The sequence below is a fragment of the Desulfosoma sp. genome, assembly GCF_052743555.1.
Genome location: NZ_JBRAHS010000009.1, coordinates 54,195 through 137,337 on the forward strand (window position 1 = coordinate 54,195; position 83,143 = coordinate 137,337).

81 protein-coding genes, 2 tRNA genes, 2 pseudogenes and 1 riboswitch (1 of these 86 running past the window's edge) are annotated in these 83,143 nt (G+C 56.8%); of the genes and pseudogenes, 41 read left to right on the plus strand and 44 right to left on the minus strand.

Annotated elements, in window-relative coordinates; translation table 11 throughout:
* Positions 1-103 carry the start of a potassium channel family protein gene (locus ACUVSA_RS07270; RefSeq protein ID WP_445894309.1) on the minus strand. The gene continues 986 nt to the left of window position 1, outside the view, so 103 of the gene's 1,089 nt are visible here — the first part of the coding sequence; its start codon is at positions 101-103; its stop codon lies beyond the left edge, outside the window.
* 130 nt (positions 104-233) lie between these two features.
* Positions 234-310 (minus strand) — tRNA-His (locus ACUVSA_RS07275).
* A gap of 341 nt (positions 311-651) precedes the next feature.
* On the opposite strand from ACUVSA_RS07275, the gene ACUVSA_RS07280 reads away from it, so the two are divergent.
* The 13 genes and pseudogenes from ACUVSA_RS07280 (at position 652) to cbpB (ending at position 16,220) form a co-directional block, all read left to right on the plus strand.
* Positions 652-1,164, plus strand: coding sequence for a chemotaxis protein CheW (locus tag ACUVSA_RS07280; protein ID WP_445894310.1), 513 nt, complete (start codon positions 652-654; stop codon positions 1,162-1,164).
* A gap of 37 nt (positions 1,165-1,201) precedes the next feature.
* The gene (locus tag ACUVSA_RS07285) at positions 1,202-3,169 is read left to right on the plus strand and encodes a methyl-accepting chemotaxis protein (protein WP_445894311.1); all 1,968 of its coding nucleotides are present in this window, start codon (positions 1,202-1,204) and stop codon (positions 3,167-3,169) included.
* 645 nt (positions 3,170-3,814) lie between these two features.
* Positions 3,815-4,936: an ABC transporter substrate-binding protein gene (locus tag ACUVSA_RS07290; protein ID WP_445894312.1), complete on the plus strand. Its 1,122-nt coding sequence runs from the start codon at positions 3,815-3,817 to the stop codon at positions 4,934-4,936.
* A 6-nt stretch (positions 4,937-4,942) separates the two neighbouring features.
* Entirely contained in the window at positions 4,943-7,579 is a 2,637-nt protein-coding gene (locus tag ACUVSA_RS07295; RefSeq protein WP_445894313.1) for a hybrid sensor histidine kinase/response regulator, read from the plus strand.
* A 299-nt stretch (positions 7,580-7,878) separates the two neighbouring features.
* Complete coding sequence (locus ACUVSA_RS07300; protein ID WP_445894314.1) at positions 7,879-8,343, plus strand: hydrogenase maturation protease; 465 nt, start codon at positions 7,879-7,881, stop codon at positions 8,341-8,343.
* A gap of 33 nt (positions 8,344-8,376) precedes the next feature.
* Positions 8,377-9,823: pseudogene (locus ACUVSA_RS07305) on the plus strand (heterodisulfide reductase-related iron-sulfur binding cluster).
* Between the two features lie 23 nt (positions 9,824-9,846).
* Positions 9,847-10,026, plus strand: coding sequence for an FAD-dependent oxidoreductase (locus ACUVSA_RS07310; protein ID WP_123289390.1), 180 nt, complete (start codon positions 9,847-9,849; stop codon positions 10,024-10,026).
* Between the two features lie 3 nt (positions 10,027-10,029).
* Positions 10,030-10,263 carry a 4Fe-4S binding protein gene (locus ACUVSA_RS07315; RefSeq protein WP_445894315.1) on the plus strand — a complete coding sequence of 78 codons (234 nt, stop codon included), beginning with the start codon at positions 10,030-10,032 and terminating at the stop codon, positions 10,261-10,263.
* A gap of 231 nt (positions 10,264-10,494) precedes the next feature.
* Positions 10,495-12,921: an FAD-dependent oxidoreductase gene (locus ACUVSA_RS07320; protein ID WP_445894316.1), complete on the plus strand. Its 2,427-nt coding sequence runs from the start codon at positions 10,495-10,497 to the stop codon at positions 12,919-12,921.
* Positions 12,921-13,334, plus strand: a complete 414-nt coding sequence (locus ACUVSA_RS07325) for a hydrogenase iron-sulfur subunit (RefSeq protein WP_445894317.1) — start codon at positions 12,921-12,923, stop codon at positions 13,332-13,334. The genes ACUVSA_RS07320 and ACUVSA_RS07325 overlap by 1 nt, the downstream gene beginning before the upstream one ends.
* A 26-nt stretch (positions 13,335-13,360) precedes the next feature.
* Complete coding sequence (locus tag ACUVSA_RS07330; protein WP_445894318.1) at positions 13,361-13,618, plus strand: hypothetical protein; 258 nt, start codon at positions 13,361-13,363, stop codon at positions 13,616-13,618.
* 134 nt (positions 13,619-13,752) lie between these two features.
* A complete protein-coding gene (locus ACUVSA_RS07335) occupies positions 13,753-14,196 on the plus strand; it encodes an Hsp20/alpha crystallin family protein (RefSeq protein ID WP_445894319.1) in 444 nt (147 codons plus the stop codon).
* 202 nt (positions 14,197-14,398) lie between these two features.
* Positions 14,399-14,591, plus strand: a riboswitch (cobalamin riboswitch).
* Positions 14,592-14,828: 237 nt separating this feature from the next.
* On the plus strand, positions 14,829-16,220 hold the full coding sequence (gene cbpB / locus ACUVSA_RS07340; RefSeq protein WP_445894320.1) for a peptide-modifying radical SAM enzyme CbpB: 1,392 nt from the start codon (positions 14,829-14,831) through the stop codon (positions 16,218-16,220).
* 72 nt (positions 16,221-16,292) lie between these two features.
* Here cbpB and gspG read toward each other — a convergent pair whose 3' ends face one another.
* Entirely contained in the window at positions 16,293-16,748 is a 456-nt protein-coding gene (gene gspG, locus ACUVSA_RS07345; protein WP_445894321.1) for a type II secretion system major pseudopilin GspG, read from the minus strand.
* Between the two features lie 448 nt (positions 16,749-17,196).
* On the opposite strand from gspG, the gene ACUVSA_RS07350 reads away from it, so the two are divergent.
* Positions 17,197-17,820, plus strand: a complete 624-nt coding sequence (locus ACUVSA_RS07350; RefSeq protein ID WP_445894322.1) for a hypothetical protein — start codon at positions 17,197-17,199, stop codon at positions 17,818-17,820.
* Here ACUVSA_RS07350 and ACUVSA_RS07355 read toward each other — a convergent pair.
* From ACUVSA_RS07355 to ACUVSA_RS07370, 4 genes are all read right to left on the minus strand, one after another.
* Positions 17,808-18,302, minus strand: a complete 495-nt coding sequence (locus ACUVSA_RS07355; protein ID WP_445892428.1) for a hypothetical protein — start codon at positions 18,300-18,302, stop codon at positions 17,808-17,810. The genes ACUVSA_RS07350 and ACUVSA_RS07355 overlap by 13 nt on opposite strands.
* Positions 18,303-18,322: 20 nt before the next feature.
* Entirely contained in the window at positions 18,323-18,754 is a 432-nt protein-coding gene (locus ACUVSA_RS07360) for a DUF4870 domain-containing protein (RefSeq protein ID WP_445892427.1), read from the minus strand.
* A gap of 679 nt (positions 18,755-19,433) precedes the next feature.
* Positions 19,434-19,640, minus strand: a complete 207-nt coding sequence (locus tag ACUVSA_RS07365) for a hypothetical protein (protein ID WP_445894323.1) — start codon at positions 19,638-19,640, stop codon at positions 19,434-19,436.
* Between the two features lie 88 nt (positions 19,641-19,728).
* Positions 19,729-21,294: an FMN-binding glutamate synthase family protein gene (locus ACUVSA_RS07370; protein WP_445894324.1), complete on the minus strand. Its 1,566-nt coding sequence runs from the start codon at positions 21,292-21,294 to the stop codon at positions 19,729-19,731.
* A 275-nt stretch (positions 21,295-21,569) separates the two neighbouring features.
* Here ACUVSA_RS07370 and ACUVSA_RS07375 point away from each other — a divergent pair.
* The 4 genes and pseudogenes from ACUVSA_RS07375 to ACUVSA_RS07390 all read left to right on the plus strand — a co-directional run bounded on the left by ACUVSA_RS07375 (position 21,570) and on the right by ACUVSA_RS07390 (position 24,622).
* Positions 21,570-22,732: pseudogene (locus ACUVSA_RS07375) on the plus strand (Glu/Leu/Phe/Val family dehydrogenase).
* Between the two features lie 26 nt (positions 22,733-22,758).
* Positions 22,759-23,247 (plus strand): hypothetical protein, encoded by a 489-nt coding sequence (locus tag ACUVSA_RS07380; RefSeq protein WP_445894325.1) that lies wholly within the window; start codon positions 22,759-22,761, stop codon positions 23,245-23,247.
* 117 nt (positions 23,248-23,364) lie between these two features.
* The gene (locus ACUVSA_RS07385) at positions 23,365-24,012 is read left to right on the plus strand and encodes a hypothetical protein (RefSeq protein ID WP_445892423.1); all 648 of its coding nucleotides are present in this window, start codon (positions 23,365-23,367) and stop codon (positions 24,010-24,012) included.
* Positions 24,013-24,064: 52 nt separating this feature from the next.
* Positions 24,065-24,622 (plus strand): hypothetical protein, encoded by a 558-nt coding sequence (locus ACUVSA_RS07390; protein WP_445894326.1) that lies wholly within the window; start codon positions 24,065-24,067, stop codon positions 24,620-24,622.
* A 98-nt stretch (positions 24,623-24,720) separates the two neighbouring features.
* Here ACUVSA_RS07390 and ACUVSA_RS07395 read toward each other — a convergent pair whose 3' ends face one another.
* The 11 genes from ACUVSA_RS07395 to ACUVSA_RS07445 form a co-directional block, all read right to left on the minus strand.
* Positions 24,721-25,581, minus strand: a complete 861-nt coding sequence (locus ACUVSA_RS07395) for an N-acetylmuramoyl-L-alanine amidase (protein ID WP_445894327.1) — start codon at positions 25,579-25,581, stop codon at positions 24,721-24,723.
* Complete coding sequence (locus ACUVSA_RS07400) at positions 25,578-26,054, minus strand: N-acetyltransferase (protein WP_445894328.1); 477 nt, start codon at positions 26,052-26,054, stop codon at positions 25,578-25,580. Before ACUVSA_RS07400 ends, ACUVSA_RS07395 begins: the two co-directional genes overlap by 4 nt.
* Positions 26,051-27,253: an aminotransferase class V-fold PLP-dependent enzyme gene (locus tag ACUVSA_RS07405; protein WP_445894329.1), complete on the minus strand. Its 1,203-nt coding sequence runs from the start codon at positions 27,251-27,253 to the stop codon at positions 26,051-26,053. Before ACUVSA_RS07405 ends, ACUVSA_RS07400 begins: the two co-directional genes overlap by 4 nt.
* Complete coding sequence (gene fdhD / locus ACUVSA_RS07410) at positions 27,250-28,041, minus strand: formate dehydrogenase accessory sulfurtransferase FdhD (protein WP_445894330.1); 792 nt, start codon at positions 28,039-28,041, stop codon at positions 27,250-27,252. The genes ACUVSA_RS07405 and fdhD overlap by 4 nt, the downstream gene beginning before the upstream one ends.
* A 23-nt stretch (positions 28,042-28,064) precedes the next feature.
* A complete protein-coding gene (locus tag ACUVSA_RS07415) occupies positions 28,065-28,532 on the minus strand; it encodes an NUDIX domain-containing protein (protein ID WP_445894331.1) in 468 nt (155 codons plus the stop codon).
* Between the two features lie 5 nt (positions 28,533-28,537).
* Positions 28,538-29,845: a uracil-xanthine permease family protein gene (locus ACUVSA_RS07420; protein WP_445894332.1), complete on the minus strand. Its 1,308-nt coding sequence runs from the start codon at positions 29,843-29,845 to the stop codon at positions 28,538-28,540.
* 56 nt (positions 29,846-29,901) lie between these two features.
* On the minus strand, positions 29,902-30,855 hold the full coding sequence (locus ACUVSA_RS07425; RefSeq protein WP_445894333.1) for a ribose-phosphate diphosphokinase: 954 nt from the start codon (positions 30,853-30,855) through the stop codon (positions 29,902-29,904).
* A gap of 92 nt (positions 30,856-30,947) precedes the next feature.
* Entirely contained in the window at positions 30,948-31,694 is a 747-nt protein-coding gene (locus tag ACUVSA_RS07430; RefSeq protein WP_445894334.1) for a zinc ribbon domain-containing protein, read from the minus strand.
* Positions 31,651-32,541 carry a Nif3-like dinuclear metal center hexameric protein gene (locus ACUVSA_RS07435; RefSeq protein ID WP_445894335.1) on the minus strand — a complete coding sequence of 297 codons (891 nt, stop codon included), beginning with the start codon at positions 32,539-32,541 and terminating at the stop codon, positions 31,651-31,653. Before ACUVSA_RS07435 ends, ACUVSA_RS07430 begins: the two co-directional genes overlap by 44 nt.
* A gap of 207 nt (positions 32,542-32,748) precedes the next feature.
* Positions 32,749-32,821 (minus strand) — tRNA-Ile (locus ACUVSA_RS07440).
* Between the two features lie 158 nt (positions 32,822-32,979).
* Positions 32,980-33,180: a cold-shock protein gene (locus tag ACUVSA_RS07445; RefSeq protein WP_445894336.1), complete on the minus strand. Its 201-nt coding sequence runs from the start codon at positions 33,178-33,180 to the stop codon at positions 32,980-32,982.
* A gap of 324 nt (positions 33,181-33,504) precedes the next feature.
* Between ACUVSA_RS07445 and ACUVSA_RS07450 the strand changes: the two genes are divergently transcribed.
* On the plus strand, positions 33,505-34,869 hold the full coding sequence (locus tag ACUVSA_RS07450) for an FAD-dependent oxidoreductase (protein ID WP_445892411.1): 1,365 nt from the start codon (positions 33,505-33,507) through the stop codon (positions 34,867-34,869).
* A 345-nt stretch (positions 34,870-35,214) separates the two neighbouring features.
* Here the strand turns inward: ACUVSA_RS07450 and rpoD are convergent, their stop codons facing one another.
* The 9 genes from rpoD to ACUVSA_RS07495 all read right to left on the minus strand — a co-directional run bounded on the left by rpoD (position 35,215) and on the right by ACUVSA_RS07495 (position 45,646).
* A complete protein-coding gene (gene rpoD / locus ACUVSA_RS07455) occupies positions 35,215-37,011 on the minus strand; it encodes an RNA polymerase sigma factor RpoD (protein WP_445894337.1) in 1,797 nt (598 codons plus the stop codon).
* Positions 37,012-37,046: 35 nt separating this feature from the next.
* Positions 37,047-38,831, minus strand: a complete 1,785-nt coding sequence (dnaG, locus tag ACUVSA_RS07460; RefSeq protein ID WP_445894338.1) for a DNA primase — start codon at positions 38,829-38,831, stop codon at positions 37,047-37,049.
* A 144-nt stretch (positions 38,832-38,975) separates the two neighbouring features.
* Positions 38,976-39,428 (minus strand): GatB/YqeY domain-containing protein, encoded by a 453-nt coding sequence (locus ACUVSA_RS07465; RefSeq protein ID WP_445892408.1) that lies wholly within the window; start codon positions 39,426-39,428, stop codon positions 38,976-38,978.
* A gap of 149 nt (positions 39,429-39,577) precedes the next feature.
* Positions 39,578-40,318 (minus strand): 1-(5-phosphoribosyl)-5-[(5-phosphoribosylamino)methylideneamino]imidazole-4-carboxamide isomerase, encoded by a 741-nt coding sequence (gene hisA / locus ACUVSA_RS07470; RefSeq protein WP_445894339.1) that lies wholly within the window; start codon positions 40,316-40,318, stop codon positions 39,578-39,580.
* 4 nt (positions 40,319-40,322) lie between these two features.
* Complete coding sequence (locus ACUVSA_RS07475) at positions 40,323-40,775, minus strand: acyl-CoA thioesterase (protein WP_445894340.1); 453 nt, start codon at positions 40,773-40,775, stop codon at positions 40,323-40,325.
* 19 nt (positions 40,776-40,794) lie between these two features.
* A complete protein-coding gene (locus ACUVSA_RS07480; protein ID WP_445894341.1) occupies positions 40,795-42,024 on the minus strand; it encodes a cofactor-independent phosphoglycerate mutase in 1,230 nt (409 codons plus the stop codon).
* 12 nt (positions 42,025-42,036) lie between these two features.
* Positions 42,037-43,368: a homoserine dehydrogenase gene (locus tag ACUVSA_RS07485; RefSeq protein WP_445894342.1), complete on the minus strand. Its 1,332-nt coding sequence runs from the start codon at positions 43,366-43,368 to the stop codon at positions 42,037-42,039.
* A 29-nt stretch (positions 43,369-43,397) separates the two neighbouring features.
* Positions 43,398-44,585, minus strand: a complete 1,188-nt coding sequence (alaC, locus tag ACUVSA_RS07490) for an alanine transaminase (RefSeq protein WP_445892784.1) — start codon at positions 44,583-44,585, stop codon at positions 43,398-43,400.
* A gap of 59 nt (positions 44,586-44,644) precedes the next feature.
* Positions 44,645-45,646, minus strand: a complete 1,002-nt coding sequence (locus tag ACUVSA_RS07495) for a glycoside hydrolase family 3 N-terminal domain-containing protein (RefSeq protein ID WP_445894343.1) — start codon at positions 45,644-45,646, stop codon at positions 44,645-44,647.
* A gap of 152 nt (positions 45,647-45,798) precedes the next feature.
* Between ACUVSA_RS07495 and ACUVSA_RS07500 the strand changes: the two genes are divergently transcribed.
* Both ACUVSA_RS07500 and ACUVSA_RS07505 read left to right on the plus strand, forming a co-directional pair.
* Complete coding sequence (locus ACUVSA_RS07500; protein WP_445894344.1) at positions 45,799-46,821, plus strand: sugar phosphate nucleotidyltransferase; 1,023 nt, start codon at positions 45,799-45,801, stop codon at positions 46,819-46,821.
* A gap of 57 nt (positions 46,822-46,878) precedes the next feature.
* Positions 46,879-47,922 (plus strand): aminoglycoside phosphotransferase family protein, encoded by a 1,044-nt coding sequence (locus ACUVSA_RS07505; protein ID WP_445894345.1) that lies wholly within the window; start codon positions 46,879-46,881, stop codon positions 47,920-47,922.
* Here the strand turns inward: ACUVSA_RS07505 and ACUVSA_RS07510 are convergent.
* Positions 47,919-48,635, minus strand: coding sequence for a hypothetical protein (locus ACUVSA_RS07510; RefSeq protein WP_445894346.1), 717 nt, complete (start codon positions 48,633-48,635; stop codon positions 47,919-47,921). The two genes, ACUVSA_RS07505 and ACUVSA_RS07510, sit on opposite strands and share 4 nt — an antisense overlap.
* A 237-nt stretch (positions 48,636-48,872) precedes the next feature.
* On the opposite strand from ACUVSA_RS07510, the gene ACUVSA_RS07515 reads away from it, so the two are divergent.
* A complete protein-coding gene (locus ACUVSA_RS07515) occupies positions 48,873-49,928 on the plus strand; it encodes an FAD:protein FMN transferase (RefSeq protein WP_445892779.1) in 1,056 nt (351 codons plus the stop codon).
* A gap of 468 nt (positions 49,929-50,396) precedes the next feature.
* Here ACUVSA_RS07515 and ACUVSA_RS07520 read toward each other — a convergent pair whose 3' ends face one another.
* From ACUVSA_RS07520 to ACUVSA_RS07550, 7 genes are all read right to left on the minus strand, one after another.
* Positions 50,397-50,873, minus strand: a complete 477-nt coding sequence (locus ACUVSA_RS07520) for a hypothetical protein (RefSeq protein WP_445892778.1) — start codon at positions 50,871-50,873, stop codon at positions 50,397-50,399.
* 46 nt (positions 50,874-50,919) lie between these two features.
* Positions 50,920-52,020: an NADH:ubiquinone reductase (Na(+)-transporting) subunit F gene (locus tag ACUVSA_RS07525; RefSeq protein WP_445894347.1), complete on the minus strand. Its 1,101-nt coding sequence runs from the start codon at positions 52,018-52,020 to the stop codon at positions 50,920-50,922.
* An 11-nt stretch (positions 52,021-52,031) separates the two neighbouring features.
* Positions 52,032-52,625, minus strand: coding sequence for an NADH:ubiquinone reductase (Na(+)-transporting) subunit E (locus tag ACUVSA_RS07530; RefSeq protein WP_445892776.1), 594 nt, complete (start codon positions 52,623-52,625; stop codon positions 52,032-52,034).
* A 288-nt stretch (positions 52,626-52,913) separates the two neighbouring features.
* Positions 52,914-53,528: an electron transport complex subunit RsxE gene (rsxE, locus tag ACUVSA_RS07535; RefSeq protein WP_445892775.1), complete on the minus strand. Its 615-nt coding sequence runs from the start codon at positions 53,526-53,528 to the stop codon at positions 52,914-52,916.
* Between the two features lie 27 nt (positions 53,529-53,555).
* Positions 53,556-54,197, minus strand: a complete 642-nt coding sequence (locus ACUVSA_RS07540; RefSeq protein WP_445892774.1) for an FMN-binding protein — start codon at positions 54,195-54,197, stop codon at positions 53,556-53,558.
* Positions 54,194-55,171: an RnfABCDGE type electron transport complex subunit D gene (locus tag ACUVSA_RS07545; RefSeq protein WP_445892773.1), complete on the minus strand. Its 978-nt coding sequence runs from the start codon at positions 55,169-55,171 to the stop codon at positions 54,194-54,196. Before ACUVSA_RS07545 ends, ACUVSA_RS07540 begins: the two co-directional genes overlap by 4 nt.
* Positions 55,172-55,329: 158 nt before the next feature.
* A complete protein-coding gene (locus tag ACUVSA_RS07550; RefSeq protein ID WP_445894348.1) occupies positions 55,330-55,929 on the minus strand; it encodes a VOC family protein in 600 nt (199 codons plus the stop codon).
* Positions 55,930-56,138: 209 nt separating this feature from the next.
* On the opposite strand from ACUVSA_RS07550, the gene ACUVSA_RS07555 reads away from it, so the two are divergent.
* The gene (locus tag ACUVSA_RS07555) at positions 56,139-56,609 is read left to right on the plus strand and encodes an FKBP-type peptidyl-prolyl cis-trans isomerase (protein WP_445892771.1); all 471 of its coding nucleotides are present in this window, start codon (positions 56,139-56,141) and stop codon (positions 56,607-56,609) included.
* 218 nt (positions 56,610-56,827) lie between these two features.
* Here the strand turns inward: ACUVSA_RS07555 and ACUVSA_RS07560 are convergent, their stop codons facing one another.
* From ACUVSA_RS07560 to ACUVSA_RS07570, 3 genes are all read right to left on the minus strand, one after another.
* The gene (locus tag ACUVSA_RS07560) at positions 56,828-57,037 is read right to left on the minus strand and encodes a hypothetical protein (RefSeq protein WP_445894349.1); all 210 of its coding nucleotides are present in this window, start codon (positions 57,035-57,037) and stop codon (positions 56,828-56,830) included.
* Positions 57,038-57,134: 97 nt separating this feature from the next.
* Positions 57,135-58,139, minus strand: a complete 1,005-nt coding sequence (locus tag ACUVSA_RS07565) for a peptidylprolyl isomerase (RefSeq protein WP_445892769.1) — start codon at positions 58,137-58,139, stop codon at positions 57,135-57,137.
* A gap of 73 nt (positions 58,140-58,212) precedes the next feature.
* The gene (locus ACUVSA_RS07570) at positions 58,213-58,410 is read right to left on the minus strand and encodes a cold-shock protein (protein ID WP_123289343.1); all 198 of its coding nucleotides are present in this window, start codon (positions 58,408-58,410) and stop codon (positions 58,213-58,215) included.
* A 268-nt stretch (positions 58,411-58,678) separates the two neighbouring features.
* Between ACUVSA_RS07570 and ACUVSA_RS07575 the strand changes: the two genes are divergently transcribed.
* From ACUVSA_RS07575 to ACUVSA_RS07590, 4 genes are all read left to right on the plus strand, one after another.
* Entirely contained in the window at positions 58,679-59,401 is a 723-nt protein-coding gene (locus ACUVSA_RS07575) for an endonuclease III domain-containing protein (protein WP_445894350.1), read from the plus strand.
* A gap of 60 nt (positions 59,402-59,461) precedes the next feature.
* Positions 59,462-60,115 (plus strand): 50S ribosomal protein L11 methyltransferase, encoded by a 654-nt coding sequence (locus ACUVSA_RS07580; RefSeq protein WP_445894351.1) that lies wholly within the window; start codon positions 59,462-59,464, stop codon positions 60,113-60,115.
* Between the two features lie 165 nt (positions 60,116-60,280).
* Positions 60,281-61,525, plus strand: a complete 1,245-nt coding sequence (ilvA, locus tag ACUVSA_RS07585) for a threonine ammonia-lyase (protein WP_445892766.1) — start codon at positions 60,281-60,283, stop codon at positions 61,523-61,525.
* Positions 61,526-61,532: 7 nt separating this feature from the next.
* Entirely contained in the window at positions 61,533-63,923 is a 2,391-nt protein-coding gene (locus ACUVSA_RS07590; RefSeq protein ID WP_445894352.1) for a spermine/spermidine synthase domain-containing protein, read from the plus strand.
* Here ACUVSA_RS07590 and amrS read toward each other — a convergent pair.
* The 4 genes from amrS to ACUVSA_RS07610 all read right to left on the minus strand — a co-directional run bounded on the left by amrS (position 63,895) and on the right by ACUVSA_RS07610 (position 67,482).
* A complete protein-coding gene (amrS, locus tag ACUVSA_RS07595; RefSeq protein WP_445894353.1) occupies positions 63,895-65,064 on the minus strand; it encodes an AmmeMemoRadiSam system radical SAM enzyme in 1,170 nt (389 codons plus the stop codon). The two genes, ACUVSA_RS07590 and amrS, sit on opposite strands and share 29 nt — an antisense overlap.
* Positions 65,065-65,288: 224 nt before the next feature.
* The gene (amrA, locus tag ACUVSA_RS07600) at positions 65,289-65,813 is read right to left on the minus strand and encodes an AmmeMemoRadiSam system protein A (RefSeq protein WP_445894354.1); all 525 of its coding nucleotides are present in this window, start codon (positions 65,811-65,813) and stop codon (positions 65,289-65,291) included.
* Positions 65,807-66,829 carry an AmmeMemoRadiSam system protein B gene (amrB, locus tag ACUVSA_RS07605; RefSeq protein WP_445894355.1) on the minus strand — a complete coding sequence of 341 codons (1,023 nt, stop codon included), beginning with the start codon at positions 66,827-66,829 and terminating at the stop codon, positions 65,807-65,809. The genes amrA and amrB overlap by 7 nt, the downstream gene beginning before the upstream one ends.
* A gap of 2 nt (positions 66,830-66,831) precedes the next feature.
* Entirely contained in the window at positions 66,832-67,482 is a 651-nt protein-coding gene (locus ACUVSA_RS07610; RefSeq protein ID WP_445894356.1) for a cytidylate kinase-like family protein, read from the minus strand.
* A gap of 398 nt (positions 67,483-67,880) precedes the next feature.
* Between ACUVSA_RS07610 and ffh the strand changes: the two genes are divergently transcribed.
* The 14 genes from ffh to ACUVSA_RS07680 all read left to right on the plus strand — a co-directional run bounded on the left by ffh (position 67,881) and on the right by ACUVSA_RS07680 (position 82,321).
* Positions 67,881-69,230: a signal recognition particle protein gene (gene ffh, locus ACUVSA_RS07615; RefSeq protein WP_445894357.1), complete on the plus strand. Its 1,350-nt coding sequence runs from the start codon at positions 67,881-67,883 to the stop codon at positions 69,228-69,230.
* A gap of 91 nt (positions 69,231-69,321) precedes the next feature.
* Positions 69,322-69,582 carry a 30S ribosomal protein S16 gene (gene rpsP / locus ACUVSA_RS07620; RefSeq protein WP_445893104.1) on the plus strand — a complete coding sequence of 87 codons (261 nt, stop codon included), beginning with the start codon at positions 69,322-69,324 and terminating at the stop codon, positions 69,580-69,582.
* A 44-nt stretch (positions 69,583-69,626) separates the two neighbouring features.
* Complete coding sequence (locus ACUVSA_RS07625; RefSeq protein WP_445894358.1) at positions 69,627-69,860, plus strand: KH domain-containing protein; 234 nt, start codon at positions 69,627-69,629, stop codon at positions 69,858-69,860.
* A 5-nt stretch (positions 69,861-69,865) separates the two neighbouring features.
* Entirely contained in the window at positions 69,866-70,387 is a 522-nt protein-coding gene (rimM, locus tag ACUVSA_RS07630) for a ribosome maturation factor RimM (protein WP_445894359.1), read from the plus strand.
* Positions 70,384-71,118 (plus strand): tRNA (guanosine(37)-N1)-methyltransferase TrmD, encoded by a 735-nt coding sequence (gene trmD, locus ACUVSA_RS07635; protein ID WP_445894360.1) that lies wholly within the window; start codon positions 70,384-70,386, stop codon positions 71,116-71,118. Before rimM ends, trmD begins: the two co-directional genes overlap by 4 nt.
* Positions 71,115-71,714 (plus strand): RNA methyltransferase, encoded by a 600-nt coding sequence (locus ACUVSA_RS07640; RefSeq protein ID WP_445893108.1) that lies wholly within the window; start codon positions 71,115-71,117, stop codon positions 71,712-71,714. The genes trmD and ACUVSA_RS07640 overlap by 4 nt, the downstream gene beginning before the upstream one ends.
* Before the next feature lie 124 nt (positions 71,715-71,838).
* Entirely contained in the window at positions 71,839-72,186 is a 348-nt protein-coding gene (gene rplS / locus ACUVSA_RS07645) for a 50S ribosomal protein L19 (protein ID WP_445894361.1), read from the plus strand.
* 75 nt (positions 72,187-72,261) lie between these two features.
* Positions 72,262-72,933 carry a ribonuclease HII gene (locus ACUVSA_RS07650; protein WP_445894362.1) on the plus strand — a complete coding sequence of 224 codons (672 nt, stop codon included), beginning with the start codon at positions 72,262-72,264 and terminating at the stop codon, positions 72,931-72,933.
* Positions 72,902-73,276, plus strand: a complete 375-nt coding sequence (locus ACUVSA_RS07655) for a YraN family protein (protein WP_445894363.1) — start codon at positions 72,902-72,904, stop codon at positions 73,274-73,276. Before ACUVSA_RS07650 ends, ACUVSA_RS07655 begins: the two co-directional genes overlap by 32 nt.
* Positions 73,277-73,294: 18 nt before the next feature.
* Positions 73,295-74,197: a 16S rRNA (cytidine(1402)-2'-O)-methyltransferase gene (rsmI, locus tag ACUVSA_RS07660; RefSeq protein WP_445894364.1), complete on the plus strand. Its 903-nt coding sequence runs from the start codon at positions 73,295-73,297 to the stop codon at positions 74,195-74,197.
* A complete protein-coding gene (locus tag ACUVSA_RS07665; RefSeq protein WP_445894365.1) occupies positions 74,194-76,686 on the plus strand; it encodes a DUF3536 domain-containing protein in 2,493 nt (830 codons plus the stop codon). Before rsmI ends, ACUVSA_RS07665 begins: the two co-directional genes overlap by 4 nt.
* Before the next feature lie 315 nt (positions 76,687-77,001).
* Positions 77,002-78,150 (plus strand): ABC transporter substrate-binding protein, encoded by a 1,149-nt coding sequence (locus tag ACUVSA_RS07670; RefSeq protein ID WP_445894366.1) that lies wholly within the window; start codon positions 77,002-77,004, stop codon positions 78,148-78,150.
* A 75-nt stretch (positions 78,151-78,225) separates the two neighbouring features.
* Positions 78,226-81,384, plus strand: coding sequence for a response regulator (locus ACUVSA_RS07675; protein ID WP_445894367.1), 3,159 nt, complete (start codon positions 78,226-78,228; stop codon positions 81,382-81,384).
* A gap of 16 nt (positions 81,385-81,400) precedes the next feature.
* Positions 81,401-82,321, plus strand: a complete 921-nt coding sequence (locus ACUVSA_RS07680; RefSeq protein WP_445894368.1) for a GGDEF domain-containing protein — start codon at positions 81,401-81,403, stop codon at positions 82,319-82,321.
* A 232-nt stretch (positions 82,322-82,553) separates the two neighbouring features.
* Here ACUVSA_RS07680 and ACUVSA_RS07685 read toward each other — a convergent pair whose 3' ends face one another.
* Entirely contained in the window at positions 82,554-82,805 is a 252-nt protein-coding gene (locus ACUVSA_RS07685; RefSeq protein WP_445894369.1) for a hypothetical protein, read from the minus strand.
* Positions 82,769-82,999 (minus strand): DUF3782 domain-containing protein, encoded by a 231-nt coding sequence (locus tag ACUVSA_RS07690; RefSeq protein WP_445894370.1) that lies wholly within the window; start codon positions 82,997-82,999, stop codon positions 82,769-82,771. Before ACUVSA_RS07690 ends, ACUVSA_RS07685 begins: the two co-directional genes overlap by 37 nt.
* Between the last annotated feature and the right edge of the window lie 144 nt (positions 83,000-83,143).

Genomic DNA, 83,143 nt, shown 5'->3' on the forward strand with positions numbered 1-83,143 from the left:
CGCAGAGCTGCATGTAGCCGACGATGCCGAAAGCCACAACGGCCAAAGAGGAAGCCAGGATCACCAAAATCCGTCGGCTCATGATCGCAGATCCGTGGGCCATGGATACCCCCGCTTTTTGTGAGCGTCACACAGCGGTTTCAGACGAGCCATGACCTTTTTGCCGCTTTGGGGGTGCCACGGGCGGCGCGACAAAAAAAGCCGCCTCAGCACTGGCGGCCTGATATCTTTCATGGGGTGAGTGATCGGACTCGAACCGACAGCCTCTGGGGCCACAACCCAGTGCTCTGACCTATTGAGCTACACCCACCACACAAGGTTTTCCCTTGGAAAGCACACGATTCCTAACACAGACGCCGCGGCGTCGGCAAGAAAAAATTTTTTCAAAACTTCAACTCAAGTCTTCGTCACCGCATGCCGATACGTTCTGTGACAGGCGTTCCCGACAAGATCGTGTGGAAGTGGTGTGGAGAGCCACATGGGGTTCCGTCGACAAAGACGTCGAGGCTGGCCCGGAAGAAATCATGCTCCGAGGCTTCCCTCCATGGAAAGAAGGGTGCGGTGAATCGAGGGCGATCTCCGTGTTTTCATTAGGTCGAAGGACAGGGCGTCCTCATTCGGGGCAAAAATGCGCAGAACAAGAGAGGGAGGATGATGATGGACGTTATGGCAGCGAAGATTCAGGAAGAAAACGAAAAGCGCGAAGGCAAGTACCTGACCTTTTCCCTGGGAGGCGAAGAGTACGCCATCGGGATTTTGAAAGTGAAAGAAATCATCGGCATGATGCCTATTACGCCTGTGCCCCAAACGCCGGTTTTTGTCAAAGGGGTGATCAACCTTCGAGGAAAGGTGATTCCAGTGATTGATTTACGACTCAAATTCGGCATGGAATCCATGGCCTACAACGAGCGCACGTGCATCATCGTGGTGGAAGCTTCAGGGTTGGCCGCCGGGCGCGTCATGATGGGCCTTGTGGTGGATTCGGTCTCAGAAGTGGTCAACATCAAGGAAGAAGACATCGAAGACACGCCGACTTTTGGAACACGTCTTTCCACCGAATATATTCTCGGCATGGCTAAGGCGGGAGAATCCGTCAAGATCCTTTTGGACATTGACAGGGTACTCACGACCCAGGAGATGAGCGTTTTGGAAAAGGCGGCTTAAAACCGACATTCATGATCCCATGGGAGGAGAAACATCCATGCGAACGTGGACACTGAGTGGAAAACTACTGGTCATCGGCGGAGTGTTGGTTTTCTTGAGCCTAACGGCCACGGGATCCTTTTCCACATGGAAAGTGGCTTCAGCCCTGAAGGGCAATGCGGAACAAGCCGCCACCTCGCAAGCCCAGGGGCTGGCGGACATGGTTCGCACGGCGCTGAGTAAGGAGAAGTGGTCGGCGCGGGCCTTGGCCTCCATCGACACCTTGAAGGCGGCCACGGAAAAGGTGGCCGCACAAGGCACCGAAGCCGCCCAGACGGAAATCGGTGCCCTGAATCGGGAACTCCAAAGGCTCCTCACCAACATCGGCGACAACTATGAGGGGGTTTTTGTCTCCGATGCCGCTGGAACCGTCTATGCGGGCATAACTCCCGACGGCAAAACCGATGTCTACAAAGGAGTTAAGATTTCGGAACGGCCGTATTTTCAAAAGGCGAAAAATGCCGGTGAAGTGGTGATCGGGGAACCGGTGATTTCCAAGGTTTCCAATCAGCCCGTCGTGGTCGTGGCGGTGCCTTTGAAAGGAGAAAACGGTTCTTTTCAAGGAATCTTGGGCCTGACGGCTCGAATCGATATTTTGATCGAGACTCTGAGCAAAACCAAGGTGGGCAAGACCGGATACGCCTACATGGTGGACCGGCAGGGTGTGGTCATTTCCCATCCTAACAAGGACCTGATATTGAAGCTCGACCTGAACAAGACCCCGGGGCTGGAAAATCTGGCCAGGGCCATGGCGTCCGGAACGTCGGGCGTGGTGGATTATGTTTTCAAGGGCGATAAGAAGATTTCCGGCTACGCGCCGGTAGGGATCAACGGGTGGATGGTCGGGGCGACGCAGCCGGCCTCGGAATTTCTTGAGCCGGTGCGCCGCCAGGTCACAGGCCTGCTTAGCATCGGCGCGGTGGCGCTCCTGATAACCCTTGGCGTGTTCTACGTGTATTCACGAAAAGTGACTGCCCCCATTATGGAGTCGGTGACGGGACTTAGGGAAGGCGCCGAACAGGTGGCCGCCGCAGCATCCCAGGTCTCTTCGGCCAGTCAACAGTTGGCGGAAGGATCCAGCGAACAGGCGGCATCCCTTGAGGAAACGTCGTCGGCCCTGGAAGAGATGGCCTCCATGACCCGCCAAAACGCCGATAATGCCAAGCAGGCGGACGCCATTGTGAAAGCGGCTTTGCGCGACATTCAGGAAGCCCAGCGATCCATGGAGGCGTTGACCCAATCCATGAAGCAAATCGCTTCGGCCAGCGAAGAAACGCAAAAAATAATTAAAACCATTGATGAAATTGCTTTTCAAACCAATCTTCTGGCCTTGAACGCCGCCGTGGAAGCGGCGCGGGCCGGGGAGGCCGGGGCCGGGTTTGCCGTGGTGGCCGACGAAGTGCGGAACCTCGCCATGCGGGCCGCCGAAGCCGCCCGCAACACGGCCCAGCTTATTGAAGACACGGTCAACAAGGTGCACCAAGGAAATCGCGTCCTTGGGGAAGCCAACGACGCCTTTGGCAAGGTAGCTCAGGGTTCCAGCCGCATCGGGGAATTGGTGGGAGAAATCGCTGCCGCCTCCGGCGAACAGGCGGAAGGTATCGACCAGGTGAACCGAGCTGTGGCGGATATGGACAAGGTGGTGCAAAGGAATGCGGCCAACGCCGAAGAATCGGCGTCGGCGGCCGAAGAATTGAACGCTCAAGCGGAGCAGATGCGCCAATACGTCACACAGCTGGCGGCACTGGTGGGAGGGAGCGACAAGGAAAGAGGATTCAAAATAGGACGAGGGAAAAAAGACTCCTCAGTGACTCGACCTTCCTTGGATGCCAAGGCAAAGGCCTTGGGACAGAAAAGGGCCAATATGGCGGGCAACGGAAAGGCCCGTGTGGCTGCGGCTAAAGCGCAAAAACCTTCAAAACCGGAAGAACTCATTCCCTTTGACGAAGACTTCGGCGACTTTTGACACGTGTGGGTGCGCGTTTTCTGCGAACATGTTCGAGATGCTGGGTGAGGGCTCTTAAATCCATAAAAGGGGTTTTCTGGCCGGCTCTTTCAAAGGGACGGCGTGCGGAGCGGCAAGAAGCCGGTTCCTTCGAGGGAAATAGGTCAAGTCAATCTTTGCATGAGTGGATTGCGCACTTAAGCGTTCAAAAATTTGCGAAATTTGGTCCGAAGGAGCCTTGTAACCCATTGGAGTTGCTCGGCTGCCAAACGTCAAAGTTGCGTTCTCAAACAGTGTCTTAGGACCTGTTTGAGGATGGCTTTTCGGGGCCGTTTTTGTTTCATTTTGTCGGAGCGGCGCAAGCCGCGATGCCCATGAGGAGCTTACGACTGATTCACCGTCGGCCTTGACGACACGTTGGAAAGGGCGCCTTCAAGACTAGGCTCGTCGGGTTCCTTGGCTGTGACGGTCAATTAAGGTCTCACACGCTTCCAAAAGAGCCGTCCTGGCCGATCCCCAAAGCACAAACCGCGGTGCGTCGATTTTTCCGATGAAATTGGTTACGAAAAAAGGGATGCAGACGATGGTGCCGAGTGCTGGTTTGCGCCGATGATGCAAGCAGCGCGTTGGGTTAGGGTTTAGTTTCGAAGAAGAGACGAAGTGCCCATGAAAAGTGCCGCGCATAAAAGCCTTTGGCTGTGGGTCCTCCTTTTGGGTCTTGTGGCTTGGGGTTGCCAAAGGGAGCCGATTCGGTTGGGCTTGGCCGGTGTCCTTACCGGGCCTTATGCGGACCTCGGCATTCACGCGCGCAACGGAGCTCGGCTGGCCGTGGAAGAAATCAACCGGCGAGGTGGTGTGGGCGGGCGTGCCTTGGAACTTTTCGTTCAAAACGACGAGGGGACGGTGGAAGGGGCGAAAAAGGCCCGCGAACTTTTGGTCCGTCAGGGGGTTTCTGTGATCATCGGCCACATGCTGAGCACTCAATGCCTCGAGGCGCTTCCGGAATTGAACCGATGGGGTGTACCGCTTGTCTCACCTACGGCCTCCAGCCCTCTCTTGTCGGGAAAAAAAGATCTTTTTTTCCGCCTCAGACCCGATGACACAGCTCCGACCATGCATCTGGCCAAACATCTTATCAGCCGTGGCCTGCTCAAGGCTGGCATTCTTTACGACACCAAGAATCCGGTTTACACAGAACCGTGGGTTGGCGCCTTTGCACAGGCCATGGAATCTTATGGAGGAAAGATTGTGTTCACCACAGGTTTTTCTCGCCTCGACAACGGCGCGGATGTCTCCCTTGCCGAATGGGTTTTGGACAGAGAACCCGAGGCATTGCTTCTTGTAGCATCAGGGCAAGAAACAGCCCGCCTGGTCGTTTCCATGGTTCGTTTGAGAGTTACCTCTACGCTTTTCGGTGTGGGATGGGCCCAGACCGATCGTTTGATCACTGAGGCAGGGAGCGCGGCCCAGTACCTCGTTCTGGCCACAAATGACCCGCCGGTGGAAGAAGCTCCCGGGGCGGCGGAATTCGTGCGCTTTTACAAAAAGCGTTTTGGTACAGTACCGAATTTTGCCGCCGTGCGAGCTTACGATACCGTGCGTTTTCTTGTGCAGGCGCTGGAGAGCGTGGCAGGCCGACCGGAGCGGCTCGTTGAGGCCTTGGGGCAGCCGAGGGAATTTGACAGCCTCTTTGGGCGGCTTGTTATGGACCCTTACGGCGATGTGCACGCGGAAAGCTACCTGGTGGGCGTGCGCGGGAACCGATTCGTGCAATTCACTGGCCGGTGAAGCGCCATGAAGGATCCTCGGCTTTTTGAAGTCGTTCGACGTTTTTTACTCCGAAGGCTTTTCTTTCCCCTATTGGCCTGTGCGGTGATGACCACGTGCGGGCTGGCCGCCTGGCGTATCGTGCAACTGGAAAAAGAACACGATGTGATCAGTTGGAGCGTCGACAATTACATATCAAGCTTTCTCACTGCAGCGGATGAAAGCCTTTTGTTGCTGGCCAGCACCTTATCGGGAGGGGACATAAGGGCGACGCGATCGCGCAGTGTGAAACTCCCGATGCCGTACCACCGAGCGTTTTTTATTGGGCCGGATGCTTATACCTATACGGTTTACCCTCAGGATATGGCCGAAGGAATAACTGAGGACGTTTCGCTCCCGTCAGCATTGTACTTCCCCACCACGAGAGAATGGCCCAATTATTCGGTGCCGTATTATCGGTCCGATTTGAAATCAGTGACCGTGGCCACCAGCATATCCACGCGATTGGGAACTGTTGTCGGGGAACTGGATTTGGGGCGCGTGCAACGAATGGTCGAGGTCTATCTTCAAAAGGTGCCCCATCGCGTTATCTGGATCATGGACCGTTACGGCAACCTGATCGTACATCCCGACGCCCACATGGTGCAGGAACAAGAAAATGTGGGCCATGAATCCCTGGTGGCGCGAGCTCTCGCCCATCCTGAAGGGACAAAGCTTTTGGGGCGACTGTCTGGGACCATTGTTTATGGAACCAGTTGGCGTATCGATCCCTGGGGATGGGTGGTGCTTGTGGCTTACCCGCTTTTCCCGGCGCTTTACCCAGTAGTCGTAGCGGCTTCGATAGGGTTCTGTCTTTTTTTTGGCTTTATGGGTGTCATCCACTGGCGCCTCATTCGGCGGCTGCATAAAGTCGTGATCGTTCCCGTGGAGCAGCTCACCCGGGTTGTCACCCATATGGCCGAAGGCCGAAGCGACGCTGAGGATTCATGGCCGGATTTTCATGGGACCTTTGCCGAAGTAAGACTTTTTGCGCAACGCTTTCGAGAGATGAGCCTAGCGGTTCAAGAGCGGGAAGAAGCGCTGCTGCTGCGGCAAAAGGCTTTGGTAAAGATCCAGGAATCCTTGGCTCGCAGTGAGAAGCGCTACCGAGAGATTTTGGAGAGTATCGACGAAGCTTACTTCGAGCTGGATACGGAAGGCGTTGTGATGTTTCACAACAGTGCCTTTGTGCGCCTGCTGCGTCTGGATCCGCCGCCAGCCCATCCTTTTTCCCTGGACGAAGTGGTGGATTCGAAAACGGCCGAAGCCCTGAGAGCCTTTTTGCGGGACGTGGCCGAAGATCGAAGCACCGGCCGGCTTCAAGTGTTTGCCTTTCATGATACGCAAGGGGCCTCTAGGACGGTGGAAATTTCGGCGAAACCCATCCGTGCTCAAGACCGGACAACTTTGGGCTTTCGAGTGATGGCCCGGGATATCACAGAAAAAATCCAGGCGGAAAAAAGGGCTCAGGAACTGGAAAGGGTCATATCGCACGCGCAAAAGATGGAATCCTTGGGGACTCTTGCCAGTGGCATCGCGCACGAATTCAACAATCTGCTGCAGCCCATGACCGGGTACTTGGACCTTTTGGCCCGGCACATGGAGGCGGACGATCGCAAGAGCCGTTGGATTACCCATATTCGGGAAGCGGTGGATCGCAGCGCCGAACTGGTTCGTCGCATGCTCACCTTTGCCCGGCAGGATGAGACGAGGTTCGAGGTGGTGGACATCAACCGCCTCGTTGAGGATACCCTCGATTTTCTTCGGCGCAATATTCCTCGAAGAATTCGCCTGGAGAAGAACCTGCAAGAAAATCTTCCCGCGGTTCATGCAGACCGACTGCAAATGGAGCAAATCCTCATCAACTTGGTGGTGAACGCTCGGGATGCCATTGGCGAGGGTGAGGAAGGGTGCATTCGCGTATCCACCGGAAGAAGGGAAGCCCAGGATGGTGTTCAAGACGTTATTTTAACCGTTTCCGATACGGGCCAGGGAATTCCGGAATCCATTCGGGAACGCATCTTTGATCCTTTCTTCACCACGAAGGAACCCGGCAAGGGGACCGGGCTGGGACTTTCCACGGTCTACGGCATCGTGCGGCGACATGGAGGGACGATAAGGTGTCACAGCGAGTTGGGGAAAGGCACCACCTTCGCCATCACTCTTCCGGCCCATGCTTTCAAGGAGGCCGTTCGGGTCATGAAAAAAGATTCTGCCCAAGGGCAAGGATTTGAAGACCCACAGCCGAAAGGAGACATGCCCAGGACGATTCTCGTCGTGGACGACGAGAGAGACATTCGAGAGTACATCCTGGAGGCTCTCGCCGAGGAAGGTTTTCGTGTGCTTGCTGCCTCTTCAGGTGAAGAAGCCCTGGCTATTCTTAAAAAAAACCCCGGCGCTGTGGATGCTGTGATTCTTGACGAGAACATGCCCGGCATGGGAGGGCAGGCCTGTTTAGCCGAGGTTCGGCGACACTATTCACATATACCTGTCATCATGGCGAGCGGTGACAGAACTGGTTCGTTGCGGGAAAGCTCCGAACCATCGGAAAACACGGCTCAGTTGCTGAAACCCTATCGCCTCAAAGACCTCATAGAATTGCTCCGAGATCTCGGCGTTTCGTGACGCTGAAGCCAATTGTTTCCACGTGCTTTTTGGCGGAGCGGCGTCGGGTCTCAGCGCCTGTCCCATTCTGGAGCGCTTCTGCAAAATAAGTCGGAAAATGCGATCAAACATCCTTGAGGGGCAACCCCTCAATGACCGGGAATGTCCCTGAATCTCCGCTGGATCTCCCTTTCACCATTGACAGTCCATGGGTCCGGCGCTAGGAAAGTGTGCGATGCACAACATGCACAACTTTCGGAACGACTTTGTTTCATGAATGAACGAAGCCGTTTGTTTTCGGCGACGTCGGTGGTCTTGGGGTGTGGCAACACCCTTTTTGGCGACGATGGTTTTGGGCCTGCCGTGGCGCAGCCCTGGCGGTCCACCCCTTGTGTCCGGCCGGCGCCTGTGTCCTGGATGCAGGAACCGGGGCCAGTGATCTTCTCTTTGACGTGGTGTTGAGTCCCCAAAAGCCTAGAGCCCTTTTCATCGTGGATGCGGTGCAGATGAGCGGGCGTGCGTCCGGGGAGCTCTTTTGGCTTTCCATCGAGGAGCTGCCGACGCCGAAAAGGGCGGATTTTCTCATGCATCAATTCCCATCGGCCGATCTGTTGCGGGAATTGGCCGAAGAAGGTGGGGTGCAAGTGGCCGTCTTGGCCGTGCAGGCGATGACGATTCCGGACCACGTGGCGGTTGGGCTTTCACAGCCCGTGGCTGCGGCGCTTCCACGAGCCATCGAGGAGCTCTTGAGAGTCTTGGGTTTGGAAGATCCGACGGTTTTATAAAAAATTTTCGGCCACATTGAGGGGAGAAACGCGGTGATTGTGGTGCAGATCGGGCGCCTTGCGGAGCAGTTGGGGGTGCACCGCAACACCATTCGCAACCGGATACGCAGTGGTCGGCTGCCGGCGCGTCGTGTTTCGGGCAAGCGCTATTTGGTGGACGAACAGGAGTTTATCAAGCTGTGCCATGCGTACGGCTTGGATTCCTCGGCCCTTCAAGTACGGCAGGTGCCTTCGCCTTCGGTGCCGTCCGTTGATCCCAGGGAAGATGAAGAAGGGGCGGTGGTTCTGGGTTGGCGATCCCGCACCTTTCGCTAGCTGCCCCAAGGGGTCGATGTGTGCGTGAACTGCGGCAGTTGTGCGGGCGCGTGCCCCTTGGCGGGCGTAGACGGCTGGGATCCTCGTAAAGTGGTGCGCATGGCGGTTCTGGGCATGGAGCGGGAATTGTGCGAATCCTTGTGGCCCTGGAAATGTACTTTGTGCGCTCTATGCGAACAGGTGTGCCCGGCGGGGGTGAACATCACGCGACTGATGATGGCCTTGCGCCAAAGCTGGGATCGGGATCAGGTGCCCGGGGCGTTGCCCAAGGGCGTGGTGACTTTGTTGGAAACTGGAAACAATTTGGGGATTCCTCGGGAGGACTTCACGGCCTGTTGTCATGCCGTGGCTCGGGAATTGGCGCAGACGACGTGTCCCGGATTTCGGCTTCCTCTGGATGTTCAGGGAGCTCGACTCTTGGTGACGGTCAATTCCAAGGAGCCCTTTGGGGAACCGTGGCAGATGAAGCACTGGTGGAAGATTTTTTATGCCGCTGGAGAATCCTAGACTCTTTCTTCGGAGTACTGGGATGGCGTGCAATGGGGCTATTACACGGGCGATGAGGACGCGGTCCGCGTGTCTGTGGGCCGCGTGGTGGCGACGGTGCGCCGGCTGGGCTGTAAAGCCTTGCTCTTGCCCGAGTGCGGTCACGCCTATTATGCTTTTGGACTGGCTTTGAATCGATGGTATGCGGAAGAAGCCAAACAATTTCAGGTTCTGACCCTGTTTGATCTTCTTACGGACTACCTCCATACGGGACGCCTGAACGTCCGCACAGATCGCGACGCCGGCGTGGTCACGTATCACGACCCCTGCCATTTTACACGAAAGGCCTTGAAAACCTTTGGACAAGCCTACGATGAACAGGCTCGGGACATTGTCCGCCGGTGTGGAGGCCATTTTGTGGAGATGGTTCCCAACCGGGAGGAAGCTTATTGCTGCGGCGCTGGAGGGGGGGCTTTCCGCCTTGCCTTTTCACGAGGAACGGGTCTTTTTCGGCCGTCACTAAGCCCGCCAGATTCAGCGAACAGGGGCAGACCTGGTGGTGACCGCCTGCCACACGTGCCGGGATCAAATCCTCAAAAACCTGCGTAAGGAATACAATCTCAACGTCGATGTCAAACTCTTGTGGGAACTTGTGGCGGAGGCTCTAGTGATGCCCTGAGCCGCGAAAGGTGAGGTGTGGTGATGATTCGCCAAAAAGTGGGCGCCGTTTTGGTCATCGGGGGCGGCATTTCCGGGCTTCAGGCGGCTTTGGATTTGGCTGAAGCTGGCTACTTTGTCTACCTTGCGGAAAGGACCGGAGCCATCGGCGGCACCATGGCGCGTTTGGACAAGACCTTTCCGACCAACGAATGTGCCATGTGAATTTTGGCCCCTAAGTTGGTGGAGTGCGGTCGGCACTTCAACATTGAATTGATGACCCACACGGAGCTGGAGCGGCTGCAAGGCGAGGCGCCTCGGTTTCAGGCCACCTTGCGGCGTCGGCCTCGATATGTGGATGCCAGTCGTTGCGTGGCCTGCGGCGAATGTGCGCGCGTATGCCCGGTCCGCATCGAGGATCCTCGATGTGGCCCTCATGCTCGCGTGCCGCCATTTTCCTGAGTTACCCTCAAGCTGTGCCCATGGCCTATCAGATCGATGCGCGCCGATGTCTGCACGTCACACAAGGAAAATGCGGCGCCTGCGCGCAGGTGTGTCCGTTGGATGCCGTTCGCTTTGACGATCGAGAACGGTTGGTGACGGTTTCCGTGGGATCGGTGATCTTGGCTGTGGGATTTCGGCCTTTTGAGCCCCCCTGGACGGAACCCATGGATCCATGGCGTCCATGCCGACGTGGTGAACTCCGTAGTCTGGGAGCGCACGCTTTCCGCCGCGGCCGCCGATCGACGGCCTGTGGTGCGCCCTTCGGACGGAGCTCCTGTTCGCAGGGTGGCTTTTGTGCAGTGCGTGGGCAGTCGGAACGAATCGGCAAATGGGCATGCGTACTGTTCTGCGGTCTGTTGCATGACGGCCGTCAAGGAAGCGTCCATGGGCTTGGAATGCGATCCATCCTTGAAGGTGACGGTTTTCTACACGGACATGCGAACCGTGGGTAAGGATTTCGAACGGTACTTTCATGCCGTTCGAGATCGCGGCGTGCGGTTCCTACGATACCGCGTGCCCCGAGTGGATGTGGTCGAGGACGGACACAGCCTAGTGATTCAGACGGTCACCGAGGACGGCCGCCGTGCCCGGCAGGTGTTTGACCTGGTGGTCCTTTCCGTGGGCATGGAGGTGCCGACAAATGTGCGGGCCTTGTGTGATCGGCTCGGTGTGCAAACGGACGAGCACGGATTTGCGGAAACATCGTCCTTCGAACCTGTGAAAACATCCCGAGCCGGCATTTATGTGTGCGGCACCATGGCGGGTCCCAAAGATATTGCGCAAGCGGTTTTGGAAGGGTCGGCGGCGGCTGCGGCGGCCGCCGTTCCCTTGGCGGATGTAAGGAACAGCCTCTCAAGGGTGAAGGAATTTCCCGAGGCGCGTTCGGTGGCTGATGAGGCGCCTCGAGTGGGGGTTTTCATTTGCCATTGTGGGTCCAACATTGCCGGAGTGGTGGATGTGGCAGCTGTGGCCGAGGTGGCTTCCCGACTGCCTTACGTGGTCCACGTGGAACGCAAGCTCTTTGCCTGTGCCCAGGATAGTCAGGAGCGGATTCGGCGAGGCATTCACGACTATCAGCTCAACCGGGTCGTTGTGGCGGCCTGTTCACCGGTGACCCATGAAAACCTTTTTCGAGAGACTCTCAAGAATGCCGGGTTGAACGAATATCTCTTTGAAATGGCCAACATTCGAAACCAAGCCGCATGGGTGCACGGGCGTGACCCTCAAGCGGCCACCACCAAGGCCGTGGACCTGGTGCGCATGGCGGTAGCCAAGGTCAGTTTGCAGGAGCCGCTGCCTGCGGTCACGGTGAACGTGAATCCAACGGTTTTAGTGGTCGGCGGCGGCGTGGCGGGCATGACCACGGCGCTGGGACTGGCGGACCAAGGTTTTCCTGTCCATTTGGTGGAAAAGAGTTCCCAGCTGGGAGGCAACGCACGCCATCTTTACCGCACGTGGAAAGGCGAAGACATTGCGAAGTTTGTGGAAAATCTCTCCGCCAAGGTCAAGTCCCATCCCTATATCAGTGTGTACCTGAAGAGCGAAGTGGTCGCCGTGGAAGGGTACGTGGGGCATTTTCGATCGAGCGTTCAAAAAGGCGGTGCGACTTTTATCGTAGACCATGGTGTGACGGTTCTCGCGGTGGGTGGCATGGCCTATAAGCCCAACGAATACGGGTATGCCGAATCCCAAAGGGTGCTGACGTCTTTGGAATTCGACAAATTGCGGGCCGTGGGGGATGAGCGCATTACGGGAGCCAAGAGCTTTGTGTTCATTCAATGTGTGGGGTCTCGAGAACCCCATCGGCCCTATTGCTCCTGCGTGTGTTGTACCCATGCCATTCAGGCGGCGGTGGAACTCAAAGACGAAGATCCCACGAGGGACATTTACATTTTATATCGCGACGTGCGCACCTACGGACTGCGAGAATCCGTTTATCGACAGGCTCGAGAAAAGGGGGTTGTCTTTGTCCAGTATGACCTGGAACACAAACCGGCGGTGCGCCTCGGCCCCAACGAACTGTACGTGCGCGTCATGGATGATGTCCTCCAGAAGCCTTTGAGTCTACGGGCCGACGTGATTATTTTAGCCACGGCCATTGTGCCTCAGCCAGCAGTGGCCGAATTGGCCGCCATTTACAAACTGCCTCTCAACGCCGACGGGTTTTTTCAGGAAAGTCACGCCAAACTGCGGCCTGTGGAATTCTTGTCGGAAGGGATTTTCATGGCCGGCCTGGCGCACGCGCCAAAGCCCTTGGATGAGGTTATCGTGCAAGCGCAAGCCGTGACGGCGCGAGCCGCGGCGATTCTGGCCAGGCGCCGAAGATCCCTGGACGCCGTCAAAGCCCACGTGGTGATCGACAACTGCGATGGGTGCGCCTTGTGTCTGGACGTCTGCCCCTTTGAGGCCATTGACTGGCGGAATGGATCCCCAAAGGAGTGCGAAGCCAAGGGCACGGTGCGGCTACCCGTCATCAACTCGGCCTTGTGCAAAGGCTGTGGCATCTGCCAGGCCACCTGTCCCAAAGCCGGCATTCGTGTGGGAGGATTTGGTGGACCGCAACTGTCGCGACAGCTTCAGGCCCTTTTCAGGCCTGAACAAGGCGGAGCGGCATAATGGGCAGCGTCAAGCGTGGCAAGGAGAGGGTCGTCGTTTTTGCGTGCCATTGGTGTGCTTACAGCGCCGCGGATCTAGCGGGGATTCGCCGCATGGAATATCCCGAAAGTGTGCATATCGTGCGGGTCATGTGTTCCGGCATGGTTCATCCGCATTTGGTTATGGAAGCTTTCTCGCTGGGAGCGTCCGGGGTTCTGGTCATGGGCTGTCGGCCGGGGGAATGTCACTACAAGGACGGAAACCTCAAAGCGGACGCTCGTCGGTTGGTGATTCATGAAATGTTGGAAACCATGGGACTGGATCCGGAACGGTTTCGTATGGTGTGGTGCGCGTCGTCGGAGGCGGAAAGGTTTGTGGAGGCGTGCCGAGACATGGTTCGGCTGGTCCGGACCTTGGACAACGGCGGGAATTGAACGGGAGGGGCTGAAGAGGACAGACCATGGCAGAGGAAAGAACCTTTCCCTTTCGTGTGCGTGCGCGACGGGTGGATACCAAATGCGGGCTTCTCGCCCATATGACGGTGGATGAAATACGGGAACGCACCATCGGAGATCAGCTCAACGTGACGTGTCCGGAGTGCGGGGAAATCCATTTGACCGTGGAAGAGGCGGAAGCGGCTTCTTTTCGCCGCGTGCGGGATTCCGCTCGTTTCAAAAGACTGCTCGAAGAAGCGGGAGAAAGAGACCTCGAGGGATGATGGAGGCAGCCCCTGAGCTTCAGGACACGGCTGTGGCTAGGCAGGGGACTTGACACAAGCCCGATGAAGATTACTTTTGTAGCGAAAGTCGCACCTTAAGCTACTCAAAAATAATACCGAAGGAGGTATGGATCATGTTCGGATTGGTTCCTCGTTCTCGAGAGGAGTCGCTCCTGGCATGGCCGAGGGCCTTCGACTGGATGGATCGGTTCTTTGAGGAAGCCTTTCCCGCCGTGTGGGGCGACGAAAAAATGCTGATGCCAGCCTTTGACATTTCCGAAACCGAAGAAAAGATTGTGGTGCGCGCCGATCTCCCCGGCGTGGATGTGAAGGATTTGGACATCAGCATCACAGACAACGTGTTGACTGTCAAAGGGGAAAAGCGCCAGGAAAAGGAAGAAAAGGGAGAATCCTTTCACCGAGTAGAACGCCGCTACGGCTCTTTTGCTCGATCTTTGAGTCTGCCGGCGGAAGTAAAGTCGGAAGGCATCGAAGCGGTTTACAAAGACGGTGTTCTGCGTATCGAGATTCCTAAAGCCGAAGCTTCGCGGCCAAAGAGGATCGAAGTCAAACACTGAAACGGTAGTAGACAGTGAGCCTTCTGTCACGGGTTCACTGCACCAAGCGGGGCCATGCCCCGCTTGTTTGTTTTGGGCGGCGAAATCGTCGCTGCCCTGGGGCTGCGGTCACTTGTATGGGCAAAGTTTATGAGCTTTGCAGGAAAGGCCCCTATGGTTTGGATCTTGACAAGGCCAGGGCTTCGTGGCAGAAGGGCCGTGAATAAGGCGTCGGTTTTCCAGCATCCCGGAACACGGTGAAAATCCGTGGCGGTCCCGCCGCTGTAATCGGGGATGAAGGGGCGCGAAGGTTCGAGCGTTCAAACCGGTCACTTTCGGGGAGCACCCCGAGGGGAAGGCTGCGGCCCTTCAGAAGATCCGAAAGCCAGAAGACCTGCTGGAAGACGTGAAGCCGGGCAACCGATGGCAAAGGAAGCCCGGAGGGCATCTGCGTCAGCGGATGGCTCCGGGCTTTTTCTTTGGTCCGCGGCCGAAATACGATCTTGCCATGACAAAAACTGAGGAGGAGGACGATGCAAAAGGTGAAGCGCATCATTGCGTACCGCCGTCGATGTCGAAAGCTGGGCGACACCACTGGGTTGTCCCATTACATTATGCTGACCCCCAGCACCAAGGAAAAACAGGACAAATAGATGAACCAGGAAATTTTCCTCACTGGCCGTCCCCGTTATGCCAACAGCGGCTTTGGGCCTTCTTTTGCTGTGCTGGACATTGGTCTGCCCAATCGCGTCGCGGTCGTTGAGCCGGACAGTGCCTATTGGGCCGTTGTGGACACGGCCTCGTTGCCGGATGCCTTGTCCGGACGTCTGCTCCAGGACTTTCTGGCACAAGGCGAGGCGTTTGAGGCCGAGATGCAGCGTCTGCGTTTCGGGTTGAAGCCTTCCGCCGTTTATTTCAACCCGACGGAACGCTGCAACTTCAACTGCACGTACTGTTATCTTCCGGAAGACATGCGACGAAACGGCACAACCATGACGCCGGAAGAGGTGGTGAAAGCCCTGGAGCGTCTGGCAGCATATTTCGAGCGAACACTGGAGCCTGAAGCGACACCGCAGCTCATCTTTCACGGTTCAGAGCCCATGCTGGCTCGGGAAGCGGTCTTTTCGGCCATTGACCGCTTTCGAGGGAAATTCCTGTTTGGGATTCAGACCAATGCGACCCTTTTGGATGACGAGGCGATTGATTTTCTCACCTCGCGAGGGGTCGGCATCGGCATCTCTCTGGACGCCCATGAAGCCGGCGTGGCAGACAAGGTTCGAAAGAATTGGCATGGACAGGGGGCGTTTATTCGAGTGCGTCGCGTGATGGAGCGGCTGGCTTTCTATCCGGCCTTTAACGTGATCACGACGGTGACTCGAGAAAATGTGGCGCTCCTACCGGAGTTGGTGGATTTTTATCACGACGCCGGCGTCGGTGTGGTGATGTTCAATCCCGTCCGTTGCACCCGCAAAGGCGGCATGGATCTCAAGCCCGATGATGCCGTTCTCGCCGAAGCGTTCTGTGCGGCCTTGGATAGAACCTACGCCTTGTTTGAAAAGACCGCAAGAAAGCTCGTCGTTGCCAATTTTGCCAACGTTCTGGCTGGTGTGGTTGGTCCAACGGGCCGGCGGCTCATGTGCGACATCTCCCCGTGTGGGGGCGGCAGGTGTTTCTTTGCCGTGTCCGCCCAAGGGGATTTGTTTCCGTGCAGTGAATTCATCGGGTTTCCCGAATACCGGGGCGGCAACCTGTTTCGGGACGACATTGCGGGTGTTTTGGAAAGCCATCCCTTTCAAGCCGTGACACGCCGAATGGTGGAAAGTATCGAGCCTTGTCGGCAATGTGCCGTAAGGCACTTTTGCGGGGCACCTTGTCCTGCGGAGGTGCAGGCGGTCAGTGGCCGTCTGGAAGCGCCCAGTCCTTATTGTAGGTTTTACGAGGAACAGGTGCGCTACGCCTTTCGCGTGGTGGCACAAGGGCGTGAAACCGCGTATATGTGGAATGGTTGGGAGTCGGAAACGGAAGAGACCTATCGGTATGCTTGAAGACGACAAGGCCGCGGACGCAAACCCTGCGCCTGCGAACGCAGAAACCTCTGGGCTGCAGGCGCAGGGGTTTCACTGCCAACTCACCACATCGGCGTTTTCCCCTTCGCCACCCTCCTGCCCGTCCGCGCCCAAGGAATACAGGTCATAGTCTCCGTGTTGGCCAGGAGATCGGTAAATATAGTCACGACCCCAGGGATCCTTGGGAACGTCTTTTGGCAGATAGGGCCCGTCCCATGTGTCGACACCGGGATTGACCCGCAAGGCTTGAAGGCCCTGTTCGGTGGTGGGGTATCGACCCACGTCTAAACGATAGGCATCCAGGGCCGTGCCCAAAAGAGCGATCTGCGCTTTGGCGGTTTTAAGCTTGGACGCGCCAACCTTTTGAAACATCTTGGGAGCCACCAGAGCGGCCAAAAGTCCCAAGATGACCATGACGATGAGCAATTCAATGAGTGTAAAGCCACGAGAGCTTCTTTGTGGGGACTGATTTTTCTTGCGTCTGTGCTCTTTCCATACGTGGTGCATCGCCCTGCCTCGCTCATAGAAAAGGATGACTCCGTAGTTTCACAACCCGGCTAAAAGCCTGCACGACACGGAATATTCAGGAGCCTTCCAAGTCACGACTCCTGATCGTGCCTTAGGACACCAGCCCAGACCCCAATGGCTGCAAAAACACCTTCCTCAGACAGGATCTCGGCGCTTCCTGACAGCATAGCGCCGCCAGCGTAGAAGCTTTGGGTCCGACTGTCAACTGCTTGAAGCTTTTATACGCGTTCTGGATGGGTTTTAAACTGCACAGAAAGCGACCACCGGAGGGGCACAAGAAATGGGAGGGATTGAAATCATCCGGAAAATGCAGAGCGAATCGCTGAATGCCGCGAAGCTCCAGGCCGTATTGTAGGAGGTGATGCACTAAATCGAACCCTTACAGGGTGTGGCGAGAAGATCGGACTCTCAACAACTTATCACCTATATGGACAGTCTGGCGAAAGCTCAGGAGCAGACGGAAAAGAGGATTGCAGAGCTGGCGGAAGCCGTCAGGGGAACCGAGAAAGGCCTGGAGAGCATGGCCCTAGCCCAAAAACGCACAGAGGAGCGCGTCCAAGAGCTGGCAGCGGCTCAGAGGCGCACGGAAGAGCGCGTCGAAGAGTTGGTGCAGGCGCAGAAGCCCACGGAAAAGGCTCTGCTGAAGTCGGCGCGGCGTGTGGACATGATCAAAGAGCGTTTGGAGGACATTTCCAATTCCGTGGGTTATAGTTTGAAGAATGCTGGTTTCAAGGCTTTGCCGGGACTCCTTCAGGACTGGTATGGGATAGAGGTGCAAGGAAGGCTTTTGCGCCGGGATGTGGAAGACCGGCAGGTCAAGATTTGGGGACGCGGTCGGCGCAATGGGCGAGACGTGGTGATTATGGGTAAGAGTAAAGTATGTCCGTCGCGCAAAGAAATGGATCGATACCTGAAGATCGCTCATGGGCTGGCCGCCCAAGAAGGTTGGAAAGAGGTTGTGCACGTGTTCGTGGCCCACGACATTCCGACCGTAGTGGAACAACATCTTGAAGAGAAGGCTATTCTGCCGTTTTGGTCCTATGAGTTTTGAATATTCTGCGAGCCGGATGGCGTGGATGCGCTGAGGATGCCGCTGGCAACACCCCAGCTGCGCACCAGGCTCATAAAAGATGCGGGCAAAGGCACCTCTCGTTCTAGGACGAGAATGTCCAGCATTTGAGCCTGCTTGAGAATGCTTGTGGAGTCTTTCCCTTCAAGGCGGTCACATAGACATTGCATGCGAAGGGCATCCGTGATGGGAGCCCTTAACGGGGCTAGATTCTTTGGGATTTCGCGAAGAAGTCCTTGAATGTGGTCGGCGTGGCGCAGCGCAAAGGACAGGTGGGGTTCTTCGGCAGGCACGTGTCCGAAAAGCTCGTTGACCGCAGCGCCCGTAAGGCGCAAGCCCTCATCGGGCGGCATCAGGGGGCGGCTTCGACGAACATATTCTTTCAGGTGCTTGAAAAGCACCATCTTGATCACATCCACTCCTTCTCTCAGAATGGGCAGGAGTTTTTCGGGCGCTCCGTCCATGGGTTCTCCTTGGGAGTGTTTCACCAGGATTCATTTTCTCGCATGGTTCGAATGGCCTTGGTCTCACGCAACAGTCTCCAGGCCACCAAAGGATACGAAAAAAATCGTCCTTCACTGGCGGCAACGCCAGCTCGAGCAATCCAGTAGAGGTCCGTGAGGGCCACGGCCCAGAGCCAAAGCGTTGCCGCGATGCCGGGAAGCAGTACAGCCCCAAGGGCGCCATATGCGGACATATTGATTTGAAAGTTTAGGGATTCCCTTCCGGCCCAGTCGATTTTCGGCGATTTTTTACGCTTGACGAACCAGACGATCAGGGGGCACAGAAGATGGCCCACAGGAACCCACAGAATGCTGGTGGGGATCCACCAAATCGCCCCAAGGAATGCGCTGAAGTGACAGAGGGACGCCCAGGTGCCGACCTCGTCCTTATCGTTTGACGGATCTGCGGTCATGTTTGTGCCCTTTTGGTCGTAATCGTGTCAGGCTGTCTTTGGTGTGAGCGAACCATACCGAATTTAGATGAAAAATAACACAGACAGAACTTCAGGGCAAAAGCTTTTGAGGAGACTGTTTCCGGGGCCGGGCTGGGGCTTCGGGCGGCGCACAGCCCCCATGGGAGATTTGGATTTTTGTTTTCGTTAGGCATGAACGCGGCATGCACGGTAGGTTGACGGATCTTAGCGAACATCTTTTTTGGGTAGCGCGCCCCACTGTGGTCAGCAGCAGCCCGGCGGTTTCCATTTGGCACATATGAGTTTTGGATCCCTGAAATTTTGGAGCCTAAGATCGTGCCGCAGATCGAAATGACTCTTGGAGACTTCATATTCTACATTTTTCGAGCGCAAGGGCCGGGAGGCGGGCTACGTGGTTTCGGGGACGGGGACGGCGCGTCCGAAGAACAGAACCCTTTCGGCACAAAAGAGTAATGCGATGACTCTGGTTGCGGCCATTCCCTCGCAGTAGCGCGATATGAATCCAGAAGCCGCTCGAGTGTTGTCGGTTACTGCCCGAGAAACCGGCTAACGGACAGAGTAGAAGCTTATTTGAATATTTTTACCTGTGCAAAATTGGATAGTTCCACAGGGGCCAAAGGACGTGGCCCCGGCGGTTTTTCATCAACGGTGTAGGTGATTACGCGTCTTTCATGAAAGAGGCTGCGGACTTGTTTTGGAGAGCCTTGAAGCCAAAAGCGACACAGGCCGTTTTGCAGGATCCGCAACCGGTACATTTTTCCGTTTCGATGAGAACCATTTCTGGGAGTTCGGTGATGGCATGCACCGGGCACACATGGCTGGCATAACACGACTTGCATAGATGGACGCAGACGTTCTTGGACATGGTAGACTCCTTCCTGGTCCAGGCTTTTCAGGGAGGCACCAGGCCCCCCCCACGTCTTTAGGTGCCGGTAAAGCCGCCTCTTCAGTCCTTAACCGAGAATTTTTTCAATCTCTTCGGCATCGCTGTCCATTACGTAGGGGATTCCGGAAATGTCGGCAGCTTCTCGGGTCAGGGCAACGAGGTCGTTACGGTCAATGTACTTGAGCGCAAATTTGCGTGCTCCAGCCATGAGCTGCTGCAGGCCTTGGCGGAGTCGGTCAATGTAGGAATATATGCCGATGGCCCCCGCCGGAAGCTTTACAAAGTCATTCCCGAAGCGTTCCTTGAGCAACCCGCCGACAGCAAACAGCGACAAATAACCATCTTCCAGGGAACGTCCCTTCTGAGCCATTTTTTCAGCCATGAGCTTGCCGTGCGTCTTGCCCACCATGGCGGCGGTAAGAATGGCCCGTCCGAGGCAAATGGCTTTCACATGCGGCGCTCCCAACGCGATAGCCTTGAAAAGGTGATCTTCCAGGCTCAACCCTCCAGCAATGGCGATGGGGGGAATGTAAGCCCCCTTGGCTCGGAGTTTTTCACACATGGCATAGGTCATGCATTCCAGGTAAACAGTGGGTATGCCCCATTCGTTCATCATCCGCCAAGGGCTCATGCCCGTGCCGCCGCCGGCGCCGTCGATGGTCAGGAGATCGATCTTAGCTTGCGAGGAATATTTAATGGCGCGAGCCAAATCCGCCGGTCGGTACGCACCGGTCTTCAAGGTCACGTATTTGGCCCCGATCTTGCGCAGCCTTTCGACTTCCTTATAAAAGCCATCTTCGTCCACCATGCCAAGCCGGGAATGACGTTCAAACTCCCTGATACCGCCGGCTTGAAAGGCCTTTTGGACTGCTGGCCTGGTGGGATCGGGCAACACGATGTAACCGCGTTCTTTAAGCTGCAAGGCTCTTTCTAAGGTGGGCAGCTTGACCTCGCCGCCGATGTCTTTGGCGCCTTGGCCCCACTTGAGTTCAAAAATTTCCACACCAAGCTTTTCTATAACATATTCGGGGACGCCCAACTTGCTGTCTTCCACGTTGGCTTGGACAATAATGCCGCCCTTGCCGTTATACCAGCGTTTGAATGCGGACACGCGCCGTTCCATTTCCGGAGATTTCACGACCCGGCCGTTCTTGATCTCTGCTTGAGGGTCCAAGCCACAAATGTTTTCTCCCGCCACCACCAAGATACCCGAAATGGCGGCGCCCACAGCGACATCTTCCCAGTTGATGCGTGCAATCTCCGTCGAACCCACGGCTCCAGTGAAAACGGGAAAGTCCAAGTGAATAGAGCCATCGGCACCTAGCGCTGTTGCGCAATCCACTGCTGGAAAAGTAGCGAGATCAGGATCGGCCGCCACTCCCACGGCACCCACACAGGTTCCTTGAATGTTGAAGTGGGAAAAGTCCACAGGATAATCTTTATTGGCACCCGCTGTGATTTTTCCAAAGGGCTGGGGGTAAATCATTTCTCGGCCCTTAAGGGCGGAACGGCCAATCTCACAGGGCCCCTCACAGCCATCCAGGCACGTGACACAGATGCCCGAACTGGGAGCGGCTTCCACACGCGTGGTCGTCAAAGTGGCTGCACTTCGGTTCGGTTTGCTGAAAGACATTGCTGTAGTCCTTCTCGCGAATGGAAATTTTTGTAAAACATAAAGGCGCCCCCTTCTTCACACGTGAAGAAGATCGGACGCTCTTCTCCATCACATCGCTCCCTGAAGACCGCACGCCGTTGTGCGCAGGGGGCTGCTTGAAACTAATGATTGCAGACGGCCTTTTGCACTATATAAGAGGAGTTGTCAACAGGAGAGTACGCGCGAGCGTGTGGCTATGGAAGCGGCGGGCTTTGTGAATTGGGAGGGCCTGGCGAGATCAGGGAGGCGAAAAGATGAGGGAACAGATCAACCCGTTTGCCATAGCTCAAAAGCAATTGGACAGGGCGGCCGTCACTCTTGGCCTGGACGAGACGACGCACTCACTGTTGCGCTGGCCCATGAGGGAGTATGCTTTCGTGGTGCCGGTGCGCATGGAAGACGGGTCCACCAAGGTGTTTTGAGGGTACCGCGTGCACTACAATAGAGCCCGAGGTCCAGCCAAAGGGGGTGCGCTGGCATCCGGATGAGACGTTGGACACTTTGCGAGCCTTGGCGGCGTGGATGACGTGGAAGACCGCTGTGGTGGATATTCCCCTTGGAAGGGGGAAAGGGGGGATTGTGTGCAATCCCAAGGAACTTTCGGAGGCGGAAAAGGAGCGGTTGGCTCGAGCGTACATGCGAGCCATTGCAGGGATCCTGGCTGTCACAAAGGATGTGCCGGCTCCCGATGTCTACACCACGCCCCAAATGATGGCATGGATGATGGACGAATACGAAACCATTGTCGGCCACCATCAACCGGGTGTTATCACAGGGAAGCCCGTGCCATTGGGAGGCTCCTTGGGACGCCATGACGCCACGGCGCGAGGGGGCATTTCTGTGACGCGTGAGGCGGCCAAGGCTTATGGAATTGGCTTGGATGGCGGGTTCGGATTCCAAAGGCGGCGTTTACAATCCTCGAGGGATCGATCCCTCGGCCCTGATCCGTTTCAAGAAAGAGGCGGGCACTGTTGTGGGCTTTCCAGAGACGGAATCCCTCAGCAATGCCGAGCTTATGGAATTGAACGTTACCGTTCTTTTCCCGGCAGCCTTGGAAAAGGTGATCAGCCAACAGAACGCGGCTCGCATTCATGCCCGAATCATTTGTGAGTTGGCCAATGGGCCCACGACCCCGGAGGCCGACGCCATTTTGTATGACAAAGGCATTGTGGTGTTGCCCGATTTTCTCGCCAATGCCGGCGGCGTCACGGTGTCTTAATTTGAACAAGCGCAAAACACGTACAACTTCTATGGGGAACTCAAAGACGTTCATGCACGCCTGAGCGACAAGATGTGCCGCGCTTTTCACGATGTGTACAGCATGGCGGAGCAACACAGGGTGGGCCTGCGAGAAGGCGCCTACCTGGTCAGCGTGGCGCGCGTGGCGGAAGCCTGCAAGCTGCGCGGGTGGGTTTGAATCGAGGAACGAAAAAGACGGCGCTAATGGTGGATGTCAGTACCGAACAGCTGATTCAATGGATGCACATCGCTCGTGTGCAGCAGCACATCCTTGCTCATGCTCACTTGGCCGAGGCCACTCGAGGGCTTCTGATCCGCACCTTGGTGGAACGAGGTCTTGTGACGTCGTCTTGGCTGGAAAGCGCGGTCCAGAAAGCCCTGCAGGTTCTCGGCCTTCCCGATGAGCCGGAGCATCGCCAACAAGTGTCCGCAGCCTTCACGGGCATTCTTGCGGCTCGAGCCTTTTCCGAAAAGGAGATTCAAGACCACATTCACCTGGCCCAGAAGTTGGAAAGATTTCAGATACTCCATCGCATGATCAATGCTGAAAGGGCCACGTCCACGGAGATACAACAGGCCCTTAAGGAATTTTGCGCCGTTCCTCCAAAGAGGGATTGGCTTTTTGGCATCCAAGGTGGCGCGGATCGGCGACGACCGGTTTTGACACAGGCTCAGCGGCTCCCATGGCTGTGAGCGGGAACTTTTACGTTGGCGGCAGACAGGTGCGCCTTGTTGCGAGGGGAGCTCACGGCGCCTTTTTATTTCCGCAGGCTTTAAGGACTTCTGCCGAAGATGAGAGGAAAGACTGCTATGAGATTCGTGATGAACTGCGTTGGCTTGTTTCTATGGGTTTTCGCTTTGGGGGGAACCCTAATGGCCCAGCCGTCGCCACCTCGCGAAATTGCTGGATACCGCCTGGGGACCCATATCCGCGATTATGGAAGCCGCATCGCGCCGGATGGCGGCTACGCCGTGCGTTTGCGTCCTTACCTTCGAGAAGCTTCCGTGTCGGTACCCGAAGGCTTTGCGAGCGGCTATGTGATTTATGGAACGTGCGATGCACCGGGAACCATTGTGCGCATCAAGGTCAAGTATGAGGACGACAGTCGGGATTTTTTCGACAGGTTACTGGATACCATCAAAAAGGAGTATGGCGCGCCGGCTCAGTATGTGGGGGATCCCTTTCAAGCCTACGTGGCCTGGCGCTGGAGCTTTGAGATGACCAAGGGCGAAAGAATCACCATGATTCTCAGTCATTACGAGGGCGACGATGAAGAGCACACACAAGGCAATGCGATCAAACTGACACTGCAGACCCATGTGGTACGGGAGAATCAATGCTATGAGGCCCAAAGGGAAGAGGCTCAGCGCCGGGAACGACGAACATCTACATCACGGCGCGCATTGGAACCCACGAAAGACCCCGAAGCATGGCGTCGGTATGTGCCGCGTCCATAAGCCGCAGGCAATTCGAGGATGCATCATAGAAGACTATTTCGCCCAGCAAGACATGGGAGACGGAGTGTACGTCGTCACCGGCGTCGGTGAATTCGTGCCTTCCTCCCTGAGCCGTGTCTATCGAGGGTTGATGCAGCTCATGGATGAAGGGTTCATCGGCCGCGACGCTACCTTTTTGGATGCGGGGAGCGGAGACGGCCGAGTAGTGGTGCTGACTTCGTTTGTCTTGGGTTTGATGTCTTATGGCGTGGAATACGATGAAACCTTGTGGCAAAGGTCGCTGACGAACATCAACTTCTTTCGTCGTTTCTATCAAGACGCCGCCCATCTTCCCATGGTTCTGTGGGGCGATTTCTGCGACGAGGAAACTTACACCCGCTTCGGAACGAGGTTCACGGTCTTTGATGTGGTTTTCTACTACGCCAATAATTACCACAACGCAATCTTATCTGCACGTTTATCGGAAACATCTCCCATAGGGCACCTGACAACGCTGTTGCTACAATTTTTCCCTGGGACTTCGGGGCTCTGGCCCATAGAAGAAGTGGCGGCGACGGCCGCATCCTGGAATCATGCCCATTTTTCATACCTTCGGAAGGGCGGCCCATAGGCCTCTACCCATGCGCGGATCGCGAGGACCCGGTCCTTATTTTGGAACGGAGACCCGCGCAGGGATGGATTCCCTCGGCTGGCCTTTAGGGCCTTGTGCTAGCCGGAGGACAAAAGCCGCTGGAGTTCCCCCCAGGGAAAGCGCTTTCCCGGACAATCCGTGTTGGCACCGGGCACGTCACCATGGCCCAGAATGTTTTTCGGGGGAATCCTGTAATAGTGGGTCAGTTCACGAATCAGGCGGGCGAGGGACTGCATTTGTTTTGGGGTTGGCAGTCCTTCGTTGAAGTTGCCCACGAGGGCTACCCCGATGCCCACATCATTCATGCCGCCGGCCACGCAGTGGGCGCCTTTCTGCTGCTTGATCCAGCGTGGAGACACTTCAATCTGGCCGTCTCCTTTTCCCAAGGTGCCGTTGTCGATCAGGAAATGGTAACCGAGTCCGTTCCAAAAGCCGCGGTTCTGGTGACTGGAATGAATAAGGGTGGCTTTGCCGATGTCTGTGGCCGTGTGGTGCACCACGATGTAGCGCCAGCATCCGTTGGGATAAAGCGGAATAATGTTTTGAAATTGGGTGGCGTTGGGAATGATCAGCTTTTGTCCGATGACAATGGGTGCGCCGGGCTTTAAGCGGTTGGCTCGGTAAATGGATTCCATGGAAACACCGTACATCTTGGACAGACGCCACACGGTTTCCATAGGAGCGACTTCGTGGATCACGGTTCGCGGTTTATTTTGGGAGGCCAGGGGTTCTTGGATCACCTGAATGCGCTGCGGTCCTGAGACCCCTAAAGGGGGGGTGGGGGTGGAGGAAGATGTGGGCGATGGCGGTGTGGGCGTCGGGCTGGGCTTGGAGGGGGCAAGGGGTTGGTGGGATGCGCAACCCCACAGGGCCGCCGCGACCAGAATTCCAATCAGCAACGTCGCTGGGCATGCACGGGATCCGACAAAGGAGCTCATGGGTCTGTGGTTCCTTCTTCCAGCTCTAGAACCATGGCTGTTTCGTCACAGTCCGGAAATTTGGTGCATTGGAGGCAATCCGCCCAAATTTTTTGCGGAAACACCTGCTTGTCTGTCCGACGAAAACCCAATTTCTCAAAGAATTTTATCTCATATGTGAGAGCGAAAACGCGCCGAATGCCCAGTTCTCTGGCCTCCTGAAGACAGGCGTGGACCAAGGAGGTTCCGATGCCTTGTCCTTGGCATTGGGGCAAGACGGCCAGAGAACGCACTTCCGCCAAATCTTCCCAGACGATATGCAGGCTGCTGCAGCCGAGAATCTCGCCGGTTTCCCGGGATTCCCAAACCACGAATTCACGAATGTGTGTGTAAAGATCGCTCAGAGACCGAGGCAGTAGTTTGCCTTCCGCCGCAAAGGCGTTCAAGATTTTATGCAGATCCCTGGCATCGCGGATGCGTGCCTTTCGTATCATGCCGTCTTGGCCCTTTCTGCATGCCTGCGGCGTCGACGCATCAGCATGGCCTCGAGGGTTTGAACGAAAATATCCACGTCCTCACGCGTCGTGCACCAGCCCGGAGAGACGCGCACGGTCCCCATGGGGTAGGTGCCCAGGGTTTGATGGGCCCATGGAGCACAGTGCAAACCAGCTCGAACCCCGATGCCGGCTTCAGCCAGAATCATGGCGGCATCGTGCGGAGCCATTCCATTCACGGTGAAAGAAACAGCGTTGCCGCCTCGAACCGAAGGCCTGTGCACTTGAACCCCTTTGATCCCTTCCAGTCGTCGGGCCACTTCATCGGCCAATCCCAGTTCATGCTGTTGCAGGGTCTGAAGCCCCATGGCCGACACGCATTCCATGCCTGCCCGCAGACCGGCGATGCCGGGCATATTGGGCGTTCCGCTTTCCATAGCCTCGGGCATCTCGCGAGGCTGAACCGACTGCTCGGAATGGCTTCCGGTGCCACCTTCGATGAGAGGCTCCACCTGCAGATCGCTTCGAATGTAAAGAATGCCGATGCCGGAAGGTCCCAAGAGTCCCTTGTGACCCGAGCAGGCAAGCATGCCCAGGTCATAGTCCAGCACGGAGATGGGAAGAAGCCCCGCGGTTTGGGCGGCATCGAGCAGGACGGGAACTCCGGCTTCACGACACATGGAAAGGACCTTTGGGGTGGCGACCAAGGCTCCGTTCACGTTCGATGCATGGACAAAGACAGCCAGCGCTGGTGGTGGATTCAAGGCACGTTGCAGGGCTTCCAAATCCAAAGATCCATCGGCGAAGCACGGGACTCGAACGATTTCCAGCGCCCTTTCACGAGCCAAGCGGGTCAGGGGACGGGCGACAGCGTTGTGTTCCATGGAGGATGTGAGGACGCGGTGGCCTGTTTTGAGAAATCCCTTAATGGCCACATTGAGGCTTTCTGTAGCGCTTTTGGTAAAAACAAAGCGTGAAGGTTCGACAACGGCGAAAAAACGCGCCGCGGTCTCTCGCGCCTTCTGCACCATCGCCTCGGCCCGAGCCGCTCTTCGAGATTGACCGCGCCCCGGAGAAGCCAGCTCCACAACGGCCCGCCTCACTTCCTCCACGACGTTTTTCGGCTTCGGAAAGCTCGTGGCGGCATGATCCAGATAAATTTCGGCATTCCTACCACTTCGCGCCGTATCGATGCTCATACGATGCGCTGTTCCCCCGTGTACACAGTGAATTTACCGGCTCTGGCGTACCCGATCAGGGTCATATTCAAATCGTGTGCCAGTCGAATGGCCAAGGTGGTCGCCGTATTGCGGCTCACAAGGCATGAAAGACCGACCTTAGCGGCCTTAATAACTATCTCTGAGGTGAGCCGCCCTGTGGTGACAAGCATCTTATCGTCTAGAGGGAGTTCGTTCAAGAAAGTGTGCCCGACGAGCATATCGACGGCATTGTGGCGGCCGATGTCGTCCCGGAACACCACGATGCCCTTGGAATCGGCCAAGGCACAGTTGTGCACGCCGTGGGTTCTTTTGTACGTCTGGCTCAACCCATGAAGGTCTTCCATGCGTTCCCAAATCGTGCGCGCCGAAAAGATTGGTCCGGCTCCCATGGGCTGGGCCAGCAAGGCGTCCAGGGCATGGTAGAAAACCGTCCCCTTGCCGCACCCGGAGGTGATGGTGCGCTTGTTCCAAAGACCAAAGGCCAAAGGATCTTTCCCTTGGACTTCGAGAAAGATTCGACCATGTTCGTGCTCGATGCGAAGCGCATGCAGTTCCTCTCTGCTGTCCAGGAAACCCTCAGCATACGCGAATCCCACGGCCAATTCCTCCAGGTGATGCCCGGCACACAGAAGCGTCACCATTTCTTGGCCGTTGATGTAAAGCGTGACGGGGGTTTCCTCGATGACCCATTGGTCTTTTTGCTCGAGAAGACCGTCGGGCGAATAGATGAACACGGGCACTCTGGCCACTTGTTCGAGCTCATTCATCAGGAAACCCAAAGGTTTAGGAGTCACGACGGCACCACACTTCCAAGAGCCTCCCGGATGTAATCTTCCAAAATGCGCCGATGGTCAAAGGCCATGTCGTCGGGAAGGGCTCCCAAAGGGAAAATGCGCAGATCTTGCGCGTCGTCTGCCGCGTGGGCTCGACCGATACCAGTCGCAGAAAACACCACGGTGACCGTATGTCGGCGGGGATCTCGCTCCGGTTCCGAATAGGCTCGAAACTGCCTCAATCTCTCAAGGTCGAGCCCCGTTTCCTCTTTGGCCTCTCGTTGTGCGGCGCGCTCCAGACTTTCGCCTTCATCCACAAATCCTCCGGGAAGTGCCCAGCCCAAGGGGGGATTCCTTCGCCGAATGAGCACAACACTGCCGGGTGCTTCCCGAGGGTGAATAATCACATCCACCGTCAAAGCCGGTTGCCGGTATCTCGCCACTTCGGCACCGCATCGAGGGCACCTCACGATGTGGGCTTTCACAGCGCTCACTCCTTGGACTTTTCCGCAAAAACGACATGTTCCAGTAGCAAAACGACAATAATGCCAAAGACCAAACCGTTGCCCAAAAAGATGCGAACCGTTCCGGACATCGTCACTATAAAGGACGAGGGGAGAAAGGCCAAGAGCGTGCCGAGCAGGACAGGAATGCCGACGACGAAATAATCGCGGGCTGCCAAGGTCTTCCCGGCCCCAACGACGGCCAGTCCTGCACCCACCTGGCCCGCCATGGCCACACACAGAGCGGCAGCCACCACCGCTGAAGGCACGAGGCTCAGGATGGCCACCAATTTGGGGACAAAGGCGGCCACCGCCACAAGGATGCCGCACCAGGCCAAAGGAAAACAGCTGGCCACTCGACTGGCAAGAACCACGCCCGGTCCAGTGCTGTAGGAGACGGTGCCGACGACGCCAAAAAAACTGCAGACCATGCCACAAAGGCCGTTCACTGCGAGCCCCCGAGGCGTGGCGGATGGGGTGCGTGAGGAAACTGTTACAGCCTCCATGGATTGAAGGCTTCCGATACTGTTAACGGCTATGGCGAGGTAGGTCAGCAGAAAGGCCGCAAAGGCATCAACGTGCCATCGAGGCGAAAAACCAACCCAGGGGCGAGGCAGAGAAACCCACGAAGCGGTGGACACCACGTTCCAGGTCACTCGATCCAAAAAGGTGAAAAGAAGGGTGCCCACGAGGAGTCCCAAGGCCAGATTGCATGTTCTCCAGATCCCCTTGAGGTGCTGACCCAGGATCGCCATCAACACCACCAGGGCCAGACTCACCGCCAGAACAATCACCGAGGGCTCCACATGTTGAGCGTCCAACCCCAACAGGCAAGGGATCAAGTGGGGCAAAAGAGAAAAGGCGATGAGCATTAAAATGACACCCACCACGTTAGGCGTAAAGAGCCGAACCACAAATTTCATGGCTCCCGTGGCGGCGGCCAACGCCAAGCACCCCGCCGCAGCCAAAGATGCCCCTTGAATGGCTTCCACACCCAAAGGGCTCAGAGAGACAAAAGTCAAAAGATGTGCTGTGGCGGGCCCCTCGACGAGAGGATACCGGTGGCCCCACAGGGTCTGAACCAGAGTGCCTAACCCTGAACAGACCAGAGTGATCTGAAGAAATCGGGCTTCTTCGGTCCCGGAAAGGTGCAAGGCTTGGGCGGCGATTTTGGCGGTCACGATGTAAGCGGGAAAAATGATAACGGCCCACTGCAAGGCATACAGAAGGGTCAGCCCCCAGGGTGGATGGTCGTCAAGCCCATAGAGGTATTGGTCGGAAACTGAAGATGGCATGGCGACGGCTGGTTTGGCCCGGTTCCTCGAACCACGCGGGACTTCCTGCGCGGTTTCTAATGTTGAATGTCAAAGAGGCTGCTGATGGAATCCTCGTTGTGGATACTCTTGATGGCCTGACTGAACAACCGCGCCGCCGACACCACCTTGATCTTGTCACAATGGGCGGCCTGAGGCCGAAGGGGCAGCGTGTCCGTCACCACGAGACTTTTGAGTTCGCTTCTTTCGATGCGTTCCACAGCAGGACCTGATAGGACGGGGTGCGTGACGCAGGCATGCACTTCGCGGGCACCGCGATCCAACAAAGCACGGGTGGCCTCCACCAGAGTTCCCGCCGTGTCCGCCATGTCGTCCAAAATAATCGCGGTCTTTCCTTCCACATCCCCAATGATATTCATCACTTCCGCCTGATTGACATCCAGCCGCCGCTTGTCAATCAGAGCCAAACTAGCTGGAAGCCGCTGTGCGTAAGCGCGGGCTCTCGGAACGCCTCCGGCATCCGGGCTTACCACCACCAAGTTGTGGTTGAAGTGTTCACGAATATACGGAAGCAAAATAGGAGATGCGTAGAGATTGTCCACGGGAATGTCGAAGAAACCTTGAATTTGGCCAGCATGGAGGTCCATGGTGAGGATGCGGTCCGTGCCCACGCTCGTGATCAGGTCCGCCACGAGCCGCGCCGTGATGGGCACGCGGGGTTTGTTTTTTCGATCCTGCCGGGAGTAGCTGTAGTATGGAATAACGGCGGTAATGCGGCGCGCGGAAGCTCTCTTCAGGGCATCGATCATGACAAGCAATTCCATAAGGTGGTCGTTGACCGGCGGAGCGCCGGACTGCACCACAAAAACGTCAGCTCCCCGGACGTTTTCCCCGACCTCCACGCGAATTTCCCCGTCACTAAAGGTGGTCACCAAGGCGCGTCCCAGAGGAATTTCCAGTGAATCACAGATCTTTTGGGCCAGCTCCAAATTGCTGTTGCCCGAAAAGATCTTCAAACCATAGGTCGCCATGGACGGCTCTCCTTCGTGTCACAAAAAGTTCTGAACTTCACGATTTGAGCGGTCCCTTCATAGTCCAGGAGATCCAAATTTGCAACAGCCTTTCAGAAATCCTTGTAATTTTCGAGAACAGCCCGATACGCTTCGTTTTCCGGTGAGTAAATGAACCGATGACAGTGCGGGCAGGTGAGGATGTCCTGATCGCGAAGCAGTTCGATGAATCGTTGCGGTGGAATGTTGAGGTGGCACATCTGGCACACGCCTTGGGTGACTGGAGCCACAGCCCTCCCTTTGTACCGCTGGGCCAAGGTGTTCCACTTGTTGAAAATGAGAGGGGCCAGTTTCTGGCGAATCTCAGCCTGGAGACGTTCCAGGTGTGCGATTTTTCCTTCCACCTGATCGCATTCCCTCTGCAACGCGGCTTTTTGTTCTTCCAGTGCTTTTCGGCGCTTGTCCAGTTCCTGGGCCAAGGTTTTCAGTTCCTGGGAAAGGGTTTCAATTTTTTCCATAAGTTCCAGCACATGATCTTCGTGGGTTCTGATCTCATCTTGAAGGTCCTGAATCTCCTTGAGCAGGGCATGGTATTCCCGGTTCGTCTTGACCTCGTGTTCCTTTTGGCGACTGCGGCGAATACGGGCTTCTAGATCAGCGATCTCTTTTTCTTCCGATCGACGAAGGTGCACGGCGTTGTCGTGTTCTGTCTTCTTTAAAAGATATTCGCTTTCAAAGGCAGCAAATTCCTTGTCCAGTGCGGCGATCTCGAGCGGCGTCTCTTCGCGCTTTCGCAGCAGTTCCGCCTTCTTGTTTTCAAGAATCTGCAGTTCCACCAGATATTTCAATTGTTCCTGCAAGGCGTTTCCTCCTTCTATCATCGAAAATCACCGTGAGAAAAGGGTCGCTCTCCACGGTGCATGTCCAGACGTCTACGGCGGCATTGTGGCGGCGGGCCGCTGCCCTGAGGGCCTCCGCCAATGGGGCCACCACCAAGGCTTCCGAGGCGAAGTGGCCGATATCGATGACCACAATACCTTGATCGAGTGCGGACTGGGCATCGTGATATTTCACGTCCCCGGTAATGAAAGCCTCGCAGTCGTTTTGCTTTGCGCGACCAAGAAGGCTCACGCCGCTTCCCGTGCACAGGGCTACTTTATGCAAAGGGGTTTCCGGATTACCAATGAGGCGAACCGTTTGAAGATGCAGAATCTGGCCCAGCCGCTGCACGAGTTCCAAGGCCGAGCAGGCTTCGGGCAAAAAGCCGAAAAGGCCCAGGCCGAGGTAGCGAGGGTCGGCTTCCTCCATGGGATGGCTTTCCAGGGAGCCCACAACATTGAGGTTCATGGCTTGCGCCAGAACGCTGTTGGTGCCGCAGGAGGCGGCATCGAGATTGGTATGGGCCGAGATGATATGCACATTGTGGCGAATGGCTTCCGCAACGTTGTGCCCCGGAGGACGATCCAAAAAAAGGGAGGTCTGCGGCTTGGAAAACAGCGGATGGTGCACGACCAAAGCTTGGCATCGCCTCTGGGCCGCTTCCCGAATCGTGGAAAGCGTTGGGTCCAAAGCCACCAAAAGGGCGGAGATTTCCGCTTGAGGATCCCCCACCTGCAACCCGCAGTGATCCCAGGTTTCCGCGAATCGAAAGGGAGCGAGATCGTCGATCCATTGCAGAACATCCGCGACGGTAACGTGCGTTTTCATGGACGGACTCCCTGTGAGCTGAGCGCGGAGCCGGTGCGTGCACTTGGATGAGAAAAGCAAAGGGGGTGTTCCTTGAGAGGAACACCCCCTGGGCGTATGGGCACCTTTTGTCCGTGGGATTTGGCTTTCAAGCCCTCAATGGAACGGACTTGTCGGTTCTTGATGATGGGTTGGTCCATGCCGCGATCCCTTTCCCAAAGAATAAGGTGGGCCCACCTGGCCTCGAACCAGGGACCGACCGGTTATGAGCCGGTGGCTCTACCAACTGAGCTATGGGCCCGAAAGCAAAAGTGAACACGTATATACAAGTGAGTTTTCCCAGGTGTCAAGGAAAAGGTGGTCACAGCTCGCTTTTGCTTCTGACGGCACCATCCGAAAAAACAACGCCCCAAAAGATCGAATCTTTCGGGGCGTTGCAGGGTCATGCCCAATTAGGAACTAGGCGCGGCGGACATTGATCGCCTGAGGCCCCTTAGGGGTCTGGGAAATTTCGAAGACGACCGCATCGCCTTCGCTCAAGGTTCGAAAGCCGCGGCCTTCGATACCGGAATAGTGGACAAACACATCCCCGGCGTTTTGCGTCTCGATAAAGCCGAAACCCTTCTTCTCGTTAAACCACTTCACTTGTCCTTGCTGCATAACTTTGCACTCCTTGTGTTCTGTACTGCATGCCGGGTGATGCTTTGGACCGCGAGGCTGCTGAGGAAAAGCTGAACACTCGGTGAAACCAAAGAGCGGACCGCAACGTGCGTACAAGAATCTGAAATTTTGGAAGCCCCCTCTGGGCTTCCATCAACGTCATGCACCCTGTATCAGGTTCCCGGAGAAAAGCCAAGCTTTTTTTGCGGTTTCAACAAAAAACTTTCGCTCTTGAATTCTTCGAACCTAGTCAGGCAAAGTGTTCCAAAAGAAAGCGTCATGATGGGAACTTCGTCAACTTTGAGCCTCATGAGGAGCCCAAGGATGGCACAAAGCAAGCGCATGGTTGTGGTGGGAGGCGATGCGGCGGGCATGAGCGCCGCGTCGGTGGCGAGGCGGCTCGATGCGCACCTTGAGATTGTGGTCTTTGAAAAGGGGCCGCACACCTCGTACTCTGCTTGAGGCATTCCATACTACGTCGGCAGGCTTGTCGACGACGATCGAAAGCTTGTGGCCCGTTCCCCTGAGGAGTTTCGGACCAGGCAGAACATTCAGGTGCATATTGGCCATGAGGTGGAGGGAATCGACCCTAAGGCTCGACGCATCGAGGTGTTGCATCGGGATTCGGGACGCAAATTCCACGAACCCTACGACGACCTGCTCATTGCAACGGGGGCTCGCCCGATTATCCCCAGAGTGCCGGGCCACGAGGCTCAGGGCATTTTGGCAGTGAGCACGCTTCAAAGCGGCCTTCACGTGCGAAGAACCGTTGAGGCGCTCAAACCGCGTCAGGCTGTGGTGGTGGGCGGGGGATACATCGGGTTGGAGATGGCCGAAGCCTTTCTGCTTTTGGGCCTCGAAGTGCGCTTGATCGAAAAAGCACCTCAGGTGATGGCGACGATGGATCCGGACATGGCCGCCCTCGTTGCCGAGGCCCTTGCGGCCAAGGGGGTTCATCTGCACTTGGAGGAATCGCTGGTCGGATTTGAGACGAAAGACGGGGCTCTGACCGCCGTGGTCACGGACAAGGGAACTTACCCAGCGGGCATCGCTTTGCTGGGGTTAGGGGTGCAGCCCAATACGGAAATCGCTGCACAGGCTGGTATCCCTCTGGGCGTTCGAGGCGCTCTTCGGGTGAATGCCCGCATGGCCTGCGCTGTGGACGGCATATGGGGAGCCGGAGACTGTGCTGAATCCACGCATTTCATCACGGGCCGGCCCTTTTACGTGGCCCTGGGTACGGTGGCCAACCGACACGGCAGGGTGGCGGGCACCAACATTGCCGGAGGCCACGCCGTTATGGGTGGCGTGTTGGGAACGGCGGTCACGAAGATCTGCTCCGTGGAAATCGGGCGCACAGGGCTGCAGGAGCGGGAGTTGCAAGAGCTGGGTTGGGCATACGTTTCAGAGACCATCGAAAGTCGAACCAGAGCCGGTTATTTTCCGGGAAGCGGCCCCATTCGCGTCAAGCTCTTGGCGGAAAGAAAGACCGGCAGAATCCTCGGAGGCCAAATTGTCGGCGAGACGGGATCCGCCAAACGCATCGACGTGGTGGCCACGGCCATCATGGGAGGTTTCACGGCCGAAGCCATGACCGAGCTGGACCTTGGCTACGCTCCACCGTTTTCTCCCCTGTGGGACCCCGTTATCATCGCTGCGCGAGCGCTTTCCAAGAGAACAGGCCGCTGAAACGGATCCAGCGCAGGTGCTCAAAACACGACCCCCTCTCCGGAACCCGGTTGGGAGGACCTGCCATTTAGAGGGCCTTTTGAGAACGCTGTGAGAAGTGGAGTGTTCGGGATGGAGAATTTCGGCGCATAGGAAGATGTCCGAGACCCCTTCAGTAGGAGCGGCGCAAGCCGCGATATTCCTCTTCGCGCCTTGCGGCGCTTCTACAGCTTTAAGCCGAAAGGACGCAGCCAAGCCCTTGGCGGACAGGCTCATCGGGTTTAGGTGCGGAAGTACCTATGGGCCCATACCTTTTTTCAATATTCTCTTCAAAAGCAGCCATGGCCTTACGGGCACGAAGCATTTTCACGTCTCGATGAAGCTTTTGAGTTCCTTCCGGCGGCTGGGATGGCGAAGCTTTCTTAGCGCTTTGGCTTCAATTTGCCGAATTCTTTCGCGCGTCACATGAAAATTCTGACCGACCTCCTCCAGGGTATGGTCTGATTTTTCCCCGATACCGAAGCGCATCCGAAGGACCTTTTCTTCGCGAGGCGTCAGGGTCGCCAAAACTTTACGTGTCTGCTCACTCAAGTTGAGGTTGATGACGGCGTCTACAGGGGATGTGACACGACGGTCCTCAATGAAATCGCCAAGATGACTGTCTTCTTCTTCGCCGATGGGGGTTTCCAGGCTGATGGGTTCCTTGGCGATCTTAAGCACTTTGCGCACCTTGTCCACGGGAAAATCCATCCGCTCGGCGATCTCCTCCGGCGTGGGTTCCCTGCCCAATTCCTGGACTAAGTACCTGGATGTGCGAATCAGTTTATTAATGGTCTCGATCATATGCACGGGAATGCGAATGGTGCGGGCTTGATCGGCGATGGCTCGAGTAATGGCTTGGCGAATCCACCATGTGGCATAGGTGCTGAATTTGTAACCTCGCTGATACTCGAACTTGTCGACGGCCTTCATGAGGCCGATGTTGCCTTCCTGAATGAGGTCCAGGAACTGCAAGCCGCGGTTGGTGTATTTCTTGGCGATACTGACCACAAGGCGCAGATTGGCCTCAATGAGTTCGCTCTTGGCCTGCTTGGCTCGAGCCATGCCGTCTTCGACTTTGCGCAGGATGAGCCGAAGGCTTTTGGAATCCATCTTGGCCTTCATTTCGAAGTCGGTAATCTGTTGCCGGGCTTGCACCGCACGGCGAATCAGGGCCACGAGATCGTCTGGGGGCATGCCCAGCCGTGCAGCGTGGCGGCACAGTTCCGTGTTGTCATGATCCATGTTGTCCAGCCATCGCTGCAGTTCCGTCAGGGGTTTTCCCGTTACCAACAGGCAATGTTCCAAGTCTTTCTCGGCCTGTTCGATAGATTCCAGGTAGGAACGCAGCTTGGCCACAATGCGATCGATCTGGTGCTTGTCCAGTTGAAGGTTTTTAAGAAGGCTGACAATTCGTTCTTTTTGAGCCCGCACTTCCGCGGTCAAGAGATCCTTTTCTCCGGGATGTAAGTCCTCGGAAATCAGGCGCAATTGTCTTTCTCGAATTTCGGCGTTCAGCCGCTTGACCTGCTCCAGAATTTCAATCACCTTGAAGCGCAGCAGTTCTTTTTCTTCCTCGGGCATTTCCTCTTCGGTGGCGATCAGCACCTCGTGGATTCGAATGCGCCCGCTTTCCAGATCTTCTTTGATGGAAAGGATTTCCTCAACCCCCAGAGACGACTCCATAAGGGCATTGAAAACTTCTCTTTCGCCGGCTTCGATGCGCTTGGCGATTTCCACTTCGCCTTCCCGAGTGAGGAGAGAAACCTGCCCCATTTCCCGCAGATACATCTTGACGGGATCCGGCACTCGGCCTTCAGCGTCCAAATCCGCAACGACTTCTTCTTCGCTGTCCTCCTCTTCCACTTCATCGTCGCTGGAGCGTTCCTTAACCACCTTGACCTCTTGGTCGGAATCGACGATCTCGATATTCATCTCGTCGAAAATCATCATCATGTCGTCCAGCTTTTCCGGGGTCACCAGCTCCTCGGGAAGGACCTCGTTGAGCTCGTCATAGGTCAAGTATCCCTTTTCTTTGCCGGCACTGATCAATTTCTTGAGATCTTCCAGGCCGGGTCGTTTGGGAGACGACACTTCAGCACTTTTCTTGAGCTCTTCTGTCATAGGTCTTTGGCTCCTTTGGTGGGCTCTCTAAACCTTTAACCCCTTCTGTGCGCCGCGCAAAGGGCTTGGTATTCTTCCAGCAGTTTTTTTCGGGTGAGGGGATCGCCCGAAAGATCCGCATGAACCAATGCGGCTCGAATTTCCTCAAGTTTTTTTCTTCGATAGCGGATGCGCAAGCTGTGAATCCTTTCTTCCAAAAGGAGCCGCGCGGCGTTTTCATCCAAAATGTTATCGTTTTTTTCCATCATCAAGCGCGCCCACAGGGACTGGCTTGGCTCGTCGGGAAGCGTTACAGAGGCCGTTGAACCCCCCACCTGGGGCTCTATGGTGCTTTGCCGAAGCAAAGCCTCGAGAATAGTGGCCTCGGAAGACGGCTCCAAGTATTCCAGAACCCCAAGGCCACGAGCGTGTTCGGCGAGGATTGGATATTGCACGATCAATCGAAGGATTGTCTCTTCCGCCGACGGCACTTGCAAGGTGGTGGACTGGGCAAAAGCCGTCCTTGATCGGGGAAAAGCGCGCCGGGGTGAAGCGTTTTCGGCAGTGTGTGAAAAATGCCGTAGCACCGCGTTTTCCGATAGAAACAATCGCGTTCCGAGAAGACGGGCCATATCCTCATGGAGCACGGGATCCTGCACATCGCTCACAAGGTCAGCGCATTCCTTGATCACACGAACCTTGTCTTGAGAAGTGCCGTTCCAGGTGGAGGCGACGGCGTCCACAGCAAAATGCAGCAATTCACGCCGCGTCGGCAAAAGGGCCGTAAAGGCTTCCAGGCCGTGCCCTTTGAGGTAGTCGTCCGGATCCATGCCGGAGGGTAAAGTCAGGCAGCTGGCCGCCAGTCCTTGGCGCAAAAAGAGCGGCAACGCTCGAAGCATGGCTTTCTGGCCGGAAGCATCCCCGTCGTAAACCAGAACCACTTCGTCGGCCAGCCGTTGCAAAAGACGCACTTGGTGCGGCGTCAAAGCCGTGCCCAAGGTGGCCACAACCCTACGAAAACCTCGAGCATGAAAGGCCAGAAGATCCATATAGCCTTCCACCACAATCACCTGACGGTTGGCTTGGCACGCCTCCATCGCGGTGGGGTACTGATACAGCGTGCGGCCCTTCTGGTAGAGTTCCGTCTCGGGACTGTTCAGATACTTGGGTTCCGTGCCGTCTAGACTGCGGCCTCCAAAGGCGACAAGCGACCCATCCGGTGCGGTGATGGGAAAGATCAGGCGGTGACGGAATCGATCATAAAAGGTGCCTTTTTCTGACCGTACCACGAGGCCCGAACGCACCGCCAATTCCGGGTCGATGCCCTTGGATTGAAGATGCCGCAGCAGGTGGTCCCATCCCAGCGGCGCGTAACCGAGACGCTGTTCCTGCACCACTTCAGGTGGAAGCCCTCGTGCGGCGATGTATTCTCTGGCCAGACGGCCCTGTTCTGAATGCTGGAGTCGATGAGTGAAAAAATCGCGTGCGATTTCCAGGACCTGTGCCAGCGCCGAAAGAAGTTCGCGCTTTTTCTTGGAAGATCCCGGAATGTTTTCTGGCAGCAGCACGTGGTAGCGGTCAGCGAGAGCCTTGACGGCTTCCGCAAACGTCAGATTCCAGTGGCGCATGGCAAAGGTGATGACATCCCCTCCAGCCCCGCAGCCGAAGCAATAAAAGAGCCCCTGCGCGACATCCACCTGAAAGGAAGGTGTTTTTTCCCGGTGGAAAGGACACAGACCCATATACCGGGTGCCGACACGCCTCAGTGCGACCACGCTTCCGATAAGGTCCAAAATGTCCACCGCTTGCTTGATTCGCGCTACCGCATCCGATGTGGTCACTGATCCCTGTCACCCCCGCGGCCGTTCATGCCATGTTTTCGGGATTCGTGCCCGAGCCAAATTTTACATTCTTATTCTATCACGCAAGGATAAGCAACAAAGAAAAAGCCTGGTCGCATTTCTCGTCTCCGGGATGAGCCCCGCTCACGATCCGCCGAGATGGGCTCGAACCATTTCCTGCACCGTCTTGCCATCGACTCGGCCCGCCACCCGCGGCATGAGCACTTTCATGACCTTGCCCATGTCCTTAAGCGAGGCGGCTCCCGTTTCGCGAATTGCTTCCACAATGAGGGCCGTGAGCGCTTCCGGTTCCAGGGGTTGTGGCAGAAAGGATTGCAGAATCTCCATTTCCTTATTTTCTTTTTCTGCCAAATCCGTTCGTCCTCCACGCACAAACTGTTCGATGGAATCCTTGCGCTGTTTGATGGCCCCGGCAATCAGTTGTCGAATTTCCGGCTCCGTCGGTTGACGCCGAAGCTCTTTTTCCTTGTTCTTGATGGCGGTGAGAAGCATGCGCAAAGCGTTTCGCTTGTCTTCGTTCCGGCTTTTAATGGCGTCTTTCAAAGCCTGTTCGATCTTATCCAGCAATTCCACCATTGAGCCTCCTCAAGTTTTCGGCGTACACGGCCTCGGACATTCCCTGTGGAACGCCCCGAAGAAAAAAGACGGTGTTTTAAAGACACTAACCGCGACTGTTCTGTGTTTTTCACAAAAGCGGCACCGCCTGGCGCTGTGGGCATGGCGGTCTACGTGAAAGTACCCAAAGACTGAAGGCGGTGTAGGGCTTCCTGAAGATTCAGCGTGCCGGTGTAGAGGGCTTTGCCGGTAATGACGCCATCAAGCCCTAAAGGAACCAGAGGAAGCAGAGCCTGAATGTCATCCCAGGAAGCGACGCCGCCGGAAGCGATCACGGGAGTGGTTGAGGCGGCGCACAACCGTCGCGTGGCCTCCACGTTAACCCCCGATTGCATGCCGTCCCTTTGAATGTCTGTGTAGATGATGGCACTGAGCCCCACTTGGTCAAAGCGTTGGGCGAAGGCGACGGCCTCCACACGCGTCGTCTCCCTCCATCCTTCCACCGCCACATACCCATGGCGGGCATCGATGCCAAGGGCGATACGTCCCGGAAACCTTTGGCAGGCGGTTTCCACCACTTGAGGATCCCGAAGGGCCCAAGTCCCCAAGATGAGCCGGCGCACGCCAAGGTCGATGTAATACTCAAGGGTTTCCATGCTTCGCAATCCTCCGCCCAACTGCACGGGAATGGAGACCGCCTTGACAATGGCGCCGATAACGTCTCGATTCTTTGGGGTTTTGGCAAAGGCGCCGTCCAGATCCACCACATGAAGCCATTGCGCTCCCTGGGCTTCCCAATGGCGGGCGATGGCCACGGGGTCCGTTCCATAGACGGTGGCTCGGGCCATATCCCCTTGCTTCAGCCGAACACATTGTCCTTCTCTAAGGTCAATGGCGGGGTAGATGATCATGGTCTCATTCCGCTTTGGCGTCTGCGGGTTCGACAGCGTTGGATGAAAGGAGATCGCGAAGCCAGGCGGGGGGCTTGAGCGGTTTTCTATCCCCGTTGACGCACACGTGCACCGTATAGCCATGGGCCAAGAGTTCTTGAGGATCGCAACGATGCAGGCGGTAGTCAAAGCGGAGTCTGGCTGGCCCTGCAAATTGAAAACAGGTTTCCACCTCCAAGACGTCGTCATAAAAGGCAGGGCGCAGATATCGGCAGTGGGCTTCAATCACCGGAAGGAAAATGCCTTGTTCTTCCAGACGCCGGTACGTGGTGCCCAGGTGTCGAAACCATTCAGCGCGTCCTGCTTCAAACCAGCGCATGTAGTGGCCATAATAAGCTTGTCCCATGGCGTCCGTGTCGGCGTAGAGGACGCGCACGCTCGCACGCGTGGCCTTGGGTGTCGTGCGTGGCGCATGCATGGCTTTTTCCAAAAGGTTTTCAGGATTCATGGTGTTCGTTTATGAAATGATGAAAAAGGGCGGTGCCGCTTTCCATGTGCCGCCCGGATTCTCGAGCCGAGGTTTCGCAAAAGATGATGCTTTCATCCTTGGCCACAGCCCCGGCAAGGTTTCCCTGAAAAAGGGCGTATAGGGATGATTCCGAGACATGGGTGCGAACGCTCAAAGGCGTCAAATGATCGGCGGCGATGAGGATATGGCATTGAGCATAGGCGGCCAAGCCGTGCACTATGGGGCCGACGACCTTGGCATCAAAGTCTTCAATGGCTTGCACCTTTTTAGCGAGGCTTCCTTCGTGGCTGGCTTCGTCGGGCGCTTCCACGTGAACGAAAGCGAAGTCCACATCCCGAAGCGCCTTCAAGGCCGCTTCTACCTTGCCGGCGTAGTTGGTGTCCAGATATCCTGTGGCTCCTGGAACATGCACCGGTTCCAGCCCGGCATAGATGCCCAGCCCCTTGAGAAGGTCCACAGCGGAGATGACGACCCCGCAGAGACCGAACCGCTGTTGCAGGGTGGGCATGGACGGCGCTTTTCCCTGTCCCCAGAGCCATACGGCGTTGGCTTGCCTTTGACCGGCGTTTTGCCGACGCTGATTGACGGGATGTTCCGCAAGAATATCCCGGCACCTTTGAGTGAAGATTCTCAGGACATCCGATGTTTCATAGACTTGCTTATAACCTGCCGTGGGTTCCCCGAGAATATCGTGGGGCGGTGTGGTCGGCAGATCCGTGGGACCACCCGACCAGACCAACAAATGTCGATAACTTACCCCGGCGTGCAACTGCAAGGGCAACCCTTCGCAGGCCTTTTGTAAGGAACGGATGATTTCATGGGCTTCGGCCGAAGGAATATGGCCGGCCGAATAATCTCCCATGCGTTCTATCCCCTCGGGGTCTTGTTCCAAGCTCACCAAGTTACAGCGAAACGCCACGTCTGCCGGGCCAAGGCGCACGCCGAGGCTGGCCGCTTCCAAGGGTGCTCGACCAGTGTGATACACGGCCGGGTCGTAGCCGAGCAGGGCCATGTTGGCAATGTCGCTTCCCGGTTCCATGCCGAAAGGAATGGTTTGGACGGTGCCGATTTCGCCCATTCGAGCGATCTGTGTCATGGATGGCGTATGGGACACCTCCAGCGGCGTGCGTCCTCCCAAGGTGGCCACCGGGTAGTCACCCATGCCGTCGCCGACCAGAATCACGTATTTTGTCGTCATAGACCTTCGGCCTTATGTGCTGGAAACGACGTTGTCCGCTCTGTCTTCAATACGAAGCAGTTTTGTGGGGCCACGCACAATGTCCAACCGATCAATGGCTTCCAAGGAACGACGAACATCCTTTTCCACGGCTTCGTGGGTGAGCATGACAATGGGCACGGCCCCTTTGACTTCCCGCCCTTTTTGAATGACGGCGGCGATACTGATCTGGTTGGCGCCGAGAATCCCGGAGATTTTAGACAACACACCCGGGCGGTCCACGGCGGAAAACCGAAAATAGTATCGAGTGACCACGTCATCCATGGGTTTGACGGGCATGTGCGTGGTGTGTTCCGGAAGAAAACCCAAGGGCGGCACACGATGCCCAATGCCTAGAGTCATGTCCCGAGCCAGATCCACAAGATCGGCCACCACGGCGCTGCCTGTGGGCATCATGCCGGCTCCCAGTCCGTAAAGCATGATGTTTCCAACGGCGTTGCCGTGAATATGCACGGCGTTGTAGGCGCCTCGCACACTCGCCAGGACATGGCGTTCCGGAATCAGCGTGGGATGTACGCGAAGCTCCACGTGTCCGTTGGTATTTCGGGCAATGGCCAGGAGCTTGAGACGGTACCCGAATTCCGAAGCAAATTGCACATCCAGTAAATCAATATCTCGAATGCCTTCCACATACACCTTGTCCAGATGAATGGGTGTGCCGAAACTTATGGCACTGGCAATGGCCAGCTTGTGGGCCGTATCGATGCCATCCACGTCGAGAGAAGGGTCCGCTTCTGCATAGCCGCGGCGTTGGGCTTCGGCCAGAGCCTGCGCAAACGGCAAGCCTTCTTCCGCCATGCGAGTGAGAATGTAGTTGGCCGTGCCATTTAAGATACCAAAAAGCGTATCCAACCGATTGGCACTCAGTCCTTCCCGAATGGCCTTGAGAAGCGGAATGCCTCCGGCCACGGACGCTTCAAAACCCACGGATCGACGGCACTTGGCGGCCAGCGCGAAAATCTCATTTCCGTGATGGGCCAAAAGAGCCTTATTGGCCGTCACCACGTGCTTGCCCTTTTCCAAGGCCTGGATAATGAAAGATCGGGCGGGTTCCAGCCCGCCGATGAGTTCCACCACGATATGGATCGATGGATCGTCCAAGATATCGTGCGCAGAACGGGTCAGGATGTCGGGATCCACAGCCACCGGTCTGGGGCTGTCCAGGTCCAGGTCGGCCACGCGAACAACGTCGAAGCGAACACCGACTCGGGCATGAATTTCCCTGGCGTTTTCTCTCAGGGTCTGCAGCATGCCGCATCCGACGGTACCCCAGCCGATAAGACCGATGCGTAAAGAGTTCATCATCAGCCAATGCTCCTTAGCGTCCAGGCGCCTTACGCGTCTTGAAAGGCTTTGCGAATACCGCGAATGGCCTGCTTGATCCGCATTTCGTTTTCCACAAGAGCGAACCGCACGTGGTCGTCGCCGTACTCCCCAAAACCGAGCCCGGGTGACACGGCGACCTTGGCCTTTTCGATGAGGAACTTGGAAAACTCCACGGATCCCATGGCACGAAACCGCTCGGGTATGGGAGCCCACACGAACATGGTACCTTTGGGCTTGGGCATGTGCCAGCCGATGCGCCCCAATCCGTCCACCAGCACATCCCGGCGCGAACGGTAGGTCTCCACAATTTCCTTGACACAGTTCTGGTCTCCATTGAGCGCGATAATAGCGGCGATTTGAATGGGCTGAAAGATGCCGTAGTCCAAGTAACTCTTGAGCCGAGTCAAAGCCCCGACCATTTCCCGGTTCCCCACGCAAAACCCCACGCGCCATCCCGCCATGCTGTAACTCTTGGACATGGAGAAGAACTCCACCGCCACGTCCTTGGCGCCCGGAACCTGCAAAATGCTCGGAGCTGAGTAGCCGTCAAAGACAAGGTCCGCATAGGCCAGGTCATGGATGACCATAAGGTGATGGTCCCTGGCGAAAGCCACCACCTTTTCGAAAAAGGCCAGATCCACCACGGCCGTCGTCGGGTTGTGCGGAAAGGAAATGATGAGCATCTTCGGGCGTGGCCACGTCTGCTTGGCGGCGATTTGAAGGTCTTCAAAAAAGTCCCGGTCCGAGCCGATGGGAATGGAACGCACGTCACCCCCGGCGATGATTGCGGAATAGGGATGGATCGGATATGTGGGATTGGGGGAAAAAACCACATCGCCGGGGTTGATCAGGGCCAACACAAGATGGGAAAGCCCCTCCTTGGCCCCGATGGTCACCACCGTTTCCGTTTCAGGATCCAGATCCACCTCGAAACGGCGCTTGTACCAGCCCGCGATGGCGTAACGCAGCTTGGTGATGCCTCGGGACGCCGAATAACGATGGTTGTGAGACTTCTGGGCCGCTTCCACCAGTTTGTCCACGATGTGCTGCGGCGTGGGCACGTCCGGGTTGCCCATTCCGAGATCGATAATATCTTCACCGGCTCGTCGCCTCTCCATCTTCAGCGCATTGACTTGGGCGAAGACGTAAGGCGGCAGGCGGCGCATGCGTGTAAACTGCTCGATGTTAAAATTCATGCGCGTCACCTCGCTTCGTGGGTTGAAAGTCATGAAGCTAAAACAGACCCCAAAGAATGTCAAAACAAAGATGATCGCAAGGATCGAAGCCGATGCAAGGAACGCTCATGGGCCTCCCGCAGGTCCCGATGGCGCCGAACGCCGTCATGAAGGGCTCGGGCGAAGGCTTCCGCGCTGTGCGCATCTTGGCAGACCAAAAGGCCATCCACCGTGGCCAAAAGGCTGCGGCGCACAATGGTCTCCGGCTCATACCGCCCCCCGATGGCCTTCATGTCCACATCGTCGGAAAAAAGCACCCCTTGAAAGTTCCATCGATCCCGCAATAGACCGCGATTGATTTTCCAAGAAAGCGTTCCGGGCCAGTCCGCATCCCAAAAGGTGTAGACCGCATGGGACGTCATGACGACGCGAACCCCGCTTCGCACGGCTTCGTAAAAAGGGGCGAGGTCTTCGCGTGCCTTGGCCGCCGCCTGCAGCTCCACTCGAGGAAGCTGTTCGTGGGGATCCAAGCTTGCCGTACCCAGTCCAGGAAAATGCTTTGCCGTTGCGGCGATGCCGTGTTCTTGCAGACACCGAATCCATAGAGCTCCAAGCCGAGCCACCTCCTCGCAGGCGTTTCCAAGAGACCGGGTTCCAAGAAAATGGTGCTCTGGCGAAGCCACCACATCGAGCACCGGAGCCAGGTTGACATGAATGCCACAGCGGCGAAGACCTTGGGCCGTGCGCTTAACCTGCCTCCGAAGCGCCCCGTCACTGGCCATTGCCAGTTCAAAGGCCGAAGGGGCGGGGCCCAAGAGGGCGGCAAGGCGCTGGACCGAACCGCCTTCTTCGTCCACGGCCCACAAAAGAGGTCGTCCCAAGGATGCGTTGGCCCAGGCGTTGGCTTCATGAATCAGGGCCGTGAGTTGCGCGGTGTCGACCACATTGCGTCGAAAAAGCACCAGCCCTCCAGGGCGCAACGCTTGCAGCCATGCCCGCAAGCCTGCCGTCCACTGGGTGCCCTCAAATCCCAGAAACAAATGCTCACCGGTGTCGTTTTCCGCACTTAATGGAGGTGTCATGAATTTTGTTTGAAGGATCGCTCAAGTCCCTTTACCATGGAGCACGGTGGGCGATTTTCAGTGAGCCCGTCCTACCGGATGCGACGGATTACTTTCAATCAAGAACAGTTCGCTGTCAAGACATTGCCTGACCGCTGGCAAAAGGCTTTCGAATGCACCTGATGATTCTTGCCGCAGGTTATGGAACCCGCCTTCGGCCTTTGACGGACATTCGGCCCAAGGCCCTTTGTCCCGTGTGGGGTAAGCCGCTTCTAGAGCGCTGGATTTGGCAGGCGGCTGAGGAGGGCTTTCGGCGTGTGGTGGTCAACGCCCACCACATGCCCCAGAAGATGACGGAATACTTCGAGTCCCATTCCTGGCCGATACTTGTGCAGGTTCTTGTGGAACAACAAATCCTGGGTACAGGAGGCGGGGTGCGCCAAGCCCTGGAGGTGCTCGATGACGCTTCCCTTATGGTCGTGAATGCCGATGTGGCGGCGAAGGTATCTCTGCGGGGTCTTATAGCCATTCATCAATCGCGGGGTGCCCCGGCGACCATGCTCTTGTGCCGAACGCATCGGTTCGATACGGTCCGCGTCAACGCAGAAGGCACCGCAGTCACCGGGTTTTGCCCCTTGACGACGGCATCGGGCCAAAGCGGGCTCTGGACCTTTACGGGCATTCACGTCCTTGAACCGTCCGCCTTGCGTTCCATGCCTTTACGAAAGCCGTTTCACATCATTGACGTCTACAAAGACTGGATTGCCCACGGCACACCTCCGGCGGCCGTCTGTCAAGAGCATCTATGGTGGCTGGACATAGGATCGCTGGAAAGCTACTGGAATCTGCACGCGGCCTATGATCGCATTCCCGATGATGGAGTCGGATTCTTAGGCATTGCCTCAAGCGGCGTGTGGCTGCATCCGTCCGCGACCGTGGCCTCTTCGGCGCAACTTACCGGTGTGGTGGTGGGCGAGGCCAGCACTGTGGAAAGGGACTCTGTTCTTCACAATGTGATCCTCTGGAAAGGATGCCGTATTGAACCTGAAACCAGGCTGGAAAACTGCCTGGTCACCGATGGGGCCGTGGTCTGGGGAAGGCATTGGAACGCCATCTTTTTACCCTCCGCTGCCCCGGTCTTCTTCGGCCAAGCCGTGAACCCATCTTCGCCGTCGTTGCATTCTATGGCTCTGTAGGGAGGGGCTGACATTTTACAACGGCCAAGCAACATTCCAGAAAACGGCCGCGTGAACATGGCGGCCGTAAAAAGACGGCTCCGACGATGGGGCTACAGCCTTTACGACACGAGCCTTCGGCCTCTGGCGGGAGACGGTTCCGATCGTCTTTTCTTTCGGCTGCAGCAGCCGCATGGACGCTACGTGGTGCTGGTGAGTCCTCGAAGCAAGGAACCCGTCGATGAAAACGACGCCGTCTGGCACATTGGAAGACACTTGCACCGGATCGGCGTTCCGGTTCCCGGCATGCTGCACGCTGATGTGCAACAAGGCGTCTTTGTCTTTCAGGACCTGGGATCTGTGCACCTCTACGATCTCGTGCACAAAGGCCTGTGCCAAGATCGGCTCAGAACCCTGTATCACGAAGCCGTGGGGGTTCTGGCGCGATGTCATCGCCGAGCCTGGAAAGGTTTTTGTGCGGCATGGTGCCACGACGCAAGCCGCTACGACCCTGACTTTGTATATGAAAGGGAACTGCTCTATTTTCGCCGTGCCTTTCTGGAGGGGCTGATGGGTGTGAAGGTACCGCCTTCGGAAGTCTGTGAGGATTTCCGTCGGCTTGCCCTCGAGGCGGGTGAAGACCGCTCCGGGCTTGTCTTTCACAGGGATTTTCAAAGCCGAAACCTCATGGTGTTCCAGGGATCCCTTTGGGTCATCGATTTTCAGGGCATGCGCTTCGGGCCGCCGGAATACGATGTGGCGGCGCTCCTTTTGGACCCATACGTCATGCTGCCTTTAGGGTTAAGGGAGGAATTGGTCCAACTCTACTGGCGTCACATGAAGGATTTTCTCGGCGGTTCGTATCATCGCTTTCGGGAACGCCTTGCCACGGTGGCCCTGTGTCGATGCCTGCAGTTTCTTGCAGCGTTTGCTTATCTGGGCATGGTCAAGCACAAGCGGAACTTTTTAAGGCACATTCCCGCAGGATGGCAGCGTCTTCAGGAACTCCTCAGTGCGAACATCGGTAAAGCGTACCCCGGGCTAGGACGTTACCTGCAGACGTTGCCGGTTCTTGAGCAGCTTCGCCAAAGAGTGCGTGTTATCCAAGACGCCCAGGGTTAGCTTTCCGTCACGTCCACGAAAGACTTTTTTTTCGCATGAATGAGGTCCAAAAGAGGAACGAAATTTTCCAGGTCTTCGCGGCGAAGCCCTTCAGTGGCTTCAAAGAGCTCTTTTCGAAAGCGCTTTCTGAGCCCAATGAAGACAAGAAGCGACCCGCTGTAGGTTTCCATGATGGCATCGATGACCATGGCGGTGAATTGATTGCGCATGGGAATGGCGCGGTCCATGACCGCATTGGAGGCTTCCACTTGGTAAGCATGGATCAGTTCGTAATCAAATTCACGGCCTGGGTATCGAGGAACGCGCTGCTTGATCAGTTCCACAGGGGTGCGCATCATGTCCGTGTTTACGGCAAAATCCACATCCCCGACATAGGGGTATGTTCCGATCAGCTCTCCCGTCGACGACAGGATATCTCCCAAAGCCCCGTCAGCGAAATGGACAGGCACGTTCCCTCGATGCACGGCGTAAAGCAGCCCCGCCAGCACCCCCACGTCTCCGCCGCGCACAAGGATCTGTTTTTTTTGGTCCCGAAGAAAAGCTTCGGTGTGCAGTTCCGGTGCGGTGCGCATGTGCACCAGCGTGCTGAAAGCAATGGGGTTTTCATCCAGAGCCATTCGAGCCGGGGACGTTTTTTCCAAAAAGCGAAGCACCCTGTCAAAAATGTCCACACCGCGTTCGGTGCCAACGGCCACCAGAGCATCGATTGCCATGGGGATCCATTCCTTTCCGTGACTTGGGGGTTGTGGCGTGCCGCCCTGCTTGTCTTTGCGTGGGCCGCCCCGACCGAATCGGCCAAGCACTCTTGAGGGCCATTCACATTGCACCGCAGCTTACAAGATTTACTTTCTTTGATCCACGACAAAAGAAGCCGGGACGGTTCCGGGCCATGATGGGCTTTAAAGAGACGCATTCCTTTTGTGGCCCGCATGAAGAAAGGTCATGAAAAGATGTTTCATAGGATAGGCATTATCCTTGGCGTCTTTCTGGGATTGCTGGCGGCATCATGTGGGCGGAACTATGAAATCTTTCAGACGACCAGGCCTTTAATGGGGACGGCCGTGGGTATGGCCGTAGTTTCTCAGGATGCTCGCCGTGCTTATGCAGCTCTCGATGCTGCCTTTGACGAAATGGCGCGCCTGGAGGCCATGATGAGCGTCTTTCGAAAAGACAGCGAGCTCAACCGCCTCAACGAAGAAGCGTCCCGTCACCCGGTGACGGTCTCAGAGGAGCTTTTTCAGGTGATCGAACTCTCTTTACACATTTCCCAGATCACTCATGGAGCCTTTGACATCACGGTGGGCCCGCTCATGAACCTTTGGCCTTTTTACAAAAACGAAAAAACGCTGCCCTCCAGTGAGGCTCTTCAGGAAGTTTTGTCCCGCGTAGGGTACCGCCATCTGGTGGTGTCTTCAAAAGATCGAAGCGTTTTCTTTGCGATCTCTGGCATGGCTCTGGACCTGGGCGGCATCGCCAAAGGTTTTGCCATCGATCGAGCTGTGCGTGTGCTCAAAGGCTACGGCATGGCCGCGGCTCTCGTCAATGCAGGTGGAGACATCTTCGCCTATGGCAGCAAGCCTGATGGGCAGCCGTGGCGGGTGGGCCTGCAACATCCCAGAGATTCCAAACAATTGCTGGCTGTCCTGACCATGTCTGACATGGCTATGGTCACTTCGGGCGATTATGAACGGTACTTTCTTGTGGATGGAGAACGTTACAGCCATATCATCGATCCTCGAAGTGGCTTCAGCGCACGGGAGACGGCCAGCGTCACCGTCATGGCCGAAAGTGCCGCCTATGCGGATGGCTTGGCCACTGGCATTATGGTTTTGGGAGCCGAGGCAGGGATGCCTTTGGTGGAATCACTGCCCGGGGTTCATGCGTTGATCATCACGGAAGGCTCGAAAAAAGCCTTGGAGTTGCATGTCTCCAAAGGGTTTCCTTTACTCTTGGATGAAGCGTCCTTGGCCGCTCAAGGCGTCCAGCTCAAGGCTCTCGAGCGCTGAGAGGTTTTTTCTCAGACACTGTGCCGTTCTCATCCGATGGTCATCGAAGCCTGCCCAAGAACGCACTGTCTTAAAAATGGCCCCACCGCCACCGGGTCCACGAAGGGATCGCGTTCTCACGTTCCCTTGCCCGCAAGACCTGCTCGTGCGACAGCCAAGATCGGCAAGCGGTTGGGTGGCATTGATGGAAGGATCTGGGCACACGAAATTCGCAATGAGATCCAAAGCCTTCTAAAGCCATCTCCGAAACAAACTTCAGTAGAAGCGGCGCACGCCGCGACGCCTCATCGCGCCTTGCGGCGCTCGCACGAAATGCAACGAAAACGGCCCCGAAAAGCCATTCTCGGACGGTTTCCAAGGGCCGCACTTTGATACGGGCTCTTGGGGTCCTGCGGCTCTTGAGACTTTTTGGATAAAGCCGATGCGCTCAATGGCCGCGATGCACGGGTCCCAGGCTTCCAGGGCCCCTCATTCGGGCGAGACAGCACAAAATGAGGCCGTTTTGAGCGGATCCAGTCGGTAGGGACTCCCCAGACCCTGATAAAACCCGTGGGTTTCAATGAGATGAATGGAAAGGTCGGTCCATTGCAGAGTTTCCCCTGTGTCTAGGCGTTCCACGACCACATGGGTTTTGGGATAAAGCCCCGGATGTCCCCAGGGACAGGGGAGGCGTCCTCGGAAATCCTGTACGACGACGCGCCACAGATTTTCCACCACCACAGGGCCGCCCAACGCCTGTTTTGCGGCTTCTGTCAGCGAGCGCAATCGATGGGCAATGGCTTGGTGCGTGAGGCCCAAGGCCTTGACGGTGCGCTCATCTTCCGTGAGGATGGTGACCAGCGCCCTTGGGTCGTCAGCGAGGTAACCGTGCTGAGCCTCGAGGCGCCGCATGCGCTGTTCCACCTCGTCCAGTTGAGGGCTTTGATAGACGGGATATTTTCCCATGGGCCGCGCACTTCCCTTTCTGTGACTGTTGGGCAGTCCATGACTTCTAACCGAACTTGTCGAAAAAGATGCGGTCTTCGGTGACGCCATTTGCCGTGAGCAGTTTGACGGCGGCGTTGATCATCAAGGGATTTCCGCAAAGATACGCCTCCAATTGGGATCCGTCGGTCACGTCACGAGCCACGGCATCGGTGACGAGCCCGGTTTCCCCATCCCAGTGATTTTCCAAAGAGGGCTCCGACAGGACCGGCACGTACCGAAAGCGCGGCAGCGCGCGCATCAGCCCGTGGATCTCATCCTGGTAAAAAAGATCCTGCTGGCTGCGGACACCGAAATAGAGGGTGCATGGACGGTCAATGGGTTCTTCGGCCATTTGGTAGAGAATGGACATGAGGGGGGCGAGGCCGGAACCTGTCCCGATCATGACCATGGGCCGATCTGAGCGGCGCAAGTAGAAATCGCCGTAAGGACCGTTAATGATTACCTCTTCACCCACCTTAAGGATGTCGTGAATGTAAGTGGTAGCGATCCCTCGTTCCACACGTGTGACCACCAGTTTGATCTCGGTGTTGAGACTGGCCGGGGAAGCGATGGAATAAGCGCGATACACCGGTTCCGAGGATCCTTCATATTCGGGGACCTGAAATTGAATAAACTGCCCGGGTTTGAATACGATTTCCTGAGGTTCAATAAGTTTCAAATGGACTTCCTTGATGAAAGGAGTGAGCGGTTTCAGGCCCACGACCTGCGTGCGGAATTCCTTAATTAGGAAAAAAGCTTCGGGAATTTCAAGTCGTACATCGCCTCGAAGGCGAACCTGACAGGACAACCGGGTTCCGCGCCGCAACTCCTCATCGTTCATGTATGGTGTTTCGGTGGGCAGGATCGGCCCTCCGCCTTCGAGAACCGTCACTTTACACAGACCGCAGCTGCCTCGGCCGCCGCACGCGGAAGGAATGAACACCCCCTGGTCCATCAGGGTGCTCAGCAAGCGGCCGCCACCCTTGACCGTGAATTCCTTGGCCCCTTCGTTGATGGTGATCCGACACGGGCCGTAGTCGGCAAAGACGGTGTTGGCGGCCTCCAAAAGCAACGCCAGCACGGCACACAAGGCGCTGAGCAAGAGCAATCCGAATACAAGGGTCATCTCCGTGGGCCTCATCCCATGGGAATCATGCCGCTAAAGGCCATGAACGACAGAGCCATGAGTCCGGCCACTATAAGGCTGATGCCGGGCCCTTCCAAAGCCTTGGGTATCGGGGCTTTCTTAAGCTTTTCTCGAATGCCTGCCAGGGCCACAATGGCAAGAAGCCAACCGAGGCCGCCTCCAAAACCGTAAGCCACCGACTGCGCAAAATTGTATTTTCGAATAACCATAAAGAGGCAGACGCCAAGAATGGCGCAGTTCACCGTAATGAGAGGTAAAAAGACGCCCAAAACGACGTACAGGCGCGGTGCATAACGATCGATGATCATTTCCACCAGCTGCACAAAGGCCGCGATGACGATGATAAAGGCGATGAATCGAAAGTGCACGAGCTGAAACGGCACGAGAAGATAATGGTAGACGAGGTAGTTCAGCGCCGTCGTGCAGGTCATGACAAAAGTGACGGCCAGCCCGAGCCCCACGGCCGAGGGAAGTTCCCTGGAAATGGCCAGAAAGGAGCACATGCCCAGAAAGTTGGCCAAGAGGATGTTGTTGGTAAAGATGGAGGCAAAGAAAATCAGTGGAGCGCTTAATGGATTTTCCATGACTCGTTCCCCATTTACTGCCTTGCCATTTCGGCCCGTTATGGAGCCGAGACCAGCTGCATTGTGCATTGCCGAAGAAGCGCCTGGAAGCGTGTCCAACAATGATTAAGACAAGAGTTAACGACGTCCTTTAGGCTTGAGGCGGTCGAAGCGGTGCACGGTGCGATAAAACATTGCGCCTTGCGACGCTCCTACTGAAGGTGGCTGGGACTCGCTCCAGGAAGCTCGTCCGGCACCGCCGCCGAGTTGCACCACACCCACTCCGAATAGGCCTCTTGGGGCATGCCCTCAGGATTTGCTCGCCGATTTCTTGTGCTCCAAAACATAGGCAATCCAGATGAAGGCGGCCAACATGAAAAAGCCCGCCGGGGCCATGATCATAATGGTCCATGGGACCCATCCGGAAGGCATCACGTGGACGCCGAAAAGGGTGCCGAAACCTAAAAGTTCTCGCACCGTGGAGATCACGAGAAGCACGAGGGCGTAGCCGACACCTGAGGCCACGCCGTCAAGAAACGCCGGCCATACGGCGTTGCTTCTGGCAAAACCTTCGCAGCGGCCCATGATGATACAATTGGTGATGATCAAGCCCACATAAGGTCCCAAGGCTTCACTGATGTCTGGAAGGTACGCTTTGAGAACGATGTCCACCATCATCACGTAAGAGGCGATGATCAACACCTGCACCATCATGCGGATGCGTTCCGGCGTCATCTTGCGCAAGGCCGAAACGGTGGCGCTGGACATGGCGGTCACGAAGATCAGTCCCAACCCCATGATCAGCGTGTTGGTCATGAGGTTGGTGACGGCCAGGGCGGAACAGATGCCAAGGATTTGTCGAAAGACCGGATTTTCTTCCCATATGCCTTTGCGAAATAAGGTTCGTGCCCGAATCTTGGCCATGGCCGGCGTCCTCTTTCTCCGTTTGCCTCAGACCCGTTGCATCTTCTTTTGTTCCAACAGAAGCGGAATGGTCTTTTTCAGTTCCTCGTCCAGGAACATTTCCAGGCGCCTCGTCGTTTCGGTCGCCCCCGTGATGGCATCCAGCTCGGAAGGACCTGAGGCGGTGCCCGGTGTCTTGAAGTAAAAGAAGCGCATGCCTGCAGGCGGAATCTTCAGAGGACGACCTTGAAACTGCTTTTGAAACCACTCTTCCGTAATGCGCCCTCCCAGTCCCGGGGTTTCGCTATGTCGATAAAAAGCGATGCCCAAAATGCTTTGTCCTTGAGGATCCACGGCAAGCATGGCTTCGATGGGTCCCCAGAAGCCTGGGCCGGTCACGGGAAACGCGTAGCCGACGACGGTGGAGGCATCGGCCTCCAGCCCGACATAAAGGGGTCGGTCCCCTAGGGATGCTGTGCGCACTCTGCGGGAAAAGGTGAGGGCCACGTCCTGATCTGTGGCCAGAGGATCCAGGGCGATGTGGAGCACGTGAAGCACCAGGGCCTGCCGTTTGCGTTCCTCATTGAGGCGAATGCGGTCCTGATTGATCCCATTCAGCCCGCTGACCACGGAGGTGAACACGAGAGACAGGACAAAGATGTAGAGGGTGGAAAACATGCGTCCTTTCATGAGGGCATCCCTTTACCGGCCGTTCTTTTTTGAGCGTTCTGCACGGCACGATCCAAGAGCGGAACGAACGTGTTCATGAACAAGACGGAAAACATGATGCCTTCGGGAAAATTCGACCAGCAGCGCAACACTATGGTCAGGACTCCGATGGCCATGCTGTAGATCCATTGGGCCGGTTTGGTCTTGGGCCCGCTGATGGGTTCCGTGACCACGAAAAAGGCTCCAAAGAGAAGGGATCCGGCCATCATGAAGGTGATCGGGTCGGGAATTCCCGGAATGCGCAGCACGTAAAATGTGGAAGCCGCCAGGAAAGCCCCCAAAAGACAACCGGTGGCCAGACGCCACGAAGCCGCCTGCTTGTAGAGAATATAAGCGCCTCCCAGAGCAATGAGCACGGCGCTGGTTTCCCCCATGGATCCTGAAATATTGCCCCAGATCAAGGGAAGCAGGGGCACAGCCTGGCCCGCATGGATCAGTCGAAGGGGTGTGGCGGCGGTGACGGCGTCCACCGAAGGAAGCCAAGACATCCAGCCCTGCCACATGGATGGAAAGGGATGCACCCAGCCCGCTGTCAGTGCCAGCGGAAAGCTGATGTACACAAAACAGCGCCCCACCATAGCGGGATTGTAGATGTTGTAGCCGAACCCTCCAAAGGCCATTTTGCCGAATACGATGCCGAAAACGATACCCACCGCGGCGATCCACAAAGGCACCGTCGGGGGAAGGCTGAGGGCGTAGATGAGGCAGGAGACCAAGACCGCGGAAGTGACCGGTTTCCCCTGACGCAGGGTAAAAGCCGCTTCGGCGAGCATCCCGGCCGCAAGGACGACCCCCGTCACCACAAGAGCACGCAAACCGAAAAACACGACGGCGCCCACCAGGCATGGGATCAATCCGACCACCACCCGCAACATGACAGGCTGAACGAGAAAACGCTTTCTGGGGGAACTCGAGGTTGTTTGCGTTGAAGACATGCCCTTTTCCTCTCGGTACAGCAGGCGTCAGCACGTGGGCGTTCGCGGCGGAGAGGTCCTCACCCGACGCGACCATAGCTAACGCATTGCTGACACGTTTTCAAGCGGCCCATGCAAACATGCCAAGAATTCGGCCTAATGCAAAGATCCCGAGAGGATCAAAGAGTTTTCCAAAGACTCTCTGGGTTCCGCAGCTTCTCGCCTTCCCCCGGATAGACCTGCCGGTCTTCTTCCGGAATGGGTTGAGGCAACGGCCAAACGTGGGGCTGAGGGTTGGGGCCCTCCAGGGTCACAACCGAGGGATTTGGATCCATCAGGCGCGGTGCCCGCCTCACATCCATTTCCGGAACAGCGTAGCTGAATTCAATGGCAATGCCGTTGGGATCAAACGCATACAGGGAAAGCACGAAACCATGATCGATGACTTCGGAAGCCCAGAAACCGGCAGCTTCCAAACGGGCTTTGAGATGCCAGAGCGCATGGCGGTCTGCCACGCCAAAGGACACATGATCAAAGGCGATGGGGCCCTTGATGGGACCCCCATGGTCTTTTTCCGGAACGGGTGCCGACTGAGGCCATTCGAAAAAAGCCACCGTATCGTGCTCGGATAGAGCGAAAAAGTAGTGGCGATATCCCGGGCGCCCCATGGCCACGACGAGGGGCAATCCCAAAAGATCTCTCCAGAACCGAATGGTCTGGTCCATATCCTGGGTCACCAGAGCCAAATGATGAATTCCTGTGTATCGCACCGGCTTCATGAAAGAACGCTCCTGCCTATGAGCTTTCCTATTTTTAGCTTTTAGAAACGGCCGTCTTGATGGCTGTCGGACACCGCAAAGGGTGCCCCTTCAACCCCTGGTGTCAACCAACCTAGAGCAACGCATTCCTTGCTTGACTTCACCTTGGAGGGTTACTAGGGTGAAGCAAAAGAATGGATGCGTGCAATGAGAATCTCAAGGAGAGACGAATGAAACGAGTGGAAAAAGGCGATTTTGTCAAGGTGCACTACACGGGGCGATTGGATGACGGTCAGGTTTTTGATTCCAGCGAGGGTAGCCAGCCGCTGCACTTTCAAGTGGGCTCCGGTCATGTGATTCCCGGATTTGAAAACGCGGTATTGGGAATGGCCGTTCATGAGAAAAAATCGTTTCGTGTTTCCGCTGAAGAGGCCTATGGGGAACGGGATGACCGGTTGGCCACGGTGTTTGAACGCTCGGAACTGCCTCCCGATTTCAACCCGCCCGTTGGCCAGGTCCTTTCCCTGACCACCAGCGACAACCAAACCGTGTATGCCACCGTAACGGATGTGACAGACACCACAGTCACTCTGGATCTCAACCATTTTCTTGCCGGCAAAGCGCTTAATTTCGACGTGGAGCTCGTGGAAATCTCCGATGCTCCGTGCCCGTCGGATTGCAGCTGCGGCTGTTCTTTCTAGGAGCTTGCCCGAAAATGGCCTTTTGGGGCCATTTTCGATGCATTCTTTAGGAGTGTCGCAAGGCGCGATCAGGCATCGCGGCGTGCGCCGCTCCTCCTGAAGAAGTTCTCCCACAGGCTGCTCGACGACTGAGCTCTGCCCATGACAGCGTCCTCCGTGCCGGGCTTAACCCTCACGGAGGACGTTCTGGGGCTTGCGGCCCACCACCTTACTTTCCCTTATCCTGTTTTGTACCGAGGTTCTTCGCCGATTCGCCCTACCAGGAAAAGAACACCGCCGCAATGGGGGCAAAAGAGGTTATTGATCAGGCGCTTTCCCGTAAAGCCTCGTGTGTCGTCATAGCTGAGGTCCAGGGCACTAAAGTACGAAGAAATACCGCATTCCTGACACATGCATTCCATCTCGTCGCTCATAGATTGCCCCTCCATGGATAGCCTCAACCACAGAGTGTGTTGACCATCGCGCCCATGGGCATGTCCCATGGGCGCTTCATCCTGAGCAGCGAAATTGTCCGTTGCCGTCGGTTTATAGTTCGTCCACGGCGGTTCGCGTGATTTTGGCGTCTTTCTTGGCTTGGGTCAAGAATTCCTCAACCTTTTGCTGGGCCTTTTGCTTTTGCAAATGTTCGCTGATGGTTGGTTGGACGTCTTCGTAGGGCACGGTTTCTGGAGGTTTCTTTTCAATGACCTGAATAAGGTGGTAGCCGAAATCCGTTTCCACCACGTCGCTGACAGCGCCGGTTTCAAGCGCAAAAGCGGCCTCTTCAAAAGGCTTCACCATCTGTCCGCGGGCGAAAAAGCCCAGGTCTCCACCGCGCTCTTTGCTGGGGCAATCGGATTGGGATTGGGCCAATGCGGCAAAATCCTCCCCTTTGCTGATTCGGCCTTTGATTTCCTCGATCTTCTTACGCGCCGCCTTCTTGTCCTCGGGCGTCGCATCAGGCTTGACACTCACCAAAATATGACGGGCATGGACCCGTTCCGGCTTTTCAAAGAGTTCATGCCGGTCCTTGTAAAAAGCCTTGGTTTCCTCGTCAGAAACAGTGATTCCTTTGCTGAATCGATCCTGAACCAGTTGATCGATGGCACTGTTCTTGAGCAGTTCTTCGCGGAGTGTGTTTTCCGTGAGGTTCATACTCTTAAGGGCCTGATCATAGGCTTCCGGGGTTTCAAACCGCTGCTTGAACTGGGCCAATTGGTTATCCACAGCCTTGATATCACCCTTGACGCCGCGCTTTTGGCTTTCTTGGTACAGCAGTTCCCGGTCAATAAGGCTTTCCAGAACTCGGGTTTTTACATCCCGAAGTTCCACGTCGCTTAAAAGGTGCCCCGAGTGCAAAAGGCGTTCACGAACCCCGTTCATTTGCCGGTCGAATTGGACTCGAGTGATGGCTTTGCCGTTCACCGTCGCGGCAGGTTTCTTGTCTGTATCCTTGGAGGTCTCGGCGCCCATGACCACTCCAACCCCCAGGAGGCTGACCAGCGCGGCCGCTGCAAGGAATTTCCATCCTGTGTGGGATGCGTGTTTCATAACATTCCTTTCAATAAAAAACACCCCAGGAAAGTCCCTTGGGGTGCGCCGTAAAGGCTATGAGTAAGACGTTCTAGATTCTTCGAACATTGATCGCCTGGGGCCCTTTGGGCGTTTCGGTGATGTCAAAGCTCACGGCTTCTCCGTCGGTCAGGGTGCGAAACCCCTCCCCCTGAATACCCGTGTAATGGACGAAGACATCCCCCTGATTTTCGGTCTCGATAAAACCATAACCCTTCTTTTCATTGAACCACTTGACTCGGCCTTCCATCGTTCCAAAACTCCTCTCTGCTCTGGTACGCCTCGTCGGGTCTCGTTCGGCGGCTCCCTGGAGGTGGTCCTGTCCGGAAGGGGAAGACCGAACGTCCGCGGGCCCCGGAAACCGACCGCAACTGCACGTACACACAACCATAAAACGCGGGAAAACACCTTGTATCCCGCCAACCACACCACCCTTCTAGCCGAGACCGAAACAAGACACAAGAAAATTATCGCCATCTTTCGAAGAAAGTCGGTATAGACTTCGATGTCGAGATCTCATGCGCGTCATGGACGGCATACCTGCTTTGGATGAACGTCGTGAGGGTGACGTGATGTCAAAAGATGCGCCGAACACCGACACCTTGGCTGGGCACCTGTCGGCATTGTTTCAAGCCCTTGCCGATGCGTATGGTGTGCATCCCTGGAACTGGCACACGAAAGGGGATCCTTTTCGCGTACTGGTGGGGACCCTCCTTTCCCATCGCACGCGGGATGCCAAGACGGATGAGGCGGCCCGCGCACTGCTGGATCGCTACGGAACAGCCAAGGATCTCGCCGAAGCGCCTGTGGAACACATTGCGTCCTTGGTGCGCCCTGTGAATTTTTATAAGACCAAGGCGCGGCGCCTCAAGGAAGTGGCGCGGTGCCTGGTCACTCGACATGGCGGCCACGTTCCGGATCAGGCCGCCGAATTGATGGCCCTTCCGGGTGTTGGCCCCAAAACGGCGGCCTGCGTTCTCGTCTATGGGTTTCGCAAGCCGGCGATTCCCGTGGATGTGCATGTGCATCGAATCAGCAACAGGCTGGGCCTCGTTGCCACCCGCACGCCGCTAGAAACCCAAAAGGCCCTGGAACGATGTATTCCCGACGGCTGGCTTCTTCATGTCAACGAACTTTTGGTCAAGCATGGCCAAACCACATGTCTTCCACGCCACCCCAAGTGTGACCGGTGTGCAGTGCGCCTCTGGTGCGCCATGGGCCGAAACGGTCTCTCTCATTGACGGTGGTCGAACCATGGTCTCCGCAAGAAGGTAACGAGACGAAGCAGGGCGTTTTCGATCATGAAACTGCGCGTCAAGAAAATACCTTCCATCATTGTCAGTCCTTTCTTGCCGTGGGAGCCTCAAAGAGTGTGGCTTCGAGTGCGCACCCGTCATGTCTTTCATCCTTTTCATGTGACGACGCGTCTTTGTTTAGAAATCTTCGGGGACTGGAAAAGCCGGCTTTTTTTTGACGAAGCCCGCGTGCTGGACGTGGGGTGCGGATCAGGCATTTTGGCCTTGGTGGCCGCCAAACTTGGGGCTCGGTGGTGTGTGGGGGTGGACCTTGCCCGCGAGGCCATTGGGCGATCTCGAGAAAACACGGAAGCCAACGGCCTCCAGGAAAGAGTAGCCTGGGTGCATGGTTCCATTGAGGCCATCGGCGGCACGTTTGACACCGTGGCGGCTAACGTGCCGTGGCCGTGTTGGGAAGCCTTGTTGCAGCACATCGTGGATCGTGTGGCCGAGAACGGAGCGCTCGTTGCCTCAGGATTTCAAGACCTGCAGGCGCCTTTTCTCGAGGCGTCTTTGCGCGGACAAGGGTTCCTTGTCGTAGAGCGTCGGCAAGGCGACCTGACTTTTGTTGGGGTCCCTCCATCGGGAAGCTTCACCTGGTGCGCTTTGCTTGCCGCTCGGGGTGCTTGGCGGGGGCATGAGCCACCTGCTCGAGCATAGACTCGAGAAACCAAGGCCGCCCGGAGGAATCCGCCCAACAGTGCATCGTGAAGGAACGGCGCTGGCCGCGAAACCCCATGGCACGGTGCGCCCATACCTTCCGACGAAGTCGAAAATGAAGGGGGAAGCAACTTTCTCGAACCTACGCTGGAAAGGAGCTGAGCCATGGGAGTCCGCCTGGAGGACATACAACGAGCCGCTCAGGTGCTGCACGGCCGCATTCTCAGAACCCCTCTGGTTTATTCTCCCACCTTCAGTCGCCTTTTTAATGCGGAGGTGTATCTCAAGCTGGAAAATCTACAAAAAACCGGATCCTTTAAAATCCGCGGAGCTACCTACAAAATGTTTCGGCGCCGAGGGGATCTGGGACCCAAAGGGGTTGTGGCGGCATCTGCGGGAAACCACGCGCAAGGGGTGGCGCTGGCGGCACGCCAGGCCGGGGTTCCGGCCATGATTGTGATGCCCGAATGGGCGTCGCTCACCAAACAGGAAGCTACGCGATCCTACGGGGGGCACATTCTGCTTCACGGCCGCACGTTGGGAGAAAGCCTCGAAAAGGCCAAGGAACTCCGTGAGCGAGGCTACACTTTCATTCACCCCTACGATGATGCGGACATCATCACGGGCCAAGGGACCATCGGCTTGGAAATCCTGGAGGACTGTCCCGACGTGCAGGCTGTTCTGGTGCCCATCGGCGGCGGAGGACTCATTGCCGGCATTGCCTCCGCCATCAAGGCTGTGCGACCCCAGACAGAAATCATCGGGGTGCAGGCCGAGGTGTGCCCTTCGGCCTGGCAAGCTCTACGGGAAGATCGCGTGGTGCGCGTTGAAGGAAGCCAATCCATCGCCGACGGCATCACGGTCAAGGAACTGGGATATGAGCCCTTTGCCACGATCCGCAGCAGCGTATCTCAAGTGGTCTTGGTGGATGAGGAACACATCGCCGAAGCGATCTTGCTGCTCTTGGAAAGGAAGAAGGTCCTGGCCGAAGGAGCCGGCGCCGTGCCTTTGGGAGCCCTGCTCATGGGACGTCTTCGATGGCCTTCGGGAGCAAAGATCGTTCTGGTGGTGAGCGGCGGCAACGTGGATAGCCCCCTCTTGGGGCGCATTTTGACCAAGGGGCTGGTCAAAGGCGGCCGCGTGGCACGCCTTACGGTGGAGTTGCCGGATGTGCCCGGATCCCTTGCCGGATTGCTTGCCGTTGTGGCCTCCCAAGGCGCCAATGTGCTGCACATTGCCCACAATCGCCATGTCCCGCATCTTCCCATTCACGTCACCTTGGTGACGTTGGAAGTGGAAACACGAGGCTTTGCGCACGCTGCATCCCTGCTTTCCGCGGTGCGCCTGTCAGGATACACGCTGGTAGGGTGTCGCCCACCGAGGGAAACCGCCTGTCAGGCGCTTTTTTGACGAAGTCATGACCGCGATCAAGCCCCGGCGCATTTTTCACGGAACACCCTTTATCGTGGTGTCCATGTTGGGTGAAGGGTGTGCCGCCACGGCAACCCAAGTCCTTGTGCTGCGGGAATGTTTGGCGATCTTTTACGGCAGCGAACTGACCGTTGGTGTGTTGTTGTTCTTTTGGCTGGTGTGGACCGGGCTGGGAAGTCTCGTGGCAGGGCGCGTCCTCAGCCGCTTGTTGCGCCAAAAGCCCCGTCGTTCGAATCTCTTGGGTGTGCTGGTTTCGCTCTACGGCGTGCTGATTCCTGCAACGCTCTTATGGATTCGAGCCTCTCGAGGGATTTATGGATTGCCGCTCGGCGAGATGGTCTCCTTTATTCGCATGGTGCTCATGACGGCCCTCATGACGGCGCCCGTCTGCGCCCTTTTCGGCGTGTTTTTCGGATCAGCCTGGGCCCTTTACGCCTCGGCCGGCGACACGGATTCCACGCACGCTCCCTATCGCCTGTATGCTTATGAAGGCCTTGGAGCCACCCTTGGAGGGATGTGGCTCTACGTTTTTTTGTTTTTTCGCGGCCCGCTTCTCTATGGAGCCGTCTTTCTCGGGGCGCTCCTGACCCTATTGGGTATCGGGCGGCTGATGGCTGACCGAGGGCGAAACCCGTTGTGGCGGTTTCTGGTGACGGTGACGGCGGCCGCTGCCGTGTGTGGCTTGGGGCTTTTGGAAGAGCCCAGCCGCCGATGGCAGTGGGGTTCTCAAGTGGTGGCCGTAAAAGACACCCCTTACCGCAATCTGGCCCTTCGACGGGACGGCATCCAGGAATCCCTCATGGCCGACGGCTTGTGGCTCTTTGCCTACCCCGACCCGCAAAGCGCCGAAGAAGCCGTCCACTTGACCCTGCTTCAGCATTCATGGCCGCAGCGGATCCTGATGCTGGGGGCGGTGAGTCCAGAAGAGCTTGTGGAAGCGTGCCGGTACACCTCTGTGGAGCGCATCGATGTAGTGGATCCGGACATGACGGTGCAACTCTTTGCTGAGCTGCAAAGAAAACATCCTGAAAAGAACTTTGGTCAAGAAAGCCTACTGGAGGTCTTGTTCCAGGACCCGCATTGGACCTTAACCGTTCCATGGAGCCACCTTTTTGATGGCGAAGGGTGTCGTGTGTCTTTGCTCAAAGCCGATATGCGCCGCTATGTGGAATCGACCCGCCGTTCGTACGATGTGGTGTTCTTGAACGCCGGAGACCCCATTTCTCTCGGCACGAACCGATTTTTTACAAAGGAATTCTTTCATTCCCTAGTCGGCGTGTTGCGCCCGGGTGGGCTTGTGAGTTTCCATGTTTCGGGAGCCGAGGACATGCTTGGGGCGGCCCAGGCCACGTACTTTCGAGCCATGGTCCTCACCTTTCAATCGGTTTTTCCTCATTGGGTCGTCTATCCAGGGGCACGCCTTCGCGTGGTGGGTTCTTTGCAAGCCCATGCCCTGACGGAGGATTACCGGGTCTTATCCGGTCGCCTTGTCGCGCACCGCATAAATTCGGTCTATGTACGCCCGGACCGTCTGGAAAACCTCTTGGATCCCGTGCGTCTGGCCTACTTTCGATCCCTCGCTTTTTCTGAAACGGCGATCCGCTGGAATCGCGACCTGGACCCTGTGGGCTTTCTTGCCGCCACCGCCGTGTGGGCGACGCCGTTTTTTCACGGCGTGAACAACCTTGTGGAACCCTTGTTCGAGTCGCCCATTCCACTGCAAGTGGGAATTGTCGGCGTGTGTGCCACGACCCTGGTTTTTGCGGGCATTGGGCTGCTGCGCCGTTCTTTTATGGCCCCGTTGGCGGTGGCCATGGCTGTAGGGAGCATGGGAGCCGCCCAGATGGCTTTTCAGATTCTGCTTCTCTTTCTTTATCAGGTTGCGGCCGGAGCCCTTTACGCCCACCTCACGGTGATGGTCACCGCCTGCATGGCGGGCCTTTCCGCAGGGGCTTTGATTGTCCATCGCTACCAAGGAGCATTGGAAAGAGTGTTTGGGACATTTCTTGCCGCGCACGGCTTGACCGCTGTGGCTTTGAGCGTCTTTGCTTGCTTGTCGGCCGAATTCTCGGCGCTGGGTGGGCTTTGGCCCCTGTGGGGTGTTCTTGCGGTGTGTGCCGCCCTGGCGTGCTTTGGAGACATGGCGGGGGGAGCTCATTTTGCGCTGGGTTGTTTGGTGGCCGAGAGAGTGGGATGGTCAAGCAGCGTTGTGGGAGGGTTTCTCTATGGAGCCGACATGCTTGGGGCTGCCGTGGCCGCGGCAGTGACGCCGCTTATTCTTGTTCCGGCTTTTGGTGTGCAGGCTGTTTTTTACCTGTATGCAGTTTTTCTCTTTTTTGTCCTTGGCTTCAGCGCACTGAGCCTTCGGCAGGTTTAAGGGGGTTGGTCCAGAGGCCCGGCAGGCTGGTCCCGCATCGAGTGCAATGTCCCTTGTCAAAGGCTTGAAGACGCACGGCGTATCCGGTTCTTTCAATGACCACCGTGCCGCATTTGGGGCAATAGGTGTGTTCGCCGGGATGGCCCGGGACATTGCCAAGATACACGTAGCGCAAGCCTTCACCCATGGCGATGTCCCTGGCCTTTTCCAGAGTGGCCACCGGCGTGGGCGGCAAACTTTGCAGCTTGTACCTGGGATAAAACCGGCTGAAATGCACAGGGGTGTCTTCGCCCAGCGCATGCAGAACCCAGCGGCTCAGGTCCCGCAGATCTTTTTCCGAATCGTTGCGGCCCGGGACCAGAGGGGTCACCACTTCCGTGTGCACCCTATGCTTTTTAAGTTCTTTGAGGGTGCTCAAGACCGGTCCCACAAAACCTTCGGTCATGTCCCGATAGTAGTCGTCTCGAATGGATTTGAGGTCGATGCAGGCGGCGTGCAGGTAGGGGATGAGGTCGTTTAAAGGCTGGGAATTGACGAAGCCGTTGGAATGCATGACATTGAGAATCCCTGCTTGAGAGGCCAGAATACCGATGTCTTTCATGTATTCGAAAAAGATGGTGGGCTCCACGTACGTGGAAGCAATGGAATCGCATCGAGACCGCAGGGCCAGAGCCACCACGTCTTCAGGGGACAGGGCTACGTTCAGTGTGTTTTCGGGACGCGCCTGGGAAATTTCCCAGTTCTGGCAAAACTTGCAGTCCGGGTTGCATCCGGCCGTGGCCAGGGAAAAGGATCGGCTCCCTGGAAGAACGTGGAAAAAAGGCTTCTTTTCCACAGGATCCACGTGGACGGCACACGGATTCCCATACACCAGCGAATAGTAGACGCCGTTTCGATTTTCCCGCACCTCGCAGTAGCCTCTCTCACCAGGGTCCACTTCGCATTCTCGAGGGCACAGAGTGCATCGAATGCGGCGGTTTCCCAAAGGCGTGAAATAGGGAGACGCCTTAGGTTGCATGAAACCCTTTTGAAAGGAAAGCGCCCAAGCCCTGGAAGGTTGTCGAAAGGCATCGGTGCACCACGAAAGCGTTGCCCAGACGGTGCCTCGAAGTAGGGTGCAGCAAAAGGTTCGACGATCCATGTCCGTTGCCTTTCCAAAAGCAAATCCGAAAATGGCTTTTTGGGGCCCTTTTCGTTTCATTTTGAAGGAGCGCCGCAAGGCGCGATAAGGAATTACGGCTTGCGCCGCTTCTACGGCTTCAGGCCAAAAGGCTGCGGCCAAGCCATTGTCAAACAAGCTCTTTTCGAGAAACCGCAGAAGGTCACGCCCCGAAGCGCGACGGCCGGAGGCTTCAAAAATCCTTGCTACTTTTCATGGATCACTTCCGCCGTAAACACAAAAATTTCCGCAGCCGGGTCTTTCCAGGCTTCGGGAGGTAACCCAGCTTTTCGACATGTTTGCCGAAGAAAAGTTTCCGCGTCCCAGCCCTGTTCCAGAGGGACCTGGGGAAGCAGAAGGCCGGCCTGCGTCTCCTTGCGAAGGTAGAGTCCGTGAGTTCCCACTCGGAGTTGCGACGCGTCGCGCAGCCGCGCCAGAGGGGACAATACGGAGATTTCCAGTTCCACGTCTTTCCATTCATCGGGAGTCATGGAAGGTAACCGCGGATCATGAAAGGCGGCGGCCACGGCCATGCGTGCAACGGTGACCGCCAGGGGCCATCGAGCCTCGATCTGCCCGATGCATCCTCTCAGTTGCCCACGGCGTTTCAACGTGACAAAGGCTCCACAGGGTTCCTGCAAAGCCGGCGGAAGTGTGGAAAGATCGATGTTCGGCGGATTCGTGCCGAAGATTTTGGCTTCAAGGGTTTCCCGTGCGAGAGCCATCAGCATGGCTTTTTCTTCCGCCCGAAGCGCGGGGGGGGCGATGGCGTTGAGAGGTTCTGAACAGGGGACTGCGCCTGCTGTGCGGCGTCGTGCCAGACCGCCGCGGCGGCATAACCCACAACCCGACTCTTTTCTCCAGTGACATCGGCGGATGTGGCGTAGCGAAGGAGACTCACCTCTTTGGCGCCCATTTTCTGAGCGTAAAGCAGGAGAGTGAGCAGAGGGGCGGCGCCGCACGCTTCACACACTCCGGAACGCAGCTCCTGCCAGATTTCCCGCGCTTCCATGTGCCGAAGGCGTTCCAAGACACGCGCGTCTATGCGCCGAGCTTCTTCGTCAGTGTGATAGTGGGAAAGGTCAGTGCTGGCCACCACAAGAAACCGAAAAGATGTGGAAAGGTCACGAAGCGTTTGCGCGAGCCGTTCGCAGGTGTCCCAAGAAGGGTGCCCAAAAACGAGAGGGACGAGGCGAAAGACAGGCAGCACCACCTGCAGAAAAGGCAGCTGTATCTCCACGGCATGTTCCGTGGTGTGGGCCGGAGGATAGTCGTGGACGTCGGGGCACTTGTTGAGAATCGATTCAATGAGCTCAGTATGCAGGGGCACCTGGCCCAACGGTGTGGCAAAAGGCCCGTTGCGAAATACGGACACTCCCGTAAAGGCCACGCGGTGGCTTGGCGCTAACACCACGACGGCATCCACAGGGCGTTCTTGCACCATTCGGTAGGCGTAAGCGGCCACGGGGCCGCTGTACATAAGACCAGCATGAGGCGCCACGATGCCCAGAAGATCCGCATCGAAAGGCACAATTTCGTGAAGACGGGCTTGTTGAAGATACCCCTCGATGGTGGAACGCAGGTCCCTGGCCTCGGCCGGGTACCAGGTGCCTGCGAGAACAGGGTGCCGAACGATCTCCTGCGACCAAACCGGTGTAGCCTTCCAGTTCAGAAAGCCCGGAAGACACCCCGCGGCCAGCACGATGGATGTCAGCCTTTTCAGGCACCGTCGTGCCGATGGCCACAAATTTAAGCGGTGGTGGTTTTTTGGATCCATTGGGCCACCCAGTCCACGGCGTCGTCCAGAGGAATGCGGCTGAGGTTCAAAACCGCGTGGTACAGGTGCGCATCATCCCAGGCTCTGTTGAAATAGTGTTCCACATATTCCGCCGATTCCCTTTCTTCACGCTCGATGAGGTCTCGAGCAGAGCGCTCGTCCATGTCCATGTTTTCGCGAAGCCAACGAATGCGGTCTTCCAGGGTCTTGACCAAGCGTAGATGAATGGCTTTGGGATGATCAGCGAGAATGCACTGCGCTCCCCACCCGAGAATGATGACGTTGTCTTCGGCGGCCACTTTCTGCACCAGCTTGACGGTCACATCATGATAGCTTTTGTCATCCAACCGGCCATAGGAGCGGTCAACCACCTTTTGCACGACACTGGAGGTGTAGCGGTCGATGAAGCGCAGCAGCTTGGATTCCCTTTCCTTATGAAAGCTTTGGGCTTCGCTGGGGGAAATGCGCAGCTCCTTGGCTGCTTCGGCCACGATCTGTCGGTCAAGAATGTCGTAGCCCAAACGGTCTGCCAGCTTCTTCGCAAATTCTTCGCTTTGGGATGCATATTCCTTACTGATGGTGATCACCGCCATGACCGACCTCCCGTTGTCCGAGTGTGGCATTCCGAAAATGCCTCTTTCAGCTGGATGCGACCCTAAAAAAGTGCCAGCCCGTGGACGGTTATAAATGCGTTCTCAGCCACGTTCCTGAGAACCCGTCCGAGAGAACGCCTTCGCTGGGGGTTGCTCCCGGCGCACAAGTGCTCAGTACGGACACAAGAAACCTCGAACGGCATTCTCGGACAAGCTCTCAGCCTTTGAAGCCCTTTGGAACGAGCGCGCCTTCCCGGAGTGCCCGAATGCCAAGGGTGACACGGGGCACGTGCCAGGATGGTCTGACAACGCATAAATCTTTCAGATTTCTCGTTTCTTGACACACGCAGGTTCAAAATATAGCATGGGCCGCGGCGGAAAAAAAAGCCAAGAAATCCAAAGCGCAAGCCGCAGAAACGGACGGGATCATGTTTGACAGCCTGAGCTCGAAACTAGAAAAGGTATTTCGCCGCCTCAAGGGCTATGGAAAACTCACGGAACATAATATTCAGGACGCTTTGCGTGAAGTGCGCCTTGCCCTTTTGGAAGCCGATGTGCATTACAAGGTGGCCAAAGATTTCATGGCCAGGGTTGCTGAAAGGGCCGTGGGACAAGAGGTCATGCGAAGCCTCACGCCCGGCCAGCAGGTCATCAAAATCGTTCATGAATCCCTGACCGAGCTCATGGGCGGCACAGCCATACCTTTGGACCTGTCCGGCAAGCCGCCTCAGGTCATCGTGTTGGTGGGACTGCAGGGCTCAGGGAAAACCACGACCGCAGGGAAGCTGGCCAGGCACTTGGCCAAGAGCGGGCGCAAGCCCTGCCTCATTCCAGCCGATGTCTATCGCCCCGCAGCCATCGATCAGCTCATGACCTTGGGTCGGCAGCTGCACATTCCCGTCTATGCGGCGTCCCTTCAGGACAAGCCTGAAGAGATTGCCGCATCGGCTTTGGGTTTTGCCAAGGAAAGCCGAAGTGACGTAGTGGTTGTGGACACGGCGGGCCGACTGCACATCGACGCGGACCTCATGGAGGAGCTCAAGCGCCTCAAAGCCATTCTGCATCCTAAGGAAATCCTTTTGGTGGCCGACGCCATGACCGGTCAGAACGCGGTGCAGGTGGCTGGAGCCTTTCACGAAGCCTTGGAATTGACCGGGGTCGTCCTCACCAAGCTGGACGGGGACGCTCGAGGCGGTGCGGCCTTGTCCATTAAGGCGGTGACCGGGTGCCCCATCAAATTTGTGGGGGTCGGCGAAAAGCTGGACGCTTTGGAAGTTTTTCACCCGGACCGAATGAGTTCCCGAATTTTGGGCATGGGCGATGTGCTGAGCATCATCGAAAAAGCCCAGGAAGCCTTTGACGAAGAAGAAGCTTTGGATTTGGCGCGAAAGTTTCAAGACAACTCCTTCAGCCTTGAAGACTTTCGCCGGCAACTGCGCCAGATCAAGAAACTGGGTTCCTTGGAATCCATTCTCAAGATGCTTCCCGGCATGGGCATGCTCAAGGAACTCAAAAAGATGCAGATTGACGAAAAGGCCTTGGTGCGCACTGAGGCCATAATTAATTCCATGACCAAAGAAGAGCGGCGTGATGCCTCCATCATCAACGCAAGTCGCAAGCGGCGCATTGCCATGGGCAGCGGCACCAGTGTGCAGGAAGTGAACCAGCTGTTGCGTAGCTACGAAGATGCTCGGCGCATGATGCGGCAGGTGATGGGGGGCGGTAAACCAGGAAAGAAGGTCAAGAAAAAGAAAGTGAAGGCATTTTTCTCTTTGTGAGTCGAGCCCTCTGGTGTATAGGGCAAGAATTTGTTTTGAGCCCGTGTGGGCCGTGAGGTAATGTGATCAAAACAGGAGGGAGAAGACCATCATGCCGGTTCGTATTCGATTGGCTCGTCGGGGCAGCAAGAAGAGACCCTTTTATTCCATCGTGGTGGCCCATTCGGAAGCCCCTCGTGACGGTCGGTTCATCGAGCGCGTTGGAGCCTACAATCCTTTGACCCAGCCGGAAACTGTCACTTTCAATACGGAGCGTCTGCGGTATTGGCTCGAACAAGGTGTGGAGCCGACGAGGACGGTCATGAGCCTGATTCGCAAGCATGCGAATGTGAGTCTGCCGGAGGCTTCCTGAGGGACCTGAGGGTAGGCGGCGCTGAGAAAACGGAGGGGTGGACCATGCTGAAGGAACTCATTGAGTACATGGCGCGGGCGTTGGTGGACAAGCCGGAACATGTGCGTGTCTTGGAAATTGAAGGGGAACAAACCTCCGTCATCGAACTGCGAGTGGCCAAGGAAGATTTGGGCAAAGTCATCGGCAAGCAAGGTCGCACGGCCCGCGCCATGCGGACGATCCTCAGTGCCGCATCCACAAAGATTCGAAAACGGGCGGTTCTGGAAATCATCGAATAGGTCCTATGAGCGGTCCGCGCTGGGTGGCCGTGGGAAAAATTGTCAGGACTCATGGAATTCGGGGCGCGGTTGTGATCGCTCCCTATGGCGATACCCTCTATCGTCGCCAATGTGGCCAGTGGCTCTTCGTGCAACCCTCCACGAGCGGGGTTCCTCGACCGTTGCGTCTTGTGGAAAAGCGGCCCTTGGGCGCCGAATGGCTGGTGCGCTTTGAAAGGATGGAAGGCGTGGATGCTGCCGAGCGGTTGGTGGGGCTGGAGGTGGGGGTTCCCGAGGACGAATTGGCGCCGCTCAACGACGGCGAGTATTACCATCACCAGTTGGTGGGTTTGCGAGTGCTGAGGAAAGATGGGGTGGCTTTGGGCCGAGTGGTTGGCATCATGGAAACCCGAGCTCACGATCTCTACGTGGTGGAGACGGACGCAGGCCGTGAGGTGTTGCTGCCCGCCGTGACGGAGATCATTCGCGAGATTGACGTGTCCCGTGGGATCATGGTGGTGGATCCCCCGGAAGGATTGATCGAATGATCTTTGACATCCTGACGATTTTTCCCGGCATGTTCCAGGGTGGGCCGCTCAACGAGAGTATTCTGGGCAAGGCGCAAGCAAGAGGGTTGGTGACCGTTCGCGTGCACAATTTGAGGGACTACGCCACGGATCGGCACCAGATGACCGACGACCGACCTTTCGGCGGGGGTGAAGGGATGGTGATGAAGCCCGAACCCATTGTGCGCGCTCTGGAAGCCCTCGCCCCTCTGGGCCCTTCGGCTCATGTGGTGCTTCTGACGCCCCAGGGCTCCCTTTTTGACCAAGTTACCGCTCGACGATACAGCCATTTGAAACGCCTGGTGCTGGTGTGTGGCCGTTACGAAGGCGTGGATGAAAGGGTGGGGCAGTATTTTGTTGATGAGGAAGTCTCTATTGGGGATTTTATCCTCACGGGAGGCGAACTGGCTGCCATGGTGGTGATCGACGCTGTGGCTCGACTGCTTCCCGAGGTCCTGGGCAATGAAGCTTCGGCAGAGGCGGAATCCTTTCGGGAACCGATCTTGGAGTATCCCCAATACACCAGGCCTCAAGAATTTCGAGGACTGAAGGTGCCGGAGGTGCTCTTGTCCGGAGATCACCGGCGCATTGCTCGGTGGCGCCGTCAACAGGCGCTTTTGAGAACGCAGAAAAGGCGGCCGGATCTTTTTGCACGACTGCACCTGTCCGAACAGGACCTGGCGTTGCTTCGCGAGGGGGAAAACGCCTCATGAGCGACCCCAGGACGGTCAAGGGTCCTGTGCTTTACGTGGCGCTGGTGCATGCCCCAGTGAAAAATCGACGCGGGGAAGAAATCGCGGCCGCCGTAACCAATCTGGATTTGCACGACCTTGCCCGGCTTGCCTGCACCTATGAACTCCCCGCCTGTTACGTGATCACGCCGCTGAAGGATCAACAGGCGTTGGTGCATCGGCTGATCCATCACTGGCTGCACGGGATTGGTGGACAACTGCATCCGGACAGGGAACGCGCGCTTCGGCGACTTCGAGTGGCTTCCACCTTGGAAGAGGCCATTGCCGATGTGGAAAGGGAACAGGGGCGGTCTCCGTTTCTGTGGGCGACATCGGCACAGGGCAGCGGCACGGATGTAGCGCCTTCGGAAGCTCGAATGATTTTGGAAGCCACAGGCCGACCCGGCATGATGGTGTTTGGCACGGGATGGGGGTTGTCCGAAAAGGTCTGGAGGCTCTGCCATGGAACCTTGAGACCGGTGCAAGGCCGGGGGGATTACAATCATCTTTCGGTGCGATGTGCCGCGGCCATCCTTTTGGATCGGTTTTTCAGAGAAAAGGGGCCCTCGGCACTTTGATGTTTGCGTGTCAGCTCTTTTTGGAGTATGTAAGCGATCCGCAGTTCCCGACAAGACGCCGGTGACCGGCGCTGCGGGCTGCATCATGTGGATCGGCAATGGGGTAGACAAGTGGAGGACGATCATGGGTTTCAATGTGATTCAGAGTCTTGAGCGCGAACTCATGCGCGTGGATATTCCGGAGTTTCGCGTCGGCGACACCGTGAAGGTGCACGTCAAGATTCGAGAAGGCGACAAGGAACGCATTCAGGTTTTTGAAGGTGTGGTCATTCGTCGGCATCGAGGCGGCGTGGGAGCCAGCTTGACGGTGCGCAAGGTCTCCTACGGCATCGGAGTGGAGCGCATCTTTCCCATTCATTCGCCGCAGATCGACAAGATCGAAGTGGTGCGTAAAGGTCGCGTGCGCCGCGCCCGGCTGTACTACCTGAGGGAACGTTTGGGCAAGGCGGCTCGCATCAAAGAACGGCGATAGTCGATCTGGGTCATTCCACGAGCCTTGCCCACAGCCCGCGGATTTTCTCAAGCGGCTGCCCAGGATAGTCCGCTCATGCAAAGAACCTTGTTGGAAGCCCCGCCGGAGGACGGGTTCGATTTTGATCACAAAATCCGCCGGCGGGGTTTTCGTCTTTTAGCCGGCGTGGACGAAGCGGGGCGCGGCCCTTTGGCCGGCCCTGTGGTGGCCGCTGCGGTGATCCTTCCTGAGGGAAAGGATCTTCCCGGCGTGGTGGATTCCAAGAAAGTGCCGGCCGCACGCCGTGAAGCATTGGCTGAAGAAATTCGGCAGGCAGCCGTTTCGGTCAGTGTGGGTGTGGCGAGTGCCGAGGAAATCGACCGGACCGATATTTTGCGGGCCACCTTGGCGGCCATGGTTCGAGCCGTCGGCGGTCTTGAAATCCGTCCCGACCTTGTGCTCATTGACGGTCCCTATACTCTGCCCCTTGCCAGCCCTCATCGAGGCGTTGTCAAAGGAGATGCGCGCAGCCTTTGCATCGCGGCGGCATCCATTGTCGCCAAAGTGTATCGCGATCAACTCATGCACACCTACCACGAACAATATCCCGATTATGGATTTGCCCGTCATAAAGGCTATCCCACCCCGGAGCACTTGAAGGCGCTTCGGCGGTTCGGTCCGTGTCCCATTCATCGACGATCATTTCACGGCGTGTACCTTGTCAAGGATGCGGTTTATGGACCATCAGCGGGTGCGAACCGGCCGTGACAGCGAGACTCTGGCTTTGACCTACCTTCAAGAGCAGGGCCTGAAAATCCTCGAAAGAAACGTCCGGTGCTCTCTGGGCGAGGTGGATCTTGTCGCTCGGGACGGGGAGACGTACGTTTTTGTAGAAATACGATCCCATCGAAGCGCTTGCTGGGGCATGGCCGAGGAATCCATCGGCCGAGCCAAAAAGATGCGGGTGGTGCGCGTTGCCCTGTGGTATCTGAAACATCGGGGTTTGTTAGGAATGCCGGTGCGTTTTGACGTGGTGGCCGTGCAGTGGATGGGCAATGATGCGCGGATTCGGTGGATTCCCGGAGCGTTTGATGCCCAGGGGCTGGGGTGATGGGCCAGGAGCAGGCACATGAAGGAAAGAGGACGCACTCCGGCCAAACATGGCGCGGGAACCTTGTACGTGGTGGCGACGCCTATTGGAAATCTTCAAGACATCACTCTGAGGGCTTTGGAGATTTTGCGTTCTGTGGGCTACGTTGTGGCCGAAGATACGCGGCACACGCGAAAGCTTTTGACCGCCCACCAGATTCGCGTGCCGATCCTCAGCTTCCATGCGCACACCTCTGCCGAAGGTCTGGGACGAATCGTGGATCTTTTGAAAAAGGGAGCGCAGATTGCCCTGGTGACGGACGCGGGTACACCCGGCATTTCCGATCCTGGGGTGGCCCTGATTCAGGAAACTGTTCGCCATGACCTTCCTGTGGTTCCAATTCCTGGGCCGAGTGCGGCTATAGCTGCTTTGATCGTGTCCGGGTTGGCTTCCCAGCCCTTCGCTTTCCTGGGATTCCCGCCGTCAAGGGGCGCGCACCGCACCAAGTTTTTTCTTCAGTATGCGAGCCTTTCCATGACGCGAGTGCTTTACGAGTCGCCACGGCGTTTGCCGCGCACCCTTCAAGATATTCTCGACCACTGGGGAAACCTTCGATTGGCCGTCGCTCGAGAACTGACCAAAGTGCATGAACAAGTGTTTCGAGGGACTGTCTCCCATGCCCTGGACGTTTACAAGGAAGGCACGCGCGGGGAAGTGACCCTGGTAGTGGAAGGTGCGCCCGCTGCTTTGAAAAGTGAGGGGTTGCAGAACGTTTCTTGGAAGGAGACCCTCCAGGCATATCTGGACCAAGGGGATTCCCTACGGCACGCCGTGGAAGAGGTGCAAAAGCTCTACCGGGTTCGTCACCGGGACGCGTACCAGGCGGCGCTGCACTTCAAGCGGCACAAGGACGAAGAACCCGATAAAGGAGGATTTTCATGACGGCCAAGCCTCAGGGGGCGTGGCGCGGTGTGTGCCTGCACGGCCACTTCTATCAACCGCCTCGAGAAAACCCATGGCTCAACGCCGTTGCGCGGGAACCCAGTGCCGATCCCGATCACGACTGGAACCGTCGCATCACCAACGAATGCTACCGTGCCAACGCGGCGGCTCGCCTCGTGGACCACGAAAACCGCATTTTGGCGCTGCGCAATAACTATGAATGGCTGAGCTTTGATTTCGGCCCTACCTTGATGGCCTGGTTGGAAAAGCATGATCCCTGGGTAATGCAAAGGCTTGTGGAAGCGGACCGGCGCAGTGCCAAGCGTCTGGCCGGCCGGGGAAATGCTCTGGCTCAAGCCTATCATCACATTATTTTGCCTTTGGCTAACCGAAGGGACAAGGAAACCCAGGTCTACTGGGGGATCGCCGAATTTCGTCATCGCTACGGACGCAACCCCGAAGGGATGTGGCTGCCGGAAACCGCCGTGGACCACGAAACGCTGACGGTGCTAGCGGAGGCCGGCATACGGTTCACCATTCTGGCTCCCCATCAGGCGGCTCGATGGCGTTTTGTGGAAGGAGAATCCACGGTGTGGCGGGACGTTCGAGACGGTGCCATTCCCTATGGTCGAGCATACCGGTATCAATGCCCTAACGGCAAGTGGATCCATCTCTTCTTCTACAACGCCGACATCGCTCGCGGCATTGCTTTTGAGCGGCTTCTGGAACACAGCTCCCGGCTTCTGTCGGCGCTTCGTGCGGCCTTTGCCGATTCCAATGCCCTGTCCGGGGAGCCGTGGCTGGTCCATGCCGCCACCGACGGCGAATCCTACGGGCACCATTTTAAGTTTGGGGACATGGCTTTAGCCGCGGCCTTTCAGGTCTTGGAAAAGGAGGCCACCATAGAGCTAATGAATTACGCGGCTTTTCTGGATCGGTTTCCCGTCAAGGCTGAGGTGGAGATCGTGCCGGAGACGGCGTGGAGTTGCGCCCACGGTGTTGGGCGATGGCGCACAGATTGCGGATGCCAAAGTGGCGCCCATCCCGAATGGCATCAAAAATGGCGCGAGCCCCTGAGGGAAGCTCTGGACACGGTGCGGGACGCCATGGCCCTTCATTTTGAAAAGCAAGCGGCCGCAATGCTTAGGGATCCATGGGCGGCTCGAAATGACTATATCCACGTCTTGCTCAAGGGCACCGCCGAAAAGGAGCCTTTTTTTCAGAGACATCAGTTAAAACCCCTGGGGCCGGATGAGAGGCGACAAGTGCTCGAACTGATGGAAATGCAACGGGAAGCTATGGCCATGTACACGTCCTGCGGATGGTTTTTTGACGATGTCAGCGGCCTGGAAACCCAGATGATTCTTGCCCATGCCTGCCGCGCCATGGAATTGGCGCGCCTCACCGGGGCTTCCCCTTTGGAAGAGATCTTTTTGAGGATCTTGGAAAAGGCGCCCAGCAACCTTCCCGAAATGGGGCATGGAGCCCACGTGGTTCGTCGTTTGGTGATGCCCAAGCGCATCTCAGCCTTTAATGTGTGCGCGGGAGTGGCAATGGAATCTCTGGCCCTGAAAGCGCCCTCTAGGGAGCGCCTTCATGTCTTTAGGCTTCGGCCTTTGCAAGAGCGTTTTCTTTGTGAGTACCCCGTGCCGTGCCAGGTGGGCATCATAGACGTGGAAGATGCCCGAACGGAAAGGAACACCCGATGCGCTTACGCGGTCGTGCACTTCGGAGGTTTGGATTTGCGGGTCTCCGTGAAGCCCATGAAAGACGAGGCCGCATTTGACCCTTTGGTTCGAAACCTGCAAACGTGCGCCGTGGAAGGGGTGGCTTCTCTACTGCGCTGCCTGGATGATATGTCGGAGGCCGAAGCGTATTCCCTCAAGGATGTTCCCGAAGATGTGCGCATGGGCATCGCTTACAGGCTGGCTGAGGATCAGCTTCATTTTTACACGGAATTTCAAAAGCGCTTTTTCAGCGCGCATCAAGCCCTTCTCTGGTCCCTGCGGGAATGGGGCATTGCCTTGCCGCCGGACATCAAGGATTCCGTGCGCCGCATTGTGGAGCGTCAGATTCTCGATGTCTTGAAACCCGTGCTCAAAGAAGAAAATGCAAGGGAAGGCCATTTTCGCGAAAACGGAGCCGAGGGAACCTTTCGACGCCAGACCTTTCTGGCCCGCCTGGAATTCCTGCACACGGCCTTGGCCTCCTGGGGCGTGCCTCAGGATCTTCCCGAAGTGCACCGTGCCTTGACCAAAGCCGTGCGCACGGAATTGCGCCGCATTCTGGAATCCCAGGGCGTACCCCTGGAAAAGCTGTGCCTGTTGGTGGACATCGCTCAAGCCCTTCGCATGGGGTTTAAGGACTGGTGGATTCCGACCCTATGGTGGGAGCTCAGCAAACGGTTGCATCACAGCGATCTCAGCTCCCATCAGCGATCGTGCCTGCGCAGCTTGGATGTCTTGAGTTCCTGCGCTTTTTTGTCCTGATCGAAACTTCGGCTGTCGGCAGCGTGCCCGACCACGGGCTGGCCGGTGCTTATGGTCAGAACGTGGGCTCTCGGCCATGTTCAAGAGCGGACGGACTTGCGCCATCCTTCGGTGCTAAAGCCGCCAGAGCGGGGTTTTTCCTTATTACCTCATTACCTCCCCAGCCCACGATCCTTCCGTGAAGCCGTCCCGTAGCCTGACCGAGAATACTTTGACCAAACGTTGGCAACCCCACCCAAAAAGATTTTCTTTCGATCCGGTCGGGCAAAAAAGTCTAAAGTTGTGTCAAGAATTCGCCGATTACCGAATCAATCCATGGCAGAAAAGCAAAGGCAGCTGGGGGTAAGCGGGCTTCTGGATGCCCGAAGCCTCTGGAAGAGAAAGGGAAGGCGGGGCATAAGGTCCATGAAACACATGGGGTTTCTTCTGTGTTTTCTGGTCTCATGGGTGCCCCTGAAGGGCTGCTTCTTCAAGGATCCTGTCCGCGTGGGTTTTGTCGGTCCCCTGACGGGGCGGTTCTCCGATCTTGGAACGCACGGCCGCAACGGGGCCATGCTCGTTGCGGAATTCGTCAACGCCTCGGGGGGCGTGAAGGGAAGGCCCCTTGAACTCGTCCTTGCAGACGATGAGGGGACCGTCTCCGGAGCGGTGGCCTCGGTCCATCAGCTGCTGTCGCAGGGTGATCGCATTTTTCTTGGACCCATGACCAGCACGCAGGTGCTAGCGGTCCTTCCTTCCGTGGATCAATTCGACGCCGTGTGCCTCAGCCCGACGGCATCTTCCCAAGTTCTGGATAATCGAGCCGACGCCCTGTTTCGCATGGCCCCTTCAGATGCTGTGCAGGTGGAAGCGTTGGCCGAGCGCATCCTGTTGGACCGGCATGCGCGCACTGTCGTCGTCCTCTGGGATGCGGACAATGAAGCCTTTGCCAAGGCGTATGCCGAAGGTTTTGGGGAGGCTTTTCGTCGAAGAGGGGGCATTGTTGTGGCGCAGTACCCGTTTCGGTCCTCCATGCCGAGCGCATGGGAGTCCCTCATGCAGCCTATCCAGCATACGGGCTCTGAGGCGGTTCTAGTGATAGCGTCCGCCAAGGAAACTGCTTACCTGTGCCAGTGGCTGGCCCGGAAAGGCATCAAGGCCGCCGTATTTACGTCCTTTTGGGCTCGGTCGGCGGAGCTCATGGTCTACGGGGGGGCGCACAGTCGAAGGCGTGGAACTGGTGAGCGCTGTGCATCTGGATCCCGAGACGTCTTCTGCGGAGATGAAAAAGTTTATAAGCGCTTATCGGCATCGGTTCGGCAAAGACCCAAACCACGCCGCTGTCTTCAGCTACGAAGCCGTACTGCTTCTCACACGCGCCCTGGAGAAATCCCTGGACGGGCACATTCCTTTGCGCACCGCTCTGATTCAAGACCACGAGATGGTCGGACCGACCGGGCCGCTGCGCCTGACTCCTTCAGGTGAGCGCATTCTGCCGTGTGTGGTGGAAAAGGTTGCGCAAGGGCGCTTTCATGTGCTGCGTCGCCTTGGAGAGACGAGATGAAAAGTGCACCTTTGGCATCAGTCGTGCGATCTCAAATGGGACCCAAAATCTTTTTCTTAAGCCTGATCGTGGTGTCTTTGGCCATTCTTCTTGTGGGTTATCAGCAATTCCAGGCTCTGCGTAACCATCACCGTCAGGTTATTCGCCCCTTGATAACATCCCTTCAGGCCTACATGACGCATGCCTCGTCAGCGCTCCACATCTTAGCTGACGTGGATCTGCGGGACATCAACGGTCGCCCGTCGATTCTGGAGAGGGCCCATCGTGCCGTGCCCTATTTCGATCGTCTGATCGTCACCGACGCCCAAGGCATGGTGCTCGTCAGCCATCCTTCCGGCATTGAAGGCATGGACTTCTCCGGGTTTCTTCCATCTCTGCTTAAGGATACCGAAAACCTTGAAACGGTCTCCGATCCCTATGTGTCCCAGGAAACCGGAAAAGTCACGGTTTCCCTGACCGTTAGGCGCGCTTCCTCAGGCTTCGTGATGGGGGAACTGAACCTTTCGCAGATTCAAACCTACGTGGAATCCGTGGTGGATGCGACGGGTGCCGGGGACATCGCCTTTGTGGTGGACAGCTACGGGAACGTCGTGGCGCACCCCAATCGGGATCTGGTGGCCCGGCAGACCAACCTAAGGCATATTTCGGTACTGGATCGTGTGATTTCGGACAGAAAACTCCACGTGGCCCTGAGCAGGTGGGATGCCACGTGGTATCTGGCCACGGCGGCGTTCATGCCCGAACGCGGCTGGATTCTTTGTGTGGCCACGCCTCTGCGGCGTCTTCTGAGCCCGGTGGCAGAGGCATTGGGGCTGGCAGTAATTTTGTTGTGCGTTTCCACAGTCCTCATGTTGACAGCGGCCAAAAAACAGTTGGAAAGGGTTGTCGAAAGACCTTTGGAACGCTTTTCTCGGGCTTTGGCCTATGTGGCCGAAGGTCATGCCAGCGACGTGGATCGCCTGGAACCTTGTGGCGTGGCTGAATTGGACCGCGTGGTGGGGGCTATGAAACAGATGGCGGATACCGTAGCTGCTCGGGACCATGAGGTGCGCCTGACCCTGGAGGCTTTGGAAAAAAGCAACGAAGAACTGGAGGAGGCCATCGCGCGGGCCAACCGCCTTGCCGTGGAAGCGGAAGTGGCCAATCAGGCCAAGAGCCTCTTTCTGGCTAACATGAGCCATGAAATTCGCACGCCCATGAACGGCATTCTGGGCATGAACCGGCTGCTGCAAGACACACCTCTGACTCCCCTGCAAAGGGAATACGTGGACATCATTCAGAAAAGCGGCGAGGCGCTGTTGTCCCTACTGAACGATATTTTGGATTTCTCCAAGATCGAAGCGGGCAAAATGGAACTGGAGCACGTGGATTTCGATCTTCGGGCCCTGGTGGAAGGTGTGGCGGAGACTATGGCAGTTAAAGCCCATGAAAAAGGGCTGGAACTGGCCTGTCTGGTGGATGCGGCCGTGCCCCGCTATCTTCGAGGGGACCCGACGAGGTTGCGCCAGATTCTGCTCAACCTGGTGGGCAACGCACTCAAGTTTACTGAAAAAGGAGAAATTGTTCTCAGTGTGGCGCCAGCGGAAAGCGAACCCCAGCAGGAAAGGGTGTCGGTGCGATTTGCCGTTCGAGACACAGGAATCGGCATTCCCAAGGATCAGCTCGATGCGATTTTTCAGTCTTTTTCCCAAGCAGATGCGTCCATTACGCGAAAGTACGGCGGCACAGGCCTGGGCCTAACCATTTCCAAGAGGCTGGTGGAAATGATGGGCGGTGTGATGGGCGTGGACAGTGAAGTGGGGAAAGGGTCCACGTTCTGGTTCATGGCCGCGCTGGAAATGGGCGAAGGCTCTGAGAAGACAGAACACTTGCGCGTCGATGAAACAGTGCTGCAGCGCATACGGAGCACGCGCGTTTTGGCGGTGGACGACAATGCCACCAACCGCTTTGTGCTTACGGAAATGCTTCGGGTGTGGGGCTACGCCCATGATGAGGCGCCCGACGGGCCGGCGGCATTGGCCAAACTTCGAGAGGCTCAGGGCAATGGAACGCCTTTTCATCTGGTGATTCTGGATATGCAAATGCCTGAGATGGACGGGGAGACAGTGGCACGGCAGATCCGCGGCGATCCGAAACTTTCGCACACGCCATGCCTCCTTCTCACGTCTGTGGTGACACCAGCCTTGGGGGAACGACTCAAAAAAGAGGGGCTGTTCCGGGCGGTTCTGACCAAACCGGTCAGGTACTCCAAGCTCTATAACGCACTCCTGGCATGTCTCGATCTCGCCCAGGAGGTGCACGACGAGGCTCTTGCCCCGGAGAGTTTGAGCCCGGGCAAAGAAACGCCAAACCTAGTGGTGCTTCTGGCGGAAGACAATGCGGTCAATCAGAAAGTCGCAGCTGGGTGTCTCAGCAAGCTGGGGTGTCGTGTGGATGTGGTGAGCAACGGCAAGGAAGCTCTTGAGGCGCTTGGCCGGCAGACCTACGACCTGGTGTTCATGGATGTGCAAATGCCGGTTCTGGACGGTTTGGAGGCGACGCGAATGATTCGAAAAGGTTTGGTGCCGGTCAAGAATCCTCGCGTGCCCATCATCGCCATGACGGCCCACGCCCTTCCTGGCGACAGAGAAGTATGCCTCAAGGCAGGCATGGACGACTATGTTCCCAAACCTCTTCGCCTGGAAGATCTTCGGGCGGCCATTGAACGGCAAAAGAACCGCACCGCGCAGGGAGACGCCGTGGTTGAAAAGGAGGCTGTGAAAGCCGTATCAAGCTTTGCCGCAGGGGCGACCGTGGATCACGAAGTCTTCCATTGGGACGAACTGGTGGATCGCCTTGGAGGGGACATGGATCTGTCGTGGGAAATCCTTTCGGAATTCGTCGCGGAACTTCCGCAGCGCCTGAAAGAAATTGATGAGGCCCTGGAAAAAGGCGACATGACGGTGACAAAACGCCTGGCTCACAGCCTCAAAGGAGCCGCCGCCAATATCTCGGCCCATCGGCTCAGTGAAGCGGCTCGGGCTTTGGAGCAGGCCGCAGACCCTGAAAATCCGGGCGATCTTTTCCCGTTGTGCTCCGTAGTCAAGGAACAGGCGGATCGATTGACCATGGCGGTTCACGATGTGGGGGCGTCGTCAGAGGCTGTAAGCTTTTAATGGGGGAAAAAAGAGCATGAAGATTTTGGTGGCGGACGACGATAGCACAACGCGGAGAATGGTGGCTTCTATGCTCACCAAATGGGGCTATGAGGTGGTGACGGCGCCGTCAGGAGATGCCGCCTGGAATGTCCTTCAGGGTGAGGATTCGCCGAGGCTGGCCGTTTTAGATTGGGTCATGCCCGGGATGGACGGTGTGGATATCTGTCGCAAAGTGCGTGGGGAAGTTCCCACGGACCGCTACGTCTACATGATTCTCCTGACCGCCAAAACCAGCCGGCAGGAAATCATTTCCGGTTTGGAAGCCGGCGCCGACGATTACATGATCAAACCCTTTGACCCCAGTGAACTTCAGGTGCGTGTGGGCATCGGGCGCCGCATCATTGCCCTGCACGAAGAACTGGTGGCCGCCCGCGAGGCCTTGCGCGTTCAGGCCACCCGCGATGCTCTGACGGGAACGTACAACCGAGGCGCCGCGTACCAGAGGCTGGTGGAAGAGGTGGACCGAGCGGTCAGGGAAAAGCAACCCTTGAGTCTGCTCATGATGGACATCGACCATTTCAAGAAGATCAACGACACTTACGGCCATCTTGTCGGCGATCATGTGCTCAAAGAAACGGCGGCCCGCGTGCAGAGCGTGATCCGTTCCTATGACATCGTGGGTCGCTTTGGTGGGGAAGAATTTCTGGTGGTGCTCCCGCATGCCGACACGGACTTCGCCATCGCTGTGGCCGAAAGGATTCGCGCAGCCGTTTCTAATCGCCCCATCCTTTCCGGCTCGGTCGCCGTCTCGGTCACCCTCAGTGCCGGGGTGGCCACGGCCCGTGGCCCCTCGGTTCCCGACGCCCTCATTCAGTCTGCCGATGAAGCCCTGTACCATGCCAAACGCACGGGACGAAACCGCGTGTGCGTCGCCACCGAGCGCTGTGCGGCTTAGACGGATTTTCCTCCTGGCCCCTTGGGGATTATCCCCTTTGGGTGGGGCCGCTGGTTTTCATCCGGCTCACGCCACGGTGAATGCCATCTTTCCGGCAAACGCGAGCAGCGCTTCCTTAGCGCTGTTTGTAAGACAAAACGAGCTAAGAATGGGACCTTCTTGGAAAAATCTGACGGCAGACAACGTTAGGGGGTTTATGGAGAAAACCTCTGGGGTGGCGCCAGAGAGGAGATTATTCGCTTGGTTTGCCAGGCTTCACATCATTGGCGTGACTGTAGACCTCGATGCCCAGTCTGCGGGCCACCTCTTTGGCCTGGTCGTCCAGCATGGGGGAGATGACGAGTTTTCGCACAGCTTTTTGCTGGTAACGGTTCTCATATAAACGCGCCTTTCTTTCAAAGGCGTACATGTCCGATTTGCTGATGGAAGATTTGATTTCGCACAGGATCAGCAGGTTGTCATGGATGACGACATCCAGCTCCACCTGATCGGGTTGTCCGAAAACCTCCCCCCCTTTTCATCGTATTCGGTGACGTTCCGCACTTCGACACCGAAAGACTCCTCCAAGATGGCTTTGAGGCCGTTTCGAAAGGAGGCTTCGGAGAGCAATCCCCAGCGGGCTCCCAGGGCGCCGATGCTGCTCTCATGCTTTTGCGCCTGCGCCTTCAGTGTCTCCAAAATACCATTGATGGTTTTCTGATTGGCCTCCCATTTACGGTTCTGCTCCTCCCATCTTCGATTCTGCTCATGCCATCTTCGATTCTGCTCCTCCCTTTGCTCTTCCCATCTTCGATTCTGCTCCTCCCATCTTCGATTCTGCTC

What these genes read in the sequence shown, in the direction of transcription:
- ACUVSA_RS07280 (WP_445894310.1), top strand. Translation starts at nt 652, where the DNA reads ATGATGATGGACGTTATGGCAGCGAAGATTCAGGAAGAAAACGAAAAG.
- ACUVSA_RS07285 (WP_445894311.1), top strand. Translation starts at nt 1,202, where the DNA reads ATGCGAACGTGGACACTGAGTGGAAAACTACTGGTCATCGGCGGAGTG.
- ACUVSA_RS07290 (WP_445894312.1), top strand. Translation starts at nt 3,815, where the DNA reads ATGAAAAGTGCCGCGCATAAAAGCCTTTGGCTGTGGGTCCTCCTTTTG.
- ACUVSA_RS07295 (WP_445894313.1), top strand. Translation starts at nt 4,943, where the DNA reads ATGAAGGATCCTCGGCTTTTTGAAGTCGTTCGACGTTTTTTACTCCGA.
- ACUVSA_RS07310 (WP_123289390.1), top strand. Translation starts at nt 9,847, where the DNA reads ATGATTCGCCAAAAAGTGGGCGCCGTTTTGGTCATCGGGGGCGGCATT.
- ACUVSA_RS07325 (WP_445894317.1), top strand. Translation starts at nt 12,921, where the DNA reads ATGGGCAGCGTCAAGCGTGGCAAGGAGAGGGTCGTCGTTTTTGCGTGC.
- ACUVSA_RS07330 (WP_445894318.1), top strand. Translation starts at nt 13,361, where the DNA reads ATGGCAGAGGAAAGAACCTTTCCCTTTCGTGTGCGTGCGCGACGGGTG.
- ACUVSA_RS07335 (WP_445894319.1), top strand. Translation starts at nt 13,753, where the DNA reads ATGTTCGGATTGGTTCCTCGTTCTCGAGAGGAGTCGCTCCTGGCATGG.
- cbpB (WP_445894320.1), top strand. Translation starts at nt 14,829, where the DNA reads ATGAACCAGGAAATTTTCCTCACTGGCCGTCCCCGTTATGCCAACAGC.
- gspG (WP_445894321.1), bottom strand. Translation starts at nt 16,748, where the DNA reads ATGCACCACGTATGGAAAGAGCACAGACGCAAGAAAAATCAGTCCCCA.
- ACUVSA_RS07350 (WP_445894322.1), top strand. Translation starts at nt 17,197, where the DNA reads ATGGACAGTCTGGCGAAAGCTCAGGAGCAGACGGAAAAGAGGATTGCA.
- ACUVSA_RS07355 (WP_445892428.1), bottom strand. Translation starts at nt 18,302, where the DNA reads ATGGACGGAGCGCCCGAAAAACTCCTGCCCATTCTGAGAGAAGGAGTG.
- ACUVSA_RS07360 (WP_445892427.1), bottom strand. Translation starts at nt 18,754, where the DNA reads ATGACCGCAGATCCGTCAAACGATAAGGACGAGGTCGGCACCTGGGCG.
- ACUVSA_RS07365 (WP_445894323.1), bottom strand. Translation starts at nt 19,640, where the DNA reads ATGTCCAAGAACGTCTGCGTCCATCTATGCAAGTCGTGTTATGCCAGC.
- ACUVSA_RS07370 (WP_445894324.1), bottom strand. Translation starts at nt 21,294, where the DNA reads ATGTCTTTCAGCAAACCGAACCGAAGTGCAGCCACTTTGACGACCACG.
- ACUVSA_RS07380 (WP_445894325.1), top strand. Translation starts at nt 22,759, where the DNA reads ATGGTGGATGTCAGTACCGAACAGCTGATTCAATGGATGCACATCGCT.
- ACUVSA_RS07385 (WP_445892423.1), top strand. Translation starts at nt 23,365, where the DNA reads ATGAGATTCGTGATGAACTGCGTTGGCTTGTTTCTATGGGTTTTCGCT.
- ACUVSA_RS07390 (WP_445894326.1), top strand. Translation starts at nt 24,065, where the DNA reads ATGGGAGACGGAGTGTACGTCGTCACCGGCGTCGGTGAATTCGTGCCT.
- ACUVSA_RS07395 (WP_445894327.1), bottom strand. Translation starts at nt 25,581, where the DNA reads ATGAGCTCCTTTGTCGGATCCCGTGCATGCCCAGCGACGTTGCTGATT.
- ACUVSA_RS07400 (WP_445894328.1), bottom strand. Translation starts at nt 26,054, where the DNA reads ATGATACGAAAGGCACGCATCCGCGATGCCAGGGATCTGCATAAAATC.
- ACUVSA_RS07405 (WP_445894329.1), bottom strand. Translation starts at nt 27,253, where the DNA reads ATGAGCATCGATACGGCGCGAAGTGGTAGGAATGCCGAAATTTATCTG.
- fdhD (WP_445894330.1), bottom strand. Translation starts at nt 28,041, where the DNA reads ATGAATGAGCTCGAACAAGTGGCCAGAGTGCCCGTGTTCATCTATTCG.
- ACUVSA_RS07420 (WP_445894332.1), bottom strand. Translation starts at nt 29,845, where the DNA reads ATGCCATCTTCAGTTTCCGACCAATACCTCTATGGGCTTGACGACCAT.
- ACUVSA_RS07425 (WP_445894333.1), bottom strand. Translation starts at nt 30,855, where the DNA reads ATGGCGACCTATGGTTTGAAGATCTTTTCGGGCAACAGCAATTTGGAG.
- ACUVSA_RS07435 (WP_445894335.1), bottom strand. Translation starts at nt 32,541, where the DNA reads ATGAAAACGCACGTTACCGTCGCGGATGTTCTGCAATGGATCGACGAT.
- ACUVSA_RS07445 (WP_445894336.1), bottom strand. Translation starts at nt 33,180, where the DNA reads ATGCAGCAAGGACAAGTGAAGTGGTTTAACGAGAAGAAGGGTTTCGGC.
- rpoD (WP_445894337.1), bottom strand. Translation starts at nt 37,011, where the DNA reads ATGACAGAAGAGCTCAAGAAAAGTGCTGAAGTGTCGTCTCCCAAACGA.
- ACUVSA_RS07465 (WP_445892408.1), bottom strand. Translation starts at nt 39,428, where the DNA reads ATGGTGGAATTGCTGGATAAGATCGAACAGGCTTTGAAAGACGCCATT.
- hisA (WP_445894339.1), bottom strand. Translation starts at nt 40,318, where the DNA reads ATGATCATCTACCCCGCCATTGACCTTAGAGAAGGACAATGTGTTCGG.
- ACUVSA_RS07475 (WP_445894340.1), bottom strand. Translation starts at nt 40,775, where the DNA reads ATGCATGCGCCACGCACGACACCCAAGGCCACGCGTGCGAGCGTGCGC.
- ACUVSA_RS07480 (WP_445894341.1), bottom strand. Translation starts at nt 42,024, where the DNA reads ATGACGACAAAATACGTGATTCTGGTCGGCGACGGCATGGGTGACTAC.
- ACUVSA_RS07485 (WP_445894342.1), bottom strand. Translation starts at nt 43,368, where the DNA reads ATGATGAACTCTTTACGCATCGGTCTTATCGGCTGGGGTACCGTCGGA.
- alaC (WP_445892784.1), bottom strand. Translation starts at nt 44,585, where the DNA reads ATGAATTTTAACATCGAGCAGTTTACACGCATGCGCCGCCTGCCGCCT.
- ACUVSA_RS07495 (WP_445894343.1), bottom strand. Translation starts at nt 45,646, where the DNA reads ATGACACCTCCATTAAGTGCGGAAAACGACACCGGTGAGCATTTGTTT.
- ACUVSA_RS07500 (WP_445894344.1), top strand. Translation starts at nt 45,799, where the DNA reads ATGCACCTGATGATTCTTGCCGCAGGTTATGGAACCCGCCTTCGGCCT.
- ACUVSA_RS07505 (WP_445894345.1), top strand. Translation starts at nt 46,879, where the DNA reads ATGGCGGCCGTAAAAAGACGGCTCCGACGATGGGGCTACAGCCTTTAC.
- ACUVSA_RS07510 (WP_445894346.1), bottom strand. Translation starts at nt 48,635, where the DNA reads ATGGCAATCGATGCTCTGGTGGCCGTTGGCACCGAACGCGGTGTGGAC.
- ACUVSA_RS07515 (WP_445892779.1), top strand. Translation starts at nt 48,873, where the DNA reads ATGTTTCATAGGATAGGCATTATCCTTGGCGTCTTTCTGGGATTGCTG.
- ACUVSA_RS07520 (WP_445892778.1), bottom strand. Translation starts at nt 50,873, where the DNA reads ATGGGAAAATATCCCGTCTATCAAAGCCCTCAACTGGACGAGGTGGAA.
- ACUVSA_RS07525 (WP_445894347.1), bottom strand. Translation starts at nt 52,020, where the DNA reads ATGACCCTTGTATTCGGATTGCTCTTGCTCAGCGCCTTGTGTGCCGTG.
- ACUVSA_RS07530 (WP_445892776.1), bottom strand. Translation starts at nt 52,625, where the DNA reads ATGGAAAATCCATTAAGCGCTCCACTGATTTTCTTTGCCTCCATCTTT.
- rsxE (WP_445892775.1), bottom strand. Translation starts at nt 53,528, where the DNA reads ATGGCCAAGATTCGGGCACGAACCTTATTTCGCAAAGGCATATGGGAA.
- ACUVSA_RS07540 (WP_445892774.1), bottom strand. Translation starts at nt 54,197, where the DNA reads ATGAAAGGACGCATGTTTTCCACCCTCTACATCTTTGTCCTGTCTCTC.
- ACUVSA_RS07545 (WP_445892773.1), bottom strand. Translation starts at nt 55,171, where the DNA reads ATGTCTTCAACGCAAACAACCTCGAGTTCCCCCAGAAAGCGTTTTCTC.
- ACUVSA_RS07550 (WP_445894348.1), bottom strand. Translation starts at nt 55,929, where the DNA reads ATGAAGCCGGTGCGATACACAGGAATTCATCATTTGGCTCTGGTGACC.
- ACUVSA_RS07555 (WP_445892771.1), top strand. Translation starts at nt 56,139, where the DNA reads ATGAAACGAGTGGAAAAAGGCGATTTTGTCAAGGTGCACTACACGGGG.
- ACUVSA_RS07560 (WP_445894349.1), bottom strand. Translation starts at nt 57,037, where the DNA reads ATGGAGGGGCAATCTATGAGCGACGAGATGGAATGCATGTGTCAGGAA.
- ACUVSA_RS07565 (WP_445892769.1), bottom strand. Translation starts at nt 58,139, where the DNA reads ATGAAACACGCATCCCACACAGGATGGAAATTCCTTGCAGCGGCCGCG.
- ACUVSA_RS07570 (WP_123289343.1), bottom strand. Translation starts at nt 58,410, where the DNA reads ATGGAAGGCCGAGTCAAGTGGTTCAATGAAAAGAAGGGTTATGGTTTT.
- ACUVSA_RS07575 (WP_445894350.1), top strand. Translation starts at nt 58,679, where the DNA reads ATGCGCGTCATGGACGGCATACCTGCTTTGGATGAACGTCGTGAGGGT.
- ACUVSA_RS07580 (WP_445894351.1), top strand. Translation starts at nt 59,462, where the DNA reads ATGAAACTGCGCGTCAAGAAAATACCTTCCATCATTGTCAGTCCTTTC.
- ilvA (WP_445892766.1), top strand. Translation starts at nt 60,281, where the DNA reads ATGGGAGTCCGCCTGGAGGACATACAACGAGCCGCTCAGGTGCTGCAC.
- ACUVSA_RS07590 (WP_445894352.1), top strand. Translation starts at nt 61,533, where the DNA reads ATGACCGCGATCAAGCCCCGGCGCATTTTTCACGGAACACCCTTTATC.
- amrS (WP_445894353.1), bottom strand. Translation starts at nt 65,064, where the DNA reads ATGGATCGTCGAACCTTTTGCTGCACCCTACTTCGAGGCACCGTCTGG.
- amrA (WP_445894354.1), bottom strand. Translation starts at nt 65,813, where the DNA reads ATGCTGATGGCTCTCGCACGGGAAACCCTTGAAGCCAAAATCTTCGGC.
- ACUVSA_RS07610 (WP_445894356.1), bottom strand. Translation starts at nt 67,482, where the DNA reads ATGCCACACTCGGACAACGGGAGGTCGGTCATGGCGGTGATCACCATC.
- ffh (WP_445894357.1), top strand. Translation starts at nt 67,881, where the DNA reads ATGTTTGACAGCCTGAGCTCGAAACTAGAAAAGGTATTTCGCCGCCTC.
- rpsP (WP_445893104.1), top strand. Translation starts at nt 69,322, where the DNA reads ATGCCGGTTCGTATTCGATTGGCTCGTCGGGGCAGCAAGAAGAGACCC.
- ACUVSA_RS07625 (WP_445894358.1), top strand. Translation starts at nt 69,627, where the DNA reads ATGCTGAAGGAACTCATTGAGTACATGGCGCGGGCGTTGGTGGACAAG.
- rimM (WP_445894359.1), top strand. Translation starts at nt 69,866, where the DNA reads ATGAGCGGTCCGCGCTGGGTGGCCGTGGGAAAAATTGTCAGGACTCAT.
- trmD (WP_445894360.1), top strand. Translation starts at nt 70,384, where the DNA reads ATGATCTTTGACATCCTGACGATTTTTCCCGGCATGTTCCAGGGTGGG.
- ACUVSA_RS07640 (WP_445893108.1), top strand. Translation starts at nt 71,115, where the DNA reads ATGAGCGACCCCAGGACGGTCAAGGGTCCTGTGCTTTACGTGGCGCTG.
- rplS (WP_445894361.1), top strand. Translation starts at nt 71,839, where the DNA reads ATGGGTTTCAATGTGATTCAGAGTCTTGAGCGCGAACTCATGCGCGTG.
- ACUVSA_RS07650 (WP_445894362.1), top strand. Translation starts at nt 72,262, where the DNA reads ATGCAAAGAACCTTGTTGGAAGCCCCGCCGGAGGACGGGTTCGATTTT.
- ACUVSA_RS07655 (WP_445894363.1), top strand. Translation starts at nt 72,902, where the DNA reads ATGGACCATCAGCGGGTGCGAACCGGCCGTGACAGCGAGACTCTGGCT.
- rsmI (WP_445894364.1), top strand. Translation starts at nt 73,295, where the DNA reads ATGAAGGAAAGAGGACGCACTCCGGCCAAACATGGCGCGGGAACCTTG.
- ACUVSA_RS07665 (WP_445894365.1), top strand. Translation starts at nt 74,194, where the DNA reads ATGACGGCCAAGCCTCAGGGGGCGTGGCGCGGTGTGTGCCTGCACGGC.
- ACUVSA_RS07670 (WP_445894366.1), top strand. Translation starts at nt 77,002, where the DNA reads ATGGCAGAAAAGCAAAGGCAGCTGGGGGTAAGCGGGCTTCTGGATGCC.
- ACUVSA_RS07675 (WP_445894367.1), top strand. Translation starts at nt 78,226, where the DNA reads ATGAAAAGTGCACCTTTGGCATCAGTCGTGCGATCTCAAATGGGACCC.
- ACUVSA_RS07680 (WP_445894368.1), top strand. Translation starts at nt 81,401, where the DNA reads ATGAAGATTTTGGTGGCGGACGACGATAGCACAACGCGGAGAATGGTG.